The sequence below is a fragment of the Pseudoduganella sp. GW821-FHT05F09 genome (assembly GCF_059419605.1).
Map to the genome: position 1 here is coordinate 731,979 of NZ_JBWKSD010000002.1, position 112,556 is coordinate 844,534.

Sequence of the window (112,556 nt, forward strand, 5' to 3'; positions counted from 1 at the left end):
GCCACGCTGGACTATGTGTTCTGACCGGGAGGCCGCCATGAAAAACGCCCACACACTGCTGCCTGTTCTGCTGCTCTCGCTCGGCCTGCCCGCCATGGCCGAAACCGTGGTCATCGTCAACAAGGCCAACCCGGCCACGCGCATGTTCTCCGAACAGGCGTCCCAGTTCTTCCTCGGAAAATCGACCATGTTCACCCCGGTGGACCAGGCCGAAGGCTCGCACATCCGCAACGACTTCTACCAGAAGGTGGCGGAAAAGGACGCGGCCCAGGTCAAGGCCATCTGGTCCAAGCTGGTGTTCACCGGCAAGGCCACGCCGCCCAAGGAATACAAATCCAACGCCGACGTGAAAAAGGCGGTGGCCGACGATCCCAAGGCCATCGGCTATATCGACAAATCCGCGGTCGATGACACGGTCAAGGTGATCTTGACACTCCCTTAACATTGTTGCATGCGGTATATTGCTGTCTGGGGACGCGGGGCGTCCAGGACAGCAAGGAGTGGGTGTGAGTCTATCGCTGCGGGCGAAGTTTCTGTTGTTGAGCGCCATCGTGCAGGCCATGGTGGTCGCGCTGTTAATCGGCAACAGCCAGCGCGTGATGGACAACGCGGTCGGCAAGAACGCCGAGCGCGTGGCGCACGAATACGCGGTCACGCTCAACCTCACCCTCAGCCCCTACGCGCTGCGCGGCCGGCTTAGCGAGCTGAACGACTACTGGACCGAGATGCTGTCCGATCCCCAGGACAGCTTCGTGCGCTACATCATCGTGCTGGACCAGAACGACCTGCCGCTGGCCACGGCGGGCGCGCGTCCGCCCGAGCTGCCGGCCGCGCTGCGCAACGGCACCGCGCCGGCCATGAACGGCGTGCGCACCTGGCAGGTGGGCAGCACGCTGCACGCGCGCGCCCCCATGCTGCTCAAGGACAACCAGATCGGCTCGCTCAATTTCGGTCTCTCGACCAGCGAACTGGACAAGGCGCGCGAAGAAGTGTTCCTGCAATCCGGCCTGATCTCGCTGGTCGGCCTGGCGCTGGGCGTGCTGCTGTTCTACGCCTTCACGCAAGGCATAGGGCGGCGCCTGCGCGCCCTCACCGGCCAGGCCGGGCAGCTGATGAAAAGCGCCTTCGGCCGCAGCCTGCCGGAAGGCGACGGCGACGAGATCGAAGTCTACGCGCGCTCGCTCAACTCGATGAGCGTGGCGCTGCGCGAACGCGTGCTGCAGCTGGAAGCGTCGCAGCAGCGCCTGTCGGAATCGGAAGCGCGCTTCAAGACCCTGTTCGATATGGCGCCGCTGCCGCTCAGCGTGACCGACCGCAACGGCCGCATCATCGGCGCCAACCAGGCGCTGACCAGCACCTTCGGCTACACCGAGGAACAGCTGATCGGCCAGCGCTCGGACAGCTTCACCTTCTGGGGCGCGCCGGAAGAGCGCGAGCGCATCTGGCAGCTGTATATGCGCCACGGCGCGGTGCACGGCGAGGTGGCCAATATGGCGCTGCGCGGCGGCGGCACCGGCCGGCTGGCGATCTGGTCGTCCTCGCTGACGCTGGACGGCGTGGACGCCATCATCTGGGCGCTGCTGGACATGACGGCCGAACTGAACGCCAAGCAGGAACTGGAGGAACTGAACGCCTCGCTGGAGCGCCGGGTGCGCGAGCGCTCGGCCGAACTGGAGCGCGCCAACGGCGACCTGTCGCACGCGCTGCAGACCCTGCAGCGCACCCAGCACGACCTGATCGCGGCGGAAAAAATGGCCTCGCTGGGCTCGCTGGTGGCCGGCATCGCGCACGAGCTGAACACGCCGATCGGCAACAGCCTGCTGGCCTCGACCGCGCTGGGCGACCGGGTGGTGGAATTCGAAGCCATGCTCAGCGGCGGCAGCTTGCGCCGCTCCACGCTGAGCGCCTACAACGACGAGGTGAAGCTGGCCTCCGGGCTGATTTCCGGCTCGCTCAACAAGGCGGCCAACCTGATCGCCTCCTTCAAGCAGATCGCGGTGGACCAGACCAACGACCAGCGCCGCGTGTTCAACCTGCTGGCGGTGGTGCTCGACACGGCCGCCACCTACGTGCCGCGCCTGCGCCGCGCCAACTGCGGCACCGCCTTCCACGTGCCGCAAAGCCTGGCGCTGGACTCCTATCCGGGCAGCTGGTACCAGATCTTCAACAACCTGATCAACAACGCGCTGGCGCACGCCTTCGAGGACCGCAGCGACGGCACCATCAGCATCAGCGCGCGCGAGCTGGACGGCGGCATGGTGGAGATCGTCTTCAGCGACAACGGCGCCGGCATGCCGGAAGAAGTGCGGCGCCACGTGTTCGATCCCTTCTTCACCACCAAGATGGGACGCGGCGGCACCGGGTTGGGCATGAATATCGTGTACAACATCGTCACCGGCATGCTGGGCGGGCGCGTCACGGTGGCGTCGCAGCCGGGCCAGGGCACGGCGGTGCGCATCGTGGTGCCGCGCAGCTCGCCGGTGCGGGCATAAAAAAACCGGAGCAAGCTCCGGTTTTTTTTACTGCTTAGGCCAGCTTGCCGTGGCAAGCCTTGAACTTCTTGCCGCTGCCGCAAGGGCAAGGATCGTTGCGGCCCACGCGCAGGCCGCCGTCGTCCGCCGCAGCTGCCGGGGCCGCGCTCGGCGCCAGCAACTCCTCCGGCGCCGCATTCGGATTGAAGTCGGCGTGCTGGTAATGCACATTCTCCAGATGGGTAGCCTGCATGGCCGCTTCGGCCGCGTCGATTTCCTCGCGCGACTGGATGCGCACCGTCATCACATGGCGCACCACCTCGTTCTTGATCATGTCCAGCATCTGGCCGAACAGCTCGAAGGCCTCGCGCTTGTACTCCTGCTTGGGGTTCTTCTGCGCATAGCCGCGCAGATGGATACCCTGGCGCAGGTGGTCCAGCGCCGCCAGGTGCTCGCGCCAGTGGCTGTCCACGCTTTGCAGCATGACGTTGCGCTCGAATCCGCCGAAGGCGTCCTTGCCCACGATGTCGATCTTGGCCTGGTACACGGCGTCGGCCGCAGCCAGCACCTTCTCCAGCACTTCGTCGTCGGTCAGGCTGGCGTCGGCCGCCAGCGCGGCCTGCAGGTCCACCTGCACCTGCCACTCGGTGGCCAGGGCCGCTTCCAGGCCGCGGATATTCCACTGCTCTTCAACCGACTCCTCCGGCACGAACTCGCGCACGATGTCGGTGAACATGCCGTGGCGCAGCGACTGTATCATCTCCGAGATGTCGGTCGCTTCCAGCAGCTCGTTGCGCTGCTGGTAGATCACCTTGCGCTGGTCGTTGGCGACGTCGTCATACTCGAGCAGCTGCTTGCGGATATCGAAGTTGCGCGCCTCGACCTTGCGCTGCGCCGACTCGATGGAGCGCGATACGATGCCCGCCTCGATAGGTTCGCCTTCCGGCATCTTCAGGCGGTCCATCACGGCGCGCACGCGGTCGCCCGCGAAGATGCGCAGCAAAGGATCGTCCAGCGACAGGAAGAAGCGCGACATGCCGGGGTCGCCCTGGCGTGCAGCGCGGCCGCGCAGCTGGTTGTCGACGCGGCGCGACTCGTGGCGCTCGGTGCCGACGATGTGCAGGCCGCCGGCAGCGACCACCTGCTCGTGCAGCGCCTGCCAGCCAGCGCGCAGCGCCTCGGCCTGGGCGGCCTTGTCGGCGTCGCTCAGCTCAGGGTTGGCTTCGATGAACTTGATCTGGCTTTCCACATTGCCGCCCAGGACGATGTCGGTGCCGCGGCCGGCCATATTGGTGGCGATGGTGATGGCCTTCGGGCTGCCGGCCTGGGAGATGATCTCCGCTTCGCGGGCGTGCTGCTTGGCGTTCAGGACGTTGTGCGGCAGGCCGCCCTTGGTCAGGATGCCCGACAGCAGCTCCGAGTTCTCGATCGAGGTGGTACCCACCAGCACCGGCTGGCCGCGGTCGTAGCACTCGCGGATCTCCAGCAGCATGGCGTTGTACTTCTCCTGGTTGGTCTTGTAGACCTGATCCTGCTTGTCCTTGCGCGCCGATGGGCGGTTGGGCGGGATCACCACGGTTTCCAGGCCATAGATCTCCTGGAATTCATAGGCTTCGGTATCGGCCGTGCCGGTCATGCCGGCCAGCTTGGCGTACATGCGGAAGTAGTTCTGGAAGGTGATCGAGGCCAGGGTCTGGTTCTCGTTCTGGATCTTCACGCCCTCCTTCGCCTCCACCGCCTGGTGCAAGCCGTCGGACCAGCGGCGGCCCGTCATCAGGCGGCCGGTGAATTCATCGACGATCACCACTTCATTGTTCTGCACCACGTAGTGCTGGTCCTTGAAGTACAGCGCGTGCGCGCGCAGGGCCGCGTACAGATGGTGCACCAGCGTGATGTTGGCCGAATCGTAGAGCGAAGCGCCTTCCGGCAGCAGGCCCATTTGCACCAGGATGGCCTCGGCCTTCTCGTGGCCGGCCTCGGTCAGCAGCACCGAATGCGCCTTCTCGTCCTTGGTGTAATCGCCGGGCACTTCGACGCTGCCCTTGCCGTCCGGGGTTTCCTCGCCGACCTGGCGGGTCAGCATCTTCGGCACTTCATTGATCTTGTAATACAGATCGGTGTGGTTCTCGGCCTGGCCGGAGATGATCAGCGGGGTGCGGGCCTCGTCGATCAGGATGGAATCCACCTCATCGACGATGCCGAAGTTCAGCGCGCGCTGCACGCGGTCGCGCGCCTCGAAGACCATATTGTCGCGCAGGTAATCGAAGCCGAATTCGTTGTTGGTGCCGTAGGTGATGTCGGCCGCGTAGGCGGACTGCTTGGCGGCGTGCTCCATCTGCGACAGGTTGATGCCGGTGGACAGGCCGAGCCAGTTGTACAGCTTGCCCATGGTTTCGGCATCGCGCTGGGCCAGGTAGTCATTGACGGTGACGATGTGGACGCCCTTGCCCGACAATGCGTTCAGATAGGCCGGCAGGGTCGCGGTCAGGGTCTTGCCCTCGCCGGTGCCCATTTCGGCGATCTTACCGTAATGCAGCACCATGCCGCCGATCAGCTGCACATCGAAGTGGCGCATCTTGAAGACGCGCTTGGACGCCTCGCGGCAGACCGCGAAGGCCTCCGGCAGGATGGCGTCCAGCGCCTCGCCGCCGGCGATGCGCTCCTTGAAGGCCGGGGTTTTCGCCTGCAGCTCGGCATCCGACAGCTTCTCCATGGCCGGCTCGAGCGCATTGATTTCGCGTACCGTTTTTTGATATTGCTTGAGCAGACGCTGGTTGCGGCTGCCGAAAATCTGGGTCAGTAAGGACATTGGTTAACGCCGTTAAAAAAAGCTAGGGTGTAGGGTGCTCAGCTTGCCGGGGGCAAAAGACCGATGATTTTATCATGCCGTCCGGCCTAGGTTGGGTTATTGCCCTGTATAACAATAGCCAGTATGGTAACAAACTCGGATTTTCCCGCCACTTTCAGCCCATTCCTACAAGCGAGCTGAGCCGCATTCGGGGTCAGACCCCGAATGCGGCTCAGCTTGCTTGGGCTGGGTGGCGGGCTGTGGTATGTTGCGGCCATGCGTTTATTCAATTCCCTCAATCAAGGCCGCTCGCCCAAGGTGGCGACGGACTTTCTGAAAAGAAATGACAAGATGGCGGCCCTGCTGCCGGCCATCGAGCGCATGGCCGCGCTGCAGAAGGATTGCGCCGCCACCCTGCCAAGCATGTTCAGCCATTGCGAGATCCTGGCGTTCGAGGAAGGCCATCTGCTGCTGTCCACTCCCAGCTCGGCCGTGGCGGCCAAGCTCAAGCAGCAGTTGCCGAAATTGCAGGACACGCTACAGCAGCGAGGGTGGCAGATTAACAACATCCGCCTGCGGGTGCAGATGATGAAGGCGGCCGACATCAAGCCGCAGATGCGCACGCTGAGCCTGCCGCCCGCAGCCGTCACCGCCTTCGAGGAATTGAGCAAGTCGCTCGAGCAGAGCAAGCAGAACGGCCACCTGATCGAAGCGCTGCAGCTACTCGTGCAGCGCCGCCGCGACCGGCCCGATTACTGATTAAGGTCCCACTCGTGCGTCATCTGGCGCACATAGGAATCCGGCGCCGACTCCACCGTGTCGTAGCTCACCACTTCATACGACGAGGGATCGGCCAGCAGCGCGCGCAGCAGCTGGTTGTTCAGCGCGTGGCCCGATTTGTGCGCCTCGTAGCCGGCCACCAGCGGATGGCCGACCAGGTACAAATCGCCGATCGCGTCCAGGATCTTGTGGCGCACGAACTCGTCGTCATAGCGCAGGCCGTCCGCGTTCAGGATGCGGTACTCGTCCATCACGATGGCGTTCTCCAGCGAACCGCCGCGCGCCAGGCCTATGCCGCGCAGCATTTCCACGTCCTGCATGAAGCCGAAGGTGCGCGCGCGGGCAATCGCCTGCACATAGGTGACGTCGCCGAAATCGATGCTGGCGCGCTGCGCCGTGCCGTCCACCGCCGGGTGGTTGAATTCGATGAAGAAGTCCAGCTTGAAGCCGTCGTGCGGAACCAGGCGCGCCCACTTCTCGTTGCCCGGCTTGCCTTCCCGCACTTCCACGGGTTTGAGCACGCGGATGAATTTCTTGGCCGCGTCCTGCTCCTGCACGCCGGCCTGCTGCAGCAGGTAGACGAAGGACGAGGCCGAGCCGTCCATGATGGGGATTTCCTCGGCGCTCACGTCCACATACAGATTGTCGATGCCGAGGCCGGCGCAGGCCGACATCAGGTGCTCGACGGTGGAGATGCGCACGTCCCCCTTGCTCAGCACGGTGGCCATGCGGGTATCGGTCACGCCCATGGCCGAGGCCGGGAACTCCACCGGCGGCTCCTGGTCCACGCGGCGGAACACGACGCCCACGCCGGGCGCGGCCGGACGCAGCGTCAGCACCACCTTGGTGCCCGAGTGCAGGCCCACGCCGGTGGTGCAGACTTTTTCTTTGATGGTGCGTTGTTTTAACATCCGCAAATTATATCGGACTTGCCCGCCCGCCGCCGAAGCAGCCTGAGCCGCATTCGGCAGCCTGAGCCGCATTCGGGGTCAGACCCCGAATGCGGCTCAGGCTGCTAGGGGTGCTCGGCTTCGGCGTGCACCGCTTCGCGCCGCACCAGGTAGATGCCGCTGCCGATGATGATGGCCGCGCCCAGCAGGGTGTAGCCGTCCGGCAGCGTGTTCCACAGCAGCCAGTCGATCGCCACGCCCCAGGCCAGCGCCGAGTATTCGAACGGGGCCACGGTGGAGGCCTTGCCCATGCTGAAGGCGATGGTGATGGCCAGCTGGCCGAAAAATCCGCTCAGCGCCAGCCCGGCGATGATCAGCCAGTCCTGCGGCCGTATCGCCACCCAGCCCTGCCAGCACATGGCCACCGAGCCGGTCCCCATCATCACCAGCAGCCAGAACATGATGTGCTCGCTGGCGTCGCTGCGGCTCAGGATGCGGCTGGCGATGGCGGACACCGCGTAGCAGGCCGCCGAGCCCAGCACCGCCAGCCCGGCCAGCGACACAAAGCTGGCGCCGTCCGGCCGCAGCACCACCAGCACCCCGCCCAGGCCGACCACGATGGCGGCCCACTGCATGGCGTCCACTTTTTCCTTGAGGATGAACACCGACAGCGCCGTGATCAGCGCCGGAGCGATGAAGAAGATCGAATACGTGTCGGCCAGCGGCAGGCTTTTCAGCGCGTAGGCGAACATGGTGAGCATGCCGATGCCGAGCACGCCGCGCAGCAGCTGCAGCGGCCAGCGCACCCGCAAGATGCCGCCGAACTTTCCTCGGTAAGCCATATAGGCGCATACCAGCGGCAGCGAGGACAGCGAACGCAGCGCCGTCACCTGCATGGCGGGATAGTGGGCGGACAGCAGTTTCATCGCCGTGTCCATCAGGGCGAACATGGCGACGGCGATCAGCATGGCGTAGATGCTGCGCAGGTTTTCGGCTTGCGGGGTCAGGGGAGCTCCTTGCGCGTGGCGTCGTGAGGGGCGCCCGATTATAGCAAGTGTACGCGAGTGTTGCGTTTACGCACTGCGCCCGCCACGCAGCGACTTTATTCCACGCCGCGCCCGGGCAGTGTGACAAAGCACGTGTTTTTGCGGGCTGGCGGGGCGGTATCATGGCAGGCATCCTCCCCACCAAGGAAATAAATGCCGTTCTGCCAGCAATGCGGATCCCAAGCCTCGTCCACCGCAGACTTCTGTTTCAACTGCGGCGCCGATGTCGCGGCCACGGCGCTGGCCATGCCCGGCCTGCCCGATGGCTGGAAAGCCATCTTCGCGGCGCTGCAGAAAGGCGGCGGCGTGGACCTGCCGCAATCGATAGAACTGAGCCTGGCCGAACGGGCGCAGGTGCTGTTCAATCCCTGGGCTTTCCTGTTCGGGCCGTTCTACTACGTGGCCAAGGGCATGGCGCGCAAGGCGCTGGTGCTGACGGCGCTGGCCGCGCTGCTGGTGGGCGCGGCGCGCCTGCTGTTCGGCGCGCTTGGCCTGCACAGCGTGATGGCGTCGGCGCTGCTGTACTTCATCCCGTCCGCCCTGTTCGCCACGCGCGCCAATTTCGACTACTTCAAGAAGATGGTGCTGGACGACGACGGCTGGCTGTAGCCGGCGCCGTTGCGCCGCGCCGGTAAGCGCCCGGGCCGACGCCGTAGCTGCGCTTGAACACGCGGTTGAACGCGGCCTCGGACTGGTAGCCCACCTGCTCGGCAATCTGCCCGGCCGGCAGCCGCCCTTGCGCCAGCAGGGCCGCCGCCCTGGCCATGCGCGTCTGCGTCAGCACGGCGGCCGGCGTGCTGCCCGCCGCCTTCTGGAACAGGCGCGCGAACGTGGCGCGCGACATGTGGCACAGGGCGGCCAGTTGTTCCAGCGTCCACGGCTTTTCCGGCTCGGCCAGCATGGCCAGCAGCGCCGCCTGAAGCCGCTGTTCGGCCAGCAGCGCAAACAGGCCCGGCATGGCCGAGGCCTGCTCCAGCCACGCCCGCATCAGCAGCGCGAACAAGGCCGACGCCAGCTGCGACACCACGGCGCGCGCGCCGGGACGCGCGGTTTCGCTCTCCACCCGCAGCATCGCCATCAGCGACTGCAGCCCGGCGAAATCGTCGCGCCCCGCCGTGCGCACGTGGATCAGCTCGGGCAGCGCGGCGAGCAGCGGATGATGGCCGGCCGCGCCGAACTCCAGCCGGCCGCACAGGATGTCGGTGGCCTCCCCTTGGCCGCCGTTCTCGTACACGCGCACCACCTGCCCGCTGTCGAATGCGCGCGGCGCCGGCGGCGGCGCCGCAGGATCGCCGGTGTGCAGCTTGTGGGGCGAGCCGTGCGGGAACAGCAGGATGTCGCCGGCCTGCACCGCGATGCCGCGCTGCGCGCCCACGTCCAGCCAGCCGCCGCCGCTCACCACCAGGTGGTAGGGCGCCACCCCGGCCGGCTCGGCCGGATGGTCCAGCACCCAGGGCGCGCCGAAATGGCAGCGGATGTCCAGCGCGGTCTGCACCGGATACAGCGACAGCAAGCGGCTTAAAGCACCCATGGGATTCTCCGATTGAGACGATCAAGCAAATTCTAGCGCATTTCAGGCATTAAAAGATTCACTCAGCGGGTCTAAACTTCCTTCCATGCCGACACACAAACCCAGTCGGTCCCACACTGAAAGGAAATATCATGAGCCGTCTGCACACCATCGCCACCACCGAAGCCACCGGCCACGCCGCCCAGCTGTTCACCGCCATCAAGGGCGCCATCGGCATGGTGCCGAACGCCTACGTGGCCGTTGGCAGCAACAGCCCGGTCGCCCTGGAAGCCGCCCTGAACCTGGACGGCGCGCTGAAAAAATCCAGCCTGGGCGCCAAGGAAATCGAGATCATCAAGCTGGCCATCAGCGAGGACGCGGGCTGTGACTATTGCCTGGCCGCGCACACGCTGATGGGCGCCAAAGCCGGCCTGAGCCGCCCCGCCATCCTGGCCGCGCGCAAAGGCGGCGCCTCCGGCGACGGACGCGCGGACGCCCTGGCCGCGTTTGCCCACACCCTGGCGCGCAGCAGCGGCACTGTGCCGGCCGAAGCCGTGGCGGCCGTGAAGGCGGCAGGCTACAGCGACGCCCAGATCGTCGACACCCTGCTCGCCATCGCCAGCATCACCTTCACCAATCTGGTGAACCGCGTGAACGACACCACGCTGGATTTCCCGGCGGCGGATTGATGCTCACCCGCGCCGCAGTGCCAGCAGCGAGAATATTTATCAAAGGTTACAAAGTACGTATTTTAATGAGTTGCCAATACGCTATTGTGGCGGTCCAACTTTCTGCTCATTAAATTCATGCCCGTATTCTCAATTCTGCGGCACTGCGGCGCGGCGCTCCTGATTTCCACGCTGGCCGCCTGCGGCGGCGGCCAGTCTGCCAGCGAAGCAGTCCCTGAGCGCACAGCCAGGCTCTTAGGCAGTGCCGCTCCCAACATCGCCCAGCCGGTGCTGCCGGGCGACATGTCGAACTACGCCATTTCGAAAACGGCGGCTGGGTATGCGATTACGGGCAATGACGGCGCGGCAATACCCAGCCTTCCCTCCAAGCTGACACGCATCCAGTTCGCCGACACCTCGCTCGCACTGGATTTGGAAACGGCCGGACCGATATACCGTCTGTATCAGGCGGCCTTCAATCGCCGGCCGGATGTCGGAGGCTTGGGGTACTGGCTAGCCAACTTCGATAATGGCCTGTCTCTGGAGAAAATCGCGGAGGCATTCATCGGCAGCGCCGAATTCCGGACGCTGTATGGCGCGGCGCCAAGCGACCTGCAATTTGTAACCGCGCTGTACAACAACGTACTGCACCGGCAACCCGACCAGGCTGGACTAGCCTATTGGCTATCGGTGCTGCGGCAAGGCCTGAGCCGTCCCGCCGTGCTGATTCAATTTGCTGAAAGTCCGGAAAACGTGGCGCAAATCACCCCCGCCATTGCGGCCGGGATTGTGTACGCGCAACCGGGCATCAATTATCGGCCGGTTGGAAAACTTGCCGTCAGCCAGAGCGCTACTGTTGGTACGACGCTGACGCTGGATGCCAGCGGCAGTACAGACGCAAACGGCGAGGTCATTGCGCTTTCGTGGTCGCTGGAACGTCCCGCCGGCAGTCTGTCCGCCATTACCGCCGCTACCGGCGGAACGGCCAAACTGCAGCCGGATGCCGCAGGAATCTATACCGTCACTCTGCAGCTTAGCGATGGGAAGATGGCCGGCCTTCCGGTGAAGGCTCAGATCACGGTTAGCGCTGCGGCAGTCACGCCTATCGCCGACAGTGGAATCTACAAATGCAATGCCATCAGCCAGGACCTGGCGCGTGCCTTGTACGCTCTGGGACACACTTATCTCGACAGGGATCATGACGGCAAGCCCTGCGAGGCAAACGATAAACTGCTTGAGCCCGCAGTGCTGCCGCCAACGCCAACACCATCCACCGGCATGTGCTGGGTGAACGGCTACACGAGAAAAAACGGAACTTACGTCAAGGGTTACTGGCGAAGCTGCTAGACGCATGAACGCACCACCACAGGGCGCGCCACAATAGCATCAAGAATTTACCGAACCGCGAGAGTCAGGGTAATATTGACACCATGCTCGATATCCCTGACACCCCGCTCTACATCGTCAAAGAATCCCCCATCCACGGGCGCGGCGTGTTCGCGCGCGCGGACATTCCGCCGGGCACGCGCATTATCGAATACACCGGCGAGCGCATCAGCAGCGACGAGTCGGCGCGGCGGGCCGAAGCGGGGGGCGGCCCGATCAACCACACCTTCTTCTTCAGCCTGGAAGACGGCAGCCTGATCGACGGCGGCAGCGGCGGCAACGACGCGCGCTGGATCAACCACGCCTGCGAGCCCAACTGCGAAGCCTACGAGGAAGACGGCAAGGTCTTCATCTACTCGCTGCACCACATCGACGCCGGCGAGGAACTGAACTACAACTACGCGCTGATCTACGAAGCGCGCCACACGCCCGCCATCAAGCGCGCCTTCGCCTGCTACTGCGGCGCGCCCTCCTGCACCGGCGTCATGCTCGCCCCCAAGCGGCGCAGCCGCAAGCCTGCCAAAAGCGTCGCGCACAGCGCCGCCTGAAAACAAAAACGGCGCCATCGGCGCCGTTTTGCTGTGCTGCGGGGGAGCCGGGATTACAGCTGGCCCAGCAGGGTTTCCGCGTTCGATACTTCGAACTTGCCGCCCTGCTCGATGTTGAGCTGGGTGACCACGCCGTCTTCCACCAGCAGCGAGTAGCGCTGCGAGCGCGTGCCCATGCCGAACTTGCTGAAGTCGGCGTCCAGGCCCAGGGCCTTGGAGTAGGCGGCGTTGCCGTCGGCCATCATGCGCACGGTGCCGGTGGCTTTCTGGTCGCGGCCCCAGGCGCCCATCACGAAGGCGTCGTTCACGCTGATGCACCAGATCTCGTCCACGCCCTTGGCTTTCAGGTCGGCCGCGTGCTTCACATAGCCCGGCACGTGCTGCGCCGAGCAGGTTGGGGTGTAGGCGCCAGGCAGGCCGAAGATGGCGATCTTCTTGCCCTTGACCAGGTCTTCCACCTTGAAGGTGTTCGGACCCAGCGAGCAGCCTTCGGTTTCGGTTTCGATGAATTCGGACAGGGTGCCTTCCGGCAGTTTGTCGCCGATCTTGATGGTCATGGTGACTCCTTTTATATGGTTGTGAAAAAGCCGCGCCAGGCGCGGCTTGCCTCTGGCAAGAACTCGAAGTATGCCAGAGGTTGGAGGAATGCGTCGGCTGCGCGCTTAGTCGGCTTGCTTGCGCAGGAAGGCCGGGATGTCGTAGGTTTCCATGCCCGACTTCTGCAGCGCGTTGACCTGCTCGGAAGCCGATTCGCGGCGCCATACCGCCGGCGCCTTCATGCCGTCGAAGGCTTGCGCGCCGCCGCCCGAAATGCCGCCGCCCACGCCGCCCATCGTCACCGACGAGGTCACGGCGCCGCCGCCCAGCGCTGCCTGCGGCGCGTTGTGGGTGCCGGTGCGCAGCATAGGCTGCTGGACCAGCTGCACATGCTTCTTGGTCTTGCCCAGGCCGGTGGCCACCACGGTCACGCGGATCGCGTCGCCCATCTCGTCGTCGTAGGCGATGCCCTGCGCGATCGACGCGTCCGGCGCGGCGAAGGCGCGCACCGCGGCCATGACTTCCTTGATCTCTTTACCCTTCAGGCCGCGCGAGGCGGTCACGTTGACCAGCACGCCGCGCGCGCCGGACAGGTCCACGCCGTCCAGCAGCGGCGAGGCCACGGCCTGCTCGGCGGCGATGCGCGCACGGTCCACGCCGGAGGCGGTGGCGGTGCCCATCATGGCCTTGCCCTGCTCGCCCATGATGGTCTTGACGTCGTTGAAGTCGACGTTGATGTGGCCCGGCACGTTGATGATCTCGGCGATACCGGCAACGGCGTTGTTGAGCACATCGTCGGCGTGCTGCAGCCACTCGATCAGCGATTCGTCTTCGTAGATCTCTTCCAGCTTCTCGTTCAGGATCACGATCAGCGAGTCGACGTTGGCGGCCAGCTGCTCCAGGCCTTCGTCGGCGATGTCCATGCACTTCTGGCCTTCGTGCGAGAACGGTTTCGATACCACCGCCACCGTCAGCGCGCCCATGGCCTTGGCCACTTCGGCCACGATGGGAGCGGCGCCGGTGCCGGTGCCGCCGCCCATGCCGGCGGCGATGAACACCATGTGCGCGCCGCGCAGCGCGTCTTCAATGCGCGCGCGCGATTCCTCGGCCAGCTTGCGGCCCACTTCCGGCTTCATGCCCGCGCCCAGGCCGGTCTCGCCGATCTGGATGATGTTGCCGGCCTTCGAGGCCGACAGCGCTTGCGCGTCGGTATTGGCGGCGATGAATTCCACGCCGCTCATGCCCTTGTTGATCATGTGCTGAACTGCATTGCCACCTGCTCCGCCGACGCCGACGACCTTGATGACGGTGCCCAAAGCTGCGTTATCGACCATATCAAACTCCATGATGTGCTCCTATCAGAATGCCGTTTTCAATCGCCAGTCCTCATATCGTTAGGAGAGCTGGGGATTGAAAACTGCGGTTTCAATTAAAAATTATATTAAGTTCAAAAACCGTCAAAACCAATGCAACACTAAAACCACATACTTCAGAAATTACCGAGGAACCATTCCTTCATGCGCTGCCATACCGCTTTCACCGACCCATCCTGGCGCGTAACGATATGGCCGCGCAGGTACTGTTTTTTCGCTTCCAGCAGCAGGCCCAGCACGGTGGCGTAGCGCGGGCTGCGCACCACGTCCGCGAGCTGGCCGCGATAGTCCGGCGTGCCCATGCGCGCCGGTTTCAGGAAAATGTCTTCCGCCATTTCCACCATGCCCGGCATGATGGAGGTGCCGCCGGTGAGCACGATGCCCGACGACAGCACGCCTTCGTAGCCCGATTCGCGCACCACCTGGTGCACCATGGCGAACAGTTCTTCCACGCGAGGCTCGATCACCGCTGCCAGCGCCTGGCGCGACAGGTTGCGCGGGCCGCGGTCGCCCAGGCCCGGCACTTCCAGGTGCTCGCCCGGATCGGCCAGCACCTGCTTGGCCACGCCGTAGCGGATCTTGATTTCTTCGGCTTCCGAGGTCGGCGTGCGCAGCGCCATCGCGATGTCGTTGGTGATCTGGTCGCCGGCGATCGGTATCACCGCCGTGTGGCGGATGGCGCCGTCCGAGAACACCGCCACATCGGTGGTGCCGCCGCCGATGTCGATCAGCACCACGCCCAGTTCCTTCTCGTCCGGCGTGAGCACCGCGTCGGCCGACGCCATCGGCTGCAGTATCAGGTCCGACACTTCCAGCCCGCAGCGGCGCACGCACTTGACGATGTTCTGCACCGCGCTCACCGCGCCGGTGACGATGTGCACCTTCACCTCCAGGCGGATGCCGCTCATGCCGATCGGTTCGCGCACGTCTTCCTGGCTGTCGACGATGAATTCCTGCGGGACCGTGTGCAGCAATTGCTGGTCGGTCGGGATATTAACCGCCTTGGCCGTTTCGATGACGCGCGCCACGTCGGTGGCCGTCACTTCCTTGTCCTTGATGGCCACCATGCCGCTCGAATTGAAGGAGCGGATATGGCTGCCCGCGATGCCGGCGTAGACATTGCGGATCTTGCAGTCGGCCATCAGCTCGGCTTCCTCCAGCGCGCGCTGGATGGACTCGACGGTCGCTTCGATGTTGACCACCACGCCCTTCTTCAAGCCCTTGGACTCGTGCTGGCCCAGCCCGATCACTTCATGGCGTCCATCGCCCATCACCTCGGCCACCACGGCCACCACTTTGGAGGTGCCGATATCGAGGCCGACGATCAGGTTTTTCGCATCTTTTGTCATCTGTTTTGCCTGCTTTACTTGGTTTTCTTAACTTCTGGCGGAATCTTCAAACCCGTTGCGCTGAGCGCCAATCCGTTCTGGTACCGCATGTCTATCGTCTCGATGTTCTGCACCCGGTTCGCCAGCTGCGGCCAGATGCCCACCAGCCGGTCCACCCTTTCCTTCAGCGTGGACTTGGACTGTTCGCGGCCCAGCTCCACGCTCATGCCGTTGTCCAGCCTCACGGTCCACGCGTAGCGGCCCGACAGGTCCAGCGCCTGCGGCTCCAGCTGCGCCGGCGCGAACCACGCTTTCAGTTCGCCGAAGCGCGACAGCACTTCCTTCTCGCTGCCTTCCGGTCCCGAGAAGGCAGGCAGCTCGTGGTCTTCCTCCGCCTCGGCCAGGTTGGCGGTGAACACGTCGCCCTTGGTCGACAGCAGGCGGCCGTCCTCGCCCCAGGTGCCCAGCGCCTCGTGCTCCTCCAGCGCCACCACCAGCTGGTCCGGCCATTCGCGGCGCACCGTGGCGCGGCGCACCCAGGGCACGGATTCGAAGGCCTGCCGCACCGAGTCCAGATTGGTGGTGAAGAAGTTGCCCCGGATGCGGCCCGAGGTTCCCGCTTGCAGCGTCAGGTGGTTCACATGGCGCAGGTCCGCCTGGTCCATGGTCTCCACGCGGATCGCGCGCAGGTTGAACATTGGCCGCTGCGACACCCACCACACGCCGGAAGCCGCGCAAGCCAGCACCACCGCGGCAAAAATGCCGCTGGCGGTTGCATTCAAGGCTCTCGCGTCTTGCCACATGCCGCTTATCCCTTCATCTTCAGTCGAGCCGAGCGCAGTATCTCCACGCACAGCTGCTCATAGCTGATGCCTTCCGCGCGCGCCGCCATCGGCACCAGCGAGTGGCTGGTCATGCCCGGCGAGGTGTTCACTTCCAGCAGGAAGGGCTTGTTGTCGGCCACGCGCAGCAGCACGTCGACCCGGCCCCAGTCCTCGCAGCCCAGCGAGCGGTAAGCCTGCACGGCGATGCGCTGCATTTCGGCGGTCAGGGCCGCGTCCAGCACGGCGGGGCAGAAATACTGCGTGTCGTCGGTGAAGTACTTGTTCTGGTAGTCGTAATTGCCCTGCGGCGCGACGATCTCAACGATGGGCAGTGCGCGCGCGTTGACACCGGTGCCCAGGACGGCGACGGTAAATTCGCGGCCGGTGACGAATTCCTCGGCCAGCACCGAGTCGTCCAGCGCGGCGGCGATGTCGTAGGCGGCCTTGAAACCGGCCGCCTGCTCCACCTTGGTGATGCCGATGGTCGAGCCTTCGTGCGGCGGCTTGACGATCAGCGGCAGGCCCAGGCTGGCCGCCACTTTGTCCAGGTCCGAGTTCGCGTTGAGCACCGCGTACTTCGGCGTTGGCAGGTGTTCGGCCAGCCACAGGATCTTGGTGGTGATCTTGTCCATGCCCACCGAGCTGGCCATCACGCCGCTGCCGGTGTAGGGAATGCCCAGCAGTTCCAGCGCGCCTTGCAGGCTGCCGTCTTCGCCGAAGCGGCCGTGCAGCGCAATGAACACGCGGTCGAAGTTTTCAGCGGCCAGCTCGGCCAGGGAACGCTGGCCCGGGTCGAAGGCGTGGGCGTCTATGCCCTGGCTTTGCAGCGCGGCCAGCACGCCGGAGCCGGACATGATGGACACATCGCGCTCGGCCGAACGGCCGCCGAACAGCACGCCGACTTTGCCGAAAGCTTGCGCTTCTTGCGCGGAGAGGAATTGGGTCGCGTTCACTTCTTAGGCCTTCGTGTAAGTAGACAGTTTTGCAGGGACGCCGCTGATCGAGCCTGCGCCCATGGTGAGCACGACGTCGCCGTCGCGCACCACGTTCATGATGGTTTCCGCCATGTCGGCGATGTTCTCCACGAACACCGGCTCGACCTTGCCGCGCGCGCGGATGGCGTGCGCCAGCGAACGGCCGTCGGCCGCCACGATGGGCTGCTCGCCGGCCGCGTACACGTCGGCCAGCACCAGCACGTCCACGCTGGAGAGCACGCGGGCGAAGTCCTCGAACAGGTCGCGCGTGCGGCTGTAGCGGTGCGGCTGGAAAGCCAGCACCAGGCGGCGGCCCGGATACGCGGCGCGCGCGGCGGCCAGCGTGACTTCCGTTTCCACCGGGTGGTGGCCGAAATCGTCCACCAGCGCGAAGGTGCCCTTGGCCTGGTCGCCCTGGATGGCGGTCTCGCCGTAGCGCGTGAAGCGGCGGCCCACGCCCGCAAAGCCCGCCAGGCCGGCCTGCGTGGCGCTGTCCTCGATGCCGATCTCGCGCGCAATGGCGACCGCCGAGCAGGCGTTCAGTACGTTGTGCATGCCGGGCTGGTTGAGCACCACGTCCAGGTCCGGATAGCCTTCCTGCAGCACGGTGAAATGCATCTGCACGCCCACGGCGCGCGCGTTCACGGCGCGCACTTCGGCGTCCTCGCTGAAGCCGTAGGTGGTAATCGGCTTGGTCACATGCGGGATGATGCTGCGCACATGCACGTCGTCGATGCACAGCATGGCGCGGCCGTAGAACGGCAGGCGGTGCGTGAAGTGGACGAAGGCCTGCTTCAGTTTTTCGAAGTCGTGCTCATACGTTTCCATATGGTCGGCGTCGATGTTGGTGATGACTTCTATCATCGGCGTCAGGTTCAGGAAGGACGCGTCCGACTCGTCCGCTTCCGCCACCAGGTAGTCGCCGGTGCCCAGCTTGGCGTTGGCGCCGGCAGCGGTCAGGCGGCCGCCGATGACGAAGGTCGGGTCCAGGCCGCCCTGCGCCAGCACGGACGCCACCAGGCTGGTGGTGGTGGTCTTGCCGTGCGTGCCGGCGATGGCGATGCCGCGCTTCAGGCGCATCAGTTCGCCCAGCATCACCGCGCGCGGGACGATGGGGATCTTGCGCGCGCGCGCCGCCACCACTTCCGGATTGTCGGCCTTGACGGCGGTGGACGTGACCACCGCGTCGGCGTTGCCGATATGGCTTTCCGCGTGGCCCTGGTGCACGGTGGCGCCCATGTCGATCAGGCGCTGCGTGACGGCGTTGGCGCCCAGGTCCGAGCCCGAGACGTTGTAGCCCAGCGTGAGCAGCACTTCGGCGATGCCGCTCATGCCGCTGCCGCCGATGCCGACGAAGTGTATGTTTTTGACTTTGTGCTTCATGTTAGTTCTTCCAGTACTTGTGCGATCGCGTTGTTCGCGTCGCGCTTGCCCGCCTTGCGGGCCGCCACGGCCATGGTCTGGCAGGCGCCGCGCGTGAGCGTTTCGAGCAGGGTTGCCAGGCTGCGCGGATTCATTTCCGTCTGCGGCATGTGGATGGAGGCGTTCTGCTTGGCCATCCACTGCGCGTTGTCGCGCTGGTGGCTGGTGGTGGACGCCACCAGCGGCACCAGCACGCTCGCCACGCCGGCCGCCGTCAGTTCGGACACGGTGATGGCGCCGGCGCGGCAGATCACCAGGTCGGCCTCGGCGTAGGCTTGCGCCATGTTGTCGATGAAGTCGACCACGTTGGCCTGCACGCCCGCTTCGGCGTAGCCCGCGCGCAGGGCGTCGATATTCTTTTTGCCCGACTGGTGCGTCACCACCGGGCGCTGCGCCTCGGGGATCAGCGCCAGCGCTGCGGGCAGGTTGTCGTTCAGGGCCTTGGCGCCCAGGCTGCCGCCCACCACCAGCACGCGCAAGGCGCCGCTGCGGCCCTCGAAGCGCGCTTCGGGAGCGGCCATGTCCAGGATCTCCTGGCGCACCGGGTTGCCGGTGACGACGGCCTTGCTGGCCGCCGCGCCGAAATCGGCCGGGAAGCCGAAGCACACGCGCCCGGCGAACGGCGCCAGCGTTTTGTTCGACAGCAGCAGCGCCGCGTCCGCGTTCACCAGCACCATGGGCACGCCGCGCAGGCGCGCCATCAGGCCGCCCGGCACGGTGACGTAGCCGCCCATGCCCAGCACCGCGTCCGGCTTGCGCTGGCCGAGGAAGCGGAAGCAGTCGGCGAAGGCGGCCAGCATCTTCAGCGCGCCGCCCAGGCTGTGCTTGATGCCCTTGCCGCGCATGCCGGAGAAGTTGATGGTGTCGATCGCGATGCCGTGCTTGGGCACCAGCTCCTGCTCCATGCCGTGGCTGGTACCCAGCCAGCTTACTTCCCAGCCGCGCGCGCGCATGGTCTGCGCGATCGCCAGGCCGGGGAAAATGTGGCCGCCGGTGCCGGCCGCCATGATCATCAGTCGTTTCATATTCTGCCGCCGCGCATCAGGACCCGGTTCTCATAGTCGATCCGGAGCAGGATCGCGAGTCCGACGCAGTTAATCATAATGCCGGTGCCGCCGTAGCTCATCAGCGGCAGGGTCAGGCCCTTGGTCGGCAGCAGGCCAAGGTTCACGCCCATGTTGATGAAGGTCTGCACGCCGATCCAGATGCCGATGCCCTTGGCCGCGAGGCCGGCGAAGGTCTGGTCGATGGCGATGGCCTGGCGGCCGATGTCGAAGGCGCGCTTGACCACCCAGTAGAACATGGCCACCACGCACAGCACGCCGGCCAGGCCCAGCTCCTCGCCGATCACCGCCAGCAGGAAGTCGGTATGCGCTTCCGGCAGGTAGTGCAGCTTTTCCAGGCTGCCGCCCAGGCCAACGCCAAAAATCTCGCCGCGCCCGAAAGCGATCAGCGAGTGCGTCAGCTGGTAGGCCTTGTTCAGCGCATTGTCTTCCTCCCACGGATTGAGGTAGGCGAAGAAACGGTCGCGCCGGAATTTCGACAGCGCGATGATGGCCACGAAGATCGTCACCAGCATGGCGCCGATGCCGCCGAACCAGATCGCGTTGATACCGCCCAGGAACAGGATGCCCATGGCGATGCAGACGATCACGCCGAACGCGCCCAGGTCGGGCTCGAGCAGCAGCAGCAGGCCGACGAAGCTGACCGCCAGCGCCATCGGCATGAAGCCCTTGGTCAGCTTGTGCATGTATTCCTGCTTGCGCACGGTGTAGTCGGCCGCGTACAGCACGATCACCACTTTCATCAGCTCGGACGGCTGGAAGTTGAACACCTTCAGCGACAGCCAGCGGCGGCCGCCGTTCACCACCACGCCCAGGCCCGGTATCAGCACCGCCATCAGCAGCACCAGCGTGCCGATGAACAGATAGGGCGCGGTGCGCTGCCACACGGCGACGGGGATGCGGAAGGTCATCAGCCCAACAAGTATCGAGATGCCGATAAAGCTGGCCTGGCGCACCAGGAAGTAGTTGTTCTTGTAGGCCGCGTACTTGGGCGAGTCCGGCAGCGAGATCGATGCCGAATACACCATCACCATCCCCAGCAGCATGAGAATCAGCACCACCCACACCAGCAGCTGGTCGTACTCCATCATCTTCGACGGGCGCGCGCGGCTGTCTATGGCCGTGGAACCCGTGGAGGAAGAGGAGAAGCGGAATGGCAGCTGGAAGGCCATGGATCAGATCTCCTGCCCGGCGTCGAGCGCGATGTCGCGCACGGTGTCGACGAACACCTGTGCGCGGTGCGCGTAGTTCTTGAACATGTCCAGGCTGGCGCAGGCCGGCGACAGCAGCACGGCGTCGCCCGGTTTGGCCAGCTTGGCGGCCAGGCGCACGGCGGACGGCAGGTCGGTGCCGCAGTCGGCCAGGTCGACGCCGGCTTGCGCCACGCCGCCCTGCTCCAGCGCGGCGCGCAGCGCCGGCGCGTCGCGGCCGATCAGCATCACCGCGCGCACGTAGCGCGACACGGGTTCGGCCAACGGATCGAATGCCTGGCCCTTGCCGTCGCCGCCGGCGATCAGCAGCAAACGCTGGCCGGCGCCGGTGAAGCTCTTGCCCAGGCCGTTCAGCGCGGCCACGGTGGCGCCCACGTTGGTGCCCTTGCTGTCGTCGTAGTATTCCACGCCGTCGATGGCGGCCACCAGCTCGACGCGGTGCGGCTCGCCGCGGTATTCGCGCAGGCCGTGCAGCAGCGGCGCGAACGGCAGGCCGATGGCGCGGCACAGCGCCAGCGCGGCCAGCGCGTTGGAGGCGTTGTGCAGGCCACGGATCTGCAGCGCGTCCGACGGCATCAGGTTCTTGACGGTGGTGGCCACCGGTTCCGGGGCCGGATCGTTCTTCTTGCGCTTCTTCGGCGGCTCCGCGTCCTCGTCCGGCACGGCGGTGGCCAGCCAGTGGATGCCGCGCTCATTGTGCAGGCCGAAGCTGCCCGCTTCCGCCGGCTCGCCGGTGCCGAAGCTGACGTTCTCGCCGACCGGATTGGCCATGCGCATGACGGTGGCGTCGTCGCGGTTCAGCACGCGCACGGTGGCGGCGCCGAAGATGCGCGCCTTGTCGGCGGCGTAGGCGTCCATCGAGCCGTGCCAGTCCAGGTGGTCCTGGGTCACGTTCAATACGGTGGCGGCGTCCGCCTGCAGGCTGAAGGTGGTGTGCAACTGGAAGCTGGACAGCTCCAACACCCAAACCTGCGGCAGCGCATCCGCCTCCATCACTTCGCGCAGCACGTCCAGCGCGGCCGGGCTGATATTGCCGGCCACGCGCACGCTGAAGCCGGCGCGCTGGCACAGCTGGCCGGTCAGGCTGGTGACGGTGGTCTTGCCGTTGGTGCCGGTGATGGCGATGACCTTAGGCGCGTAGCCGCGTTCTTCCTTCAGCGAGGCCAGCGCCTGGGCGAACAGTTCTATCTCGCCCCACACTGGGATGTTCACGGCGGCGGCGGCGCGCATCAGGTCGGCCACGTCGCCTTGCGGGGCGAGGCCGGGGCTGATGGCGACGAAGTCTGTGTCGTACAGCAGCGCGATGTCCAGGCGGCCGCCGATGAATTCGGCGTCCGGCGCGGCGGCTTTCAGGGCGGCCAGGCGGTCCGCCACGGCGCTCTCGGCGCGCGTGTCGGCCACGCGCACGCGCGCGCCGCCACGGGCCAGCCATAGCGCCATCGCCAGGCCGGATTCGCCCAGCCCGAGTACCAGCACGCGTTTGCCGTCGTAGCTCATCAGCGCAGTTTCAAAGTGGACAGGCCAACCAGTACCAGCATCATCGTCACGATCCAGAAGCGGACGACAACCTGGGTCTCTTTCCAGCCCTTTTGTTCAAAGTGGTGGTGCAGCGGCGCCATGAGGAAGACGCGGCGGCCGGTGCCGTAGCGCTTCTTGGTGTATTTGAACCAGCCCACCTGGATAATCACGGACACGGTTTCCGCCACGAAGATGCCGCCCATGATGAACAGCACGATTTCCTGGCGCACGATGACGGCGATGGTGCCGAGCGCGCCGCCCAGCGCCAGCGCGCCCACGTCGCCCATGAACACCTGCGCGGGGTGGGTGTTATACCAGAGGAAGGCCAGGCCCGCCCCCGCCATGGCGCCGCAGAAGATAATCAGTTCGCCGGCGCCGGGAATGTGCGGAATGAACAGGTATTTGGCGTACACGGTGCTGCCGGTCAGGTAGGCGAACAGGCCGAGCGCCGAGCCCACCATCACGGTCGGCATGATGGCCAGGCCATCGAGGCCGTCGGTAAAGTTCACGGCGTTGCTGGTGCCGACGATGACGCAGTAGGTCAGCGCGATAAAGCCCCACACGCCCAGCGGGTAGCTGATGGTCTTGAAGAAGGGCACGATCAGGTCGGCCTTGGGCGGCAGGTCCATGGAGAAGCCGGACTGCACCCAGGCGAAGAACAGCTCGAACACCTTGGCCGGCGTCGGTGCGGACACCGAGAACGCCAGGTACAAGGCTGCGCCTATGCCGACCAGCGACTGCCAGAAGTATTTTTCGCCCGAGCGCATGCCTTCAGGGTCCTGGCGCACCACCTTGCGGTAGTCGTCCACCCAGCCCACCGCGCCGAAGCCGATGGTGACCACGATGACCGGCCAGATCAGGCGGTTCGACCAGTCGCACCACAGCAGCGTGGACACGCCGATGGCGATCAGCAGCAGCACGCCGCCCATGGTGGGCGTGCCGTGTTTTTTCAAATGGGTCTGCGGACCGTCGGTGCGCACGGCCTGGCCGTACTTCATGGCGCTCAGCTTGCGGATCACGGACGGGCCGGCCCACAGGCCGATGACCAGCGCCGTGATGGTGGCGAACACCGCGCGCGCGGTGATGAAGTTGAATACGCGCAGGGGACCGAAGTCGTCCTGGAACATTTGTGCGAGCCAGAGCAGCATGATTAGTGAGTTCCTTTGTTAGCTTGTTGCGATCCAATCAAATGCTGCACGACCCGTTCCATTTTCATGAAGCGGGAGCCCTTGATCAATACGGTTGCATCCGGCGTTGCTGCTGCGTCCACGGCAGCGAGCAGCGCGTCGAATTCTTCAAAATGACGGACCTTGTCCGCCCCGCCAGCGCCGCCCATGTGGCGCGCCAGCTCCCCTGTGACGAGGACGTGTTCCAGGTTCTTGCCGGCGGCGTAGGCGGCGATCTCCTCATGGAACTCGCGGCCCTGCGCGCCCACTTCGCCCATGTCGCCCAGCACCAGCACGCGCGGCGCGGGCGCTTTGGCCAGCACGTCGATGGCGGCGCGCACGGAGTCCGGGTTGGCGTTGTAGCTGTCGTCGATGACGACGGCGCCGTTCAGCGCGGCCTTTTTCTGCAGGCGGCCGCTGACGGGCGCAAAAATGTCCAGTCCCAGCTTGATATGCTCGGCGCCTATGCCGGCAGCGTAGGTGCAGGCCACGGCGGCCAGCGCGTTCAGCACGTTGTGTTCGCCCGCCGCCTGCAGCGCGACGAAGAACTGCAGCGGATCGCCTTCGCTCTCGCGCACGGTAATGAACATCTGGTTGCCGAAGTCGCCCGCGCGGTAGGTGCAGGAGACATTGGCTTCCTTGCTCAGGCCGAAGGTCAGCGTGGCGCGGCCGGCGGCCAGCTCGCGCCACACCGGCGTGAATTCGTCGTGCTGCGGGAATACGGCCACGCCGTCCGCAGGCAGCCCGGCCAGCACGGCGCCGTTTTCACGCGCCACCGCTTCCACGGTGTGCATGAATTCCTGGTGCTCGCGCTGGGCGTTGTTCACCAGGGCGATGGTGGGTTCGGCGATGGCGCTCAGGCGGCCGATCTCGCCGGGATGGTTCATGCCCAGCTCAATCACGGCCGACTGGTGCGCCGCGTCCAGGCGGAACAACGTGAGCGGCACGCCGATTTCGTTATTCAGGTTGCCGCGCGTGGCCAGGCGGCCGTCTTCGCCATGCGCCGCCGCCAGGATGGAGGCGATCATTTCCTTGACCGTGGTCTTGCCGTTGCTGCCGGTGACGCCGATGACGGGCAGCGCGTACTGCTTGCGCCAGTAATTGGCGATGCGGCCCAGCGCCGCCAGCGTATCCGGAACCAGCAGGGCCGGCAGGGTCCAGCCCTGCGGCAGGCGCTCGGCGACGACGGCCGCCACGCCCTTGCCCGCCACGGCGTTGGAGCCGTCCAGCAGGAAGTCGTGCGCGTCAAAGTTCTCGCCGCGCAGGGCGACGAACAGCGAACCGGCGGGCGTGCTGCGGCTGTCGGTGGAGACGCCGTCGAAGGCGACGGCGCCGGACGCGGCGCCAGGGAACAGCGTCGCGCCTGGAATCGCCGCCAGCAGCTGGGCCAGTGTTGCGTGCATCAATTCGTCCTCATCATGGTGAGGCGGGCCGACAGCGCCAGCTGGGCGTGGTCCGCGTCCGAGAACGGAATCTTGCGGCCCTTGATTTCCTGGTAGGGCTCATGGCCCTTCCCCGCCAGCAGGATCACGTCCGGCTTGGCGGCGTGCTTGATGGCCGACAGGATGGCGGCGGCGCGGTCATCGATAGCCTGGAATACGGACGTGGGATGGCTGGCGTCCATGCCCGCGATAATCTGTTCAATGATGGCGTGCGGGTCTTCGCTGCGGGGATTGTCGCTGGTGACCACTACGTGCTCGGCGATCTGCGCCACGCGGCCCATCTGCGGGCGCTTGCCCGGATCGCGGTCGCCGCCGCAGCCGAACACGCACCACAGCTGGCCGCCGCGCTCCTGCGCCACGACGCGCAGCGTTTCCAGGGTTTTCTCCAGCGCGTCCGGCGTGTGCGCGTAGTCCACCACCACCATGGGCGCCTCGTTGCCGCCGATCTGCTGCATGCGGCCCGGCGCCGAGGTCAGGCCTTCGATGGCCTCCACGGCGGCGCGCAGGGTGGCGCCCTTGACCAGCAGCGCGCCCAGCACGGCCAGCGCGTTGCTGATGTTGAACTGGCCCACCAGGTGGGTCTTCACCAGCGTGCTGCCTTGCGGCGTGTCGAGGTGGAATTCGGTGCCGGCGCTGCGGGTGCGCAGCTGGCTGGCGCGCAGCATGTCCACGCCCGGCAGGTCCGGCAGCTCGGCCGCGTCGCGCAGCGTGTAGCCGACCACGCGGTCCTTGCGCGCCGTGATGCGGTCCGCCAGGCGGCGCCCCATGGCGTCGTCCAGGTTCACCACCGACGCTTGCAGGCCGGGGCTGTCGAACAGCTTGGTCTTGGCCGCCTCGTAGGCTTCCATGGTGCCGTGGTGGTCCAGGTGGTCGCGCGTGAGGTTGGTAAACAGCGCCACGTCGAAATGCATGCCGTCGGTGCGGCCCAGGTCCAGGCCGATGGAAGTGACTTCGATGGCCAGTGCGGTGGCGCCCAGGTCGCGCGTTTCGGCCAGCTTCTGCGCCAGCAGCACGGCGTCCGGCGTGGTGTAGCCGGTGGGGTCGAACTCCACTTCGCCGCGCGCGCGCGACATGCCCACGCCCAGCGTGCCGATGACGGCGGTCAGGTCGCCCAGGCGGCTCAGCGCCTGGCCCAGCCACACGGCGCAGGAAGTCTTGCCGTTGGTGCCGGTGACGGCCACGGTGTACATGCTGGCGTCCGGGTAGTTGTAGAAGGCCTGCGCGACGGGGCCGGAGCGGCGCTTCAGGTCCCTGACGGCGAGGCGCGGCACGGGCCACGCCGCGTCCCACGGCCAGGCCTGCGCACCCTGCTCTTCGTAGACGATGCCGGCGGCGCCCTGCCCGATGGCGGCGGCGATGTAGGCGCGTCCGTCCTTGCCGTCGCCGGGATAGGCGAAGAACACGTCGCCCGCTTTCACGCGGCGCGAATCCGAGACCAGTTGCCCATTCGGGGCAGTCTGCTTGATCCAGTTGCTGATTTCGTTAGGTGTCATGGTCGCTCTTACATTACGTCCGCCCCGCCGTCGGCAGGGATGACAATTTCAGTGACGGACGAATCCGGCGGAACGTTCAGCGAACGCAGCGCATTGGCCGCAACGGCGGCGAAAGTGGGCGCCGCGACCTGGCCGCCGTAGTGGCCGCCCTGCGTAGGTTCGTCGATCATGACAGCGATGATGAAGCGCGGATTCGACATCGGCACCATGCCGACGAAGGAGCCGATGTATTTGCGCGGCATGGCGTAGCGGCCGTTTTCCACCTTGTAGGCGGTGCCGGTTTTGCCGCCTGCGCGGTAGCCTGGAATCTGTGCCTGCTTGGCCGTGCCGTCCTTGCCGGACACCACGGTCTCCAGCATGGCGCGCATCTGCTCGGCGGTCTTGGGCTTGATGATCTGCTGGCCCACCGGCGGCTCCGTCACCTTCTGGAAGGACAGCGGAATGGTGTCGCCGTTACGCGCAAACATCATGTAGGAGCGCGCCAGCTGGATCAGCGACACGGAAATGCCGTTACCGTAGCTCATGGTGGCCTGCTCGATGGGACGCCACGATTTGTAGGGACGCACGCGGCCGGCCACCGCGCCGGGGAAGCCCCACTTCGGCTGCTGGCCGAAGCCGACCTTGGTGAACATCTCCCACATCTCCTGCGAGGGCATGCTGAGCGCGATTTTCGAGGTGCCGATATTGGACGACATTTCGATAATCTGCTGCACATTGATCACGCCGTGGCCCTTGGTGTCGCTGATGGTGCGGTCCAGGATGGTGTACTTGCCGGCGCCGGTGTCGATATAGGAATTCGGGTTCACGCGGCCGCTGTCCAGCGCCAGCGCCACGGTGATGGGTTTCAGCGTGGAGCCGGGCTCGAAGGTGTCGGTCATGACGCGGTTGCGCAGCTGCGCGCCGGTCAGCGAGCGGCGGTCGTTCGGGTCGTAGCTCGGGTAGTTGGCCAGCGCCAGCACTTCGCCGGTGTGCACGTCCAGCACCACCGCGCCGCCGGCCTTGGCCTTGAACTTCTCCACCGCGCCCTTGAGCTGGGTGTAGGCGATGTACTGGATCTTGCTGTCCACCGACAGCGTCAGGTCCTTGCCGTCGTGCGGCTCGTGGATGGAGCCCACGTCCTCGACGATGTGGCCCAGGCGGTCCTTGATCACGCGGCGGCTGCCGGTGGCGCCCTGCAGGGTTTTCTGCTGCGCCAGCTCCATGCTCTCCTGGCCCACGTCCTCCACGTTGGTGAAGCCCACCACGTGGGTCATCACTTCGCCCTGCGGGTAGAAGCGCTTGTATTCCTTGCGCGCCTCGATGCCTTCGATTTTCAGCTCGGCGATCTTGGCCGCCACGTCCATCTCCACCTGGCGTTTCAGGTAGACCAGGTCGCGGTCGGAATCGAGCTTCTTGCGCAGGTCGGCCTCGTTCATTTCGAGCAGGGCCGCCAGTGCGCGGATTTTTTCGGGCGGCGCGGCCAGCACGTCGTCCGGTATCGCCCAGATGGCTTTCACCGGAACGGACGAGGCCAGCACCTGGCCGTTGCGGTCGGTGATCTTGCCGCGCGTGGCGGGCAGCTCCAGCGTAAAGGCGTAGCGCGCCTCGCCCTGCTTCTGCAGGAACTGGGTCGACACGCCTTGCAGCCACAGGGCGCGCACGGCCAGCGCGGCGAAAGCGGCGAACAGCACGAACAGCACCACGCGCGAACGCCACGGCGGCAGGCTGACCGCCAGCATCGGGCTTTTCGAGAATGGCATGCCCTTCGAGCGTGCCACGCGTGCGCTGTTTGCTCCGCCGCCTGCCCGCATCACTTATCCCCTTGCGTCAGGTACTGCGTGCGGTTCGGCGTGAGCTGAGTCATGTTCAGGTCGCGGCGGGCGATTTCCTCGATACGGGCGTGCTTGCCCAGCTTGGACTGGTCCAGCTGCAGCTGCGCCCAGTCGATATCGAGCTGGCGCGCCTTCGCTTGCGCGCGCTCCAGGTCGATAAACAGATGGCGCGCCTGGTACTGCGCGTTCACCAGCGAGAGCGCGCAGCCGACCAGGAAGGCCGCCAGGACGAGGTTGATCTTGAAACTCACGCAGCCGCCTTGTCGTCATACGGCAGGCGGCGCGCCACGCGCATCACCGCCGAGCGCGCGCGCGGGTTGGCGTCCACTTCGGCGTCGGACGGCTTGATCTTGGCCAGCAGCTTGAGCTCCGGCTGCGGCAGGTCCACCGCGCGGATCGGCAGGCGGCGGTCCGGCTGCGGCACATTGGCCTTGGACGCGAAGAAGCGCTTGACCATGCGGTCTTCCAGCGAGTGGAAGCTGATGATGGCCAGGATGCCGCCGGGCGCCACGCAATCGTAGGCGTGGGTCAGTCCGGCTTCGAGATCCTCAAGCTCCTTATTGATGTGAATCCGGATAGCCTGAAAAGTCCGGGTGGCCGGGTCCTTGCCCTTTTCACGGGTCTTGACCGCCCCTGCCACGATACCGGCAAGCTGTCGTGTGGTTGAAATTGGCTCGACTGCCCGGCGAGCAACAATCGCCTTTGCAATCTGAAAAGCAAACCGTTCTTCCCCATATTCTTTTATCACCTTTTCCAGTGTCTCTACTGTTTCGGTAGCCAGCCACTCCGCAGCCGACTGGCCCCGGGTGGTATCCATGCGCATGTCAAGCGGACCATCGTTGCGGAAACTGAAGCCACGGGCGGCGTCGTCCACCTGCGGCGAAGAGATGCCCAGGTCCAGCAGCACGCCGTCCACCTTGGGCATGGCGCGCTCCCGCAGCGCTTCGGCCATGGTGGCGAAACTGTCGTGCACGATCTGGAAACGGGGATCGGTGATTTGTTCGGCGGTGGCGATGGCCTGCAGGTCCTTGTCGAAGGCCAGCAGGCGGCCTTGCGCGCCCAGGCGCGACAGGATCAGGCGGCTATGGCCGCCACGGCCGAAAGTGCCGTCTATATAGAGGCCGTTGGCGCGCTCGCCATGCAACTGGAGCGCGTCCACCGCCTCATCTAGCAGCACCGTACGATGCTGGAATTCTGGCACCGCAACTGAAGTCATTTTGGGCGGGCCTTAGAAAGAAAAATCGGAAAGCGCGTCGGGCATGCCGACGTCGATGGTTTGCTGCTCGTTTTCGGCACGGCGGGCCGGATCCCAGATCTCGAAATGGGTCAGCATGCCCGACAGCACGACCTCGCGGCCCAGGCCGACGGCATCGCGCAGCTCGGGCGCCACCAGGATGCGGCCGGCCGAGTCCATTTCCACGTCGCTGGCGTTGCCCAGCAGAATGCGCTGCCAGCCGCGGGCCGACATCGGCCAGGCCGCGATCTGGTCGCGCTTGGCTTCCCACACGTGGCGCGGGTACATCAGCAGGCAGCCGTCCGGGTGTTTGGTAAGCGTGAGGCGTCCTTCGCACTGGATAGCCAGTGCGTCGCGATGCTTGGCCGGAATGGACATCCTGCCTTTCGCATCGAGAGTGATCGCGGAAGCGCCTTGAAACACGTATTACCTTTTAAGTAGTGGGGCTGAAAAAGAGGGCGGAAAATCCCACAAAACTACACTTTTTCACACAGTTGCCCACTTTAGAGGATGGAAAGATAGTGGTCAAGCGCTTTCCAATTGGAAAAACAGGGATTTTATTAATGAAATTAAGGACTTAGCGTCGTTCCTTGATGCAAGCTCAAGTAAAAATGTGTCGTGAAATTAGAGACTTACATCCGATACTGAAAGTGCTATCTCATCAATCTTCCGCTGCTTGGGGCTAGTCTCAGGGCGAAAAAGATGTCAAGAAAAAATTGAAAAATAACCATAAGGTTGCCATCAGACAACAGCGCCGTAGCAAATCGACAACAACGGCAGGCATCGCCAAGCAAGCTCGGCAGGGGCGGACGGGAGGGTGATTTTCTGTGGGATTTGGCACTCTGCCGCGCTTTGCGCGCGGTCAGGCAGGACGGAGAATCTTGGGATCAAACCAGTGCTGAACTTTTCCTTCTGACTGCAATCGCGACAACTTGTATAGACAATTTTAAGCCCGGCGGTGCGGGCTGAACCTGTCCATATTATACGCAAAGGCACGCCGGAGGCGCGCCTGTTTGCGCCCCGGGAAGGGGCGCATTGCAGCAGCGGAGGCCGCGAATCAGGCGGCGCGGCGCAGCGCCGGCGGCTGCGCCTGGGGCGCGGCACGGCGCGGTGCGGCGCGGGGCGGGACGGGGCGCGCGGAACCGGCGCCCTCGAGCGTGAAAATGCTGACCAGGGCGTCCAGGCCGCCGGCCTGGGTGCGCATGCTTTGCGAGGCGGCGGTGGCCTCCTCCACCAGCGCAGCGTTCTGCTGGGTCACCGCATCCATCTCGGCGATGGCGCGGTTCACCTGCTCGATGCCGGCGCTCTGCTCCTGACCGGCCACGGTGATCTCGCCCATGATGGCCGTCACCCGGCGCACGCTCTGCACCACTTCATGCATGGTTTCGCCGGCCTGGCTCACCAGCATGCTGCCCGCCTCCACCTGGTTCACCGAATCGCCGATCAGGGTCTTGATCTCCTTGGCGGCGGCGGCCGAGCGCTGCGCCAGGCTGCGCACTTCGGTCGCCACCACGGCAAAGCCGCGCCCCTGCTCGCCCGCGCGGGCCGCTTCCACGGCCGCGTTCAGGGCCAGGATATTGGTCTGGAAGGCAATCCCGTCGATGACGCCGATAATGTCGACGATCTTGCGGGCCGAGGCATTGATGCTGCCCATGGTCTCCACCACCTGCCCCACCACGGCGCCGCCTTTTTCAGCGATGCCGGACGCGTCCAGCGCCAGCTGGTTGGCCTGGCGCGCGCTGGCCGAATTGTGCTTCACGGCCGTGGTCAGCTCCTCCATCGCGGCGGCGGTCTCCTCCAGCGAGCTGGCTTGCTGCTCGGTGCGGGCCGACAGGTCCAGGTTGCCGGCCACGATCTGGTCCGAGGCGCTGGCGATGGTGTCGGTGGCCACGCGCACCTGGCCGACGATATTGGCCAGGCTTTCGCGCATGCTTCCCATGGCCAGCAGCAGGCTGCCGCTGTCGCCGGGCGCGGTGCGCACCTCGACCGACAGTTCGCCGGCGGCGATGCGGCCGGCGATCTCGGCCGCGTACTCCGGCTCGCCGCCCAGGCGGCGCGTCAGCCAGCGGGTGATCAGGGCGGCGCCCAGCGCGCCCAGGGCCACGCTGGCGGCCAGCAGCGAAATAATCCACACGCGCGCCGAGGCATAGACTTCGGCGCCGTGGCGGGCGGCGTCCACGCCGCCTTCGCCGTACAGGTCCACCAGCTTGTCGACCTGGGCGCGCAGCGCCACGATGAGCTTGTTCGACTCGCCCCGTATCAAGGCCTTGGCGGCGGCGTCGTCATTGGCGCGGGCGGCGGCGCGTATCTTCACGTCCTCCGCCATATAGCGTTCCCACATGGCGACGAAGCCGGCATACAGCGCCTTCTCCTCCGGCGTGGCCAGCAGCTCGACATACGCCGCCTGCATCTTGCCCAGCTCCACCAGGTCGGCCGCGATCACCTTGTCGTACTTGTCCATATCGGCCTGCTCGGTCGAAATAATGTATTGGAACTCGCGGGTGCGCACGCGGGCGATCTGCGACTTGATGTCCTGCACCGCGCGCATGCTGGGCATCCAGCGCGAAGACAGCTCCCCGGCAGTGGCGTTGACCTGGGCCAGCTTGAGGATGGAAAACACGCCTACGCCCACCGTCAGCGCCAGCACGGCGGCGAACGCCAGGCCCAGCTTGGTGGACAACTTGAGTCTTTGCAGCCAATTCATATCATACCTTTTACATAACATATTTTTCCAGAAGGCAACATACTACTGCATCGCAAAATTTCCTGCTTATGTTGCGATGCAGCATAGTAATATTTCACAATTGGCAATCTACGTATATTCCACAGTTGGCAAATTTCGTAAAATCCGACATGCCAAATTGCTGCGATGCAGCAATTGGCGGAACAAACCGGCACCGCCACGCCCTGACCGCCGCCGGTGTATGCTTCTGCATGCTTGCTTCCATCCTTCCCGTTTTCCTCATCATCCTGCTGGGCGTGGCCATCCGCCATTACGAATGGCTGCCGGAGGCATTTTTCCCCTCGGTGGAAAAGTTCTCGTACAACATCGCCTTCCCCGCCCTGCTGTTCGCCGGCACCGCCCGCCTCAGCTTCGGCGGCGGACAGGTGGGCCAGCTGGCCCTGGCGACCCTGCTGCCGACCTTCATCATCATCATCGTCGCGCTTGTGGCCATGCCCTTCGCGCGCGGCTTGCCGGACGCCAGCCGCTCCTCCGTGCTGCAGGGCGCCATGCGGCCCAATACCTATTTCGGACTGGCGGTGTCCTCGCTGTTCTTCGACGCCAAGACCGCCGCGCTGGTCATGCTGGCGCTCGCGCTGTGCCTGCCGGTGGTGAATATGCTGTCTATCATCGCGCTGTCGTGGTGGAGCGGCAGCCAGACCGATTACGCCAAGGTGGCGCAGACGCTGGCCCGCAACCCCATCATCCTGTCCACGCTGAGCGGCATGCTGGTGAGTTTGTCCGGCGTGGCGCTGCCGCTGGCCCTGATGAACACGCTGGACATCCTCGGCAAGGCGGCACTGTGCCTGGGCCTGGTCTGCGTGGGCAGCGGCCTGGTGTTTTCGCTGCAAGGCCTGCGGCCGGTGGCGCTGGGCTGGACCTCGGCATTGAAGCTGCTGCTGATGCCGCTGGTGGCGGCCAAAGTGTGCCTGCTGTTCGGCATAGGCGGCCCGGTGGCGCTGGCAGCGGTGTTCTTCTGCGCCCTGCCCACCGCGCCCAACGCCTACATCATGGCCAGGCAACTGGGCGGCGACGCCCGCCTGATGGCGGCGCTGATCACCCTGCAAACCCTGCTGGCGGCCGCCACCGTCCCGCTCAGCAAGAGCTTCCTACCGCTGCTGGGCGCATAGGGGCAGCAGCGGCAGGCATGGCGCTTCAGGCGCGCACGCGGTCCAGCAATTCCGCCGTTGTCAGGATTTCGCTGGCATAGGTCGGGCCGTTGAACTCGTGCGCGGCGCGCAGCATCTCGTGGGTGAAGGCGGCGGTCGCATCCTTCACCAGCGTCACGTGGTAGCCCAGCTCCATCGCGAAGCGCCCCGTGCCCTCCAGGCAGGTATTGGCCAGCAGGCCGATCAGGATCACCTTTTGCACCCCGTGCTGTTTCAGCTGCTGATCCAGGTCGGTGTTCGCAAAGCCGCTCTGCGCCCAGTGCTCCTTGATCATCACATCGCCCTCCTGCGGCTGGAAGTCCGGATGCCACTCGCCGCCCCAGGTATCCTTGGCAAACACCTGCGCCGCCGCGCTGCGCAGCTGGTAAGGCGTGGGGAATTTCCATTTCTTGTAGTCGCCGGGCTCCGAGCGGTGGTGCGGTACGTAGAACACCTGGATGCCGCTGCTGCGGGCCGTATCCAGTATCCGCTTCATGTGCGCCAGCAGGTCCTGCTCCTTGGCGATCTTTTCCACCAGCGGCCACAGCTTGCCGCCGTGGCTGAGGAAATCGTTGTACGGGTCCACCAGCAGCAAGCCGGTGTTCTCCCTGGCATACGCATCGCTCACGGCATCTCCTTCGCAAAGTGAAGATCGGGATTCCAGTCTAGTCCCGGCACCGCGCGAGCGTGTATTAATCCTTGTAAATGTTCGCTGGCCACTCTAGCCGCATCGCGCATTGATTCCGCTCAAGCTTTATTCCAAGCAGTTCGCTACGCTGCCATGTAAGACGAGAAAAGCCCTAGCGTCTTTAATCATTTTTGATTAATCTAAGGAGAGGCGATGAAGCAAAGCGAATTCGTCAAATGGCTGAGCCAGCATGGTGCGACGTTCAAACATGGAAAGAAGCACCTGAAGGTCTACTTGCATGGTGAAGTTAGTGTCCTCCCACGACATCCTTCAGCAGAGCTCAAAACTTGGCTGATTGAGGCGGTCAAGAAGCAATTGAAATTAAAGTAGAGCCGAAAGGATCCTCATGCGCTACCCGGCAATTTTTATCCCTGACCAGATTGGATTTGTGGTCACTTTCCGCGACATCCCGGAAGCTATCACCCAAGGCGACACTGAAGCAGAGGCATTGGACATGGCGCAAGACGCCCTCATTTCGTCCATGGACTTCTACTTTGAAGATAAACGCCGCGTCCCGATGCCGTCAGCGCCCGAACCGGGAGAGCGAATGATCTCTCTCCCACTGAGTGTCACATCCAAAATCCTGCTACTCAATGAAATGCTTGCACAGGAAGTAGGGCCGTCGGAGCTGGCACGCCGGATGAACTCCCTGCCCCAATATGTCAACCGGATCATGGACTTGCGGCACGCGACAAAGATCGACACCATTGAGCAGGCCATGCTTGCACTCGGAAAGAATCTGGAACTGAAAATCACCTGAAATCCATGTCTGCCGGCACGTTGGAATTCCACCAAATCGGACCGGCATCGGGACATTGTTCAATGAGGGCGGAATGAAAAGCAGAGAAGAAATTCGAGGCGGCTAAGACAAACTCACCCCAACGGCACTTCACTTCCTTGAACGACGAATCGCCTTCAGCTTCAGAAAGCAGCGACGAAACGACGGATACCAATAGTGTGTCCCCTTCCCTTCTAAATTCATAAGCCGGTTGCCCCTGCTCACCTTCGTCAAAGGTGTACGTCGCAGCCTCGTGGCAGCCGAGTGTTAACAGGATCCGCGACAGTTCCTCGGCCCAAGTATTGAAGCACACATCATCGGGGCCCCAAAAACCCATAGCGGGTAACACACGACCTGAAATTTCAATTTCGAGCAAGCCATGTACGTGCCGACTTCCATCGGCAAGAACTCCAATTGGCAGCCGAACGGATGAATCCACCATAGAGTAAGTAAATAGCTTCGAGAATGATATGCGAGCAGGCATCTATCAAAACGATCTGCTATTGCGTCGGCAAAATCTTGAACTCGCGGCCGGGGGATGGCGGAGCTTCCAAATCGGTCACGGCGACCTGGTGCACGCGGGCGGCGGGCGGGCCGCGTTTGGACCACTGGATGATGGCCTCGACTGCCTCCGCGTTGCCATCAACGGCGGCCTCGACGGAGCCGTCGCGGCGGTTGCGAACCCAGCCCGAGAGGCCCAGGGACTCGGCTTCGTCCGCGAACGAGGCGCGGTAGCCGACGCCCTGCACGCGGCCTTCGATCAGCAGGTGCTTGGCCATCAGAGCGGCGCCTCCCAACCCTTGGCGCGCTCGACGGCGCGAGACCAGCGCCCCAGCAGCGCGGCGCGCTGATCGGCCGCCATGGCCGGCTCGAAGCGGCGCTCGCACTGCCATTGCGCGGCGATTTCTTCCTTCGATTCCCAGAAGCCGACCGCCAGCCCGGCCAGATAGGCCGCGCCCAGCGCGGTGGTTTCGGTCACCTTGGGACGCAGCACCGGCACGCCCAGCAGGTCGGCCTGGAACTGCATCAGCAGGTCGTTGCGGGCGGCGCCGCCGTCGGCCCGCACTTCGGTGACGGGGATGGCGCGGTGCGAGGCGGCCACGTCCTTCTGCATGGCGGCCAGCAGCTCGGCGCTCTGGTAGGCAATCGATTCGACCGCCGCGCGGGCGATGTGCGCGGCGCTGGTGCCGCGCGTCATGCCGGCCAGCGTGCCGCGCGCGTAAGGGTCCCAGTGCGGCGCCCCCAGGCCGGTGAAGGCCGGCACCAGCAGCACGCCGCCGCTGTCGGGCACGCTGCCGGCCAGCGCCTCGACGTCGCTCGACTGCTTGATGATGCCCAGCCCGTCGCGCAGCCATTGCACGGTGGCGCCGCCCATGAAGACGCTGCCTTCGAGCAGATAGTCGGTGCGCCCGTCCACGCGCCAGCCCACCGTGGACAGCAGCCGGTTGTGGGAGACGGCGGCGTGGCCGCCCGCATGCATCAGCATGAAGCAGCCGGTGCCGTAGGTGTTCTTGACCATGCCCGGCGCGTGGCAGGCCTGGCCGAAAGTGGCGGCCTGCTGGTCGCCCGCGATGCCGGCCACGGGGATCTCGCCGCCGAACAGCGCCGCGCGCGTGACGCCGACTTCCTCGCTGGAGGACACAACCTGCGGCAGCATCTGCTCGGGAATGTCGAACAGCGCCAGCAGGTCCGCGTCCCAGCGCATCAGGTGGATATTGAACAGCATGGTGCGGGCGGCGTTGCTGACGTCGGTGACGTGCACGCCGCACAGCTTCCAGGCCAGCCAGGAATCGATGGTGCCGAAGGCCAGCGCGCCGTGGCGGGCCCGCTCGCGCGCGCCGGGCACGTGGTCCAGCAGCCATTTGATCTTGGTGGCGGAAAAATAGGCGTCCAGCTCCAGGCCGGTGCACTCGGCGATCAGCCTGGCCTTGCCGGCGGCGCGCAGCTGGTCGCAGATGTCGGCGGTGCGGCGGTCCTGCCAGACGATGGCGGGCGCGATCGGCTCGCCGGTCTTGCGGTCCCACACCACGGTGGTTTCGCGCTGGTTGGCGATGCCGATGGCCAGCACCTGCTGCGCATCGACATGGTGGTCGTGCAGCACCTTGCGGGCCACGGTGAGCTGGCTGTTCCAGATTTCGTTGGGATCGTGCTCGACCCAGCCGGGCTGGGGATAGTGCTGCGGGAATTCCAGCGCCGCGCTGCCGTGGATTTGCCCCTGCTGGTCGAACAGGATGGCGCGCGAACTGGTGGTGCCCTGGTCAAGGGCCAGGATGTATTTCTTCATCGGCTAGTCCCCTAGCACTGCAGATTGTTAGTTGAAGCAAGCCGGTAGGCCGGATTTTGTTACGGCGCTCGCCCTTGCGGGTCCGCGCTATGACAGCCATTCCTCTAGGCGCTGGATTACTCCAGCGCTCAAGCTTTCTACCCGCACGCTCCGCGAGCAGCATCATCGCGTGCCTATTTGAAATTGCACCAGGTGGAGGTTACCGCGTTTCACCGTAACTTAATACGCTCGTCTCTGTGGCCCTATTCCTCGCCTTATACCCCGAAAGGCTTTCAGCGGACGGCCGTTAACCGTCACCCCGCTCTATGGAGTCCGGACCTTCCTCCCGCCTTTGCATTGCTGCATCGGCCAGCGGCTGTCTGGCTTGCTTCGGGGCGTATTGTACCACGCCGCCCTTTTTGGAAATTTGATGTCGCCATTTCCAAAGCAGGCCGCTGTGCGGGGCTTTAGAATGCGGCATCACTTTCCCGCATAAAGGTCAGACCATGACGCATCCCTCCCGCACCGGTGGCCAGATTCTGGTGGACGCCCTGAAGATCCACGGCGTGGACACCGCCTTCGGCGTGCCCGGCGAAAGCTATCTCGACGTGCTCGACGCACTGCACGAGTCCGGCATCCGCTTCATCATCAACCGCCAGGAGGGCGGCGCGGCATTCATGGCCGAGGCCTACGGCAAGATGACCGGCCAGCCCGGCATCTGCTTCGTCACGCGCGGCCCCGGCGCCACCAACGCCTCCATCGGCGTGCACACGGCCTTCCAGGACTCCACGCCGATGATCCTCTTCATCGGCCAGGTGGGCAGCGATTTCATGGACCGCGAGGCCTTCCAGGAAATCGACTACCGCCGCATGTACGGCCAGATGGCGAAATGGGTGGCGCAGATCGACCGCGCCGACCGCATCCCCGAATACATGGCGCGCGCCTTCCAGGTGGCCACCAGCGGCCGCCCCGGCCCCGTCGTGCTGGCCTTGCCGGAAGACATGCTGACCAATCTGGCCGCCGTGGCCGACACCGGCCGCTACCAGCCGACCCAGGGCGCGCCGTCGCAGCCGCAGATGGCCCAGCTGCGCGCCATGCTGGCCGGCGCCAAGCGCCCGCTGGTGCTGCTGGGCGGCGGCGGCTGGAACGCGCAGGCCTGCGCCGACGTGCAGCGCTTCGCCGAGGCCAACGCGCTGCCGGTGGCCTGCGCCTTCCGCTTCCAGGATCTGCTGGACAACCACCACCCGCACTACGCGGGCGACGTGGGCATAGGCATCAACCCCAAGCTGGCCGCGCGCGTAAAAAACGCCGACGTGCTGATCGCCATCGGCCCGCGCCTGGGCGAGATGACCACCAGCGGCTACGAGCTGCTGTCCTCGCCGGTGCCGCAGCAGCGCCTGGTGCATATCCACGCCAGCCCGGAAGAACTGGGCAGCGTCTACCAGGCTGAACTGATGATCGCCAGCGGCATGCCGCAAGTGGCGGCCATGCTGGCGCAGATGGCGCCGGTGGATGCGGCCGCATGGCAGGGCAGCGTGGCCGAGGCGCGCGCCGAGTACGCGGCCTTCCAGCAGCAGCCGCCCATTTTCCAGGACGGCAAGGCGCCGCTGAACCTGTGGCAGCTGGTGCAGGACATGGACGCGCTGACCCCGGCCGACACCATCATCACCAACGGCGCCGGCAACTACGCCACCTGGGCGCACCGTTTCCACCGCTACGGCGCCATGCGTACCCAGCTGGCGCCGACCAGCGGCGCCATGGGCTACAGCGTGCCGGCCGGCGTGGCGGCCAAGATTATCGATCCCTCGCGCACCGTGATCACCTTTGCCGGCGACGGCGAATACATGATGAACGGCCAGGAGCTGGCCACGGCGGTGCAGTACCGGGCCGGCGTGATCATTATCGTGTTCAATAACAGCATGTTCGGCACCATCCGCATGCACCAGGAGAAGAACTATCCGGGCCGCGTGTCGGGCACGGAGCTGCACAATCCGGACTTCGCGGCGCTGGCGCAGGCCTATGGCGCGCATGGCGAGGTGGTGACGGAAACGGCGCAGTTCGCGCCCGCGCTGCAGCGCGCGCTGGACCATACGCGCGGCAACAGCCTGCCGGCGGTGATCGAGCTGCGCTATGACGGCAATCTGATCACGCCGGGCGCCACGCTGGAGACCATCCGCAAGAACGCTGAGGCGGCTAAAAAGGCCTGAGCGGCGTAAGCCGCCGCCCCCTGCAACGGCGGGTTACGCCGCTGCGCTGCCAACCCGCCCTACGCCTGCTGGGGCTGCGGCGCGGCCTGCTTGACGGGGGCCTCGTGCGGCATCTTGGGCGTGGCGGGCGTCTCTTCTTCCGGCTCCAGCGGGGCCGGCTTGGGTGCGGGGCATGGCTTGCAGGCCGGCGCCGCGCGCCCGAAATCCTTCACCTTCTTCAAACGCGACGGCACCTCCGGCTGGCCGCAATAGCCGCCATCGAGCACCAGCGTGTCGCCATTGTCGGCGAACTTGCCGCTGATGGTGCGCTCCTCCTCGTCCACCTGCACGCTGAAATACATCTGCTTGCCGCGCGGGTCGAGGTTGACGTCGTGCGCCACCAGCGGCCAGCTCAGGCCGCCGGCGGTAAATTCATAAATCACCGTGTCCACTTCGGCAAAGCGCTGCACGCTGATGCGCTGGCCGCCGAATTCGCCTGTTTCGGCATGCACGCACAAATCCGAATACACCGCCATGCCGTAGCGGGGGAAGCCTTGCTGGGCCTTGGGCGCGGCAATCGCGGCACTGGCCGCCAGCAGGGAGAAACACGCGAGTTGATGGGCAATTTTCATGGCTGCAATTCTAGCACCGGAATAAAAAACGGCGGCCCGCAGGCCGCCGTTCTCAGCATTTAACTCCGCTTACACGGAATTAGAAGGTGTGCTTGATGCCCACGTTGAATGCTTTGTCGCCCGAACCGGCTTCAGCGTTGTTACCAACGGTGTAGCTGGCGCCGCGCTTGTTCTTGATCTTGGCGTAAGCAACATAGGTGCTGGTACGCTTCGACAGGGCGTAGGAGTAACCTACTGCCAGCTGGTTGGCGTCGCGGTTGGCCAGTTCGTTGTCATCCTTGTGGATGTACGAAGCGATCAGGGTGCCTGCGCCGCCGATAGGAGCGGTTGCGCCGATCAGCATGGTGTCGCTGTCTTTCGAAGCGGCCACGGCGGTTGCGGTGAAGGCGGTTGGGTTAGGGATAGGCGACGAGGTTGGGCCTTTGTCGCTGCTGTACGCGAAGTAGCCTTTTACAACGTTGAAGTCGTAGTTGGCCGCGAACAGGGTGTTGTGCGCGTATTCGTTGTTCACAACTGGCGCGCCAGCTGCAGCAACGTCGTTGTTGCGGTTGTTGTAAGCCAGACGGGCGTTCAGCGGACCGTTGGTGTACGCCAGGGAGATACCCAGTTGACGGCCAGCGTCGGCTTTCGACTGTTCGCCTACGCCGTATTGCGCTTCAACGTTGAAGCCGTTGTAGGTTGGGGTCTTGTAGTTAACCGAGTTCGAGATACGCACGCTGGCGCCCGAAGCGGAGAACAGGTTCTTTGCGGAACCAGCCAGGCCAGCCTGGAATGGGTCGGCAACTTGCACCAGGGCGTTGTACATTGGGGTGTACTGGCGGCCCAGGGTCAGCGAACCGGCTTCTTTCGAAACCAGGCCTACGTAGGATTGACGCTGGAACAGGCCGGATGCGTCGCCCACGCCGGTGTCGGCTGCGAAGCCCGATTCCAGCAGGAACACTGCGGACAGGCCGCCACCCAGGTCTTCAGTACCGCGGAAACCGATACGGGAAGTGTTGGCAACACCACTGCTTACCTTCGTTACGTTACCTGCTTTGCCGCCACGCTCGGAGACCAGGCCGGCATCAACGATACCGTAGATGGTGACGTTCGATTGGGCGAAAGCAGCATTGCTCAGTGCACCCAGAACTGCGATGGAGATCAGAGTTTTTTTCATTACGAGTTTCCTTCAGTTTGTGTTGCAAAAATGGTAAAGCTGGAACTACGGCTCAATTCTTGTGCTTGTCTGCGACTGATGTTCAGGCGCCACACTTTATTATGTTGTGACGGCAATCCCCGATTGCCACGCTGCGATTTCGGATAGGAAACGCGTCACTTATATCTGCTGCCGCTTGCTGTTGCCGGCTTCGTCACAGAGCGGTTGGCTCTGGAGGCGGCACTATACTGGCCGTTTGCTAATCCAGCAAGTGTTATGAATCGTCCAGTGCGCGCGATGGCCTTACTTGCAAGCTGGACCAAACCGCATCATTTATACAGTAATCGGCGCAATCCTGCATGGACTTGTTAGTTATAAGTAATTTCCACAATAGAATAGTGGGCGCCCGCTTGGCGCTCGATTGGCGCTCCGCCTGCGCCCCTTCCTCCAGTCGTGCGCCCCTTGACTGCCCCGCCAAAAAGCCTATCGTTATATTAACGAGCCCGCCTCGAGCCTCCCCGCCATACGCCTGCATATACAACACTTGCCAATTTTTTTTACAAAAATAAAGACTTTCTTGTCCAAGACAAAACCCCATCTTAGGACGGAATTGCGCCCGTGGTTGCAGCTTGCCCACCTGTGTCGTGGACAAGCTCGGCCATAGCGGCTTTCCGGCGAAAAGCGCACGTCCGTACGTGTCACTTTCTCCAACGAAACGATTGTAGAATGCAGTTCGCAAGCGGGTAAGCAGCCCACCCGCACAGAAAGCGCGGCCACCCCGAACCAGTGGCCGCATAGGCACAATGAACACTGAGACCCCCTTTTTGACAGTTCCCAGCACCATCAGCGACGTTGAGCGCGATACCGGCGTGGCCAAGGAAACCTTGCGCGTCTGGGAACGGCGCTACGACTTTCCGCAGCCGCTGCGCGATCCGTTTGGCGAACGCGTCTACCCGACCGAGCAGGTGGTCAAGCTGCGCCTGGTGAAAAGGCTGATCGACCTCGGCTTCCGCCCGGGCAAGGTGATCCAGTACAGTCCCGAAGAATTGCAGGCGCTGGCCGAAAAGGCCGCCGAAGGCAACAAGGCGCGCAGCAGCCGCGCCCACCACCCCGAAATGCAGATCTATCTGGACTTGTGCAAATCGCACCAGATGGATGCGCTGCGCCGCAAGCTGTCGCAGGCGCTGCTGGTGATGGGCCTGAAAAGCTTCGTCATCGACCTGGTGACGCCGCTGACGGCCATGGTGGGCGACGCCTGGGCCTCCGGCCGTTTCGCCGTGTTTGAAGAACACCTGTTCGCCGAATCGCTGCAGATGGTGATGCGCAGCGCCATCTTCTCCGTACCGCAGGCAAACGCCGGCAACGGCTCGGCGCCGCGCCCGCGCATCCTGCTCACCACGCTGCCGCAGGAGCGCCACGGCCTGGGCCTGCTGATGGCCGAAGCGCTGTTCGCCGCCGAAGGCGCGCACGGCATTTCGCTGGGCCTGCAAACCCCGGTGCCGGACCTGGCCGACGCCGCCCGCAGCCTGGGCGTGGACATCGTGGCGCTGTCGCTGTCGGCGTCCATGAATCCGCGCCAGGCGCTGGACGGCCTGAAAGAGCTGCGCGCGCGCCTGCCGGAGACGGTGGAAATCTGGGCCGGCGGCAATTGCTCGGTGCTGCGCAAGCGTCCGCCCCCCTTCGTGCGCGTGTTCCAGCTGCACGAAATCGGCGGCGGCATCGCCGACTGGCGCGTGCGCGTGCGCACCCAGGCCATGCCGGGCGCGTGATCCGCGCCCTGCGCGATTGACGTTCAGGCAATGATCGCCCGGTCCCGCTGCGGCCGGCGGCCGGCGCTCTGGTAGAATACTGGCAGTATTTCCCCGTCCGGCGCCGCCGGACCTTCGCTTGAAGCCCTCTACCGCACACCAATGTTCAGCTTCTTCAAGAAAAAACCTGTCCAGCCCGAGACTGTCCCCACCCTGCCCCCGGCAGCCGCCCCCGCCATTGCGCCCGCCGCCGCAGCCACGCCGGACACGCCGCTGGCGGCGCCCAGCGCCGCCGGCGCGGAGCAAGACAAGCCCAACTGGATGGCCCGCCTCAAGGCCGGCCTGTCGAAAACCTCCGCCAACCTGTCCGTGCTGTTTGTCGGCGCCAAGATCGACGACGCGCTGTACGAGGAGCTGGAAGCGGCGCTGCTGATGGCCGACGCCGGCATCGACGCCACCCAGTTCCTGCTCGACGCCCTCAAGCGCAAGGTCAAGGAAGACAAGCTGCTGGACGCAGCCGCCGTCAAGGCCGCCCTGAAAACCCTGATGATAGAGCTGCTGGCGCCGCTGCAAAAGCCGTTCGAGCTGGGCCGCCACCAGCCGCTGGTGATGATGATTTCCGGCGTCAACGGCGCCGGCAAGACCACCACCATCGGCAAGCTGGCCAAGCACATGCAAGGCCACGGCCAGTCCGTGCTGCTGGCCGCCGGCGACACCTTCCGCGCCGCCGCGCGCGAACAGCTGATGGTCTGGGGCCAGCGCAACAACGTCACCGTTATTTCCCAGGAGTCCGGCGATCCGGCCGCCGTGTCCTACGACGCGGTGCAGTCGGCCAAGGCCAAGGGCATCGACGTGGTGATGATAGACACGGCCGGCCGCCTGCCGACCCAGCTGCACCTGATGGAAGAGCTGAAAAAGGTCAAGCGCGTACTGGGCAAGGGCCTGGAAGGCGCGCCGCACGAGACCTTGCTGGTTATCGACGGCAACACCGGCCAGAACGCGCTGGCGCAGGTGAAGGCCTTCGACGACGCGCTGCAACTGAGCGGCCTCATCATTACCAAGCTGGACGGCACGGCCAAGGGCGGCGTCATCGCCGCCATCGCCCGGGTGCGCCCTGTGCCGGTGTACTTCATCGGCATCGGCGAGCGCATCGAGGACTTGCAGCCCTTCAACGCCACCGAATTTGTCGAAGCCCTGCTGGGCTAAACGAACAGGACAGCCCACGCCCATGATCGAATTCCAGCACGTTAGCAAACAATACTCGGCCGACGCCACCGCGCTGCGCGACGTGTCGTTCACGGTCAACAAGGGCGAGCTGGTGTTCCTGGCCGGCCCGTCCGGCGCCGGCAAGTCCACCCTGCTGAAGATGATCGCCGCCATGGAGCGCCCCAGCTCGGGCAAGGTCATCGTCAACGGCCAGGACATCGGCAAGCTCAAGGCCGCCGGCGTGCCCTTTTTGCGCCGCAACCTGGGCCTGATCTTCCAGGAGCAGCGCCTGCTGGCCGACCGCTCCATCCTGGCCAATGTGATGATGCCGCTGATGGTCACCGGCCAGCCGCGCGCGCAGGCCGAGCAGCGCGCCCGCGCCGCGCTCGACAAAGTGGGCCTGGGCGAGCGCGCCAACGCCGCGCCGCTGGCCCTGTCCGGCGGCGAGCAGCAGCGCGTGTCGATCGCGCGCGCCATCGTCAACCGCCCGCAAATCATCCTGGCCGACGAGCCCACCGCCAACCTGGACCGCGCCAGCGCCGACCGCGTGCTCGACGCCCTGCGCGCCTTCCACTCGGTGGGCGTGACCTGTCTGATCTCCACCCATGACGACCACGTGCTGGCCGGCGCGGCGCGCGTGATCCACCTCAAGCAAGGCCAGCTGCAGGATGCGGCGCAAGCGGAGGTGGCCGCATGACCAGCTGGTTCCGTCAACACGGCTTCGCGCTGGGCGCCGCCCTGGTGCACCTGCGCAAGGCGCCTGGCAGTTTCCTGTTCAACATCCTGGTGGTGGCCATCGCCCTGGCCCTGCCCTTCATGGGCCTGACCCTGCTGGACAATGTGCGCCCGCTGTCCGAGCAGATGTCGGTCGATCCCGAAATCAGCCTGTTCATGAAGCAGGACGTGGCGCGCGAGCAGTCCGCCGCGCTGGCCACGCCGCTGCGCGAGCTGATGAAGGACGCCAAAATCATCTTCGTGCCGCGCGAAAAGGCGCTGGACCAGCTGAAAGGCAAGAGCGGCCTGTCCGACGTGCTGGCCACGCTGGGCGAAAACCCGCTGCCCGACAGCTACATCATCAAGCTGGACGCTTTCCGCAGCGCCGCCGCCGGCCTGGATGTGGACACGCTGGCCGAGCAGATGCGCACCCTGCCCGGCGTGGACACGGTGCAGATCGATTCGGCCTGGGTGAAGCGCCTGGCCGCGCTGATCGGCGTGCTCAAGCTGGCCCTGCTGCTGCTGGCCGCCACGCTGGGCACGGTGGTGGTGGCGGTGGTCTTTAACACCATCCGCCTGCAGGTGCTGACCCAGCGCGAGGAAATCCTGGTCTCCAAGCTGATCGGCGCCACCGACACCTTCATCCACCGCCCCTTCTACTACACCGGCGCGCTGCTGGGCCTGTGCGCGGGCGGCGCCGCGCTGGGCGCGGTGGCGCTGGCGCTGCAGCCGCTGAACAAGGCCATTGCCGAGTTCGCCCGCCTGTACGCCTCCGAATTCCAGCTCGCGCCGCTCGAGCCGCTGCCCATGGCCGGCCTGCTGGCCGTGTCGGCCGCGCTGGGCCTGGTCGGCGCCGTGCTGTCGGTGCAGCGCCATCTGGCCCGCCTGAACTGAGCTGGCGGGTTACGGGCTGCGCCCTAACCCGCCCAAACGTGCGTTCCCGCACAGTCCCTTCCAGCCCCCTCCGCTATATTGACGATACGCAAACATACTGCACTTCGCCACGCCTTTGCCAAAAGCCATCGAATAGAATCAGCCCATAGCATTACCGCTATCAGGGGCATTGCAACTGGCGATTGGCACTCTCCAAGCGAGAGTGCTAATATATGTCCAACTGATGCCTAAACTCATGCACACAAGCAACATTAAGCTGAGTTTAAGATGTGTCACGCAAGATGCAAGAATCCGAAACATTCCATGTTCGACGAGCGAGGAAACAAAAATGACTATGATGACCGCACCTGCCGCATTGGTACCCACCAATAAAAATGCACTGGCGTTGGGACTGGGATTCACTGGCAACCTGGGCAACCTGGACGCCTACATTTCGGCGGTCAACCGCCTGCCTATGCTCACGCCTGAAGACGAAAAGCGTCTCGGCCGCAATCTCAAAGAGAACAACGACCTGGGCGCCGCGCAGGAGCTGGTGCTGTCGCACCTGCGCCTGGTGGTGTCGATCGCGCGCGGCTACCTGGGCTATGGCCTGCCGCACGCCGACTTGATCCAGGAAGGCAATATCGGCCTGATGAAAGCGGTCAAGCGCTTCGACGCCGACCAGGGCGTGCGCCTGGTGTCGTACGCCATGCACTGGATCAAGGCCGAAATCCACGAATACATCCTGAAGAACTGGCGCCTGGTCAAAGTGGCCACCACCAAGGCCCAGCGCAAGCTGTTCTTCAACCTGCGCAGCCACAAAACCGGCCTGGACGCCATGTCGCCGACCCAGATCGACAACCTGGCCAAGCTGCTGGACGTGAAGCGCGAAGAAGTGATCGAAATGGAAACGCGTTTGAGCGGCCGCGACATCGCCCTAGAATCGCCGACCGACGACGAAGACGACAAATTCGCGCCCATCGCCTACCTGTCCTCCGAGCAAAGCGAGCCGACCCGCGTGCTGGAAGCCGAGCAAATCACGCGCCTGCATTCCGAAGGCCTGGAAACGGCGCTGGGCAAGCTGGACGCCCGTTCGCGCCGCATCGTCGAAGCCCGCTGGCTGGCCAATGACGACGGCTCCGGCGCCACGCTGCACACGCTGGCCGCCGAGTTCGGCGTCTCGGCCGAGCGCATCCGCCAGATCGAAGCGGCCGCGCTGAAAAAAATGAAAGGCGCGCTCGCCGCCTACATGTAAGGCTGCCGCAGCGGCTTGCTCCACCACAAAAAGGGGTCAGGGTTAATTAAATTGGCAACAATTTAATTAACCCTGACCCCTTTTTGCTTTACAGCAAGCGTGCGCCACGCAGGATGTGTTTTAGCTAATATTTCGGTCTCTACCGGAGAATGAATATGCAGCTCAGAATCATCAGTCTACTGGCTTGCTTTGCCGGTTTTGGCATCGTCGGCGCTTGCAGCGTGGTGGCGCAGAACGGCGGCGGCACGCCAACGCCCGCGCCCACGCCGCCGCGCAAGAGCGCCACTTATACGCTGGGCGCCGGCCAGACCGTGGCGCTGACGCCGGCCGCCACACTGAAGCTGGAACGCATCAACGACAGCCGCTGCAAGACCGGCGCGGTGTGCGTGTGGGAGGGCTATATCAGCTACAGCTTTGTGCTAACCAGCAACGGCGCCAGCAGCAACTTTGTGCTGTCGGAAAAAATGCCGAACGCCAGCAACAGCGCCATGCAGCAGGGCCTGCGCTTCACGCTGGAGGGGGTGGACCCGCCGGACCCGCCTGCGTTAAATGCTCCTGCGCCAACTTATCGGGTAAGCTTAAGGGTGGAAATTCCTTAGCCACCGCGCCACGCCGGCGCGCATTGCCCCGATAAGAGAGCCCATGACTTCGCCACATCGCCGCGCCCTTCCCTCCCTGCTTGTTTCCTCCATCATCATCACCATCGCCGCCGCGCCGGCCGCCTGGGCCAAGAGCCCGGTGGCCACCGGCACCGGCGGCGCGGCCGCCACCATCAGCGCGCAGGCCACGCAGTCGGCCATGACCATCCTGAACCAGGGCGGCAACGCGGTGGACGCGGCCGTGGCGGCGGCGGCCACGCTGGGCGTGACCGATCCCTTCAGCTGCGGCATAGGCGGGGGCGGTTTCATGATGATCTACCTGGCCAAGGACAAGCGCGTGATCACCATCGACCACCGCGAAATGGCGCCGGCCAATTTCAAGCCCACCATCTTCCAGCAGGACGGCAAGGAGCTGGACTTCGAGCAGACCGTGGCCAGCGGCATGTCGGTGGGCGTGCCGGGCACGGTGCGCGGCTGGCACGAGGCGCTGGAGCGCTACGGCTCCATGCCGCTGAAGAAGGTGCTGCAGCCCGCCATCAAGGTGGCGGCGGACGGCTTCAAGGTGAACGCCAATTTCTCGCACCTGGTGGCGTCCAACGAGGCCAAGTTCCAGCTGTTCCCTGCCACGGCCAAACTGTATCTGAAGGACGGCAAGGCGCTGCCGGAAGGCAGCCTGTTGCGCAATCCGGACCTGGCCAAGGCTTACCGCGAACTGGCGGCCGGCGGCATCAAGGTGTTCTATGAAGGCAAGATGGCGCGCGCCATCGTCGATACGGTCAACAATCCCGGCGGCAAGGTGCGCGCGGGCGCCATGACCATGGCCGACCTGGCCAACTACGAGGCGCGCATCCGCCAGCCGCTGCGCTCCACCTACCGCGGCTACGACATCTACGGCATGCCCCTGCCCAGCAGCGGCGGCGTGGCGGTGGCCGAGGCGCTCAACATCCTGGAAGGCTACGACCTCAAGTCCATGCCGCGCGACAAGGTCGAGCACCTGTACCTGGAGGCCAGCCGCCTGGCCTTCGCCGACCGCAACGCCTACCTGGCCGATCCCGAATACCTGGAAGCGCCGGTGCAGGGCCTGATGAGCAAGGATTACGCCGCGCGCCGCCGCGAGCTGATCAACCCGCAGCGCGCCGCCGCGCACGCGGACGCGGGCGATCCCTACCCCTTCCAGAACGACCAGAGCGTGCCGCTGCGCCCGGCCCAGTCCAAGTTGCTGGCCGAAGGCGCGCACACCACCCACCTGACCGTGTCGGACAAGGACGGCAACATCGTCTCCTACACCTTCACCATTGAATCCTGGGGCGGCAGCGGCATCACCGTGCCCGGCTACGGCTTCCTGCTCAACAACGAGATGACGGACTTCGATTTCAGCGGCCCGCATCCCAACGTGCCGGAAGCGGGCAAGCGTCCGCGCAGCAGCATGTCGCCCACGCTGGCCTTCAAGAACGGCAAGCCGGCGTTTTCGGTCGGCAGCCCGGGCGGCTCCACCATCATCACCACGGTGCTGCAAACCATCGTCAACCATATCGACCTGGGCATGACCATGAGCCAGGCGGTGGACGCGCCGCGCCTGTCCGAACGCAACAACAGCGCCACCAATATCGAGCCGGGCTACGCCGCCAGCGGCGCCGCCAAGGCACTGGAAAAATACGGCCAGCGCTGGAGCCCCGCGCAGGAGGAAATCGGCGCGGCCAACGCGCTGCTGTTCAATGCCGACGGCACAGTGACGGCGGTCAGCGAAGGCTGGCGCCACGGAGTGGGCAGCGCGCAAGTGCAGAAGCTGGGGCACTAGCGCATTCGCCCGGCGCATGCCCGGGCGTTAGCGCATGGCGCGCGCGGCCTGAATGAATTCGGGGATACGCGCGTTGACGGATGGCCGGTAGCGCCACGCCATGGGTGGAGGCGCACCGTCCCGCAGCAACACGTCAACCGCGGCCGCGGCAATGGTTTGCGACAGCGCCTGGCCGGGACAGCCATGCGCGCCGGCTCCGTAGCCTTTGCCTGCGGCGGCCAGCAGCACCAGTATCGCTTGCCCGGCTTCGATGCGCGCGCCACCTATGCTGACGTCCTGCGCGGCGAAGCGGCGCGTGTTCTGGATGGGCGGGTCGCTGCGCATCACGTCCGCCACCAGCCTGGCGCCCGGCAGCGCCGCCTTGGCGGGATCGCGCATCAGCGCCACGATGCTGTTGCCGACCAGCCCAGCCGTGGCCTCATAGGTTTGCGAAAGAACGCCAACGAGGTTGGACAGGATGGCGTTGGCGTTGTGCCAGCCCGCCGCGTCGGCTTCGGCCAGCACCTGCGCCAGCAGGCTGCCCGGCTGCGCGCGCCCCGATGCCGACGCCGATGCCGACGCCGATGCCAGCGCCGGCTCCCGCAGCATGGCCTTGAAGCTGTCCAGCAGCGGCAAAGCCGCGCGATGCGAACCCGCGATCTGCTCCGGACTGCTGAGCGGCGACAGGCAGGCCACGAATTCCGCCATCCATGCGGCCACCTGCGGCAGCTGCGCGTCCGGGAAGCCAAGCAGGCTGGCCACGGTCCGCACCGGCACCGCGAACATCCATGCCGACAGCGCCTCCGGGCCTGCCGCGCGCTGCGCGTCCGCGCTTGCCAGCGCCGCAGCCCGCGCCTGCACGGCCGGCAGATCCAGCCGCGCCAGTGCGCGCTGCAGCACCAGCCTGGGCGCCGCGTGCCGCTGGCCGTCATTCATCCGCACCAGCGCGCTAAACACCTGCCCTGCGCTGCCGCCGGCGAGGGCGGCGGGCACCGGCTCCGCCAGCGGCCGCACGCGCAAGTCCGCATGCCGCAGCACCGCATCCACCTCGGCCGCGCCGGCGGCTATCCAGAGCTTCAGATGCTCGTCAAAAAACAGCGCCGGCCGCGCGGCCATTTCGGCGTAATACGGGTACGGGTCGGCGTGCGTCACCGCTGTGATGGCGTCCATCTTCTCTCCCTTTGCATATGTCGATGGAGTGCAGTATCCTGAAAAAGCCGCCACCACACTTCGCTCCAGCCCGAACCATGAATGCAGAAAACCAGCTGGCCCGCATCGCCGGCGCCATCGCCGAACCGGCCCGCGCACGCATGCTGTGCTGCCTGCTGGACGGGCGCGCCCGCACCAGCACCGAACTGTCCGTGGTGGCCGAAGTGGGACCATCCACCGCCAGTACCCATCTGGCGCGCCTGAAGGACGAACAGCTGGTGCAGCTGCTTGCGCAAGGCAAGCACCGCTACTATCAGCTGGCGGACGCCAACGTGGCCGCCGCGCTCGAAGCGTTGCTGGTGGTGGCCGGCCTGCCGCGTCCCGCCTTCAAGCCCAATACACCGGACCGCCTGCGCCACGCCCGCACCTGCTACGACCATATGGCCGGCACAGTGGCGGTGCGCCTGCACGACCACATGACAGCGCAAGGCTGGCTGGCCGGCGCGTCCAGCGGCGAAGGCAGCGCATACCAGCTCACGCCGGCCGGCGAACTGGGCGTGCGCGCCCTCGGCATCGACACCGCCGCGCTGCGCAAGCTGCGCCGCCGCTTCGCCTGCCCCTGCCTGGACTGGAGCGAACGCAAGCCCCACGTGGGCGGCGCGCTGGGCGCGGCCATGCTGACGCTGGCGCTCGACAAGGGCTGGGTGGAGCAGGACCTGGACAGCCGGGCGCTGGCCGTTCCGCCCAAGGGGCAGCGCCGGATGCTGGCCGCCTTCGGTCTAAGCGACGTTTAAGAATCGCATCGGATGATGTGATGTCAACTTAACCACTTGCGGAGTATCAAATGAAAACCTGGCTGCGCGCGAACAAGGGCTTCATCGCCTTCCTGATGCTGTTTGGCCTGTTCCGTACCGCCGTGGCGGACTGGAATCCCATCCCTTCCGCGTCCATGCATCCCAACCTGCTCGAGGGCGACGTGGTGTTCGTGAACCGCCTCGCCTTCGACCTGAAAGTGCCGCTGACCGACGTGGTGGTGGCGCACCTGGGCGAGCCGCAGCGCGGCGACATCGTCACCTTCTCCTCGCCGCTGGACAAGACCCGCCTGATCAAGCGCGTGATCGCCCTGCCCGGCGACACCGTCGCCATGCAGAAGGACCAGCTCATCATCAACGGCCAGCCGGCCGGCTACAGCATGCCGGCCGACGCCGTGGAGGCGATCGAGCACGTGGGCAAGCTGCAGGCGCTGCAGCTGACCGAAACGTCCGGCGGCAGCGAACGCCGCATCCAGCTGCTGCCGCAAGTGGCGAGCAGCCGGCGCGATTTCGCCCCGCTCACCGTCCCCGCCGGCAGCTATCTGATGCTGGGCGATAACCGCAACAACAGCATGGACTCGCGCTACATCGGCCTGGTGCCGCGCGAGATGCTGATCGGCCGCGCCGTGCGCGTGCTGGTGTCGGCCGACATCGTCGGCAACTGGATGCCGCGCACCGAACGCTTTGGCATGGCGCTGGGCGGGCAATGATCGCTTTCCAGGGACTGTCGAAATCCTACGGCGGCTTTGACGCCGTCAAGCCGCTGTCGCTGACGGTGCCGCGCGGCGAGGTATTCGGCTTCCTGGGGCCGAACGGCGCCGGCAAGACCACCACCATCCGCATGCTGATGGGCATACTGGTGCCCAGCGCCGGACGGGTGCTGGTGAACGGCCTCGATTGCCACGCCGACGCGGCGCAGGTCAAGCGCCACGTGGGCTACTTGCCCGACACGCCGATTTTCTACGACTATCTGCGCGGCCGCGAGATACTGCAGTTCGTGGCCGAAATGCACGGCTACTCGCGCTCGGAGGCGGCGGCGCGCGCGCACCGCCTGCTGCGCGAACTGGCGCTGGAGGACGTGACCGAGGAGTTCGCGGTGAACTACTCGCTGGGCATGAAGAAGAAGCTCGGCCTGGCCTGCGCGCTGGTGCACGACCCGAAAGTGCTGGTGCTCGACGAACCTATCAACGGCCTGGACCCGCGCGCCGCGCGCGACGTGCAGGAGCGCCTGGTGGCCGCCGCCGCGCAGGGCACCACCATCTTTGTATCCACTCACTTGCTCGATATGGCCGAGCGCATGTGCAGCCGGGTGGGCATTATCCATCGCGGCGCGCTGGTGGCCAGCGGCACGGTCGACGAGCTGCGCAGCGCAGCCTGCGCCGACGGCTCGCTGGAAGAAGTCTTCCTGAAGATCACCGACGAAGCCGGCGAGCGCGCATGAACGGGCGCTCGTCCGCCGGCGCCATCTGGCTGTTGGCGCGCTTGCGCTTGCTGCGCCTGTTGAACATGACGGCCGCCGTCCAGTTCGGCGGCGCCAAGGGCAAGAGCCGCGCCGCCTCGCGCGGCAAGAAGAGCAGCCGCTGGCTGCTGGGCCTCATCGTCGGCGCGGCCATGCTGTTCGCCTTCACCACCATGATGCGCACTTCGGTGCTCAATCTGCACTGCAAGCTCGATAGCACGCAGCGCTGCGTCAAGCTGGCCGCCACCCACTCGGCAGAGCGCATGCAGGAATTGGCCGGCGCCCATCTGCACACCCATCACTTCAGTCCCGCGCTGGCCGCCGCCGCCACGCTGATGCTGCTGCTCATGTGGCTGGTGAGCTTCCTGCTGCCGCTGGCCAGCAAGGAGATGGCGCAGGCGGACTGGGACCTGGAATGGCTGGTGACGCTGCCGGTCGAACGCGGCGCGCTGCTATGGGCGCGGGTGCTGGAGCGCAGCATCGCCAATCCCACCGGCATCCTGGCGCTGTGGCCGCTGTGCATGGTGCTGGCCTGGTATGGCAATCATGGCTGGTGGGCGCCGCTGCTGGGCGCCGCCGCCGCCTTCGCGCTGCTGATGCTGGCGGCGCTGATGCGCACCCTGGCCGATACCGGCTTGCGGCTGTCGCTGCCGGCGTCGCAATTGCGCAACCTGCAGGCGCTGGCCTCGGTGCTCAGCATGCCGCTGATGTATGTGGGGATATCCTATTCAACGTGGTCCAACAATTCCTTCACGCTGGATTGGGCGCGCAGCTTTCCGGCATGGACCTTGTGGACACCGCCCGGCCTGGCCGTGCAGGCGCTGACCGCCGCCACCGCCACGGCGGCGCTGCTGGCCGCCGCGCTGCTCTGCGTGCAAGTGGCCGCGCTGCTGTTGGCCGGCATGGCGCTGCTGCGCCACCAGCTGCGCGGCGGCGTGGTGGCCAGCGGCGCGCGCGAGGCGGCCAGGCGCGGCAACAGCGCGGCGGCGGCGGTGGCCCCGCAGCGCTGGCGCATCGGCACCGTGCTGCAGCGGCGCGAGCTGATGCTGCTCGGGCGCGACCGCAACTTCCTGGTCCAGAGCCTGCTGATCCCGGTGGTGCTGATCGCCAGCCAGCTGCTGGTCAGCGGCCGCTTCTCCAGCATCACGCTGCTGGGCCAGAACCAGCAGATGATGGCCGCCATCGCCTTCGGCATCGGCAGCTACGTGCTGCTGCTGTCGGCCTTCCAGTCGCTCAACACCGAAGGCAACGCGCTGTGGATGCTCTACACCTTCCCGCGCCCCATCGGCGCGCTGCTGAAAGAAAAGGCCCAGCTGTGGGGCGTGCTGGCCACGCTGTATCCGCTGCTGGTGTTCGCCATCGGCCTGGCCTACACGCCCGACTTCAACTGGCCCCTGCTGGGCTACGTCGCCATCGTGCTGGCCGGGATCCCGATCTACGCGCTGATCGCCGTCTCGCTGGGCGTGTTCGCCAGCGACCCGCAGGCGCAGGAAACCCAGGCCCGTGTGCGGCCCACCTATGCCTATCTCTACATGCTGCTGTGCGGCCTCTACACCTACGCGCTGTACGCCGGCGACTGGCTGCAGGCGCTGGCCATCATCATCATGACCGCCGCGCTTGCGCTCGCGCTGTGGCAAAAAGCGCAGGACGCGCTGCCCTTCCTGCTGGACCCCGGCGCCGCGCCCCCGGCCCGCGTCGCCTTGTCGGACGGCCTGATCGCGGCCATGCTGTTCTTCGTGCTGCAGCACCTCGTGGCCATGCTGGCGGGCGGCACGCCCGGCAGGCTGTCCACCGCCACACTCGCCTTCGCCGTCGCGGGCGGCACGGTGTATGCGCTGGTGCGCTACCTGTACTGGCGCCACAAGACGGCCGGCATCCCTGTCATCTTCAGCCGCCGGTCGGGCGCATGGGCAGGCACGGTGCATGCGCTGCCCGCCACGCTGGCCGCATGCGCCTTCGGCGCCTTCTATATGTGGCTGCTGCGCGACACGCCGTGGTGGCCCAGGCATGCGCCGCGCGGCCTGCAGCTGGTGCTGCCGCTGACGGTACTGGCCGCGCCGCTGTTCGAGGAGTTCATTTTCAGGGGGCTGATCTTCGGCGGCCTGCGGCGCCTCGGCAGTGCTCTGCCTGCCGCGGCGGCCAGCGCGGCGCTGTTCGCCATAGTGCATCCGGCCGTGTCGATGGCGCCGGTGTTCGTGCTGGGGGTGTGTACTGCCTGGGCCTATGAACGCAGCAGGTCGCTGCTGGCCCCGATGCTGGTGCACGCCGCCTACAACGCCATGGTGATCGGCGTGCAGGCGGCGCTGTAGTGCGGTTTAAATGTACTGCGGACCGTCGTTGACGAAGCCGCCGCCCTGGTAGGTGGTGGCTGCGTCGTCCTTGTCCGGATACACGCCGGTGTCCGGGAACAGGTGCTTGAACTGCTCCGAGCTGTCCTTGGGCTTGAAGCCGATGAAGGCAGCCTTGCTGTTGTCCCACCACACGGCTTCGTTGTTCGACTGGCCGTACAGGATGGCGTGGCCGACGCGCGGCGCCATCAGCGAGCAGCGCAGCGCTTCCACCAGGTCGTCGTAGCTCAGCCAGGTGCGCATCATGCGCGGGTTCTTCGGTTCCGGGAAGGACGAGCCGATGCGCAGACATACGGTTTCAATGCCGGTGCGGTCGAAGTAGTAGCGCGCCAGCTGTTCGCCGAACACCTTGCTGATGCCGTACATGCTGTCCGGGCGGGTCGGGCTGTCCGCGTCCAGCACCTCGGTCACCTTGTGGAAGCCGATGGCGTGGTTGGAACTGGCGAAAATGATGCGGCGGGTGCCGGCCTTGTGCGCGCCTTCGTACAGGTTGTACGTGCCCTGGATATTGGCCGCCATGATGGCTTCGAAATTGCTCTCGGTGGAGATGCCGCCGAAATGCAGCACCGCGTCCACGCCTTCCAGCAGTTTCAGCACGGCGGGCTTGTCGGACAGGTCGCAGCGCACGATTTCCTCGCCCTCGCGCGCCTCGCCCATGTCGCCGATGTCGCTCAGGCGCACCACGTCCGCCCACGGCTTGATGCGGTCGCGCAGAATCTTGCCCAGTCCGCCTGCTGCGCCGGTCAGCAGGATGCGTTTAAATGGTTTGCTCATGTAAAGTCCACTCAGTCCAGTTGTACGATGTCGTATGATACTAGGAAATCAAGTCACCGGGGCCGGATTGAACAGCACGAGCGCGTTATGCAGCTTCCATTGTTCGGCCCAGGTCTTGCGGCCGCTGGCCACTTCCAGCATCAGGCGGAACATTTCCCAGCCCACGTCGGCGATGCTCGCCTCGCCGCTGGCGATGCGGCCGGCGTTCACGTCCATCAGGTCGTGCCAGCGCGCGGCCAGTTCGTTGCGGGTGGCTACCTTGATCACCGGCACCTCGGCCAGGCCGTAAGGCGTGCCCCGGCCGGTGGTGAAGATGTGCAGGTTCATGCCGGCCGCCACCTGCAGCGTGCCGCAGATGAAGTCGCTGGCCGGCGTGGCCGCGTAGATCAGGCCCTTCTGGGTCAGCTTCTCGCCCGGCGACAGCACGCCCGAGATCGGCGAGCTGCCGCTCTTGACGATGGAGCCCATCGCTTTCTCGACAATATTCGACAGGCCGCCCTTCTTGTTGCCCGGCGTGGTATTTGCGCTACGGTCCACGCCGCCCCGCTTCAGGTACTGGTCGTACCAGTCCATCTCGCGGATCATGGCGGCCGCCACTTCCTCGTTGACGGCGCGCGAAGTCAGCTGGTCGATGCCGTCGCGCACTTCGGTCACTTCGGAGAACATCACGGTGCCGCCGGCGCGCACCAGCAGGTCGGTGGCAAAACCGACGGCCGGGTTGGCGGTCACGCCCGAGAAGGCGTCGCTGCCGCCGCACTGCACGCCCACCACCAGCTCGGACGCGGGCACGGTTTCGCGGCGGCGCTTGTCCAGCGCCTGCAGGTTCACTTCGGCGGTCTTCATGATGGAGGCGATCATCGACTGGAAGCCGACGTGGCCCTGGTCCTGCAGGCAAACGTGGGCCGGATCGGCGCCGCCGCCGTTCTGGATGGGGATGGAGCCGCGCGGGAACAGGCGCGCCGGCTGCAGCTTTTCGCAGCCCAGGCTGACGACCATGGCCTGGCCGCCGAAGTTCGGGTTCAGGCTGATGTTGCGCACGGTGCGGATGGGAATATTGGCGCCCGGCGCGTCGATCGCCACGCCGCAGCCGTAGGTGTGCTCCAGGCCCACCACGTCGTCCACATTCGGGTATTTCGGCAGCAGCTCGGCCTTGATGCGCTGCACCGCGTGCTCCACCACGCCCGCCACGCATTGCACGGTGGTGGTGATGGCCAGGATGTTGCGGGTGCCCACGCTGCCGTCCGGATTGCGGTAGCCCTCGAAGGTGTAGCCCTCCAGCGGCTCCTGCGGCGGCGGCTTCACGGTGGCGATCGGCAAGCCGGTCAGCTCGCGCGCGGCCGGCATTTCCACCTGCGCCTCGGCGATCCAGCTGCCCGCTTCGATGTCCAGCGCGGCAAAACCGATAGTTACGTTATAGCGGATAACGGGGTCGCCCTTGGCGAAAGCGCGCAAAGCCACTTTGTGCCCTTGCGGCACCGCTTCGCGCAGCGTGAGGCCGTTCGGGAACACCGCACCGGCGGGCAGGCCGCCGTCATTGACAACGATGGCAACATTGTCGTTCTCATGCATGAGGATGTAGCGCGGGCTGTTCGCGCTCGGCTCGGTCGTCATTTTTACGTCCTTGTTGGTTACTTGCTGTATTACGTGCTATGCGATTCAGTATGGCAGAGAAAAAAAATTTTGGCTAGTCCAGATTGATTATTTGGTCAGACCACCTTAGAATGGCCTGACCAAACGAACACAGCGGAACCTGCCTTGATCCCTAAAAAATCCAGCTCAACCCCGGAAGCCGCCAGCCACGAGCCGCGCCTGTACCGTGTGGTGGCGGACCGCATCCAGCAATTGATCGCCGCCGAAGGCATCGCCGCCGGCGAGCGCCTGCCGTCGGAGCGCGACCTGGCCACCAAACTCAGCGTGAGCCGCGCCTCGCTGCGCGAAGCGCTGATCGCGCTCGAACTGGGCGGCGTGATCGAAGTGCGCGGCGGCTCCGGCGTGTATGTCAGCGCGCTGCCCGAGGCCGACGTGGCGCTGCCCGAAGCCGGCCCCGGCCCCTTTGAAGTGCTGCACGCGCGCCGCCTGATCGAAGCGGAAATCGCCGCCATCGCCGCGCGCGTGGCCACGCCCGGCGACGTGGACGCCATCCTGAAAGCGGTGGAACAGATGGAAGCGAGCCATGCCAACAAGGCCAGCAACGAACAGGCCGACCGCGCCTTCCACCTGGCCATTGCGCGCGCCACCGGCAACAGCGCGCTGGTGGGCGGCCTGGACTACCTGTGGAACCAGCGCGGCCGCCTGTGGCACAAGCTGAAAGAGCATTTCCAGACCGAGGAACTGCGCCAGGAAACGCTGAAGGACCACCGCCGCATCCTGGAAGCGATCGCCGCCGGCGATCCGGCCGGCGCCAGGAAAGCCATGCGCTCCCACCTCGAACGCGTAACCCGCACCTTCTCGAGGGGGTAAGCGCAGCAAGGCCGCCGCAGTCCGGCCCGCGCCTGCCCCGCAGAGGGCAGCGCCCGGCAACAACCCATTATCAACCGCCTGCGAGCTAGGCCGCGCTTCACCGCGCAGCCCTCCTCTCAGCGGCACGGAGCACGCGAGGTGCTCCACCCACGGCAAGCAGCCATGCGCGCCGAACACTCAATTGAATCATCAGGAGACAAGCTTCATGAACACATACGACAAAGTGCAGCCGCGCTTGCTGCTCTCGTCCATCACGCTGGCGGTGCTGACGCTGATGAACAGCGCCACCGCTCAGGAAATGCAACGCGTGGAAGTCACCGGTTCCAGCATCAAACGCCTGGCCACCGAAGCGGCGCTGCCGGTATCGACCATCAAGGCGGAAGAATTCGCGGAGCGCGGCATGACCACGCTGGCCGACGTGATGATGGCGCTGCCGCAATCGGCATCGCTGGCGCCGTCCAACGCCGGCTCGGGCACCAACATCAACCTGCGCGGCCTGGGCGTGAACCGCACCCTGGTGCTGCTGAACGGCCGCCGCCTGGCCAACGAGGCGATCGCCGACGGCTACGCCAACCTGGACGTGATCCCCATGAGCGCCCTGTCGCGCGTGGAGATCCTGCGCGACGGCGCCTCCTCCATCTACGGCTCGGACGCCATCGGCGGCGTGGTCAACTTCATCACCAAGCGCGACTTCGAAGGCGCCTCCGCCACCGCGCAATACATCCAGCCTGAAAAAAGCGGCGGCGGCGACGAACAGCGCCTGACCCTGACCGTGGGCAAAGGCAGCCTGGCCAAGGACGGCTGGAACGTGTACGCCACCGTGGACATGCACCGCCGCAGCCGCCTGGCGCAGAAGGACCGCGCCGAGCTGAGCTCGACCGAACTGCTGACCAGCATAGGCCGCGCGCCCACGCTGGGCAGCGGCGGCAACGCCATGCCGGCCAACTTCACCACCGCCACCAACAAGAACGCGCAGAATCCCTACTTCGCATCCGGCTGCGTGGCGCCCTACTCCATCATCGGCGGCAAGAACACCTGCATCCTGAACAACCAGGAATACGGCACCGCGCTGCACGAGAACGAACAGCTCACCTTCTACGCGCGCGGCACCAAGCGCTTCGACGACGACCACACGCTGAGCATCGACTACATGCGCGGCCAGGAATTCATCCTCGCGGCGCGCAACCCGACCAACGCGGTGGCCGTGAACGGCGTCAACGCCATCCTGCCGTCCACCAGCAAATGGTATCCGGGCGCCAGCGGCGGCGTGCCGGCGGTGGCCGGCCTGAAAGGCGAACCGCTGACCGTGACCTGGGCCGTGGCCGACTACGGCGTGGCCGTGCAGAAGGACAAGCAGGTCAACCAGCGCATCTCGGTGGCCGACGAAAACCGCTTCGGCGAGTGGGACGTGCGCACCGGCCTGGTGATCGGCGTGAGCGACCGCGAGAACTACTACGACAATGGCTTCTTCACCGGCCAGGGCCTGCTGGACGGCCTGAAATCGGGCGCGCTCAATCCCTTCGGCCTGCAGGACCAGGCCGGCCGCGACTACCTGAAATCGATCTCGGTGGACGGCCAGAAAAACCGCGACTCGCGCTCCACCTTCACCGGCGTGGACGTCAACGCCAGCCGCACCCTGATGGAACTGGCGGGCGGCTCGATGGCGCTGGCGCTCGGCGCCGACATCCACCGCGACACGACGCGCGACGACAAGCTGGCGGTGCAGAATTCGGTCACCTACCTGAACTCGACTTCGTCGCATGGCGAAGGCGCGCGCAATGTGTACGCGGCGTTCGCCGAACTGGACGTGCCGCTGACCAAGCAGCTGAACCTGAACCTGGCCGTGCGCGACGACTATTTCAGCGACTTCGGCAACACCATCAACCCCAAGGCCAGCTTCCGCTATGAGCCGTCGAAACAGATCATGTTCCGAGGCTCGGCCAACACCGGCTTCCGCGCGCCGACGCTGTTCGACGCCTACGGCTACCGCCTGCCCGGCGCCACCGGCAAGACCGCCGCCAAATGGGACGACCCGCTGCTGTGCCCTGGCGGCAAACCAGGCGTGGCCGGCACCGGCACCGCGCTGGCCGGCTTCGTCGCCTCGGAAGTGTGCAACGTGGCGCTGCCCAAGCAGACCGGCTCGAACGCCGACCTGCGTCCGGAAAAATCGCGCGGCTACACGCTGGGCGTGGTGGTGGAACCCATCAAGTCGCTCACGCTGTCGTTCGACTACTGGAACATCCGCATGAAGGACATGCTGGCCAGCCTGCCGGAACAGGTCTACTTCACCGATCCGGCCAAGTACCAGTCCCTGATCGTGCGCAATCCCGACCGCACCATCAACTACATCAAGAACGTGACGATGAACCTGGGCGGGCAGAAGGCCGGCGGCATCGACGTGTCGGCCAGCTACGACTTCCCGCGCAGCGACTACGGCAACTTCAAGGTGCAGCTGGATGGCACCTACCTGACCCAGTTCGACAACCAGCTGGAGAAGGACAGCGAGTTCGTGTCCAACGTCGGCCGCTTCGGCCTGGCCAGCAACGGCACCACCAGCAGCCTGCCCATCATCACCTACCGCTGGAAGCACACGCTGAAACTGGGCTGGAGCAAAGGCGACTGGTCGGCGCAGATGACACAGAACTACAACTCCAGCTACGAAGACCAGAACCTGGTGGCGCAACAGTACTGGCGCGACATCGAGTCGTATAAAGTGTGGAACCTGACCACCTCGTACAAAGGCTTCAAGAACATCCAGATCACCGCCGGCATCACCAACCTGTTCGACACCAACCCACCGGTGACGAATCACAGCGGTTATTCCAACGGTTACCTGAGCAGCGCGGGCAGCCCTATCGGCCGTTCGTTCAATCTTCGCGGTACTTACAACTTCTGATAGACATATCGGAAAACAGGAGCAGACGATGACCAGTAACCTCAACACTGGTTCCCGTCGCCACTTTGCCAGGGCCGCTGCGGCCCTGGCGCTGAGCACCGCCGCCCTCGTGGCGGCGGCGCCAGCTGCGATGGCGGCCGAGAACAAGCCTGTACGCTTCATCCTGGTGGGCGACTCCACCATGGCCAGCAACAGCGGCTACGGCGACGCGCTGTGCGCCCGCATCAGCCGCAGCGACACCTGCATCAACCTGGCCAAGGGCGGCCGCAGCTCCGGCAGCTTCCGCGCCGAAGGCCGCTGGGACGAAGTGCAAGGCCTGCTGCGCGGCTCTGCCGCCTATCGCGCCACCTATGTACTGATACAGTTCGGCCACAACGACCAGCCGGGCAAGCCCGGACGCTCGACCGATCTGGCCACCGAATTCCCCGTCAACATGGCGCGCTACGCGCAGGAAGTCAAAGCGCTGGGCGGCGTGCCCGTGCTGGTGACGCCGCTCACCCGCCGCACGTTCAAGAACGGCGTCCTGGAAAACAACCTGCTGCCGTGGGCCGACGTGGTCCGCAAGGTAGCGGCGCAGGAAGGCGCGCCGCTGCTGGAGCTGAACGCGAAAAGCCACGCCGCCGTGCAAGCCATGGGCCAGGACGAAGCCGACACGCTGGCCGTGGTGCCGCGTCCGGCCGACTATCTGGCGCCGGCCACGCTGCCGGGCGCCGTACCCGCCACCGCTACCGGTGCAAGCGCGGCGGCAACCGAACCGCAAGGCGCCGCCAAAACCGCTTTCGACCGCACCCACCTCGGCGCCAAGGGCGCGGCCTATTTCGCCCGCATGGTCGAAGCCGAAATGAAAGCCGTGATTCCCGCCGTAACCGGCCAATTCCGCGCCGAGGGCCAGCAATGACGGCCCGCGCAGCGCGCCTGGCCGCGCTCCTCGCCGCTCCGCTGGCCGTGCTGTTCGCCGTGCCGGGGGCGGCCCGGCAAGCCACGCCGGCCGCCGCCGACAGCACCACCGCCGCGCGCGCCACGGCCAGCACCGGCACCGCGCGCCCGCAGCTGACCGCCGCGCAGGCCGCGCAATACAGCTACCGCGAAGTACTGAAGTACGCCGGCCCGTCCGGCAATGAGCGCATCGACCCGTGGGACCCGCTGGCCGACCCGCTGGCCAAAGGCGCCGCCTTCACGCCCACCTACATCGTGGACGCCGGGGCCAAGGCCGACGGCGTAACAACCTTCAGCACCGTGCAAGCGGCCGTCAGCCGCGCAGCCACCGCCGGCGCAGGCAAGGCCGAACGCGTCTACATCCTGCTCAAGCCCGGCGTGTACAAGGAACTGGTCTACGTGCCCGCCGGCGCCGCCCCGATCACGCTGTACGGCGAAGGCGCGGACGCCGCCGCCACCAGGATCACCGCCAAACTGGACGCCGCCACCACGGGCGCCAGCTACACCGCCCAATACGGCGCGCAATTCGCCAGCGCGGCCCCCGCCGTGCAGGCCATGCACGCCATCGTGAAAGAGCGCGCCGCAGCTGGCAACGGCAGCGTCGGCACCTTCGGCTCCATGACCGTGTGGGTGCAGAACAACGGCTTCCAGGCCCGCAACCTCACCATAGAAAACGGCTACAACAAGGACACCGGCAACGCCCGCGAAGAATGCGGCGAACGCCCCTGCGGCAAGACCGACATCAACCCGCAAAAGAACGTGGTGCACCACCAGGCCGTGGCGCTGCAGGTGGAAGGCGCGGACAAGGTGCAGTTCGAGAACATCCGCCTGATCGGCTTCCAGGACACGCTGTTCCTGCGCGCTGCCGACACGCGCGTGACCGTGCGCAGCTTCTTCAACAAATCCTATATCGAAGGCGACGTCGATTTCATTTTCGGCGACAGCACCGCCTATTTCCACCAGACCGAAATCAAGTCCCTGGGCGACCGCAGCACCTCCTACGTGGGTGCGCCCAACACCAACCACAAAACCCGCTACGGCCTGGTGTTCGACCACTGCCGCTTCACGCACGACGGCTCGCCGTTCGCGCTGGCCGGCAAGTTCTTCCTGGCACGCCAATGGTTCCACAATTCGCGCTGCACGCCCTACGGCAAGATCCCCCTGGCCGGCTACTCCTGCGTGATGGGACCAGCCAGCCAGTTCCAGTCCCCGGCCGGCACCATCACGCCCACGGTGCTCGAAACGGTGGGCAAAATGGCCGTGCTCAACTCCCGCATCGGCGCCCACATCAACCGCAACACGCCGTGGTCCGACTGGAACCGCAGCGGCACGCTGTCCTACCGTCCCGCGCAGTTCAACTCGGACGACTACTGGACCAATCTGAAAGCGGCCGGCTTCGACCCGGTAAAAGACCTCGGCTACACCACGCAGCCCGCGCCGGCGGACAGCTACCTGGCCGAATACAACAACACCTATGAGCAATAAGCACAACAACGGAGACCGCATGAGCAAGCAAATCAACCAACAGCGCCGCAGCCTGATGAAAGCCGCCTCCGCCACCAGCGCCGCGCTGGCCGGCGGCCTGCCAGCACTGGCCGGCGCCGCCACGGCGGTGGACCCGTGGGAGCGCGCGGCGGAAATCGTCAAGCGCCTGTCCAAGCCGCCGGTGTTCCGCAAGCAGGACTTCGACGTCACCAAATACGGCGCCGCCACCTGCAAGCTGGTCAAGGTCAAAGCCTGGAAATCGTTCGAAGAACAGGACGAGCTGAACACCCCCGCGCCCGGTTCGAAAGACTGCTACGCCGCCTTCGCCGCCGCCATCGCCGCCTGCAGCAAGGCCGGCGGCGGGCGCGTGGTGATCCCGGCCGGGAACTGGTACTGCGCCGGCCCCATCGTGCTGCTGTCGAACGTGAACGTGCATTTGAAAGCCGGCGCCCACATCTACTTCAGCAACCAGCCGTCCGACTACGCCAAATACGGCGACTTCGACTGCGGCAAGAACGGCAAGCTGTCGATCACGCGCTGGCAGAGCAACGACTGCCTGAACTTCTCGTCCCCGATCTACGCCTACGGCCAGGACAACATCGCCCTCACCGGCGAAGACTGGACCAGCATCATCGACGGCCAGGGCGGCGTGCCCTTCAACAGCAACGGCGACTGCTGGTGGACCTGGAAAGGCAAGACCCGCACCATGAACTCGGTGGCGGAAAACTCGGTGCCCAACTTCGGCCCCGGCAAACTTGCCGGCAATATCGAAAACCCCGCCAACCCGGCCTCGCTGGCCGAAGTGGCGCCCAATCTGACGGAAGAAGAACGGCTGCAGATCCAGGGCGCGGGCGGCAAATGGCGCGCCGACGAGCAATACCTGCCGGCGCTGTCCGAGGCGGGCGTGCCGCTGGCGCGGCGCGTGTTCGGCCTGGGGCACTACCTGCGCCCGTCCATGGTACACATCGTCAGCTGCACCAATGTACTGCTGCAGGGCTACCAGGTGCAGCACACGCCGTTCTGGCAGCACCACCCGGTCCACTGCCGCAACATCGTGATCCGCAAAGTGCACGCCGTCAGCCACGGCCCGAACAGCGACGGCTTCGACCCGGAAGCGTGCGACCACGTGCTGATCGAAGGCTGCACCTTCGACGCCGGCGACGACTGCATCGCCATCAAGGCCGGCAAGAACCAGGACACGCAATTCGGCCCCTCGCAAAACATCGTGATCCAGGACTGCATCATGCACAGCGGGCACGGCGCGGTCACGCTGGGCAGCGAAATGGCGGGCGGCATCCAGAACGTCTACGCGCAGAACCTGGTGTTCGAGAACGTGCACTGGAAGACCAACCCGCTCAACACGGCGATCCGGCTGAAGACCAATCTGAACCGGGGCGGCTACCTGCGCAATTTCTACGTGCGCAACATCAGCATCCCGAACGGCGTGCAGACCAGCCCCTCGTTCTACGCCTCGCTGCCGGGATCGCCGATCCAGTCGCGCACGGTGGCCACGGCGGCGGGCGCGGTGGTGACCTTCGACTGCGACTACGCGCCGATCGCCGACACGGTGCGCACCCGTCCGCCGGTGGTGGACAACATCCACATCTCGAACGTCAAAGTGGGCAACGTCGCGGCCAAGGGCGGCAAGCAGGCCTCGTGCTACCAGGCCGTGGTGATACTGGGGCCGGTCGCCTCCGACTACAACGGCAGCGCGCCGATGCCGACGGTGGTGCCGGTCACCAACGTCACCATCAGCGACAGCGACTTCGGCACCCCCGCCAGCACCGAATCGCCCTGGTTCCTCTACAACGTCAAAGGCCTGAAGCTGAAAAACGTCACCATAGCCGGCACGGTCCACAACACCGAACTCTCCGCCTAAAGCGAGCTGAGCCGCATTCGGGGTCTGACGGGGACGCCTAGTCCCCGAATGCGGCTCAGGCTGCTGCTTCGTTGGAGCAAAAAAAAGCGCCGGTGACGGCGCTTTTGCTTAGGCTTGGAACGGGGTCTCGACGACGCCTTTGACGCCGGGCCGCAGCAGTATCACTGCGCCGCCCCACTCCGCGTCTTCCGGCTTGCCCGATGGGATGGACGTGACCAGCAGCGTCTCCATATCGGCGCCGCCAAAGGCGCACATGGAGGGCTTGGCGAACGGCACGTCGACGCGGCGGTCGATCTTGCCGTCCGGCGTGAAGCGCAGCAGGCAGCCGGCGTCGTTGGCGCAGGTCCAGTAGCCGCCTTCGGCGTCCACCGCCGCGCCGTCGGGACGGCCTACGTGCTGGTTCAGGTCGGCAAACACGCGCCGGTTCGATGGCACGCCCGTGGCGGTGTCGTAGTCGAAGGCCCAGACCAGGCGGCTGCTCGGGTGGGAGTCGGACAGATACATCGTGCGTCCGTCCGGCGACCAGGCCAGGCCGTTCTGCGTGACCAGGCCCGACACCACCGGCGCGGACAAGCCCTGCTCCGCGCTGTAGCTGTACAGCTCGCCGATGGCGCGCGCGGCCGACATGTCCATGAACATGGTGCCGCTCCAGAAGCGCCCCTGGCGGTCGGTGCGGCCGTCGTTGAAGCGCATGCCCTCACCCAGCGAGGCGGGACGCGCGAGCCGGGTTTCCCCGGCCAGCTCGCCTTCGCCCAGCTCGAGGCTGAACAGGCCTGTTTCCATGCCTGCGATCAGCCCGCCGCTCGCCTTGGGCGCGACGCACGCCACCATTTCGGACGTGCTCCAGTAGCGCGCCGCGCCACTGCGCCCGTCCAGGCGCCAGACCCGCTTGGCGACGATGTCCACCCAGTACCAGGCCGCGCTGTGCGCGTCCCAGACCGGGCTTTCACCGACCTTGCATGAAATATCGCTTACGCGTTCCATACCAGGTCGCCGTCTTCCACGCGCGGGATGGCCAGCGGGTTGCCGTCGGCCAGCGCGGCGGCCAGCAGTTCTGCCGGCACGTCCTGGTAGCTCACCGGACGCAGGAAGCGGTCGATGGCGGAGGCGCCCACCGAGGTGCTGCGGCTGTCCGAGGTGGACGGGAACGGGCCGCCGTGCACCATGGCGTGCGACACTTCCACGCCGGTGCCGAAGCCGTTGAACAGTACGCGGCCGGCCTTGCGCTCCAGCGTAGGCAGCAGGCGCTTGGCGAACGCCAGGTCGGCTGCGGTGGCGTGCACGGCGGCGGTCAGCTGGCCTTCCAGGTGTTCGGCCACGCGCACCACTTCGTCTTCATTGCGGCAGCGGATCAGCAGCGATGCTGGTCCGAAGATTTCGCCTTCCAGGTCCGGATTGGACAGGAAGGTTTCGGCGGCCACTTCGTACAGCGCGGCTTGCGCGCCGCATGGCAGGGCGCCGGTCTGGCCCTGGCCGACCAGCTTCACGCCTGGAATCGCGGCCAGCTTGGCCACGCCCGACGAGTAAGCCTGGTGGATGCCCGGAGTCAGCATGGTCTGCTGCGCCTTGGCGGCCAGCGCGGCGGCGACGCCTTCGGTGAAGGTTTGCAGCAGCGGGCCGTCCACGCCGATCAGCAGGCCTGGGTTGGTGCAGAACTGGCCCGCGCCCAGCGTCAGCGAATCGACGAAGGCTTGCGGCAGTTTGCTGTTTTCCAGTGCGCCTTGCAGCAGGAACACCGGGTTGATGCTGCTCATTTCAGCGTACACGGGAATCGGCTCGTGGCGCGCTGCGGCGGTGCGCATCAGCGCGGTGCCGCCGGCGCGGGAACCGGTGAAGCCCACGGCCTTGATGGCCGGGTGCGCAACCAGGTTCTGGCCGACCGTGACGCCGGAGCCGATCAGCATCGAGAACACGCCTTCAGGCATGTCGCATTCGATGGCGGCTTTCTGCACGGCGCGGGCCACCAGTTCGGAGGTGCCCAGGTGCGCGGAGTGCGCCTTGACCACGACCGGGCAGCCGGCCGCCAGTGCGGAGGCGGTGTCGCCGCCGGCGACCGAGAAGGCCAGCGGGAAGTTGCTGGCGCCGAAGACGGCGACCGGGCCCAGGCCGATCTTGCGCAGACGGATGTCCGAGCGCGGCGGGGTGCGGTCCGGCAGCTTCGAGTCCAGCGTGGCCGACAGGAAGCGGCCGTCGCGGACGACTTTGGCGAACAGGCGCAGCTGGTTGCAGGTGCGGCCGCGCTCGCCTTCCAGGCGGGCTTGCGGCAGACCCGTTTCCTGCATCGCGCGCTCGATCAGCGCTGGACCGAGGTCCATGATGCGGTCGGCGATGGTTTCCAGGAAGCGGGCGCGTTGCTCCAATCCGGTTTCACGATAACGGTCGAACGCTTGTTCGGCCAGCGTGCAGGCTTGCTGCAGCTGCGCTTCGCCGCCCAGCCCGAAGGCTGGTTCGATTTGTTCGTTGCGCGAAGGATCGATCGCCTTGATCGTACCTTCTTGGCCGCGTACTACGTTACGGCCGATAATCATTTCACCGGATATTTGCATAACTACTCCTTGGGATTATTGCGCGCCCTGTGCGCGCATCAGTTTTTCCAGCATGGCGACTTCTTCTTCGGTCAGGTCGGTCAGCGGTGCGCGTACCGGGCCTGCGTCGTAGCCGGCCAGTTTGGCGCCCGCTTTGACGATACTGACGGAGTAGCCGGCCTTGCGGTTGCGGATCTCCAGGTATGGCAGGAAGAATTCGTCCAGCATCTTGTTCTGTGCAGCGTGGTCGTCGTTGGCGACAGCGTGGTAGAAGTCCATGGCCAGTTTCGGCATGAAGTTGAACACGGCCGACGAGTACACCGGGGTACCCAGCGCCTTGTAGGCGGCGGCGTACACTTCCGCGGTCGGCAGGCCGCCCAGGTAGCTGAAGCGGTCGCCCATGCGGCGCCAGATTTGCACCATCAATTCGATATCGCCCAGGCCGTCCTTGAAGCCGATCAGGTTAGGGCAGCGGTCGGCCAGGATCTCCAGCGAGTCGGCGGTCAGGCGGCACACATTGCGATTGTAGACCACAACGCCGAAGTCCACCGAGGCGCACACTTCTTCCACGTGGCGGATCAGGCCGTCCTGGCTCGCTTCGGTCAGATAGTGCGGCAGCAGCAGCACGCCTTGCGCGCCCAGGCGCTCGGCTTCCTGCGCGAAACCGATGGCGGCGCGGGTGGAACCGCCGGCGCCGGCCAGGATAGGCACTTTGCCTTTGCAGGTGTCGACCGCGGTCTTGATGACGTCGGTATATTCGCCGTTGGTCAGCGAGAAGAACTCGCCGGTGCCGCCGGCGGCGAACAGCGCGCTGGCGCCGTACGGGGCCAGCCATTCCAGGCGCTTGGCGTAGGTGTCGGCGCGGAAGTTGCCCTGCGCGTCAAAGTCGGTGACCGGGAAGGACAGCAGGCCGGACGAGAGGATGGTTTTAAGGTCATTAGGATGCATGTCTTCTTCTCCAGTTGGGGGACTAAAAAGCGGCGAGCTGCCGTCTTGTTGTATGACATCGTACAACTATAATCAAAACGGGGCAAGCATTTTGCGTGGCTTTTTGGTCTCTTATTTTTTAGGAAACATTGGCAGGCGCAACTTCCTGCTGGGCGCGGCGCAAACGCTCGCGGCTGTTGCTCAAATGGGTGCGCATGGCGGCGCCCGCCGCATCCGCATCCTGGCGCTCGATGGCGCGGAAAATATTCTCGTGCTCGCGGTTCACGCCTTCCAGGTAGTGGGCCGGGTCGTCATGCGCCAGCTGCGCCGAATTGACGCGCGCGCGCGGGATGATGTGGGTGCCCAGGTCGGTCAGGATGTCGACGAAGTAGCGGTTGCCGGTGGCCTGCGCGATCAGCAGGTGGAACTGCACGTCGGCCTCGACCGAGCCGGCGTCGAGGATGCGCTGCAGCGCCTCGCCCATGGCGGCCAGCTGCGCCGGGCTGCGGCGGCTGGCGGCCAGGCAGGCCGCTTCGGTTTCCAGGCTGATGCGCAGCTCCAGGATGGCCAGCACGTCGCCGATGGTGCGCACCGTGTCGGCCGAGATGCGCAGCGGCGCCGACGGCGGCTCCAGCACGAAGGTGCCGATGCCGTGCTTGGTCTGCACCAGGCCGGCCGCCTGCAGATGGGAAATCGCCTCGCGCACCACGGTGCGGCTCACGCCGTGCATCTCCATGATGACGGACTCGGTGGGCAGCTTGTCGCCCGGCTTGAGCTGGCCGCCGGTGATGCTGGCCGTAATGCTCTCCACCACGCCCTGCGCAAGATTGCGGTGGCGCTTTTTCGGCGGCTGTAAGGCGTTGGCGGCGGCGATGTCGTTCATGGCTGGAAGCGTGGATAGGATGCGTCGATTATAGCAGTTGTATGACAACCCTACCCGCCGCCTCGGCTGCGCCGCCCTCCCATGCACTAATTCCAGAAGTTAACAAAAAAACGGCAGCCTGTAACAGGCTGCCGCGAAAAGGCGCGTGACATGGGTAACACGCACCGGGAAGCAAAGGTCGGGTGGGCGCCCTTCGGACCGGCCCGAGGGGCGCCCGGTACTGCACTTGCTCTTTACAGCTGCATCACAGGTGCTGCGCGATCTGCGGCATCAGGTCGTCGAAGGTGCGGCCGGTCCCGTTTTCGCCGATGGCGTGCATCTTCCATTCGCCGTTGTGGCGGTACAGCTTGGCCATGATCTGCGCCGAGTGGCTGCCCTGCACCGACAGGTTGAAGCGCGCCACTTCCTTGCCGTCGGCCGCGTTGAGCAGGCGGCAGTAGGCGTTCTGCACTTGCGAGAAGTTCTGGCCGGTGAAGCTGTTGACCGTGAAGACGATGCTTTTCACGTTGGCCGGCACACTGCCCAGCGAGACGTTGACCTGCTCGTCGTCGCCGTCGCCGGCACCGGTGCGGTTGTCGCCGCTGTGCGAGATGCTGCCGTCCTTGCTCTTGAGCTGGCGGAACCAGACCACGTCCAGCGGCCGGTTGTCGGTGTCGAACAGGATGCACGAGGCGTCCAGGTCCACTTCCGCGCTGCCGCCGCCGAAGCCGAAGAAGCCCTTGCTCTTGACCGCGTCCCAGCCCAGGCCCATCACCACGCGCGACAATGCGCTGCCGGCTTCCTTGTCCAGAGAGATCTTCTGGCCTTTTTCCAAATTGACTGACATAGCTAACTCCTTGCTTGGTTTCCGATTACTGTCCGCTTACTGTCCGCTTACTGCCCAGTTCCGCGCACCCAGCCCAGGAAGCCCTGGCGGCTGCGCGAGCACACCAAAATCTTGCCCTGGCCCGAGAAGCGCAGGACCATGCCCTCGCCGCTGGTCTGGCTGTTCACCAGATTGCTCAGGAAGCCGCCGCTTTGCGAGGTCGCCACCGACATCTCGTAGCGCAGCGAACTGTCCCAGCACACCACGTGCGAGTTATCGATCGTCACGTCCTTGCCCGGCTCCACTTCCAGCTGCGAGATCGAACCGAAGCCCGACACCGCCAGCTGGCCGCTGCCCTGCGTCTCCGTGATGAAGAAGCCGCCGCTCTGCGCAAACAGCGCATTGCCCAGGCTTTGCGTGCGCACCTTCAGCTCCACGCCGGAGGTGGCCGCCACGAAGGCGCCGTCGCTGATCATGTACTGGCGGGGACCGACGTCCACCACCTGCATCGCGCCGGGCAGCGTTGGCGACAGCAGGCAATCGCCGTTGCCGCGCACCGCCTCGATGTGCTGCTGGAAGAACGATTCACCGTTGGCAAAGGTGCGCATGATGGCGCTGCCGATGCCGCCTGTGATCTTGCCCTTCAGCTCCAGCGCCGATTCCATCATCACCATGGCGCCGGACTCGCAGTAGATCTTTTCGCCCTGCCGCAGCGAGACGTGCAGGAAGGGATCGACATCCCCTGTAACGGTGAACACAGGCATGCTTACACCGCGACGCCGAAGGACGAGGCCAGCGCGCCCAGGCCGCCCTTGTAGCCCTGGCCCACGGCGCGGAACTTCCAGTCGCCGCCGTTGCGGTAGATCTCGCCGAACACCAGCGAGGTCTCGGTGGAGCCGTCTTCGGACAGGTCGAAGCGGGCGATCTCGGTGTTGCCGGCCGCGTTCACGCAGCGCACGAAGGCCTTCTGCACCTGGCCGAAGTTCTGGCGGCGGGCGTCGGCTTCGTGGATGGTGACGCAGACGGCGATGCGATCCACTTCGGCCGGCACTTTCGACAGGTCGACGGTGACGGTTTCGTCGTCGCCGTCGCCGGCGCCGGTGCGGTTGTCGCCCGAGTGCTGCACCGAGCCGTCGCTCGATTTCAGGTTGTTGTAAAAGATGAAGTCATTGTCGGCGCGCACCTTGCCGTCGACCTTGAGCAGGAAGGCGGAGCTGTCGATGTCGAACGCCGCGCCGTCCGTGTTGCGGATATCCCAGCCCAAGCCTACGATCATCTTGGACAGGCCCGGAGCTTCCTTGCTCAGATTAACGTTACCGCCTTTTTGCAGACTGATTGCCATGATTTGTGACTCCTAAAAGTAGTTGAACACCTTGCTGCATGCGCGGCGGGCCGGTGTTCTATGGGCGCGCCGCGTTTTCTTTACATCGCTCAGGCGGTGACGCCGAGCGCTTCCTGCTGTTTGCGGTGGCGTACCGACGACCAGATGGAGGCGCCGATGAAAGCCACACCGATCAGACCCGTGAAGATCTCGGGAATGTGGAACTTGATACTCGCCAGCATGATCACCGCCAGGATGCCGATGGCGTAGTGCGCGCCGTGCTCCAGGTAGACGAATTCGTCCAGCGTGCCCTTCTCGACCAGGTAGATGGTCATGGAGCGCACGAACATCGCGCCGATGGCCAGGCCCAGCATGATGATGACCACGTCGTTGGTGATGGCGAAGGCGCCGATCACGCCGTCGAAGCTGAACGATGCATCCAGCACTTCCAGGTACAGGAAGCCGCCGATACCGCCGCGCTTGACCATGTCGCCCACGTTGGTGCCCTCTTCTTCCGATTCGAGCAGGCTGCTCAAGCCGTCAACCGCCACGTAGATCAGCACGCCCCACAGGCCGGCGATCAGCACGATCAGTTTCTGGCCTTCTTCCACCATGCCCAGGCAGGCCAGCAGCGCGCCTATGGTCACCATGACGGACACCGAGGACATCTTGCCCAGCGAGCCCAGTTTCTTCTCGACGTTGCCCAGCCAGTGGGTTTCCTTGTCCTTGTCCAGCAGGAAGTTCAGGAACACCAGCAGCAGGAAGGCGCCGCCGAATGCCGCCACTTCAGCGTGGTGGTTGGTCAGGTGGGTGGAATACGCTTTCGGGTCGTTCAGCGCCAGCGTCCACACCTCGGCCATGCTGATGTCCGCCGCCACCGCCACGATCACCAGCGGGAACAGCAAGCGCATGCCGAACACGGCGATGATGATGCCCACGCCCAGGAACAGCTTCTTCCAGAATGCGTCCCAGGTCTTCAGCACGGAGGCGTTCACCACCGCGTTGTCGAAGGACAGCGAAACTTCCATGACCGCCAGAATGGTGGCGATGCCCAACGCCGTGAGCGCGCCGCCCCAGCCCGTATGTGTGTAGCCCCACCAGCCGGCAACCGCCAGGCAGATGAAGGAGACTATGAATGACACTCTGAAGTGTTTCATCTGTAATTCCTTTCTTGTTGATGAATGTCATGGAGTGTAGAGAATTCCCCCGTATTAAAAAATAGAAGATAATCGAAGGATTACTTCGGAAAAGCAGGATGGATCAAGGCGCATGAAAACAGCAGGCATTAACTTCCGGCATCTCTTTTTCTTCTGGAACGTGGCCAAGGAGGGCAGCGTCACGCGCGCCGCCGAGCGCCTCGGCCTGGCGGTGCAGACCGTCAGCACGCAGCTGGCGCAGCTCGACCAGCAGCTCGGCACGGCCCTGCTCATGCAGCAGGGCCGCCGCCTGGTGCCCACCGAGGCCGGCCGCGTGGCGCTCGACTATGCGGACCAGATCTTCCAGCTGGAAGACCAGCTGCAGCAGGCGCTGACGGACGTGGACGCGGGCCGCGTGCGGCTGGCGGTGGGCATTTCGGACTCGCTGCCCAAGCTGGTGGCCTACCGCCTGCTGGAGACCACCCAGCACCTGAGCCGCAAGGTCAAGCTGATCTGCATGGAAAACGAATTCGACTCCCTGCTGGCCGACCTGGCGCTGAACAAGCTGGACGTGGTGCTGACCGACCGCGCCGTGCGCGCCACGCCCAGCCTGCGCGTGTTCAGCCACCTGCTGCTGGAAAGCGGCATGCAGCTGTTCGGCGCGCGCAAGCTGGCGGTCAAGTACCGGCGCGGCTTTCCGCACAGCCTGAACGGCGCGCCGCTGCTGCTGCCCACGCGCAACAACGCGCTGCGCGGGCGCATCGACGCCTGGTTCGTGCAGCACGGCGCGCGGCCGGACGTGGTGGGGGAATTCGAGGACAACGCCATGCTCAACACCTTCGGCCGCAACGGCATGGGCCTGTTCTTCGCGCCCTCGGTGCTGGCGCACGATATCCAGGAGCAGTTCGGCGCCGTGCACGTGGGCGACGCGCCCGAACTGAAGGAGCAGTTCTACGCCATCTCGAACGAGCGCAAGATCAAGCACCCGGCGGTGGAGGCCATCCTGGAGGCGCTGCACACGGGTGCGTTCACCAGCGAATCCTAGGCGCTACAGTCCGCGTTCCGCCATGAAGTCGATGAAGGCGCGCAGCCGGGGCGTGAGGTGGCGGCCCGAGGGCCACAGCAGGCGGAAGGTGATGGTGCGGTCCACGTATTCGTCCAGCACCGTGCGCAGCGCGCCGGCCGCCAGCTCGGCGCGCACCGCGAAGGCCGGCAGGCAGGCGATGCCCAGCCCCTGCAGGGCGAACCAGACCCGCGTTTCCGCGTTGTCGCAGATCATGGAAGTGGGCAGGCGCGGTTCCGGTTCGCCCGCCTCGCGCAACAGGGGCCACACTTCCAGTTTGCCGGAATTCGGAAAGCGGTAGTGCAGGCACGGATGGCCGGCCAGGTCGGCCGGCCGCTGCGGCACGCCGTGCTGCGCGAAGTAGGCCGGGGAAGCAACGATGACGGTGCCGAAGCTGCCCAGCTGGCGCGATGACAGCCGCGAGTCCAGCAGCTCGCCGGTGCGCACCACCGCGTCGTAGCCCTCCTCCACCACGTCCACCATGCGGTCGGTGAACGACAGGTCCAGCTCGACGGCGGGATAGGCGCGCATGAAGTCGGCCAGCACGGGCAGCACCAGCCCGCTCACCAGCGGCAGGCTGACGCGCAGGCGGCCCTTGGGCACGCTGGCCGACTGCGACAGCTCCTGCTCGGCGGCCTCGATCTCGGCCAGCACGCGGCGGCTGCGCTCGAGCAGCATCATGCCCTCCGCAGTGAGTGTCATGCTGCGCGTGCTGCGATGGAACAGGCGGACGCCCAGGCGCTCCTCCAGCCGCGCGACGCTCTTGCCGATGGCCGAGGCGGAAACGCCCAGCGCCCGGCCCGCCGCCACGAAGCTGCGCGTCTCGGCCACCTGCACAAATACATTGAATCCGCTCAGACTTTCCATGACCGCTCCCGATTCAGGACAAGACTGTCCGCAAAGTCGGGAAGTCTAGCCCACTTTTTCCGCAGCCGCAGGAACGGTACTGTGGCCGGACTTTCCATTACCGGGCTACGCCATGACCAAACCTGCTCCCACCTTCCCGCTTTCCGGCCTGCTTGCGCTGGCCACGGCGGGCTTCATCACCATCCTCACCGAAGCGCTGCCCGCCGGCCTGCTGCCGCAGATGGGCGCCAGCCTCGACGCCAGCGGCGCCATGGTCGGCCAGCTGGTCACCAGCTACGCGCTGGGCTCCCTGCTGTGCGCCATACCGCTCACCACCGCCACGCAGGGCGTGCGCCGCAAGCCGCTGCTGCTGGCCACCATCGCCGGCTTCGCGCTGGTGAACGGCGTTACCGCGCTCTCCACCAGCTACCTGCTCACCATGGCGGCGCGCTTTGCCGCCGGCGTGTTCGCCGGCATGCTATGGGCGCTGCTGGCCGGCTATGCGGTGCGCATGGTGGCGCCGCAGCACAAAGGCCGCGCCATGGCCGTGGCCATGGCCGGCATCCCGGTCGGCCTGTCGTTTGGCGTGCCGGCCGGCACGCTGCTGGGCGCCACGCTGGGCTGGCAGTACGCGTTCGGCATCATCAGCGCGATGGCGCTTGCGCTGATCGCATGGGTGGCGGCGGCCGTGCCGGACTTTCCCGGACAAAGCGGCGCGCGCCGCGCACCGCTGGCCCAGGTGCTGCGCATCAGCGGCGTGAAGGCGGTACTGGCCACCACCTTCGTCTACGTCCTCGCGCACAACATTCTGTACACCTATATTTCGCCCTTCCTGGCGCCCGCAGGCCTGGAACGCAAGGCCGATGCCGTGCTGTTCATCTTCGGCGCCGCGTCCATCGCGGGCCTGTGGCTGGCCGGCTTGCTGATCGACCGCCGGCTGCGCACCGTGGTGCTGGCCAGCACTGCCGCGTTTGGCCTGGCGGCCATGGCGCTCGGCTTGTGGGGTACGCATCCGCCTGCGGTCTATATTGCGGTGGGCGTGTGGGGTCTGGCCTTCGGCGGCGCGCCAACCTTCTTCCAGACGGCGCTGGCCAACGTGGCGGCAAACGTAGGGGACAGCGCGGGCGATGTGGCACAGTCGCTGCTGGTGACCAGCTGGAACCTGGCCATTGCGGGCGGCGGGCTGTTCGGCGGCTTGCTGCTGAGCGCAGCGGGCGCGGGGTGCCTGCCGTGGACGCTATGCCTGCTGCTGGCCGGCGCGCTGGCGATTGCGGCGCACTCCAGGCAGCACGCCTTCCCGGCGCGCTGAAGCTCAGGCGCGGTACTGGGCGGCCAGCGCGTCCATGCCGGCCAGCGCGTAGCGCAGCAGATCGTCCGCCAGCTGCGCGGGCTCGCCGCCCAGTCCCGGCAGCACCTTGGTGCGCAGCTCGGCCGGCGCCAGCAGCATGGCCAGGCACGGCGCCATGGTGAAGAACAGGCTGCGCTGCATGGCCGGATGCGTGGGCGGCAGGCCAACGATGCGGCTGACTATGCCGATCAGCACCATCGCCTTGGGCGCGATGGCCTGCTGCACCAGCGCCGGCGCATGCTCGCTCGGCGACAGCAGTTCGCGCACCACCACCCGGCTGCCCCAGTGCGCGCGCGGCCCCGTCACATGCTCGACGATGCGGCCGATGATGGCGCGCAGCTGCTGGCGCGGATCGTCCAGGCCAGCGGCCAGCGCATGCATCTCCTCCAGGCGCAGCAAGTGGTTGTGCGCCTCCACCAGCACCGCTTCGTACAAGCCGCCACGGCTGCCGAAATGGTAGTTCACCGACGCCATGTTCACGCCCGCGCGGGTGCAGATGTCCTTGCTGGTGGCGTCGGCAAAGCCGCGTTCCGCGAACACCTGGCCGGCAACATCGAGGATGGCGTTGCGCGTGGCGTCGCCGTCGGAACGGGCGGCGCGCGCCGGCGCGGCGGAAGGTTTAGGCTTGGTGGTGGTCATGGGTCGACATTGTAGGGGATTTCACTAATTTAAATTCAAATTTAAATTTGATGTACAATTCTCGCATACCTGTGGACCGGAGGACGGCAATATGAACAAGAAGATCATCATCGGCACAGTACTGCTGCTGTCCGGCGTGGCGGCGGCGTGGTATGCCATGCGCCCGGCTCCCGGCGAGGATGGGCTGGTCCTGTACGGGAATGTGGACGTGCGCCAGGTATCGCTGGCGTTCAATGGCAGCGAGCGCATCGCCACCCTGGCGGTGCAGGAAGGCGACCGCGTGGACGCGGGCCAAGTGCTGGGCAAGCTTGATACCACCACGCTGGAACTACGTATCGCCGAGTCGCGCGCGCAGGCCGCCGCGCTGGAGCAGACGCTGGCCCGGCTGCGGGCCGGCAGCCGGCCGCAGGAAGTGGGCCAGGCGCGCGCGCAAACGGCGGAGGCGCAGGCCGAGGCCGACCTGGCGGCCAAGAGCCTGGTGCGGCTGCAAGGGCTGGCGCAAGGTCCGGCAGGACGCGCGGTGAGCCTGCAGGACGTGGACAATGCGGCGGCGCGCAGCAAGGCGGCGCAGGCGCGGCTGGAGGGCGCGCACAAGGCGCTGGAGCTGGTGCAGGCCGGCGCGCGCAAGGAGGACGTCGCGCAGGCCGAGGCGCAGCTGGAGGCGGCGCGCGCGCAAACGGCCGTGCTGGCGCAGCAGTTGAAGGACGCGGAACTGCGCGCGCCCATCGCGGCCGTGGTGCGCGCGCGGCTGATGGAGGCGGGCGACATGGCGTCGCCGCAGCGGCCGGTGTACACGTTGGCGATTACCGATCCCAAGTGGGTGCGCGCCTACGTGCGGGAGGCGGAGCTGGGACTGGTGAAGCCGGGCATGGCGGCCAGCATCGCCATCGACAGCCTGCCCGGCAAGACGCTGGCGGGCAAGGTGGGCTATATCTCGTCGGTGGCTGAGTTCACGCCGAAGACGGTGCAGACGGAGGACCTGCGCACCAGCCTCGTTTATGAAGTGCGCGTGCTGGCGGAAGACAAGGAAGACCGCCTGCGCCTGGGCATGCCCGCCACGGTGCGCATCGCGCGCCCTGCCGTGCAGGCGCAGAGATGACTGCCCTGGCGGCGGCGCCCAGCCTGGCCCTGTCCGGCACCGGCTTGTGCAAGCGCTTCGTGGTGAAGGAGACCGGGCGCACGGTGGATGCGCTGGGCGGCGTATCGATCCAGGCGCCGGCCGGCGCGCTGACGGCGCTGGTGGGACCGGACGGCGCGGGCAAGACCACGCTGCTGCGGCTGGCGGCCGGCCTGATGGCGCCCAGTGCCGGCCAACTTCAGGTGCTGGGCATCGACGTGGCACGCCATCCGCAGCGGGTGCAGGACCGCATCAGCTACATGCCGCAGCGCTTCGGCCTGTATGAAGACCTGAGCGTGCAGGAGAACCTGGACCTGTACGCGGACCTGCACGGCGTGCCGGCCGACGTGCGGCGCGAGCGTTTCGCGCGTCTGCTGCACATGACGGACCTGCAGCGCTTCACGGACCGGCCGGCGGGCAAGCTGTCGGGCGGCATGAAACAGAAGCTGGGACTGGCCTGCACGCTGGTGCGCTCGCCCGAGCTGCTGCTGCTCGACGAGCCCACCGTGGGCGTGGACCCGCTGTCGCGGCGCGAACTGTGGGACATCGTGCAGCAGCTGGTGGACGAGCAAGGGCTGACGGTGGTGGTCAGCACGTCCTACCTGGACGAGGCGGAACGCTGCGCGCACGTGTGCGTGCTGCATGAAGGGCTGGTGCTGGCGTGCGGCACGCCGGAATCCATCCGCAGCCGCGCGCAAGGCTTGTGCTACGTGGCCACGCCGCCGGCAGGCGTGACGGCCCGCACGCTGCAGGCGCGGCTGCTGGACGCCGGCGCCAGCATCGTCGACGCGGTGCCGGAGGGCGGCAAGGTGCGCTACATGGCGCGCAGCGGCGCCGCGCCGCAGGCGGTGGCCGGGCTGCTGCAAGGCGCCACCACCACCACCGCCGAAGCACGCCTGGAAGACGGCTTCATGCTGATCCTGCGCGAACACAAACGCAGCACGGGGCGCGGCGGCAGCGGCGGCGAAGGCGGCGGGAGCATGGCGCCGGCGCCGGCTGCTGGGCAGGTGCCAGAAACGGCGGGCGAGCCGGTCATCGAAGTGCGCGACCTGGTGCGCAAGTTCGGCGACTTCACGGCCGTCTCGAGCACCAGCTTCAGCGTGGCGCGCGGCGAGATATTTGGCCTGCTGGGGCCGAACGGCGCCGGCAAGACCACCACTTTCCGCATGCTGTGCGGCCTGCTGCCCGCCAGCAGCGGCTTCCTGCAAGTAGCGGGCGTGAACCTGCGCCACGCACGCGCCGAGGCGCGCCGCAAAGTGGGCTACGTGTCGCAGAAATTCTCCCTGTACGGCAACCTGACCGTGGCCGAAAACCTGAAATTCTTCGGCACCGCCTACGGCCTGCACGGCGAGCGCCTTCGCCAGCGCACGGCGGACGTAACGGCGCAATTCCAGCTCGCAGGCCAGGAGGACATGGCCAGCGGCCAGCTTCCCGGCGGTTTCAAGCAGCGCCTGCAGATGGCCATCGGCCTGCTGCACTCGCCCGAGATCCTGTTCCTGGACGAACCCACCAGCGGCGCCGACCCGCTCGCGCGGCGCGAGTTCTGGCGGCGCATCACTGCGCTGGCGGCGGCCGGCGTGACGGTCGTCATCACCACCCACTTCATGGAGGAAGCGGAGTACTGCGACCGCATCGTCATCCAGGACGCGGGCAAGCTGCTCGCCATCGGCACGCCGCAGCAGGTGCGCGAACAGGCCGGCGGCGCGGCGGGCATGGAGCAGGCATTCATCGGCATCGTCGAGCAGAACCGGCAGCGAGGCACGCAATGAGGCGGAAAACAGGGTCCGGCGGCGGCGCCAGGCTGCGCGCGCTGGTGCGCAAGGAATTCAGGCAATTGCTGCGCGACGCGAGCAATCTCGCCATCGGCGTCGGCCTGCCCATCGTGCTGATCCTGATCTTCGGCTATGGGCTGTCGCTGGACGTGAAGAACGCGCCGGTGGCCGTGGTGCTGGAGGACGCCTCCCCGACCGCCGCCAATGCCGTCGCCGGCCTGATGAACACCACCGCCATCGCGCCCGTGCTGCTGGGCTCCATGCTCGAAGCGGAGCAGCTGATGACCGAGCGCCGCGTGGACGGCATCGTCCGCATCCCGGCCGACTTCTCGCGCCGCCTGGCGCAGGGCGGCGCGCACGTGCAGGTGCTGGTCCACGGCGCCGACGCCAGCCGCGCCGGCATCATCCTGCAGTACACCAGCGGCGCGCTGGCGCAATGGGGGGCCATCCAGGCCGACCGCCAGGGCCGCGTAGCGCACGCGCCGCCCGCCGCGGCAGCCACCGGCATGGTCACCATCGAACAGCGCATGTGGTACAACGCCGCCAACACCAGCACCTGGTACCTGGTGCCCGGCCTGATCGTCCTCATCATGACGCTGGTGGGCGCCTTCCTCACCGCGCTGGTGATGGCGCGCGAATGGGAGCGCGGCACGCTGGAAGCGCTGTTCGTCACCCCCGTGCGCCCGGGCGAGATCCTGCTGGCCAAGATCATCCCCTACTTCACGGTCGGCATGGGCGGACTGGCCCTGTGCCTGCTGGCCGCCCGCTTCCTGTTCCACGTGCCGATGCAAGGCTCGCTGATCGTCCTGCTGCTGGCCTCCATGCTCTACCTGTTCGTGGCGGTCGGCATGGGCCTGGTGATCTCCTCGGTCACGCGCAACCAGTTCCTGGCCAGCCAGGTCGCGCTGCTGAGCAGCTTCATGCCCTCGCTGATGCTGTCCGGCTTCCTGTTTGACCTGCGCAACGTGCCGCGCGCGATCCAGTACGTCGGCAACGCCCTGCCCGCCACCTACTTCATGGAACTGATCAAGACCCTGTTCCTGGCCGGGAACGTGTGGCCGCTGATCTTCAAGAACTGCGCCATCCTGGCCGCCTACGCCGTGCTGCTGCTCGGCGTGGCGCGCGCCGTCACCCGCAAGAAACTCGACTGAGGCCATCATGTTCGCAACCGTCATCGCTTCGCTGCGCCGTATCGCCAACATGTGCCACAAGGAGTTCCTGGCCGTGGTGAAGGACCCCAAGACGCGCGCCATCCTGTTCGTGCCCGCGCTGGTGCAAAGCATGCTGTTCGGCTACGCCGCCACCTTCGACCTGGCCGACGCGCCCTACGTGCTGCTGGACCAGAGCCGCAGCGCCGCCTCCACCGAACTGGTGGCCAGGCTGGAAGGCAGCGGCGTGTTCCGCCGCGTGGCCACGCTGCACAGCCAGGAAGGCATGGCGCGCGCCATCGAAACGCACCAGGCCATGCTGGCGGTGCGGATCGGCCCGCGCTTCGAGCAGCAGCTGCAAGCCGGCGAAGCCGCGCCGGTACAGCTGATACTGGACGGCCGCAACTCCAACACCGCCGGATCGGCCGCTGGCTTCGTCAGCCAGGTGGTGGCGGCCTACAACGCCGACTGGGCGCGGCGCAACGGCGGCAACGGCGCCGCGCTCAGCATCGACGCGCGCGCCTGGTACAACCCCAACCTGGAAACGCGCTGGAACATGCTGCCCGGGATGGTGGCGGCGCTGAGCATGCTGCAAACGCTGCTGCTGTCCGCGCTGTCGGTGGCGCGCGAGCGCGAACAAGGCAGCTTCGACCAGTTGCTGGTCACGCCCATGTCGCCGCTGGAGATCATGGCCGGAAAGGCGCTGGCGCCGGTGCTGATCGGCCTGGCGCAATCGACCATCATCCTGCTGGTGACGGCGCTGTGGTTCAAGGTGCCGCTGGCCGGCTCGCTGCTCACGCTGTACGCGGGCCTGGGCCTGTTCACGCTCGCCAGCGTCGGCATCGGCCTGTCGATATCGGCCGTGTCGCTCAACATGCAGCAGGCCATGCTGTACACCTTCGTGCTCATCATGCCGATGATGCTGCTGTCCGGCCTCACCACGCCGGTGCGCAACATGCCCCCGCTGCTGCAGACGCTCACGCTGGCCAATCCGCTGCGCTTCGCCATCGACCTGGTGCAGCGCGTCTACCTGGAGGGCGTGGGCCTGCGCGTGGTGGCGCTGGACCTGCTGCCCATGCTCGTCATCGCCGCGCTGACGCTGCCCCTGGCGGCCTGGCTGTTCCGCAACCGCCTCGCCTAGGACCATGGCCAAAAGGCAATTTTGCGCCCGGATCGCCCGGGTCGGATAAGATGTAGGTTTCAACTACGGTCGCGCAAGCGATTTATATGGCTAATCTATTGCTGGTTCTGTTGGCGCTTTTCCTGGTCGCGCTGAACGGATTCTTTGTTGCCGCCGAATTCGGCATCGTCACTTTGCGCCGCACCCGCGTGCGCGCCATCGCCAAGACGCAGGGCCTCCGGGGCCGCATCCTGGCCAAGGTCCACGGTGAACTCGATGCGTATTTGTCGGCCTGCCAGCTGGGTATCACCCTCGCATCGCTGGGCCTGGGCTGGGTCGGCGAACCGGCTTTCGCCTCGCTGCTGGAACCGGTGTTCGGCGCCTTCGGCGTCACCTCCCCGCAGCTGATCCATGGCGTCTCCTTCGTGTTCGCCTTCGTCACCATCTCCTTCCTGCACATCGTGGTGGGCGAGCTGGCGCCGAAATCGCTGGCCATCCGCCTGCCCGAAGCGGTGGGCCTGTGGAGCGCCCTGCCGCTGTACGCCTTCTACTGGGCCATGTACCCGGCCATCTGGGTGCTCAACGCCAGCGCCAATATGGTGCTGCGCCTGGCTGGCCTGGCCGGCTCCGGCGGCCACGGCGATTCGCACTACTCCACCGATGAGCTCAAGCTGATCCTGCGCACCAGCCAGCCCGGCGAAAAATTCAACAAGGACGAGCGCAACATCCTGGCCCACTCGCTGGACTTCAGCCAGCTGTCGGTGTCGGACCTGATGCGCCCCATCCACGAAGTGATCGCGCTGCACGCGGCGAAGTCCATGGACGAGAACCTGCAAACCGTGGTACGCAACCGCTTCAGCCGCTATCCCTATTACGACGAGGACGGCGAGACCGTGCTCGGCATGGTGCACCTGAAGGACCTGTTCTTCGCCGAGCAGTCCGGCAAGCAGATCACCTCGATGGCGCCCTTCCTGCGCCCGGTGGAGACGTATTCGGCGCGCACCCCGGCGCTGGAGCTGTTCCGCCGCTTCAAGGACGGCGCGCCGCACTTCGCGCTGATCGGCGAAAAAGGCAAGCGCCCGGTGGGCTTCCTCACGCTGGACAATCTGCTGGGCGCCATGGTGGGCGAGATCCACGACGAGTTCCGCCTCAACGAGAACGACTGGCTCAAGCAGCCGGACGGCGCCCTGGTCGGCAAGGCCAGCCTGCCCATCGTGTCGCTGGAGCGCGCGCTGGGCCTGGACATCGAGAACGAGGAGATGGGCCTGGAGGACATCGAGTCGGTGGGCGGCATGGTGATGCTGAAACTGGGCGACATCCCGAAACAGGGCCAGCGCGTGGAGTTCAACGGCTTCGACATCGTGGTCAAAAAGATGAACGGCCCGCGCATCCTGCTGGTGAAGGTGATCCCGCGCCAGGCCCGCCACAGCGAGTCCGACGACCAGGACTGACCACAGGGGCGCTAGGCGGCCGCCGCGCCGGCCTGGCGCTGGTACTGCTCGAAAGCGCTGGCCAGGGTTTCGAGCACATGGGCGTCGTCGTCCGGCGCGGAGATGAATTTGTAGACCGCGCCCAGGTTGATGGCGTCCGCCAGACCGGCGGCGCTGTCGCCGCCCTCGGCCTCGCGCGTGAGCAGCACCCGCACCGCCGCCGGATACAGGCGCTTGATGCGCTCGAAGAAGTCCACCCCACTGCGCCCTTCCGGCCCCCGTCCCGACAGCACCACCCCCACCTCGCGGCTGGCCAGCACCTCGTAGGCATCCTCCATCTTCAGCGCCGACAGCAGCTCGTAGGGCGTGCTGTCGAGCAGGCGGCGGAAATGCGCCTGCGTGCGCGGCTCGTGGTCCACCAGCAGCACCGTGCGGCGCGGCTCCGGCTTGCGCTGCCCGGTCAGCGGCACTTCCAGCGCCGCGCCGCTGCGCAGCATGGCCACGATGCCCGGCTCGGCCAGCGGACGGCTGAAATAATAGCCCTGGATCTCGTCGCAGCCGTGGCGCGCCAGCAGCTGCATCTGGCCCTCGGTCTCCACGCCCTCGGCGATGGCGCGCAAGCCCAGGCTGTGCGCCAGCCGTATCACCGCCGTCACGATGGAGCGGTCCTCCGGATCGCTGGCCATGCCGCGCGTGAAGGACTGGTCTATCTTCAGCTTGTCGACCGGGAAGCGCTTCAGATAACTCAGATTGGAATAGCCGGTGCCGAAGTCGTCGATGGACATGGTGATGCCGATCGCCTTCAGGCGGTGCATCAGCGCGATCGACGCTTCCGGGTCCACCATGGACAGGCTCTCGGTCAGCTCGAATTCGATCAGGCCCGGCTCCAGGCTGTAGCGCGCCAGCACGTCGCGCAGCACGGTTTCCATGTTCTGGTGCGCGAACTGGCTGGCGGCCACGTTCACCGCCACCGGCACCACCGGCACGCCGGCGTCGATCCAGGCGCGCAGCGTGGCGCAGGCCTTGTCCAGCACCCAGCCGCCGATGGCGGTGATCAGGTTGCTCTCCTCGGCCACCGGGATGAACTGCATGGGCGGCACCAGCCCCAGCTCGGGCGACTGCCAGCGCAGCAGCGCCTCCAGGCCGATCACCTTGCCGCTGGCCAGGTCCACCTGCGGCTGGTAGTGCAGCACGAATTCGTCGCGCTGCAGGGCGCGCATCAGGCCCTGCTCCAGCGTCATGCGCGCGTCCAAGCGCTGCTGCATTTCCTGGGTGAAGAACTGGAAGCCGTTGCGGCCGGCCTGCTTGGCGCGGTACATGGCGATGTCGGCCTGGCGCAGCAGGTTCTCGGCCTGGTCGCCGTCGCCCGGGTACAGGCTCAGGCCCATGCTGCCGGTAATGACGTGCTCCTGCCCGGCCAGCAGCACCGGCCGCGCCAGGTGCTCGCCGATGCGCTCGGCGATCATGCCCGGCGTGGTCTCGCCCAGCGGGCTGTCGAGCAGCAGCACGAACTCGTCGCCGCCCAGGCGGGCCACGGTGTCGAAGTCGCGCACGCTGTGCCGCAGGGTGGCGGCCACCACGCGCAGCAGCTCGTCGCCCACGGCGTGGCCCAGCGTGTCGTTGACCTGCTTGAATTTGTCCAGGTCCAGGAACACCACGGCCAGGCGCTCCTTGCGGCGCTCGGCGCGGCGGATGGCGTGCGCCAGGCGGTCCAGGAACAGCGCGCGGTTGGGCAGGCCGGTCAGCTGGTCGTGCGTGGCCTGGTGCTCGATGGCCTTCTCCTGCTGGCGGCGTTCGGTCACGTCGTGCGCCACGCTCATCACCGAGTCGGCGTTGTTGAAGCGCAGGCGGCAGCCGAAGTACTCCACGTCCACCAGCGAGCCGTCCAGCCGCAGCAGCTGCAAGGCGCTGCGCGGCTGCAGCTGGGCCAGCGAGATGTCGCTATACGTGCCTGCGGCCAGCTGCGCGTGGAACTCGGCGGGCACGCACGCGTCCGCGTCGGTGCCGAGCAGGCTGCCGGCCGAGGCGGCGCCGAACAGGCGCTGCGCGGCCGGATTCAAGAACACGATCTTGCCGCCGGTATGGATCCAGATGGCGTCCGGGATCAGTTCCACCAGCGAGCGGTAGCGCGCTTCGCTTTCTTCGATATGGCTGTTGAGCTGGCGCAGGTTCTGGTTGATGTCGTACAGCTCGCGGCTCTTCTGCTCCAGCAGCGACTCCGCCTCCTTGCGCGCCGCGCGTTCGCGCAGCAGGCTGCGCGAGGCGACCGTGCTGACGGGTGCGTCCGGCGCCTGCATCACGCCCCTGCGGCCGGCGCGGACACCAGGTGGAATCGGGTGCGGTGCAGATTGCCCTCCATCGGCAGGTCGGTGCGGGTGACGCTGATGGTTTCCTGGAAGTGGGCGATGCAGCCGTCGATCAGGCCCGCCGCCAGGTCGGCAAAGCCGCGCGGGGAACTGTACATGAGCACCAGCTCGCCCGGCGCCGGACGCTCGCAGGGCAGCTTGGGCAGCTCGGCGTCCGGATACAGCTTGCGCACTTCGACGTGGATCACATCGTCGATGCGGCTCAGGAAGTCGTAGGCGTTGTGGGTGTCGGCGAACAGCGCCGGGTAGCCCACCGAGAAGCGCTGGAACAGGTGCTGGCCGAACAGGTGGATCAGCGCCGGAATGGGCAGGCCGCTGGCATTGGACAGCGCCACTACCAGCCGCACCAGCTCAGCATGGTCGTAGGTGCCGACCGAGGTGTAGGCGCCGTCGTTGGGCAAGTCGGCTTCGGTGATGATGCGGTCCAGCATATCGAGCCCCATGCGGGCCTCGACCAGCTCCATAAACTCCGTGAATACCACGCCTTTCATAGCGCCTCCCTGTTTCCAAAACAGCGCCAGTATAAACCGTGATTTAACAATTTGTCGGGCTGCGCAGCCAGCCGTGCCTCAGGGCGCCTTGCCGGTCCAGTTGCGCAGCAGGCCCAGTGCCACCGCCAGCAGCGTCGGCCCGATGAACAGGCCCACGAAACCGAAGGCCAGCACGCCGCCCATCACGCCCAGCAGCACCAGCAGGAATGGCAGGCTGGAGCCACGGCTGATGATCATGGGCTTGACCACGTTGTCCACGCCGCTGATCACGAACACGCCCCACACCAGCATGAACACGGCCCAGCCGGTGCTGCCCTGGTTGAACAGCCAGATGGCGGCGCCGCCCCAGATCAGCGGCGGGCCGACCGGCACCAGCGAGAACAGGAAGGTGGCCACCGACAGCAGCGCCACCGCGGGCACGCCGGCGATCAGGAAGCCGATGCAGGCCACCGCCGCCTGCGCCAGCGCGGTGCCGAGCAGGCCGTACATCACGCCGCGCACGGTGCGGCTGACGGTGTCGGCCACCTCGGGGGCGTGCTCGCCCATGATCTTGTCCATGCCCACCCGCAGCGCGCCCAGGATGGCGGCGCCGTCGCGGTACAGGAAGAAGCAGACGAAGGCGGCCAGGCTGACCTGCGCCACGCCGCTGCCCAGCACCACGCCGCTGCCCAGCAGGAAGTGGCGCGCCGGCTCCATATAGCGCTTGGCCAGCGCCACCAGCTCCTCGCGGCTGCCGATAATCTTGCGCACATAGGCGTCCGCCGCCTCGCCCACCATGGGAATGTCGCGCAGCCAGGCCGGCGGCGCCACGGTGCCCTCGTCGATGGCCGCGCGCATGTGCTCATACACTTCGCGCGCGCTGTCGGCGATGTTCCAGGTGACCAGGGCCAGCGGCAGGATGATGATGAGGATCAGCGTCAGCGTCATGACGGCGGCCGACAAGGTATGGCGCTGGCGGCAGCGCGCCAGCAGCATCAGGTACAAGGGCCAGCTGGAGATGGCGATGGCGGCGGCGAACAGGATCGCGGCCAGGAAGGGGCGCAACACCGCCAGGCAGCCGATCACCAGAAAGACGATCGCCGCAAGGCGGGTGTAAGGTTGAAAACGTTTTTCCATCGTGCCCCCAAATATTGTATCGGGGGCTAGCTTATCAGGAAAGCAGCAGTTTCAGGTCGTGCGCGATCGGGGCCGGGCCCTGGCCGTGGGGCAGGTACAGGCGGATCTTGCCGTTTTTATCAAACACATAGCTGCCGGCGGTATGGTCGATGGTGTAGCTGTCCGGCGTTTTGCCTTCCACCTTGTTGTAGATGACCTTGAATTCCTTGGCCACCTGCGCGGTCTGCTCCGGCGTGCCATACAGGCCGACGAAGCGCGGATCAAAAGTGGGCGCGTACTGGGCCAGCAGCTCCTTGGTGTCGCGCGCCGGGTCCAGGGTGATGAACAGCACCTGCACCTGGTCGGCCAGCGGCCCCAGTTCCTTCATGGCGCCTGCCATGTCGGCCATGGTGGTCGGGCACACGTCCGGGCATTGGGTGTAGCCGAAGAAGATCACCACCGCCTTGCCCTTGTAGCTCTCCAGCGTGACCGGCTTGCCGGTGTGGTCGTTCAGCGAGAAGCCCTGGGCGTAGCTCAGGCCCGTCAGGTCGGTGTTCTTGAACGGCAGGCCGGAACCGGGGGCCTGCTTCTGGCAGGCGCTCAACGCGAGCGCCATGCACAGTACTGCCAGTAGTTTCTTCATGATTAAATCTTCACGTAATGGTCCACCAGCAGCGCGGCGAACAGCAGGGACAGATAGATGATGGACCAGGTGAACGCCTTGCGCGCCACCAGGTCGGTGTAATGGCGGTGCACGCGCCAGCTATGCCACAGGAACACCACGTTCAGCGCCACGGCGCTGACCAGGTAGATCAGGCCGCTCATCTTGACGGCGAAGGGCAGCAAGGTGGTGGCGGCCAGGGCGATGGAGTACAGCCAGACGTGGAAGCCGGTGAAGGTCATGCCGTGGGTGACGGGCAGCATGGGCAGGCCGGACTTGGCGTAGTCGTCGCGGCGGTACATGGCCAGCGCCCAGAAGTGCGGCGGGGTCCAGATGAAGATGATCATGACCAGCAGCCAGGCCTGCATCGGCACGTCGTTGGCCACGGCGGCCCAGCCCAGCGCGGGCGGCATGGCGCCGGACAGGCCGCCGATGACGATGTTCTGCGGCGTGGCCGGCTTCAAGATCATGGTGTAGATGACGGCGTAGCCGACAAAGGTGACAAAGGTCAGCCACATGGTCAGCGGGTTGACCAGCGCGTACAGTATCCACATGCCCAGGCCGCCGATCACGGTGGAGAACACGGCGGTCTGCATCACCGAGATTTCGCCCTGCGCCATGGGGCGGCGCGCGGTGCGCGCCATGCGCGCGTCGATCTCGCGCTCGGCCAGGCAGTTGACGGCGAAGGCGGCGCCGGCCAGCAGCCAGATGCCGAAGGTGGCCGCTACCACCACGCGCCAGCTGGGCAGCTCGTCGGTGGCGAGGAACATGCCGATGACGGCGCAGAACACCGCCAACTGCGTTACGCGCGGCTTGGTCAGCGCCCAGTATTGGGCCATGCGGTTGGTCTGTTTATGTAGGGCGGTCTGGGTCGTCATTGGTGGTGTCTGGCCGAGGCGGCGGCGGGCGGGCGGGACGCGCCCGCGGCGCCTTGCCGGGCCGTGTCGTGTTGGTGCTTAGCCCGATAGTTTAACATGGTCAGCAAAAGCACCAGCAGCGCCGCTCCGGCGTTATGCAGCACGGCGATCGCCAGGGGGAAGCTGAAGTAAATGGTGGCCAGGCCGCTGGCCGTCTGCAGCGCCAGCACGGCGGCAATGCCGCGCGCCAGCCTTGCCATTCCGGCCATATTCCAGGCGCGCCAGGCCGTGTAGCCGGCCAGCAGCACGACCACGACGGCGAAGTTGCGGTGCACCCAGTGGATGGCGGTCAGCGCGGAGAAAGGCAGGTAGTGGCCGGCGGCCGTCTTGCCCAGTTCGCGCCACAGGTGGAAGCCGTGCTCGAAGTCCATCTCGGGCACCACCTTGCCGGCGCACAGCGGGAACTCGGTGCAAGCCAGCGTGGCGTAGTTAGTGCTCACCCACCCGCCCAGCGCCAGCTGGACCAGCAGCGCCAGGCCGCTGGCCAGCGCCAGCCAGCGCAGGGTGCGCAGCACCGGCAGCGGGGCCGACGCCAGGTAGCGGCGCCCGCTCCGCTGCCGCTGCTGCTGTTCAGCGGCGGGCAGCAGCGACTGGTGCACCGTGTCCTGGCGGCAGCCGAACCACGCCAGCATGGACAGCAGCCCCATGCCCAGCAGCAGGTGGATGGTGACGATCACCGGCTGCAGCTTGAGCGTGACGGTCCACGCGCCGAACGCGCCCTGCAGGCAGACGAAAAAGAACAGCACCACCGGCAAGGCCGGCGCGTAGGCCAGTCGCATGCCGGCCGCGCTGACGGCGGCGGCAAGGTTGGGGGTGGCAACCTTGGGGGTGGCAAGCTCGCCCGCCTGCGCGGCCAGCTGGCGCGCCTTGCGCGACTGGATCAGCGCCACCGCCATCATGGCCACGATCAGCACGCCGATGCCCATGGCCAGGTAGCGGTGGATCATCTCCACCCAGGCCTTGAACAGCGTGACCGGGCCGCTGGGCTGCAAGGCCTCGGCGGCGGCGATGTCGGCGTGCGCCAGGAAGGGATTGGCCAGGCCGTAGCAGCCCGGCCAGTCCGGGCAGCCCAGGCCCGAGTCGGTCAGGCGCGTGAAGGCGCCGAACACGATCAGGTCGAAGGTCAGGAACACGCTGATCCAGACCAGCTTGCGGTACTTGTTCTCGTCCGACGATACCCAGACCATGGACAGCGGCAGCAGCGCCACCAGCAGTCCGGTGACGGCCATCTGGGCCAGCGTGGTGTGATGCATGGCGTCCCCTCAGCCTATGGCCGAAGCCTTGAGCAGCTTGGCGATGTCCTTCTTCACCTTGCTCGGGTCGGGCTGTTTCGGGAAGCGCATCATCAGGTTGCCCAGCGGGTCGATCAGGTAGATGTGCTCGGCGGCCTGGCCGCCCTGCTCCACCGGCAGCCACTTGGCCACCGCCTCGGCCGGCGCGCGCAGCATGCGGGTGCCGTCGTTCACGCGCAGCAGTATGGTCTCCAGCGGCTGGTCGTCGGTGATCAGCCACACGCGCTCGATGCGCTCCATCTCCTTGCCCTGCATAGTGCGCAGCTGGCGCATGGCGAACAGCTGGTCCTGGCAGGCCTGCTGGCAGTCCGAGCCGCCCACCTTCAGCATGATCCACTTGCCCTTGTAGGCGTCCAGCCCGGCCGGCTTGCCGTCCAGCGTGGCGCTGGCCATGGCCGGTATCGGATGCTGGCGCGGGTCGATCAGCGCGCCGTAGTTGGTGCGCCCTTCCGGCTTGATGAAGTAGTAAGTGATGTAGGACGCAATCAGCGGCGCCGCGCACACGGCCAGCACCGCCAGCAGCTTCCAGCGTCCGCGGCTGCGCTGCGGCTGGCCCGGTTCAGTTTTGTTTTCCACGTCTATATCCTGTTACGACGAAAAAGAGAGCGGCCATGGCTGCCAGCGCATACCACTGGAAGGCATAGCCGCGATGCTTGTCCACGCGCGAAGCGGGCGCCGGCCAGTCGTGCGACAGTCCGCTGTCCTGCGCACCGGCGGGCGCGGTCTGTTCGATGATGAAAGGCTGCATGCGCAAGCCGCTGGCGGCGGCCACCTCGGCCGCCGTGGCGTTCTGCACGATGGCGCCGGGCTTGAGCGCGGGCGCCGTCCCCAGCTGCATCACATGGCCCGGATGCAGGCGCGCCACGCCCTCCAGCGTGACCTCGCCGGCCGGCGTGCCGTAGGGCGGCAGCTGTTCGCGCACCGCCATATTGCGCGGCAGCCAGCCGCGCGCCACCAGCACGTGCTGGTCCGAGCCGGCGATGCGGAAAGGCATCAGCAGATAAAAGCCCACGCCCTTGGCGGACGGGCGGTTGTCCAGGTACAGCGGCCAGGCGGCCACGAACTGGCCGGTCACGCGCACGCGCCGGTATTCCAGCTCCGCCGCCCCGGCGGCCGGCACGGCGGCCGCGCCCAGCAGCAGCGGCGCACCCGCCTGGCCCGCCTGCAGGCGCGCGTCGGCGGCGCTGGCCTCGGCCGCGCGGCGGTCCTGCCACCGGCCCAGCGATATGCCCAGCGCCACCACCAGCACGGTGGCGGCGAAGGGAACCCATTTGAAGCGGAAGGCCATTACAATGGAGCTTCCATTCCGACCTGCGGCGCTGCCAATTCCATGAAAATCCTTGTTGCGATTGCCTTCATTCTGATCCTAGCCAGCCTCGGTTCGGCCTTGTACTACATGATGCGCCAAAAGGGCAAGAACGACCAGCGCATGGTGCGTTCCCTCGCCATGCGCGTGGGCTTCTCGATCGCGCTGTTCATCATTATCCTGGTGGCCAACAAACTGGGCTACATCCAGCCGACCGGCATCCGCTAGCACTGGCGGGGCCAAGAAAAAAGCCGTGCGCGGATCAACCTGCGCACGGCTCTTTTCATTGCGGCGAACACGGTCGCCGCAGATTATAGCGCTTACAACCAGTAGACGACGATGTACAGGCCCAGCCACACCACGTCCACAAAGTGCCAGTACCAGGCCGCGCCTTCGAAGCCGAAGTGGTGCTCAGGCGTGAAGTGGCCCTTCATGACGCGGAACATCACCACCGCCAGCATGATGGCGCCCATGGTCACGTGGAAGCCGTGGAAGCCGGTCAGCAGGAAGAAGGTGGAACCGTAGATGCCCGAGGTCAGCTTCAGATTCAGTTCGCTGTAGGCGTGCATGTACTCGTACACCTGGAAGCACATGAACACGGCGCCCAGCGCCACGGTGGCGGCCATCCAGCCCACGGTCTTGCCGCGCTTGCCCGCGATCAGCGCGTGGTGGGCGATGGTCAAGGTCAGGCCGGACAGCAGCAGCAGCGCGGTGTTGATGGTTGGGATGGGGAACGGACCCATGGCGGTGAACGACTCCACCACGCCGGCCGGGGTATTGCCCCACTGCGCGGCGAAGTCCGGCCAGATGAATTTATGGTCCAGGTCACCCAGCCAAGGAAGGGTAATGGTGCGGGCGTAGAACAGCGCGCCGAAGAAGGCGCCGAAGAACATCACCTCCGAGAAGATGAACCAGCCCATGGACCAGCGGTAGGAGTGGTCGATGCGCTTGCTGTACAAGCCGCCCTCGGACTCCTTGATGGCGTCGCCGAACCAGAAGTACAGCACCGTCAGCGTGCACAGGATGCCGGCGATGTTGACGGTGGAACCCCAGGAGGCGTCGTTGACCCAGGCCGACGCGCCTATCATGGTGATGAGCAGGGAAATGCCGGCCAGCATAGGCCAGCGGGAAGGACCAGGCACGAAGTAGTACGGTGCCGCGTTATGTGAACTCATCTTCATCTCCTAAAATTACTGTGAAACTACGAACTTCACTATTGTTATCAGCAAGCCGATGAACAGCGCGACGCCTATCAAGGCCGCGAGGATGACGTGGAAGGGATTCAGCTTGGCCCCGTCCTGGTCAAAATCTTTCTTCCTGCGCAGGCCGAAAAACGACCAGATCACCGCTTTCATCGAATACATGAAAGAAGCTGTTTGCTTCTTCTCTTCCATCTTTGCCACCCCTCAGTTGGGAACCTAGTTGGAGGCCAGCCCTGCAATCTCGAAGAAGGTGTACGACAGCGTGATGGTCTTCACGTCCTTCGGCAGCGCCGGGTCGATGAAGAACACCACCGGCATCTGCCGTGCCTCGTTCGCCTTCATGGTCTGCTGCTTGAAGCAGAAGCATTCCACCTTCTTGAAGTACGGCGTGACGCTGTTGGGCGCGTAGCTCGGTATCGCTTGCGCGTTCACCGTGCGCGGCTGCGTGTTGACCACTTCGTACACCACCGTGGCCAGCTCGCCCGGGTGGACCTGGATGCTGCGCTGGGTGGCGCGGAAACGCCACGGGCCATGCGCATTGCTGTCCAGTTCCACCGTCACCAGGCGGCTATTGTCGACCTGGGTGTTCTTCGGGTCCAGCGCCACCGTGCCGTCCTTCTGCGTGAGCATATTAATCCCGAGTACTTCGCAAATATGCTTGTACACCGGGATCAGCAGGTAGCCGAAGCCGAACATCATCACCGCGATGACGATCAGCTTGCGCAGCATGCGCAGGTTCTCGGCCTTGACGCTGCCCATGCTCATCTCAGCCCAGCCAGCTGCGTTTGACGAACACGGACACGAAGAACACCAGGGCGATCGAGCCCAGTATCAGCGCCAGCCTCAGATTGCTCTGTTTTTTAGGATCGGCCATGATTATTTCACGTGCGGCGGCGTTTCAAAGGTGTGGAACGGCGCCGGCGACGGCACGGTCCACTCCAGGCCTTCGGCGCCGTCCCATGGCTTGTCGCCCGCAGGCTTGCCGCCGCGGATGGTCGGCAGCACCACGAAGAACAGGAAGAACACCTGGCTCAGGCCGAAACCGAAAGCGCCGATGGTGGCGATCGCGTTGAAGTCGGTGAACTGCGCGGCGTAGTCCGCATAGCGGCGCGGCATGCCGGCCAGGCCCAGGAAGTGCATCGGGAAGAAGGTGATGTTGAACGTGACCAGCGACAGCCAGAAGTGGGTCTTGCCCATGGTCTCGTTGTACATATGGCCGGTCCACTTCGGACCCCAGTAGTAGAAGCCGGCGAACAGCGCGAACAGCGAGCCCGCCACCAGCACGTAGTGGAAGTGCGCCACCACGTAGTAGGTGTCCTGCAGCTGGATGTCGATCGGGGTCACAGCCAGGATCAGGCCGGTGAAGCCGCCGATGGTGAACACGAAGATGAAGCCCACGGCGAACAGCATCGGGGTTTCAAAGGTCATCGAACCCTTCCACATGGTGGCGATCCAGTTGAACACCTTCACGCCGGTCGGCACCGCGATCAGCATGGTGGCGTACATGAAGAACAGCTGCGAGGTCACCGGCATGCCGGTGGTGAACATGTGGTGCGCCCAGACGATGAAGGACAGGATGGCGATGGACGCGGTGGCGTACACCATCGAGTGGTAGCCGAACAGGGTCTTGCGGGCGAAGGCCGGGATGATCTGCGAGACGATGCCGAAAGCCGGCAGAATCATGATGTACACCTCGGGGTGGCCGAAGAACCAGAAGATGTGCTGGTACATGACCGGGTCGCCGCCGCCGGCGGCGTTGAAGAAGGAGGTGCCGAAGTGGCGGTCGGTCAGCGTCATGGTGATGGCGCCGGCCAGAACCGGCATCACGGCGATCAGCAGGTAGGCGGTGATCAGCCAGGTCCAGCAGAACATCGGCATCTTCATCAGGGTCATGCCGGGAGCGCGCATGTTCAGGATGGTGACGATGATGTTGATCGAGCCCATGATCGAGGACGCGCCCATGATGTGCATGGCGAAAATGCCCATGTCCATGCCGGGTCCCATCTGGGTCGACAGCGGCGCGTACAGCGTCCAGCCGGCGGCGGTGGCGCCGCCCGGCACGAAGAAGGAGCCGGCCAGCAGCAGCGCCGCAGGCGGCAGCAGCCAGAACGAGAAGTTGTTCATGCGCGCGAAGGCCATGTCGGACGCGCCGATCTGCAGCGGGATCATCCAGTTGGCGTAGCCCACGAAGGCCGGCATGATGGCGCCGAACACCATCACCAGGCCGTGCATGGTGGTGAGCTGGTTGAAGAACTCAGGCTGGAAGAACTGCAGGCCGGGCTGGAACAGCTCGGTGCGTATCATCAGCGCCAGCACGCCGCCGGACAGCAGCATGGTGAAGGAGAACCACAGGTACAGCGTGCCGATATCCTTGTGGTTGGTGGCGAACAGCCAGCGGCGGAAGCCGGTGGGGTGGTCGTGGGCGTGGTCATGGCCGTGGTCGTGGCCATGGTCATGCGCGTGATCGTGTGCGTGATCGACAGTCGTGCTCATAATGTGCAGCTCCTAATTACTTGCGTGCAGCCAGGACTTCGGCCGGTTGAACGATGTTTTCAGCAGGCTTGTTCGACCAGCTGTTGCGGGTGTAGGTGATGACAGCCGCAATGTCGGTGTCCGACAGCTGCTTCCATGCCGGCATTTCGGCAGGGAACTTGCCCGACTTCTGACCGTTCAGCAGCACATGGATCTGCGCCGCCTTCTCGCCGTTCACGACGGCCGAGCCGTCCAGCGCGGCGAACGCGCCCGGTACGCCCTTGCCGGTGGCCTGGTGGCACACCGCGCAGTTGGCCGAGTACACTTTCTCGCCCTTGGTTTTCAGTTCATCGATGGTCCAGGTCTTGGTAGGATCGTCGGCCAGCGCGGCCAGTTCCTTTTTCTTCTTGTCGGCCCAGGCGGTGTACTCCTCGGCGGTGACCACGCGCACCACGATAGGCATGAACGCATGGTCCTTGCCGCACAGTTCCACGCAGGTGCCGCGGTAGACGCCGGTGTGCTGCGCCTTGAACCAGGTGTCGCGCACGAAGCCGGGGATGGCGTCCTGCTTCACGCCGAAGGCCGGAATGGTCCAGGCGTGGATCACGTCGTTGGCGGTGGTGACGATGCGGATCTTCTTATTGACCGGCACCACCACTTCGTTGTCGACTTCCATCAGATAGGTGTCGCCGCGCTTTTCGGTCGGCGCCACGCCCGGCGAGCCCACTTGCGAGCGCGGGGTGGACAGGTTGGAGACGAAGGTGATGCCCTCGCCCTCGCCCTTCAGGTAGTCATAGCCCCATTTCCACTGCATGCCGGTGGCCTTGATGGTGATGTCGGCGTTGGAGGTGTCCTTCATGGCCACCACGGTCTTGGTGGCGGGCAGCGCCATGCCGATCACGATCAGGAAAGGCACGATGGTCCAGGCGATTTCCACCGCGGTGGACTCGTGGAAGGAGGCCGATTTGTGGCCCAGCGATTTGCGGTGCTTGAGGATGGAGTAGAACATCACGCCGAACACGGCGACGAAGATCACCAGGCAGATGATCATCATCAGGTTGTGCAGGCTGTAGATGTCCGCCGCGATGGCGGTAGCGGGCGCCTGCAGGTTCAGCTGGTTGACCAGGGGACCGCCGGTACCGCCGGTGGCCTTCGAGTATTCAGTAGCCGCTGCAGCCGTCTCCGCCGCCCAGGACGGGACTGCGGCGGCTGTCATCGACAGCGCGAGCATCAACGATTGAAATCGCTTTGCATGTTTCATGTTTTCCCCAACCACCCAAGAAATAATTAATATTTTTAAAGGCAGCCGTCCGATGTTCTGAATAGCCGCCGTACGCTACAACACCTAAAACCCCCCGACCCGTATTACTTATACAAGACGAAATGATGGCAAAATTAGTCAAGGATTATAGTCAACACCCCTAGGGGCATCAAGGAAATTATCTGTTACGCAAGCCCAAAGCGGCGTGCTTGGGCCTTATTTGCCACATATGCCCAGCCGTATTATGGCCGGGGCGGCCTATTTGGCGGCCTTGCGCGGCAGGTCGAAGCGGATAATCGACTCGCCCTGGCTGGTGGTGCGCGGCGCCGGGCGGAACGCGTGGCCGTACAGCACCTCGAAGGTCAGCCCCAGCTTGCCGTCCGGGCGGCGCTGGCGCTCCAGGGCCGCCAGCAGGGCCGCATGGCCGGCGCGGCCCAGCAGGCCCCGGCGGCGCGTGGCCAGCGGATTGCCGCCCCAGGCGCGGGCATCGGCCAGCAGGGCCTCGGGGGTGTCATAGGTGACGGTGATCTTCTCCATGTCCAGCACCGGGGTGGAAAAGCCCGCCTCCACCAGCTGGTCGCCGAAATCGTGCATATCCACGAAAGGCAGCGCGTGCGGGAACAGGTCCACCTCGGCGAAGGCGGTGCGCAGCTCGGAGAAGGTGTCCGGGCCGAAGCAGGAAAACATCAGCAAGCCCTCCACCCGCAGCACGCGGCGCCACTCGGCGAACACGCGGTCCGGCTGCGGATGCCAGTGCAGCGCCAGATTGGACCAGACCAGATCCATGCTGTGCAGCGCCAGCGGCAGCTCGGCGAAATCGGCGCAGGCCAGGTCCACCCCGGTTTTCGACGGCAGCAGCCTGCTGATCAGCTGATTCAGGCCGCCGCGCGGCGCCGGGCCGGTGGCGGCGCTGGCCGCGCGCGCCATGGCCTCGGAAGCATCCACGCCCAGGATCTGGGCGGCAGCATACATTTTTTGCAACATAGGCAAATCCGCCCCCTCGCCGCAGCCCGCGTCCAGCACCCGCTGCGGCACGATCTTCACCAGCTGCAGGCGGTCCTGCATGCGCGAGGAAACCTCGCGGCGCAGGAAATCGGACGGCGCAACGCGCTCCGGGCGGGAAAACAGCGCGCGCACGCGCTCGATATCGATGGGCGCGCTCAATTTGGGCGGCTTGGCGGGAACTTGCATGGTAATGACCGGATGGGTGAGATAATGGGCGCAGTTTACATGGTTAAGGCAAAGTGCGATGCCGAATGCCCAATCCAGGCCCGCCGCCACGCGGCCGGGCGCCCTGTCATGGCTGCCCGCCCTGCTGGCGCGCGCCGGGCACGCCCTGCTGCCGGGCGCCTGCGTGCTGTGCGGCGGCACGGCGGCCATCGGCACGCAAACCTGCCAGCCCTGCCATGCGCAGATATTCGGCGCCGTGCGGGCGCGCTGCCGCGTGTGCGCCAACCCGCTGCCGGGGGCCGGACAGGAAGACGGACAGGACGGCGGCGGCGCGGTGTGCGGGCGCTGCCTGTCGCATCCGCCCGCGTTCGACGCCACGGTGGCGGGCGCCGACTACGCCATGCCGCAGGACCAGCTGGTGCTGCAACTGAAATTCGGCGGCCGCCTGGCGCTGGCCGCGCTGTTCGGACGGGTGCTGGCCGAAGCCGCGCTGAGCCAGCCCGGCTTCATCCGCCCCGCCGTGCTATGCCCGGTGCCGCTGGGTCCGCAAAGGCTGGCCGCGCGCGGCTACAACCAGGCGCTGGAAATCGCCCGCGCGCTGGGGCGCCGGCTGGACATCGACGTGCTGCCGCGGCTGGCCGAGCGGGCGCGCGACACGGTGGCGCAAAGCCTGGTGCAGCCGTCCGAACGGCGCGCCAACATCGCGCACGCCTTCGCGGTGCCGGACCGCGCGCTGGTTGAAGGGCGCCACATCGGCCTGGTCGACGACGTCATGACCAGCGGCCAGACGCTGGACGAACTGGCCGCCGCCCTCAAGCGGCATGGCGCGGCGCGCATCACCTGCCTGGTGTTTGCGCGCACGCCGCCGCATTAAAGTTAGAAATACCTACGCAACAGGAGAAAAAGCAGTGTTCCACGTCGTATTAGTCAGCCCCGAAATCCCGCCCAACACGGGCAACGTGATACGGCTGTGCGCCAACACCGGCGTGCAGCTGCACCTGATCGAACCGCTCGGCTTCCCGCTGGACGACAGCAAGATGAAGCGGGCCGGGCTCGACTACCACGAATACGCCAATATGCAGGTGCACAAAAGCTGGGACGACTTCCTGGCCAGCGAGCAGCCCGAGCCGGCGCGCATGTACGCCATGACCACGCACGGCTCATCGCCGTTCGCGCAATGCCGCTTCCAGCCGGGCGACTACTTCGTGTTCGGCTCCGAAACGCGCGGCCTCGACCCCGCGCTGCGCAACCGCTTCCCCGAAAGCCAGCGCATCCGCCTCCCCATGCGTCCCGACAACCGCAGCCTCAACCTCTCCAACACGGTCGCCGTGGTCGTGTTCGAAGCCTGGCGCCAGCACGGCTACGCCGGCGGCGCCTAAGCCCAGCGGCCTGAGCCGCATTCGGGGTCAGACCCCGAATGCGGCTCAGGCCGCTTCGATGTTTATTCCGGATCAATGCAGGCGCGCGTGGAACGCGTACATTGCCCGGATGAGCAGACCACCTCGCGTCCAGGCATGCGGCGCCTTCTACCATGTCACCTCGCGCGGCAATCGCCGCGCCCGCATCTATGCCGATGATTTCGACTATGCGGCATGGCTCGGCATGCTGGGCGAAGCGGTAGCGCGCTTCCAGTTCATCATTCATTGCTATTGCCTGATGCCGAATCACTACCATGTGGTGATTGAGACGCCGCTGGGCAATATCGCTGAGGGCATGCACTACCTGAATGGCAAATACTTTCAATATTTCAACCGCAAGCACAAGCTGACCGGGCATGTCTCCCAGGGTCGCTACCACGCCGAGCTGATACAGCGCGACGTGCATTTGATGGAACTGGCGCGATATGTCGTGCGCAATCCCGTGCGGGCCGGCTTGGTCGATGCGGCGGAGCACTGGGCGTGGAGCAGTTACCGCAGCGCGCTGGGCCTGGCGCCGGTACCGTTATGGCTGACGCTCAACTTCTTGCTTGGGCAATTCGGCAAGGCAGATGCCGCGCAACGTGCAGCCGCCTATCGCCTGTTCGTGCAGCAAGCCCATGACGAGTCCCATCCGCTGCGGCGCAAAGCCAGGCCAGGCCGCCGGTGCCGCATCAACGATCCGGGCTTGCTTGATTCAATTGCCGACTTTTTCAGCCAATTCCATGACCCCATCGAAGCCGCCATCCAGGCCTACGCCTCCTCCGCCTACTCCATTCGCGCCATCGCCCGGCATCTCAAGATTTCGCCCCGCAGCCTGATGCGCCTGCTGCGCGCCCGCACCCGCCAAACAAGCTGAGCCGCATTCGGGGTCTGACCCCGAATGCGGCTCAGGCCGGCTGTCTGCGGTGTTGGCATGGCTGAGCGCTTCGTCGTATAAGGATTTATCACGCGCGGAGCGGAGGCTTTATGTTCGAGATGGAGTTGCCTTGGTGGGAGTTGGTCGCGCGCGGGGCGATCATCTACACGGTGCTGCTGTTCATGGTGCGGGTGGCGGGCAAGCGCACCGTGGGGCAGTTCACGCCCTTCGATCTGCTGGTCGTCATGCTGCTCAGCGAGTCGGTCTCGAACTCGCTGTCAGGCGGCGACAACTCCATTCCCGCCGGCCTGCTGATCGCCGCCACCCTGATCGGCCTGAACATGGCCATCGCCTTCCTCACCTCCCGCAGCCGCAAGGCGGCCGACCTGATCGATGGCACGCCGGTGCTGCTGGGCCGCGACGGCGAGGTCTTCAACGCGGTGGTCAGGAAAAACCGCGTCGCCGAAGGCGACGTGGAACAGGCGCTGCGCGAGCAGGACTGCGAGCTGTGCGACATGCAATGCGCCTTCCTCGAGGCCGACGGCAAAATCACCATCCTCAAGAAAAAGTAACTCAGCCGCCGAAGGTGCGCACCTTGGCCAGCAGCTTGGTGGTGGAGCGGTCGTGCTCGAAGTCGATCGCCACCGCCTGCCCGCCGTAGGCGAGCACCGCCCGGCCTTCGGGGATGGCCGCCATGTCGTAGTCGCCGCCCTTGGCGTAGATCCCGGGCCGCGCTTCCTGCACCACTTCCAGCGCCGTGTCTTCGTCGAACGGCACCACCAGGCTGACCGACTCCAGCGCGGCCAGCACCGCCATGCGGTCGCCGCAGGCGTTCAGCGGCCGGTCGTCGCCCTTGCCCAGCCGTTTCACCGACGCGTCGGTATTGGCCGCCACCACCAGCGAGCCGCCCAGCGCGCGCGCCTGCGCCAGATAGGTGACGTGGCCGCGGTGCAGGATGTCGAACACGCCGTTGGTCAGCACCACCGGCTTGGGCAGCGCAGCCACGCGCGCGCTCAGCTCGGCGCGGCTGCAAATCTTGTCTTCAAATTGGGGCATAGGATCTCAGGTTAATGGCCGGGCTCGGCGTCTTCTTCTTCCGCGTCGATCTGCATGCTCAGCTCGCCAACCGGCCGGCTGGCGCCGCCCTCGCCCGGCTCCTTGCGGTCGCCGCGCAGCTTGATCTGCAGCCGCAGCCCGTTGGCCGAGTCGGCGTTGCGCAGCGCTTCTTCGTAGGCGATATAGCCCTTATTATAAAGCTCGTACAGCGCCTGGTCGAAGGTGCACATGCCCAGCTCGCGCGACTTGGCCATGATTTCCTTGATGGCGTGGAAATTGCCCTTGAAGATCATCTCGGCTATGGTCGGCGTGTTGAGCAAAATTTCAATCGCCGCCTTGCGCCCCTTGCCGTCCTCGGTGCGCACCAGCCGCTGCGATACGATCGCCTTCAGGTTCGACGACAAGTCCATCAGCAGCTGGTTGCGCCGCTCTTCCGGGAAGAAGTTGATGATGCGGTCCATGGTCTGGTTGGCGTTGTTCGCGTGCAGCGTGCCCAGGCACAAATGGCCGGTCTCGGCGAAGGCGATGGCGTGCTCCATGGTCTCGGTGTCGCGGATCTCGCCGATCAGTATCACGTCCGGCGCCTGGCGCAGCGTGTTCTTCAGCGCGTTGTGCCAGGAGTGCGTGTCCACGCCCACCTCGCGGTGCGTCACCAGGCAGCCCTTGTTCTTGTGTACATACTCCACCGGGTCTTCCACCGTAATGATGTGGCCGGCCGAGTTGCTGTTGCGGTAGTCGATCATGGCCGCCAGCGTGGTCGATTTGCCCGAGCCAGTGCCGCCCACCACCAGCACCAGCCCGCGCTTGGTCATGATGACGTCCTTCAGCACCTCGGGCAGGTCCAGCTTCTCAAAGTTGGGGATCTCGGAGGCGATGGTGCGTATCACCATGGCCACGTTTTGCTGCTGCATCAGCACGTTGACGCGGAAACGGCACACGTCCGGCAGCGAAATGGCGAAATTGCATTCCATCTCGGCGGCGAATTCGGCGCGCTGCTTGTCGTTCATGATGGCCATGGCCAGCGCGCGCGTGACTTCGCCGGTCAGCCGCTGCTGGCTCAGCGGCTTCATCGCGCCCTGCGACTTGATGCTGGGCGGGAAGTCGGCGGAGATGAACAGGTCCGAGCCGCCGGTCTGGTGCATCACCTTGAGCAGCTTGTGGATGTAGGCCTGCGCTTCTTCATGGCCAAATGTGGATGACATGCTTGCCTCGCAATGGGGTGGTCGGGCAATTATAGCCATCCGCTTACGCTACAATGTATTTTCTTGCGCTGGACAAACGGTCCCGATTCCGGCATTGCGCCCAGCCATTGCCTGTGTTCAAATACATTTATGACACTGACCGAACTGAAATACATCGTTGCTGTTGCGCGAGCGAAACACTTCGGCCACGCCGCCGAAGCCTGTTACGTCGCCCAGCCCACGCTCTCGGTCGCCATCAAGAAGCTCGAAGACGAGCTCGGTGTCGTGCTGTTTGAACGCGGCGGCGCGGAAATCTCCGTCACCCCGCTGGGCGCGCAAATCGTGGCCCAGGCCGAGCGCGTGCTGGAGCAGACCGCCGCCATCAAGGAACTCGCCAAGCAGAACAAGGACCCGCTGGCCGGGCCGCTGCGCCTGGGCGTGATCTACACCATCGGCCCCTATCTGCTGCCGCCGCTGGTCAAGGCCATGATAGACAATGTGCCGCAGATGCCCCTCATCCTGCAGGAAAACTTCACCGTCAAGCTGCTCGAGATGCTGCGCCAGGGCGAACTGGACGCGGCCATCATGGCGCTGCCGCTGCCCGAGCACGGCATGGCGCTGCAGGCGCTGTACGACGAGCCCTTCGTGGTGGCCATGCCGCGCCAGCACGCGTGGGCGGCGCGCAACAGCATTCCGGCCGAGGATCTGAAAACCGAAACCATGCTCCTGCTGGGCAATGGCCATTGCTTCCGCGACCAGGTGCTGGAAGTGTGCCCGGAGATGGCGCGCTACGCTTCGCCCGGCAACGGCATGCAGCGCACCTTCGAGGGCTCTTCGCTGGAGACCATCCGCCACATGGTGGCCAGCGGCATCGGCCTGACCGTGCTGCCGCGCGCCTCGGTGCCGGACATGGCGGCCAAGGACGGCATGCTGCAGTTCCGCCCCTTCGACCAGCCCGAACCTTCGCGCCGCGTGGTCATGGTGTGGCGCAAAAGTTTCACGCGCAAGGCCGCCATCGACGCCATCTGCGCCGCCGTGGCCCAGTGCGCGCTGCCCGGCATCACCCCGCTGTGCCAGGACGAGCCGGCGGCCTGAGGGGCGGGCCAAGGCCACGGTAAGGGCCGGGCTAAAGCTATATAATCGCGTTTTTCCGTCTTCCGGTCCTGACACGCGATGAACAAGCTGCAGCTCTATTTCCGCCTGGTGCGCCTCGACAAACCCATCGGCACGGTGCTGCTGCTGTGGCCCACGCTGAGCGCGCTGTGGCTGGCCAGCGGCGGCGTGCCGGACTGGCGCCTGCTGGTGATCTTCTCGCTGGGCACCCTGCTGATGCGCTCGGCCGGCTGCGCCGTCAACGACTACGCCGACCAGGATTTCGACCGCCACGTCAAGCGCACCGCCGAACGCCCCATCACCAGCGGCCGCATCAGCGGCAAGGAAGCGCTGGCCGTGGCCGGCGTGCTGGCCGTGCTGTCTTTCCTGCTGATACTGCCGCTCAACGCGCTGACCAAGCAGCTCAGCGTGGCCGCCGTCGTCATCGCCGCGACCTATCCCTATTTCAAGCGTTTCTTCGCCATTCCGCAGGCCTACCTGGGCATCGCCTTCGGCTTCGGCATCCCGATGTCCTTCGCGGCGGTGCAGGGCGCGGTGCCGGCGGTGGCGTGGTGGCTGCTGGCGGCCAATGTGTTCTGGGCCGTGGCCTACGACACCGAATACGCCATGGTGGACCGCGACGACGACCTGAAAATCGGCATCAAGACCTCGGCCATCACCTTCGGCAGCTACGACGTGGCCATCATCATGCTGTGCTACGCCGTGAACCTGGGCATGCTGTTGGCGGCGGGCCGCCAATTCGGCCTGGGCTGGCCCTTCCACCTGGGGCTGGCGGTGGCGGCCGGCATCGCCTGCTACCACTACACCTTGATACGCGGACGCGAACGTGCGCCCTGCTTTGCCGCGTTCCGGCACAATAATTGGCTGGGAGCGGCCGTGTTTGCGGGCGTGGCGCTGGATTACGCGCTGCGCTGAGCCGGCCGCCCAGCTTACCCAGCTTATCCACCCAAGCAGAGAGGCTTTCCATGGACCAGACCACCACCCCAGGCAGCACCTTGCGCAGCGACGCCAGCGCCGACCGCGAACGCCTGCTGAACCATCTGCGCGACGCGGTCACCGACGCCGAGCAATGGCTGAGCACCGCCGTCAAGGACGCGCCCGCCGACGTTGAACACGCCAAGGCGGCCTTCAAGGAAACCCTGCAGACCGCCAAGACCGATCTGCTCAAGCTGGAAGACAGCATGCTGGCGCGCGGCAAGCTGGCCGCCAAGGCCACCGACACCTATGTGCACGAGCACCCCTGGGGCGCCGTGGCCGCTGGCGCCTTGGTGGGCCTGCTGGCCGGCATGCTGATCGGCGCCACGCAGCGCTAGGCAGCGTAGGGCGGGTTAGCGCAAAGCGCGTAACCCGCCGGCACCGCCTGCGGCCTAATCCGCCGCGCCGAACTCCACGCCCATTTCGCGGCCGCGCGCCGCCGCCGCCGCCATGGCGCGTCCGATCGCTTCGCCCACGCCATCGGCGGCCATGCTGGTCAGCGCGGCATACGTGGTGCCGCCCTTCGACGTCACGCGCTCGCGCAGCAGCGACACCGGCTCGTCCGACTGCGCCGCCAGCTGCGCCGCGCCGGTGAAGGTGGCCAGGGCCAGCGCCTTGCCCTGCTCGGCGCTCAAGCCCAGCTCCTCGGCCGCCTTCTGCATGGCTTCGATAAAGTAGAACACATAGGCCGGACCGCTGCCGGACACCGCCGTCACCGCGTCGATCTTGGCTTCGTCATCCAGCCACACGGTGGCGCCGACGGCTTTCATGATGGCGTCCGCCGCCGCCTTCTGCTCCTCGCTCACGCCGGCCGACGCGGCCAGGCCGGTCACGCCCATGCCGATCAGCGCGGGCGTGTTCGGCATGCAGCGCACGATGGCGCGCCCGCCGCCCAGCCAGCGCGACAGGTCTGCCGCGCGTATGCCCGCCGCGATCGACAGCAGCAGCGGACCGCCGCCCTCGCCGCCGGCCGCCGGCAGCAGCGGGCGCAGCTGCTCCGCCACCTCGCGCATGCTTTGCGGCTTGACCGCCAGCACGATCACGTCCGCGCTGGCCACGGTCTGGTAGGCCGCCGCGTCCGGCGCCTGCTGCGCGCCGGGCAGCGCGCCCGAGGTAGTGACGCCGAACTGCGCGCCCAGCTTCTCCAGCGCCGCCGGGTTAGGATCGACCACGTGGATATTCACGCCCGCCGTCAGCTTGCCGGCCAGGCCGGAAATCAGTGCCGCAGCCATATTGCCGCCGCCGATAAATGCAATTTTCATAAAATCCCTTGTTGTGTCGCCGCGTGTCATTGCGCGGCGTAGCTGCGCGCGCCGAAAATGGCGCTGCCCACGCGCACGATGGTGGCGCCTTCCAGCACCGCCGCCCGCATGTCGCCGGACATGCCCATGGACAGCGTATCGAGCGCAAAGCCCTGCGCGCGCAGCGCCTCGTACAGTTCGCGCACGCGGCGGAATGCCGCGCGCTGCTTGTCTACGTCGTCTTCCGGCTCGGGGATGGCCATCAGGCCGCGCAGGCGCAGCTTCGGCAGCCCGGCCACGGCCTGCGCCAGCGCCGCCACCTCGCCAGGCGCCGCGCCGCTCTTGCTGGCCTCGCCGCTGATATTCACTTGCAGGCAGATATTCAGCGGCGCCAGCCCGGCCGGCCGCTGCTCGCTCAGGCGCAGCGCGATCTTCTCGCGCTCCACCGTGTGTACCCAGTCGAAATGCTCGGCGATGGGCCGCGTCTTGTTGCTTTGGATGGGACCGATGAAATGCCACTCCAGCGCCGGGTCCGGCACGGGGGCGGCCGCAGCCAGCGCGCGGATCTTGTCCACGCCCTCCTGCACATAGTTTTCGCCGAACGCGCGCTGCCCCGCCGCCACCGCCTCCTGCACCGCATCGGCGCCGAACGTCTTCGAAACGGCCAGCAACCGCACCGATTGCGGCGGACGGCCGGCTTCGTGCTCGGAGGCAACAATTGTACTGATCACTGCTTGCAAGTTCTGGGCTATTCTGGACATAATCATTGAGCGGGCTGGTTGGGCCGGTTCCGCAGGCCTCTCCCCCGAAACGCAGCACTGGGATTATAAATGGACATCTCCGAATTACTCGCATTCTCCGTCAAGAACAAAGCCTCCGATTTGCACCTGTCCGCCGGCCTGCCGCCCATGATCCGCGTGCACGGCGACGTGCGCCGCATCAATCTGCCGCCGCTGGAGCACAAGGACGTGCACGGCATGATCTATGACATCATGAATGACGGCCAGCGCAAGGCCTACGAGGAAATGCTGGAGTGCGACTTCTCCTTCGCCATTCCGGGCCTGGCGCGCTTCCGCGTCAACGCCTACAACCAGGAGCGCGGCGCGGCCGCCGTGCTGCGCACCATTCCGTCCAAGATCCTCACGCTGGAGGAACTGAACGCGCCCAGGATCTTCGCCGAATTCGCGCTCAAGCCGCGCGGCCTGGTGCTGGTGACGGGGCCGACCGGCTCGGGCAAGTCCACCACGCTGGCGGCCATGGTCAACCACCTCAACGAAAACGAATACGGCCACATCCTCACCATCGAGGACCCGATCGAGTTCGTGCACGACTCCAAGAAATGCCTGATCAACCAGCGCGAAGTGGGGCCGCACACGCTGTCGTTCAACAACGCGCTGCGCTCGGCGCTGCGGGAAGACCCGGACGCCATCCTGGTCGGCGAGCTGCGCGACCTGGAAACCATACGCCTGGCGCTGTCGGCGGCCGAGACCGGCCACCTGGTGTTCGGCACGCTGCACACCTCCTCCGCCGCCAAGACCATAGACCGTATCGTGGACGTGTTCCCGGCCGAGGAAAAAGAGATGGTGCGGGCCATGCTGTCCGAATCGCTGCAGGCGGTCATCTCGCAGACCCTGCTCAAGACCAAGGACGGCTCCGGCCGCGTGGCCGCGCACGAGATCATGGTCGGCACGCCGGCCATCCGCAACCTGATACGCGAAGCCAAGATCGCCCAGATGTACTCGGCCATCCAGACCGGCAGCAACGTCGGCATGCAGACGCTGGACCAGAACCTGACGGAGCTGGTGCGCCGCAACGTGATCTCCTCGGCCGCCGCCCGCAACGCCGCCAAGATCCCGGACAACTTCCCCGGCTAAGCACAAGGAAACCGCATGGAACGCGACCAGGCATCCAAATTCATGTTCGACCTCTTGCGCCTGATGGTCAGCAAGAACGGCTCGGACCTGTTCATCACGGCCGGCTTCCCGCCGGCCATGAAGATAGACGGCAAGATGACGCCGGTGTCGGCCCAGCCGCTGACGGCGGCCCACACCTCCGATCTGGCCCGCTCCATCATGAACGACAAGCAGACCGCCGGCTTCGAGCTGACCAAGGAGGCCAACTTCGCCATCAGCCCCGGCGACCTGGGCCGCTTCCGCGTGTCCGCCTTCGTGCAGATGAGCTCAGTCGGCATGGTGCTGCGCACGATTAATTCGGCCATTCCCAAGCTGGAGGACCTGGGCCTGCCCGAGGTGCTCAAGGACGTGGTGATGTCCAAGCGCGGCCTGGTCATCATGGTGGGCGCCACCGGCTCGGGCAAGTCGACCACGCTGGCGGCCATGGTGGGCTACCGCAACGAGAACAGCTACGGCCACATCATCACCATCGAGGATCCGGTGGAGTTCGTGCACCCGCACCGCAACTGCGTGATCACGCAGCGCGAGGTGGGCGTCGATACCGAGGACTGGGAAATCGCGCTGAAGAACACGCTGCGCCAGGCGCCGGACGTGATCCAGATCGGCGAGATCCGCGACCGCCAGACCATGGACCACGCCATCGCCTTCGCCGAAACCGGCCACCTGTGCCTGGCCACCCTGCACGCCAACAGCGCCAACCAGGCGCTGGACCGCATCATCAACTTCTTCCCCGAGGAGCGCCGCCAGCAGCTGCTGATGGACTTGTCGCTCAACCTGAAGGGCATGATTTCGCAGCGCCTGGTACCGCGCAAGGAAACCAAGGGGCGCGCCGTGGCCATCGAGATCCTGCTCAATTCGCCGCTCATCTCGGATCTGATCTTCAAGGGCCAGGTGCATGAGATCAAGGAGCTGATGAAGAAATCGCGCGAACTGGGCATGCAGACCTTCGACCAGTCGCTGTTCGACCTGTACGAGGCCGACGCCATCAGCTACGAGGACGCGCTGCGCAACGCCGATTCCGTGAACGACCTGCGGCTGGCCATCAAGCTGGAAGGCAAGGCCGCCAAGACGCGCGACCTGTCGGCCGGCACCGAACACCTGAACATTATTTAAGGAAGCCCATGAGCACAGTCTTCGACTTCAGCGCCGACACGCTGTCCGGCGCGCCGGCCGACCTGGCGCAGTACCGCGGCAAGGTGCTGCTGATCGTGAATACCGCCAGCAAGTGCGGCTTCACGCCGCAGTACCAGGGCCTGGAGGCGGTGTACCAGCAGTTCAAGGACCAGGGCGCCGTGGTGCTGGGCTTCCCCTGCAACCAGTTCGGCGCGCAGGAGCCGGGTTCGGCCGACGAGATCGGCGCCTTCTGCGAAAAGAACTACGGCGTGAGCTTCCCCATGTTCGCCAAGGTGGACGTGAACGGCAGCGGCGCGCATCCGCTGTACCAGCACCTGAAGAAGGAATCGCCCGGCCTGCTGGGCACCGAGGGCATCAAGTGGAACTTCACCAAATTCCTGATCCGCAAAGACGGCACGGTATACAAACGTTACGCCCCCACCACCAAGCCGGAAGAACTGGCCGACGATATCGCGCGCCTGCTGGCCGAATAAGTCACCACCGGCATTACCCCGGCGGGGCCCTCCCCCCGCCCGCACATTATGGTTATTGACTACCTGGCGCAGCTGTTCTCGCCGCCCGCCGACCCTTCGATGCTCAGCTACGGGAAGTACGATCCGTGGCTGGTGGCCCTGTCGGTGCTGGTGGCGTCCTTCTCTTCCTGGATGGGCTTGCAGATGGCCGGCCAGGCCGCCAACGCCACCAGCGCGCGCCTGCGCCGCGCCGCGCTGCTGACCGGCAGCCTGGCGCTGGGCAGCGGCGTGTGGGCCATGCACTTCATCGGCATGCTGGCCTTCGACCTGTGCACCAGCGTCGATTACGACCGTTCCATCACCATCTGGTCCATGCTGCCCAGCGTGGCCGCGTCGCTGGTGGCGCTGTCGCTGATCAGCCGCCAGCGCATCGGCCGCTGGCAGTTGCTGGCGGGCGGCGTACTGGTGGGCGCCGGCATCGGCGCCATGCACTACGCCGGCATGGCGGCCATGCGCAGCGCCCTCGAGCTGCGCTACGACCCGGCCATGTTCGGCCTCTCCATCGTGGTGGCGGTGGCGCTGGCCACGCTGGCGCTGTGGGTGCGCTTCGGCCTGAGCGCGCTGCGCGACCGCCTGAACGGCGCCACGCGCCTGGCCATCGCCGGCCTCATCATGGGTTGCGCCATCGCCGGCATGCACTACACCGGCATGGCGGCGGCGCGCTTTGTCGGCAAGGTGCCGCCCGGCACGGCCGGCGGCTTGAACGACACCACCTTCCTGGCGCTGGCCATCACGCTCATCACCGTGTCCTTCACACTGCTGGTGATGTCGGCCAACGGCCTGCTGCGCTACCGCGCCCTGTTCTTCCAGCTGAGCCAGAGCGAATCGTGGATGCGCGCGCTGCTGGCCACCGCCGTGGACGGCGTGATCACCATGGAGTCGGACGGCACCATCCGCGAGTTCAACGCGGCGGCCGAACGCATCTTCGGCTGGCGCCGCGACGATATCGTGGGCCGCAACATCCGCCTGCTGATGGCCGACCTGGACCGCTCGCAGCGCGACGGCCTGCTCAGCCACCTGAACGACGGCAGGGAGGGCGTGATCGGCGAGAGCCAGGACGTGCTGGGCCTGCACAAGAACGGCAGCCATGTCCCGCTGCGCAACGCCTACGGCCATGCGCGCCTGGCCGACAAGGATCTGTACGTCTGCTTCGTCACCGACATCAGCGAACGCAAGGCCATGGAGCAGCAGTTGCGCGCCAGCGAGCAGCAGTTCCGCTCGCTGATCGGCAACATCCCCGGCATCTCCTACCGCAGCCTGATGGCGCCCGGCTGGCCCATGGTCTTCGTCAGCGCGGCGGTGGAGAACCTGACCGGCTACCCGGCCGCCGACTTCCTCGGTTCGCCGCCCAAGCGCAGCTTCGGCGACCTGATCCACCCGGACGACCATGAACAGGTGGCGCGCGGCCTGGACGCGGCGGTGGAAAAGGGCGAACCCTTCGTGCTCGAATACCGCCTGCTGCACAAGGACGGCAGCACGCGCTGGATGTGGGAGAACGGCAGCGCCATCTTCACCGAGCAGGGCAAGGTGCAGTGGCTGGACGGGGTGATCCTGGACATCAGCGGCCGCCGCACCATGGAGGAGGAACTGCGCGCGGCCAAGGAGCGCGCCGAGCAGGCCGCCGCCGCGCGCGCCGCCTTCCTGGCCAATATGAGCCATGAAATCCGCACGCCGATGAATTCCATCCTCGGCTTTACCGACGTGCTGCTGCAGGGCGAGCTGGCCAACGACCAGCGCCGCCACCTGAACACGGTGCGCAATTCGGCGCGCTCGCTGCTGCGCCTGCTCAATGAAATCCTCGACACGGCCAAGCTGGACAAGGGCGCGGTGGAGCTGGAGCTGGCCGACTACAACCTGCTGGCCCTGATCGACGAGCTGTCCTCCACCATGGGCAGCAACGCCAGCGCCAAGTCGCTCAAGCTGTCCATCGCCTACGACCCGGCCATGCCGCACTGCCTGCACGGCGACGAGCTGCGCGTGCGCCAGGTGCTGAGCAATTTGCTGGGCAACGCCATCAAGTTCACCGACCGCGGCAACGTCACGCTGGCGGTGGCGCGCGAGAACGGCCCGGACGGCGACTGCGTGCACTTCATCGTCAGCGATACCGGCATCGGCATTCCCGCCAGCCGCCTGGCCGCCATCTTCGAACCCTTCACCCAGGCCGACGCCTCGATGAACCGGCGCTACGGCGGCACCGGCCTGGGCACCACCATCTGCAAGCAGCTCGCCGAACTGATGGGCGGCCAGATCTGGGCCACCAGCACCGAGGGCCACGGCAGCGCCTTCCACGTGGTGCTGCCGCTCATGCCGGCCGTGAACCTGCCGGCCCTGCAGCGCCAGGCGCCCTGCATCAAGCTGCCGCCGCTGAACATCCTGGCGGCCGACGACGTGCCGCAGAACCTGGAGCTGCTCACCCTGTTGCTGGGCAAGCAGGGCCACAGCGTCACCGGCGCCAGCGACGGCGCCATCGCCGTGCAGCTGGCCGCCGAAGGCCGCTTCGACGTCATCCTGATGGACGTGCAGATGCCGGACGTGGACGGCCTGGAAGCCACGCGCCGCATCCGCGTGCAGGAAGCGCAGCAGGGCCGTGGCCGCGTGCCCATTATCGCCATGACGGCCAGCGTCCTGGAGAAGGACCGCGAGGCCACCAGCGCGGCCGGCATGGACGGCTTCGCGCCCAAGCCGGTGGACATGCACGTGCTGGGCCGCGAACTGGCCATGGTGCTGGGCATCGCCATCGACGAGGAGGCCGCGCCGGGCGCCGAGCAGTCGCTGCAGGTGCTCAACCACGCGCACGCGCTGCACCGCTGGGCCGGCGAGGAGCGCGCCTACCACCGCTCGCTGCGCAACTTCGCCGCCGAACGCGCGCAAGCGAGCGGCGATTTGCGCAGCCTGAGCGGCGTGGGCTCCGGCCATGCCGACGACACGGCTGCAGCGGCTGCGGCAGCCGCCGATGCCGCCGGCCTGGCCCACCAGCTGAAAGGCGCGGCCGGCAACCTTGGCCTGGAACAGCTGGCCGCCGCGCTGGACCAGCTGGAACGCGCCCTGCGCGATACCGATACCCCCGATTCTCCGGCCAACACCGTGCCCGCCCTGCTGGCGGCGGTGGAGCAGCGCCTGGCCGACGCCATCGCCGCCATCGGCGCGCTGCTGGCCGACGCGCCCGAATCCGCCCTCGTGCCCACCCCCGCCCCCGGCGTGGCCGATGCCGGCGCGGCCGGCAAGGCGCCCGCCGCCCTGGACGAGCAGCTGGTGCGCACCCTGGGCGCCACCTTGCAGCGCTCCATAGACAGCGGCGCCTTCGATGAAGCCACGCTCGCGCAACTGGCGCAGGCGCTGGCCTCGCACGTTGCGCCGCAGCGCCTGCAAGAGCTGCAGCAAGCCATCGACGATTTTGATTTCAGCGCGGCCCACGCGCGGCTGGAGGCGCTGCTGGCG

At 65.9% G+C, this 112,556-nt stretch carries 106 protein-coding genes and 1 other RNA gene (2 of these 107 cut by a window edge); 47 read left to right on the forward strand and 60 right to left on the reverse strand.

The window, feature by feature from the left end; genetic code table 11:
• The 3 genes from AC07S4_RS08530 to AC07S4_RS08540 form a co-directional block, all read left to right on the forward strand.
• On the forward strand, positions 1-24 hold the 3' portion of the coding sequence (locus tag AC07S4_RS08530) for a porin (protein ID WP_494986230.1). The gene continues 1,197 nt to the left of window position 1, outside the view; the window shows 24 of its 1,221 coding nt (coding positions 1,198-1,221); its start codon lies beyond the left edge, outside the window; the stop codon is at positions 22-24.
• A 13-nt stretch (positions 25-37) separates the two neighbouring features.
• On the forward strand, positions 38-442 hold the full coding sequence (locus tag AC07S4_RS08535) for a type 2 periplasmic-binding domain-containing protein (RefSeq protein ID WP_494986231.1): 405 nt from the start codon (positions 38-40) through the stop codon (positions 440-442).
• 64 nt (positions 443-506) lie between these two features.
• A complete protein-coding gene (locus AC07S4_RS08540) occupies positions 507-2,492 on the forward strand; it encodes a PAS domain-containing sensor histidine kinase (protein WP_494986232.1) in 1,986 nt (661 codons plus the stop codon).
• 34 nt (positions 2,493-2,526) lie between these two features.
• On the opposite strand, the gene secA is transcribed toward AC07S4_RS08540, so the two are convergent.
• Positions 2,527-5,280 (reverse strand): preprotein translocase subunit SecA, encoded by a 2,754-nt coding sequence (gene secA, locus AC07S4_RS08545; RefSeq protein WP_494986233.1) that lies wholly within the window; start codon positions 5,278-5,280, stop codon positions 2,527-2,529.
• Positions 5,281-5,535: 255 nt separating this feature from the next.
• On the opposite strand from secA, the gene AC07S4_RS08550 reads away from it, so the two are divergent.
• The gene (locus AC07S4_RS08550; RefSeq protein WP_494986234.1) at positions 5,536-6,018 is read left to right on the forward strand and encodes a DciA family protein; all 483 of its coding nucleotides are present in this window, start codon (positions 5,536-5,538) and stop codon (positions 6,016-6,018) included.
• Here AC07S4_RS08550 and lpxC read toward each other — a convergent pair.
• Positions 6,012-6,950, reverse strand: coding sequence for a UDP-3-O-acyl-N-acetylglucosamine deacetylase (gene lpxC, locus AC07S4_RS08555; RefSeq protein WP_494986235.1), 939 nt, complete (start codon positions 6,948-6,950; stop codon positions 6,012-6,014). The two genes, AC07S4_RS08550 and lpxC, sit on opposite strands and share 7 nt — an antisense overlap.
• A gap of 104 nt (positions 6,951-7,054) precedes the next feature.
• Positions 7,055-7,897 (reverse strand): DMT family transporter, encoded by an 843-nt coding sequence (locus tag AC07S4_RS08560; RefSeq protein ID WP_494986236.1) that lies wholly within the window; start codon positions 7,895-7,897, stop codon positions 7,055-7,057.
• 231 nt (positions 7,898-8,128) lie between these two features.
• On the opposite strand from AC07S4_RS08560, the gene AC07S4_RS08565 reads away from it, so the two are divergent.
• Positions 8,129-8,584, forward strand: coding sequence for a DUF2628 domain-containing protein (locus tag AC07S4_RS08565; protein ID WP_494986237.1), 456 nt, complete (start codon positions 8,129-8,131; stop codon positions 8,582-8,584).
• Here AC07S4_RS08565 and AC07S4_RS08570 read toward each other — a convergent pair.
• Complete coding sequence (locus AC07S4_RS08570; RefSeq protein ID WP_494986238.1) at positions 8,547-9,506, reverse strand: AraC family transcriptional regulator; 960 nt, start codon at positions 9,504-9,506, stop codon at positions 8,547-8,549. The two genes, AC07S4_RS08565 and AC07S4_RS08570, sit on opposite strands and share 38 nt — an antisense overlap.
• 131 nt (positions 9,507-9,637) lie before the next feature.
• On the opposite strand from AC07S4_RS08570, the gene AC07S4_RS08575 reads away from it, so the two are divergent.
• The 3 genes from AC07S4_RS08575 (at position 9,638) to AC07S4_RS08585 (ending at position 12,087) form a co-directional block, all read left to right on the forward strand.
• The gene (locus AC07S4_RS08575) at positions 9,638-10,174 is read left to right on the forward strand and encodes a carboxymuconolactone decarboxylase family protein (RefSeq protein ID WP_494986239.1); all 537 of its coding nucleotides are present in this window, start codon (positions 9,638-9,640) and stop codon (positions 10,172-10,174) included.
• 84 nt (positions 10,175-10,258) lie between these two features.
• Positions 10,259-11,500, forward strand: coding sequence for a DUF4214 domain-containing protein (locus AC07S4_RS08580; protein ID WP_494986240.1), 1,242 nt, complete (start codon positions 10,259-10,261; stop codon positions 11,498-11,500).
• Between the two features lie 83 nt (positions 11,501-11,583).
• Positions 11,584-12,087, forward strand: coding sequence for an SET domain-containing protein (locus AC07S4_RS08585; RefSeq protein WP_494986241.1), 504 nt, complete (start codon positions 11,584-11,586; stop codon positions 12,085-12,087).
• Between the two features lie 53 nt (positions 12,088-12,140).
• Here AC07S4_RS08585 and AC07S4_RS08590 read toward each other — a convergent pair whose 3' ends face one another.
• From AC07S4_RS08590 to AC07S4_RS08670, 17 genes are all read right to left on the reverse strand, one after another.
• Complete coding sequence (locus AC07S4_RS08590; RefSeq protein WP_494986242.1) at positions 12,141-12,644, reverse strand: peroxiredoxin; 504 nt, start codon at positions 12,642-12,644, stop codon at positions 12,141-12,143.
• A 105-nt stretch (positions 12,645-12,749) separates the two neighbouring features.
• A complete protein-coding gene (ftsZ, locus tag AC07S4_RS08595; protein ID WP_494986243.1) occupies positions 12,750-13,970 on the reverse strand; it encodes a cell division protein FtsZ in 1,221 nt (406 codons plus the stop codon).
• A gap of 143 nt (positions 13,971-14,113) precedes the next feature.
• Positions 14,114-15,346, reverse strand: a complete 1,233-nt coding sequence (ftsA, locus tag AC07S4_RS08600; RefSeq protein ID WP_056398831.1) for a cell division protein FtsA — start codon at positions 15,344-15,346, stop codon at positions 14,114-14,116.
• A gap of 14 nt (positions 15,347-15,360) precedes the next feature.
• Positions 15,361-16,128, reverse strand: a complete 768-nt coding sequence (locus AC07S4_RS08605; protein WP_494986244.1) for a cell division protein FtsQ/DivIB — start codon at positions 16,126-16,128, stop codon at positions 15,361-15,363.
• Between the two features lie 5 nt (positions 16,129-16,133).
• The gene (locus AC07S4_RS08610) at positions 16,134-17,102 is read right to left on the reverse strand and encodes a D-alanine--D-alanine ligase (protein ID WP_494986245.1); all 969 of its coding nucleotides are present in this window, start codon (positions 17,100-17,102) and stop codon (positions 16,134-16,136) included.
• A gap of 3 nt (positions 17,103-17,105) precedes the next feature.
• Positions 17,106-18,506, reverse strand: a complete 1,401-nt coding sequence (gene murC / locus AC07S4_RS08615) for a UDP-N-acetylmuramate--L-alanine ligase (RefSeq protein ID WP_494986246.1) — start codon at positions 18,504-18,506, stop codon at positions 17,106-17,108.
• Positions 18,503-19,570, reverse strand: coding sequence for an undecaprenyldiphospho-muramoylpentapeptide beta-N-acetylglucosaminyltransferase (gene murG, locus AC07S4_RS08620; RefSeq protein ID WP_494986247.1), 1,068 nt, complete (start codon positions 19,568-19,570; stop codon positions 18,503-18,505). Before murG ends, murC begins: the two co-directional genes overlap by 4 nt.
• Complete coding sequence (ftsW, locus tag AC07S4_RS08625) at positions 19,567-20,781, reverse strand: putative lipid II flippase FtsW (RefSeq protein WP_494986248.1); 1,215 nt, start codon at positions 20,779-20,781, stop codon at positions 19,567-19,569. Before ftsW ends, murG begins: the two co-directional genes overlap by 4 nt.
• Positions 20,782-20,784: 3 nt before the next feature.
• Positions 20,785-22,317, reverse strand: a complete 1,533-nt coding sequence (murD, locus tag AC07S4_RS08630) for a UDP-N-acetylmuramoyl-L-alanine--D-glutamate ligase (protein WP_494986249.1) — start codon at positions 22,315-22,317, stop codon at positions 20,785-20,787.
• Entirely contained in the window at positions 22,317-23,486 is a 1,170-nt protein-coding gene (gene mraY, locus AC07S4_RS08635; protein ID WP_494986250.1) for a phospho-N-acetylmuramoyl-pentapeptide-transferase, read from the reverse strand. The genes murD and mraY overlap by 1 nt, the downstream gene beginning before the upstream one ends.
• A 2-nt stretch (positions 23,487-23,488) precedes the next feature.
• Positions 23,489-24,907, reverse strand: a complete 1,419-nt coding sequence (locus tag AC07S4_RS08640) for a UDP-N-acetylmuramoyl-tripeptide--D-alanyl-D-alanine ligase (RefSeq protein WP_494986251.1) — start codon at positions 24,905-24,907, stop codon at positions 23,489-23,491.
• On the reverse strand, positions 24,907-26,439 hold the full coding sequence (locus AC07S4_RS08645) for a UDP-N-acetylmuramoyl-L-alanyl-D-glutamate--2,6-diaminopimelate ligase (RefSeq protein WP_494986252.1): 1,533 nt from the start codon (positions 26,437-26,439) through the stop codon (positions 24,907-24,909). The genes AC07S4_RS08640 and AC07S4_RS08645 overlap by 1 nt, the downstream gene beginning before the upstream one ends.
• A gap of 8 nt (positions 26,440-26,447) precedes the next feature.
• Positions 26,448-28,229 carry a peptidoglycan D,D-transpeptidase FtsI family protein gene (locus AC07S4_RS08650; protein WP_494986253.1) on the reverse strand — a complete coding sequence of 594 codons (1,782 nt, stop codon included), beginning with the start codon at positions 28,227-28,229 and terminating at the stop codon, positions 26,448-26,450.
• Positions 28,229-28,501, reverse strand: a complete 273-nt coding sequence (gene ftsL / locus AC07S4_RS08655) for a cell division protein FtsL (protein WP_161071577.1) — start codon at positions 28,499-28,501, stop codon at positions 28,229-28,231. Before ftsL ends, AC07S4_RS08650 begins: the two co-directional genes overlap by 1 nt.
• A complete protein-coding gene (gene rsmH / locus AC07S4_RS08660; protein ID WP_494986254.1) occupies positions 28,498-29,466 on the reverse strand; it encodes a 16S rRNA (cytosine(1402)-N(4))-methyltransferase RsmH in 969 nt (322 codons plus the stop codon). Before rsmH ends, ftsL begins: the two co-directional genes overlap by 4 nt.
• A 12-nt stretch (positions 29,467-29,478) precedes the next feature.
• Entirely contained in the window at positions 29,479-29,907 is a 429-nt protein-coding gene (gene mraZ, locus AC07S4_RS08665; RefSeq protein WP_161071579.1) for a division/cell wall cluster transcriptional repressor MraZ, read from the reverse strand.
• A gap of 634 nt (positions 29,908-30,541) precedes the next feature.
• Positions 30,542-32,164, reverse strand: a complete 1,623-nt coding sequence (locus AC07S4_RS08670; RefSeq protein WP_494986255.1) for a methyl-accepting chemotaxis protein — start codon at positions 32,162-32,164, stop codon at positions 30,542-30,544.
• A 254-nt stretch (positions 32,165-32,418) separates the two neighbouring features.
• Between AC07S4_RS08670 and AC07S4_RS08675 the strand changes: the two genes are divergently transcribed.
• Positions 32,419-33,336 (forward strand): AEC family transporter, encoded by a 918-nt coding sequence (locus AC07S4_RS08675; protein ID WP_494986256.1) that lies wholly within the window; start codon positions 32,419-32,421, stop codon positions 33,334-33,336.
• 25 nt (positions 33,337-33,361) lie between these two features.
• On the opposite strand, the gene AC07S4_RS08680 is transcribed toward AC07S4_RS08675, so the two are convergent.
• Positions 33,362-33,982, reverse strand: a complete 621-nt coding sequence (locus AC07S4_RS08680) for a cysteine hydrolase family protein (protein WP_494986257.1) — start codon at positions 33,980-33,982, stop codon at positions 33,362-33,364.
• Positions 33,983-34,195: 213 nt separating this feature from the next.
• Here AC07S4_RS08680 and AC07S4_RS08685 point away from each other — a divergent pair, with 213 nt between their 5' ends.
• Together AC07S4_RS08685 and AC07S4_RS08690 are read left to right on the forward strand one after the other, a co-directional pair.
• Positions 34,196-34,372 (forward strand): type II toxin-antitoxin system HicA family toxin, encoded by a 177-nt coding sequence (locus tag AC07S4_RS08685; protein ID WP_494986258.1) that lies wholly within the window; start codon positions 34,196-34,198, stop codon positions 34,370-34,372.
• A 16-nt stretch (positions 34,373-34,388) separates the two neighbouring features.
• The gene (locus AC07S4_RS08690) at positions 34,389-34,802 is read left to right on the forward strand and encodes a type II toxin-antitoxin system HicB family antitoxin (RefSeq protein WP_494986259.1); all 414 of its coding nucleotides are present in this window, start codon (positions 34,389-34,391) and stop codon (positions 34,800-34,802) included.
• Here AC07S4_RS08690 and AC07S4_RS08695 read toward each other — a convergent pair.
• The 4 genes from AC07S4_RS08695 to rnpB form a co-directional block, all read right to left on the reverse strand.
• Positions 34,795-35,196: a hypothetical protein gene (locus AC07S4_RS08695; protein ID WP_494986260.1), complete on the reverse strand. Its 402-nt coding sequence runs from the start codon at positions 35,194-35,196 to the stop codon at positions 34,795-34,797. The genes AC07S4_RS08690 and AC07S4_RS08695 overlap by 8 nt on opposite strands.
• 124 nt (positions 35,197-35,320) lie before the next feature.
• Positions 35,321-35,599, reverse strand: a complete 279-nt coding sequence (locus AC07S4_RS08700; RefSeq protein WP_494986261.1) for an acylphosphatase — start codon at positions 35,597-35,599, stop codon at positions 35,321-35,323.
• A complete protein-coding gene (glpK, locus tag AC07S4_RS08705) occupies positions 35,599-37,104 on the reverse strand; it encodes a glycerol kinase GlpK (protein WP_494986262.1) in 1,506 nt (501 codons plus the stop codon). The genes AC07S4_RS08700 and glpK overlap by 1 nt, the downstream gene beginning before the upstream one ends.
• Positions 37,105-37,133: 29 nt before the next feature.
• An RNA gene (rnpB, locus tag AC07S4_RS08710) (RNase P RNA component class A) lies at positions 37,134-37,475 on the reverse strand.
• A 114-nt stretch (positions 37,476-37,589) separates the two neighbouring features.
• Here rnpB and AC07S4_RS08715 point away from each other — a divergent pair.
• Entirely contained in the window at positions 37,590-39,290 is a 1,701-nt protein-coding gene (locus AC07S4_RS08715) for a thiamine pyrophosphate-binding protein (RefSeq protein ID WP_494986263.1), read from the forward strand.
• 59 nt (positions 39,291-39,349) lie between these two features.
• On the opposite strand, the gene AC07S4_RS08720 is transcribed toward AC07S4_RS08715, so the two are convergent.
• Both AC07S4_RS08720 and AC07S4_RS08725 read right to left on the reverse strand, forming a co-directional pair.
• The gene (locus AC07S4_RS08720; protein ID WP_494986264.1) at positions 39,350-39,901 is read right to left on the reverse strand and encodes a hypothetical protein; all 552 of its coding nucleotides are present in this window, start codon (positions 39,899-39,901) and stop codon (positions 39,350-39,352) included.
• Between the two features lie 79 nt (positions 39,902-39,980).
• Positions 39,981-41,057 carry a porin gene (locus AC07S4_RS08725; protein ID WP_494986265.1) on the reverse strand — a complete coding sequence of 359 codons (1,077 nt, stop codon included), beginning with the start codon at positions 41,055-41,057 and terminating at the stop codon, positions 39,981-39,983.
• Between the two features lie 782 nt (positions 41,058-41,839).
• Between AC07S4_RS08725 and AC07S4_RS08730 the strand changes: the two genes are divergently transcribed.
• From AC07S4_RS08730 to ggt, 7 genes are all read left to right on the forward strand, one after another.
• Positions 41,840-42,805, forward strand: coding sequence for a MerR family transcriptional regulator (locus AC07S4_RS08730; protein WP_494986266.1), 966 nt, complete (start codon positions 41,840-41,842; stop codon positions 42,803-42,805).
• A gap of 141 nt (positions 42,806-42,946) precedes the next feature.
• Positions 42,947-43,990, forward strand: coding sequence for a signal recognition particle-docking protein FtsY (ftsY, locus tag AC07S4_RS08735; RefSeq protein WP_494986267.1), 1,044 nt, complete (start codon positions 42,947-42,949; stop codon positions 43,988-43,990).
• A 22-nt stretch (positions 43,991-44,012) separates the two neighbouring features.
• A complete protein-coding gene (locus AC07S4_RS08740; protein ID WP_494986268.1) occupies positions 44,013-44,687 on the forward strand; it encodes a cell division ATP-binding protein FtsE in 675 nt (224 codons plus the stop codon).
• Positions 44,684-45,598 carry a permease-like cell division protein FtsX gene (gene ftsX / locus AC07S4_RS08745; RefSeq protein ID WP_494986269.1) on the forward strand — a complete coding sequence of 305 codons (915 nt, stop codon included), beginning with the start codon at positions 44,684-44,686 and terminating at the stop codon, positions 45,596-45,598. Before AC07S4_RS08740 ends, ftsX begins: the two co-directional genes overlap by 4 nt.
• Before the next feature lie 334 nt (positions 45,599-45,932).
• Entirely contained in the window at positions 45,933-46,832 is a 900-nt protein-coding gene (gene rpoH, locus AC07S4_RS08750) for an RNA polymerase sigma factor RpoH (protein ID WP_494986454.1), read from the forward strand.
• A 155-nt stretch (positions 46,833-46,987) separates the two neighbouring features.
• Positions 46,988-47,431, forward strand: a complete 444-nt coding sequence (locus AC07S4_RS08755) for a hypothetical protein (protein ID WP_494986270.1) — start codon at positions 46,988-46,990, stop codon at positions 47,429-47,431.
• Between the two features lie 43 nt (positions 47,432-47,474).
• Positions 47,475-49,229, forward strand: coding sequence for a gamma-glutamyltransferase (gene ggt, locus AC07S4_RS08760; RefSeq protein ID WP_494986271.1), 1,755 nt, complete (start codon positions 47,475-47,477; stop codon positions 49,227-49,229).
• A 27-nt stretch (positions 49,230-49,256) separates the two neighbouring features.
• On the opposite strand, the gene AC07S4_RS08765 is transcribed toward ggt, so the two are convergent.
• Complete coding sequence (locus AC07S4_RS08765; protein WP_494986272.1) at positions 49,257-50,378, reverse strand: cytochrome P450; 1,122 nt, start codon at positions 50,376-50,378, stop codon at positions 49,257-49,259.
• A gap of 77 nt (positions 50,379-50,455) precedes the next feature.
• Here AC07S4_RS08765 and AC07S4_RS08770 point away from each other — a divergent pair, with 77 nt between their 5' ends.
• From AC07S4_RS08770 to AC07S4_RS08785, 4 genes are read left to right on the forward strand one after another with little or no spacing between them, the layout of a single operon-like run.
• Positions 50,456-51,151 carry an ArsR/SmtB family transcription factor gene (locus tag AC07S4_RS08770; RefSeq protein WP_494986273.1) on the forward strand — a complete coding sequence of 232 codons (696 nt, stop codon included), beginning with the start codon at positions 50,456-50,458 and terminating at the stop codon, positions 51,149-51,151.
• Between the two features lie 50 nt (positions 51,152-51,201).
• Positions 51,202-51,879 carry a signal peptidase I gene (gene lepB / locus AC07S4_RS08775; RefSeq protein ID WP_494986274.1) on the forward strand — a complete coding sequence of 226 codons (678 nt, stop codon included), beginning with the start codon at positions 51,202-51,204 and terminating at the stop codon, positions 51,877-51,879.
• Positions 51,876-52,610, forward strand: coding sequence for an ABC transporter ATP-binding protein (locus tag AC07S4_RS08780; RefSeq protein ID WP_494986275.1), 735 nt, complete (start codon positions 51,876-51,878; stop codon positions 52,608-52,610). The genes lepB and AC07S4_RS08780 overlap by 4 nt, the downstream gene beginning before the upstream one ends.
• The gene (locus tag AC07S4_RS08785) at positions 52,607-54,937 is read left to right on the forward strand and encodes a CPBP family intramembrane glutamic endopeptidase (RefSeq protein ID WP_494986276.1); all 2,331 of its coding nucleotides are present in this window, start codon (positions 52,607-52,609) and stop codon (positions 54,935-54,937) included. Before AC07S4_RS08780 ends, AC07S4_RS08785 begins: the two co-directional genes overlap by 4 nt.
• Before the next feature lie 6 nt (positions 54,938-54,943).
• Here AC07S4_RS08785 and AC07S4_RS08790 read toward each other — a convergent pair whose 3' ends face one another.
• Both AC07S4_RS08790 and garD read right to left on the reverse strand, forming a co-directional pair.
• Positions 54,944-55,750 (reverse strand): NAD-dependent epimerase/dehydratase family protein, encoded by an 807-nt coding sequence (locus AC07S4_RS08790; protein WP_161071596.1) that lies wholly within the window; start codon positions 55,748-55,750, stop codon positions 54,944-54,946.
• Positions 55,751-55,798: 48 nt separating this feature from the next.
• Positions 55,799-57,361 carry a galactarate dehydratase gene (gene garD / locus AC07S4_RS08795; protein WP_494986277.1) on the reverse strand — a complete coding sequence of 521 codons (1,563 nt, stop codon included), beginning with the start codon at positions 57,359-57,361 and terminating at the stop codon, positions 55,799-55,801.
• Between the two features lie 144 nt (positions 57,362-57,505).
• Between garD and AC07S4_RS08800 the strand changes: the two genes are divergently transcribed.
• The 5 genes from AC07S4_RS08800 (at position 57,506) to AC07S4_RS08820 (ending at position 65,406) form a co-directional block, all read left to right on the forward strand.
• Positions 57,506-58,210 carry a FadR/GntR family transcriptional regulator gene (locus AC07S4_RS08800; RefSeq protein ID WP_187358642.1) on the forward strand — a complete coding sequence of 235 codons (705 nt, stop codon included), beginning with the start codon at positions 57,506-57,508 and terminating at the stop codon, positions 58,208-58,210.
• A 205-nt stretch (positions 58,211-58,415) separates the two neighbouring features.
• Positions 58,416-61,106 carry a TonB-dependent receptor gene (locus tag AC07S4_RS08805; RefSeq protein WP_494986278.1) on the forward strand — a complete coding sequence of 897 codons (2,691 nt, stop codon included), beginning with the start codon at positions 58,416-58,418 and terminating at the stop codon, positions 61,104-61,106.
• 28 nt (positions 61,107-61,134) lie between these two features.
• On the forward strand, positions 61,135-62,004 hold the full coding sequence (locus AC07S4_RS08810; protein ID WP_494986279.1) for a rhamnogalacturonan acetylesterase: 870 nt from the start codon (positions 61,135-61,137) through the stop codon (positions 62,002-62,004).
• Positions 62,001-63,527 (forward strand): pectinesterase family protein, encoded by a 1,527-nt coding sequence (locus AC07S4_RS08815; protein WP_494986280.1) that lies wholly within the window; start codon positions 62,001-62,003, stop codon positions 63,525-63,527. The genes AC07S4_RS08810 and AC07S4_RS08815 overlap by 4 nt, the downstream gene beginning before the upstream one ends.
• 19 nt (positions 63,528-63,546) lie before the next feature.
• Positions 63,547-65,406, forward strand: coding sequence for a glycoside hydrolase family 28 protein (locus AC07S4_RS08820; RefSeq protein WP_494986281.1), 1,860 nt, complete (start codon positions 63,547-63,549; stop codon positions 65,404-65,406).
• A 108-nt stretch (positions 65,407-65,514) separates the two neighbouring features.
• On the opposite strand, the gene AC07S4_RS08825 is transcribed toward AC07S4_RS08820, so the two are convergent.
• From AC07S4_RS08825 to AC07S4_RS08860, 8 genes are all read right to left on the reverse strand, one after another.
• A complete protein-coding gene (locus AC07S4_RS08825) occupies positions 65,515-66,390 on the reverse strand; it encodes an SMP-30/gluconolactonase/LRE family protein (RefSeq protein WP_494986282.1) in 876 nt (291 codons plus the stop codon).
• On the reverse strand, positions 66,378-67,952 hold the full coding sequence (locus tag AC07S4_RS08830; RefSeq protein ID WP_494986283.1) for an aldehyde dehydrogenase (NADP(+)): 1,575 nt from the start codon (positions 67,950-67,952) through the stop codon (positions 66,378-66,380). The genes AC07S4_RS08825 and AC07S4_RS08830 overlap by 13 nt, the downstream gene beginning before the upstream one ends.
• A gap of 15 nt (positions 67,953-67,967) precedes the next feature.
• On the reverse strand, positions 67,968-68,879 hold the full coding sequence (gene kdgD, locus AC07S4_RS08835; protein ID WP_161071604.1) for a 5-dehydro-4-deoxyglucarate dehydratase: 912 nt from the start codon (positions 68,877-68,879) through the stop codon (positions 67,968-67,970).
• Between the two features lie 118 nt (positions 68,880-68,997).
• A complete protein-coding gene (locus tag AC07S4_RS08840; protein WP_494986284.1) occupies positions 68,998-69,741 on the reverse strand; it encodes a FadR/GntR family transcriptional regulator in 744 nt (247 codons plus the stop codon).
• A 244-nt stretch (positions 69,742-69,985) separates the two neighbouring features.
• Complete coding sequence (locus AC07S4_RS08845; protein ID WP_161071606.1) at positions 69,986-70,567, reverse strand: TerD family protein; 582 nt, start codon at positions 70,565-70,567, stop codon at positions 69,986-69,988.
• A 47-nt stretch (positions 70,568-70,614) separates the two neighbouring features.
• The gene (locus tag AC07S4_RS08850; protein WP_056398695.1) at positions 70,615-71,310 is read right to left on the reverse strand and encodes a TIGR00266 family protein; all 696 of its coding nucleotides are present in this window, start codon (positions 71,308-71,310) and stop codon (positions 70,615-70,617) included.
• A gap of 2 nt (positions 71,311-71,312) precedes the next feature.
• Positions 71,313-71,888, reverse strand: coding sequence for a TerD family protein (locus AC07S4_RS08855; protein WP_494986285.1), 576 nt, complete (start codon positions 71,886-71,888; stop codon positions 71,313-71,315).
• Positions 71,889-71,977: 89 nt separating this feature from the next.
• Positions 71,978-73,024, reverse strand: a complete 1,047-nt coding sequence (locus AC07S4_RS08860) for a DUF475 domain-containing protein (RefSeq protein WP_494986286.1) — start codon at positions 73,022-73,024, stop codon at positions 71,978-71,980.
• 112 nt (positions 73,025-73,136) lie between these two features.
• Here AC07S4_RS08860 and nhaR point away from each other — a divergent pair, with 112 nt between their 5' ends.
• On the forward strand, positions 73,137-74,048 hold the full coding sequence (gene nhaR, locus AC07S4_RS08865) for a transcriptional activator NhaR (protein WP_494986287.1): 912 nt from the start codon (positions 73,137-73,139) through the stop codon (positions 74,046-74,048).
• 3 nt (positions 74,049-74,051) lie between these two features.
• Here nhaR and AC07S4_RS08870 read toward each other — a convergent pair whose 3' ends face one another.
• Positions 74,052-74,933, reverse strand: a complete 882-nt coding sequence (locus AC07S4_RS08870; RefSeq protein WP_494986288.1) for a LysR family transcriptional regulator — start codon at positions 74,931-74,933, stop codon at positions 74,052-74,054.
• 112 nt (positions 74,934-75,045) lie between these two features.
• Between AC07S4_RS08870 and AC07S4_RS08875 the strand changes: the two genes are divergently transcribed.
• Complete coding sequence (locus AC07S4_RS08875; protein ID WP_494986289.1) at positions 75,046-76,221, forward strand: MFS transporter; 1,176 nt, start codon at positions 75,046-75,048, stop codon at positions 76,219-76,221.
• 3 nt (positions 76,222-76,224) lie between these two features.
• Here the strand turns inward: AC07S4_RS08875 and AC07S4_RS08880 are convergent, their stop codons facing one another.
• Positions 76,225-76,899: a TetR/AcrR family transcriptional regulator gene (locus AC07S4_RS08880; RefSeq protein WP_494986290.1), complete on the reverse strand. Its 675-nt coding sequence runs from the start codon at positions 76,897-76,899 to the stop codon at positions 76,225-76,227.
• Between the two features lie 91 nt (positions 76,900-76,990).
• Between AC07S4_RS08880 and AC07S4_RS08885 the strand changes: the two genes are divergently transcribed.
• From AC07S4_RS08885 to AC07S4_RS08905, 5 genes are all read left to right on the forward strand, one after another.
• Entirely contained in the window at positions 76,991-77,998 is a 1,008-nt protein-coding gene (locus AC07S4_RS08885; RefSeq protein ID WP_494986291.1) for an HlyD family secretion protein, read from the forward strand.
• Positions 77,995-79,785: an ATP-binding cassette domain-containing protein gene (locus tag AC07S4_RS08890; RefSeq protein WP_494986292.1), complete on the forward strand. Its 1,791-nt coding sequence runs from the start codon at positions 77,995-77,997 to the stop codon at positions 79,783-79,785. Before AC07S4_RS08885 ends, AC07S4_RS08890 begins: the two co-directional genes overlap by 4 nt.
• Entirely contained in the window at positions 79,782-80,939 is a 1,158-nt protein-coding gene (locus AC07S4_RS08895; protein WP_494986293.1) for an ABC transporter permease, read from the forward strand. The genes AC07S4_RS08890 and AC07S4_RS08895 overlap by 4 nt, the downstream gene beginning before the upstream one ends.
• 7 nt (positions 80,940-80,946) lie before the next feature.
• A complete protein-coding gene (locus AC07S4_RS08900; protein WP_494986294.1) occupies positions 80,947-82,077 on the forward strand; it encodes an ABC transporter permease in 1,131 nt (376 codons plus the stop codon).
• Between the two features lie 86 nt (positions 82,078-82,163).
• The gene (locus AC07S4_RS08905) at positions 82,164-83,507 is read left to right on the forward strand and encodes a hemolysin family protein (protein WP_494986295.1); all 1,344 of its coding nucleotides are present in this window, start codon (positions 82,164-82,166) and stop codon (positions 83,505-83,507) included.
• A gap of 11 nt (positions 83,508-83,518) precedes the next feature.
• Here AC07S4_RS08905 and AC07S4_RS08910 read toward each other — a convergent pair whose 3' ends face one another.
• The 8 genes from AC07S4_RS08910 to AC07S4_RS08945 all read right to left on the reverse strand — a co-directional run bounded on the left by AC07S4_RS08910 (position 83,519) and on the right by AC07S4_RS08945 (position 91,602).
• On the reverse strand, positions 83,519-85,783 hold the full coding sequence (locus AC07S4_RS08910; protein WP_494986296.1) for an EAL domain-containing protein: 2,265 nt from the start codon (positions 85,781-85,783) through the stop codon (positions 83,519-83,521).
• Positions 85,783-86,343, reverse strand: a complete 561-nt coding sequence (locus AC07S4_RS08915; RefSeq protein WP_494986297.1) for a heme NO-binding domain-containing protein — start codon at positions 86,341-86,343, stop codon at positions 85,783-85,785. Before AC07S4_RS08915 ends, AC07S4_RS08910 begins: the two co-directional genes overlap by 1 nt.
• A gap of 78 nt (positions 86,344-86,421) precedes the next feature.
• Positions 86,422-87,459: an AI-2E family transporter gene (locus AC07S4_RS08920; protein ID WP_494986298.1), complete on the reverse strand. Its 1,038-nt coding sequence runs from the start codon at positions 87,457-87,459 to the stop codon at positions 86,422-86,424.
• 34 nt (positions 87,460-87,493) lie between these two features.
• A complete protein-coding gene (locus AC07S4_RS08925) occupies positions 87,494-88,081 on the reverse strand; it encodes an SCO family protein (protein ID WP_494986299.1) in 588 nt (195 codons plus the stop codon).
• Positions 88,082-88,083: 2 nt separating this feature from the next.
• Complete coding sequence (gene cyoE / locus AC07S4_RS08930; protein ID WP_494986300.1) at positions 88,084-88,977, reverse strand: heme o synthase; 894 nt, start codon at positions 88,975-88,977, stop codon at positions 88,084-88,086.
• Positions 88,974-90,269 carry a COX15/CtaA family protein gene (locus AC07S4_RS08935; RefSeq protein ID WP_494986301.1) on the reverse strand — a complete coding sequence of 432 codons (1,296 nt, stop codon included), beginning with the start codon at positions 90,267-90,269 and terminating at the stop codon, positions 88,974-88,976. The genes cyoE and AC07S4_RS08935 overlap by 4 nt, the downstream gene beginning before the upstream one ends.
• Before the next feature lie 9 nt (positions 90,270-90,278).
• A complete protein-coding gene (locus AC07S4_RS08940) occupies positions 90,279-90,884 on the reverse strand; it encodes an SCO family protein (protein WP_494986302.1) in 606 nt (201 codons plus the stop codon).
• Complete coding sequence (locus AC07S4_RS08945) at positions 90,868-91,602, reverse strand: SURF1 family protein (protein ID WP_494986455.1); 735 nt, start codon at positions 91,600-91,602, stop codon at positions 90,868-90,870. Before AC07S4_RS08945 ends, AC07S4_RS08940 begins: the two co-directional genes overlap by 17 nt.
• A 36-nt stretch (positions 91,603-91,638) precedes the next feature.
• Here AC07S4_RS08945 and AC07S4_RS08950 point away from each other — a divergent pair, with 36 nt between their 5' ends.
• The gene (locus AC07S4_RS08950) at positions 91,639-91,842 is read left to right on the forward strand and encodes a twin transmembrane helix small protein (RefSeq protein ID WP_161071616.1); all 204 of its coding nucleotides are present in this window, start codon (positions 91,639-91,641) and stop codon (positions 91,840-91,842) included.
• Positions 91,843-91,934: 92 nt separating this feature from the next.
• On the opposite strand, the gene AC07S4_RS08955 is transcribed toward AC07S4_RS08950, so the two are convergent.
• The 7 genes from AC07S4_RS08955 to AC07S4_RS08985 all read right to left on the reverse strand — a co-directional run bounded on the left by AC07S4_RS08955 (position 91,935) and on the right by AC07S4_RS08985 (position 97,740).
• Positions 91,935-92,795: a cytochrome c oxidase subunit 3 gene (locus AC07S4_RS08955; RefSeq protein WP_494986303.1), complete on the reverse strand. Its 861-nt coding sequence runs from the start codon at positions 92,793-92,795 to the stop codon at positions 91,935-91,937.
• Positions 92,796-92,804: 9 nt separating this feature from the next.
• Positions 92,805-93,008, reverse strand: a complete 204-nt coding sequence (locus AC07S4_RS08960) for a DUF2970 domain-containing protein (RefSeq protein ID WP_494986304.1) — start codon at positions 93,006-93,008, stop codon at positions 92,805-92,807.
• 24 nt (positions 93,009-93,032) lie between these two features.
• On the reverse strand, positions 93,033-93,575 hold the full coding sequence (locus tag AC07S4_RS08965) for a cytochrome c oxidase assembly protein (RefSeq protein WP_161071618.1): 543 nt from the start codon (positions 93,573-93,575) through the stop codon (positions 93,033-93,035).
• 7 nt (positions 93,576-93,582) lie between these two features.
• Positions 93,583-93,690, reverse strand: a complete 108-nt coding sequence (locus AC07S4_RS08970) for a cytochrome oxidase small assembly protein (protein WP_494986305.1) — start codon at positions 93,688-93,690, stop codon at positions 93,583-93,585.
• A gap of 2 nt (positions 93,691-93,692) precedes the next feature.
• The gene (gene ctaD / locus AC07S4_RS08975; protein ID WP_494986306.1) at positions 93,693-95,309 is read right to left on the reverse strand and encodes a cytochrome c oxidase subunit I; all 1,617 of its coding nucleotides are present in this window, start codon (positions 95,307-95,309) and stop codon (positions 93,693-93,695) included.
• Positions 95,310-95,325: 16 nt separating this feature from the next.
• The gene (coxB, locus tag AC07S4_RS08980; RefSeq protein ID WP_494986307.1) at positions 95,326-96,549 is read right to left on the reverse strand and encodes a cytochrome c oxidase subunit II; all 1,224 of its coding nucleotides are present in this window, start codon (positions 96,547-96,549) and stop codon (positions 95,326-95,328) included.
• Between the two features lie 258 nt (positions 96,550-96,807).
• The gene (locus AC07S4_RS08985) at positions 96,808-97,740 is read right to left on the reverse strand and encodes a methyltransferase domain-containing protein (protein ID WP_494986308.1); all 933 of its coding nucleotides are present in this window, start codon (positions 97,738-97,740) and stop codon (positions 96,808-96,810) included.
• Positions 97,741-97,798: 58 nt separating this feature from the next.
• On the opposite strand from AC07S4_RS08985, the gene AC07S4_RS08990 reads away from it, so the two are divergent.
• The 4 genes from AC07S4_RS08990 to AC07S4_RS09005 all read left to right on the forward strand — a co-directional run bounded on the left by AC07S4_RS08990 (position 97,799) and on the right by AC07S4_RS09005 (position 100,565).
• Positions 97,799-98,593 carry a ComFC family protein gene (locus tag AC07S4_RS08990; protein ID WP_494986309.1) on the forward strand — a complete coding sequence of 265 codons (795 nt, stop codon included), beginning with the start codon at positions 97,799-97,801 and terminating at the stop codon, positions 98,591-98,593.
• A 34-nt stretch (positions 98,594-98,627) separates the two neighbouring features.
• Positions 98,628-99,098 (forward strand): tRNA (uridine(34)/cytosine(34)/5-carboxymethylaminomethyluridine(34)-2'-O)-methyltransferase TrmL, encoded by a 471-nt coding sequence (gene trmL, locus AC07S4_RS08995; RefSeq protein ID WP_161071623.1) that lies wholly within the window; start codon positions 98,628-98,630, stop codon positions 99,096-99,098.
• Positions 99,099-99,156: 58 nt separating this feature from the next.
• Positions 99,157-99,993, forward strand: coding sequence for a transposase (locus tag AC07S4_RS09000; RefSeq protein WP_494986310.1), 837 nt, complete (start codon positions 99,157-99,159; stop codon positions 99,991-99,993).
• Between the two features lie 110 nt (positions 99,994-100,103).
• On the forward strand, positions 100,104-100,565 hold the full coding sequence (locus AC07S4_RS09005) for a DUF421 domain-containing protein (RefSeq protein WP_494986311.1): 462 nt from the start codon (positions 100,104-100,106) through the stop codon (positions 100,563-100,565).
• Between the two features lies 1 nt (position 100,566).
• Here AC07S4_RS09005 and AC07S4_RS09010 read toward each other — a convergent pair whose 3' ends face one another.
• Together AC07S4_RS09010 and AC07S4_RS09015 are read right to left on the reverse strand one after the other, a co-directional pair.
• Positions 100,567-101,049 carry an adenylyltransferase/cytidyltransferase family protein gene (locus AC07S4_RS09010; protein WP_494986312.1) on the reverse strand — a complete coding sequence of 161 codons (483 nt, stop codon included), beginning with the start codon at positions 101,047-101,049 and terminating at the stop codon, positions 100,567-100,569.
• A gap of 11 nt (positions 101,050-101,060) precedes the next feature.
• Positions 101,061-102,251: a PilT/PilU family type 4a pilus ATPase gene (locus tag AC07S4_RS09015; protein ID WP_494986313.1), complete on the reverse strand. Its 1,191-nt coding sequence runs from the start codon at positions 102,249-102,251 to the stop codon at positions 101,061-101,063.
• Between the two features lie 129 nt (positions 102,252-102,380).
• Between AC07S4_RS09015 and AC07S4_RS09020 the strand changes: the two genes are divergently transcribed.
• The 3 genes from AC07S4_RS09020 to AC07S4_RS09030 all read left to right on the forward strand — a co-directional run bounded on the left by AC07S4_RS09020 (position 102,381) and on the right by AC07S4_RS09030 (position 104,656).
• Positions 102,381-103,325, forward strand: coding sequence for a hydrogen peroxide-inducible genes activator (locus tag AC07S4_RS09020; protein WP_494986314.1), 945 nt, complete (start codon positions 102,381-102,383; stop codon positions 103,323-103,325).
• Positions 103,326-103,403: 78 nt separating this feature from the next.
• Entirely contained in the window at positions 103,404-104,258 is an 855-nt protein-coding gene (gene ubiA / locus AC07S4_RS09025; RefSeq protein WP_494986315.1) for a 4-hydroxybenzoate octaprenyltransferase, read from the forward strand.
• Between the two features lie 50 nt (positions 104,259-104,308).
• A complete protein-coding gene (locus AC07S4_RS09030) occupies positions 104,309-104,656 on the forward strand; it encodes an ElaB/YgaM/YqjD family protein (protein ID WP_494986316.1) in 348 nt (115 codons plus the stop codon).
• Between the two features lie 54 nt (positions 104,657-104,710).
• Here AC07S4_RS09030 and proC read toward each other — a convergent pair whose 3' ends face one another.
• Both proC and AC07S4_RS09040 read right to left on the reverse strand, forming a co-directional pair.
• Positions 104,711-105,580 (reverse strand): pyrroline-5-carboxylate reductase, encoded by an 870-nt coding sequence (proC, locus tag AC07S4_RS09035; protein ID WP_494986317.1) that lies wholly within the window; start codon positions 105,578-105,580, stop codon positions 104,711-104,713.
• A gap of 26 nt (positions 105,581-105,606) precedes the next feature.
• Positions 105,607-106,320: a YggS family pyridoxal phosphate-dependent enzyme gene (locus AC07S4_RS09040; protein ID WP_494986318.1), complete on the reverse strand. Its 714-nt coding sequence runs from the start codon at positions 106,318-106,320 to the stop codon at positions 105,607-105,609.
• A 69-nt stretch (positions 106,321-106,389) separates the two neighbouring features.
• Between AC07S4_RS09040 and AC07S4_RS09045 the strand changes: the two genes are divergently transcribed.
• The 4 genes in view from AC07S4_RS09045 to AC07S4_RS09060 are tightly spaced (at most 48 nt apart) and all read left to right on the forward strand, a layout consistent with a single transcriptional unit that may run on beyond the window.
• Positions 106,390-107,433: a type IV pilus twitching motility protein PilT gene (locus AC07S4_RS09045; RefSeq protein WP_494986319.1), complete on the forward strand. Its 1,044-nt coding sequence runs from the start codon at positions 106,390-106,392 to the stop codon at positions 107,431-107,433.
• Positions 107,434-107,448: 15 nt separating this feature from the next.
• Positions 107,449-108,585, forward strand: a complete 1,137-nt coding sequence (locus tag AC07S4_RS09050; protein ID WP_494986320.1) for a PilT/PilU family type 4a pilus ATPase — start codon at positions 107,449-107,451, stop codon at positions 108,583-108,585.
• A gap of 8 nt (positions 108,586-108,593) precedes the next feature.
• Positions 108,594-109,079: a glutathione peroxidase gene (locus AC07S4_RS09055; protein ID WP_161071634.1), complete on the forward strand. Its 486-nt coding sequence runs from the start codon at positions 108,594-108,596 to the stop codon at positions 109,077-109,079.
• A 48-nt stretch (positions 109,080-109,127) separates the two neighbouring features.
• Positions 109,128-112,556, forward strand: the 5' portion of a protein-coding gene (locus tag AC07S4_RS09060; protein WP_494986321.1) for an MHYT domain-containing protein. Its footprint extends 36 nt past the window's final position; only the first 3,429 of its 3,465 coding nucleotides appear in the window; the start codon lies at positions 109,128-109,130; the stop codon falls past the right edge of the window.

Coding starts and splice junctions, on each gene's coding strand:
- AC07S4_RS08535 (WP_494986231.1), top strand. CDS start 38: ATGAAAAACGCCCACACACTGCTGCCTGTTCTGCTGCTCTCGCTCGGC.
- secA (WP_494986233.1), bottom strand. CDS start 5,280: ATGTCCTTACTGACCCAGATTTTCGGCAGCCGCAACCAGCGTCTGCTC.
- AC07S4_RS08550 (WP_494986234.1), top strand. CDS start 5,536: ATGCGTTTATTCAATTCCCTCAATCAAGGCCGCTCGCCCAAGGTGGCG.
- lpxC (WP_494986235.1), bottom strand. CDS start 6,950: ATGTTAAAACAACGCACCATCAAAGAAAAAGTCTGCACCACCGGCGTG.
- AC07S4_RS08560 (WP_494986236.1), bottom strand. CDS start 7,897: ATGCTGATCGCCGTCGCCATGTTCGCCCTGATGGACACGGCGATGAAA.
- AC07S4_RS08565 (WP_494986237.1), top strand. CDS start 8,129: ATGCCGTTCTGCCAGCAATGCGGATCCCAAGCCTCGTCCACCGCAGAC.
- AC07S4_RS08570 (WP_494986238.1), bottom strand. CDS start 9,506: ATGGGTGCTTTAAGCCGCTTGCTGTCGCTGTATCCGGTGCAGACCGCG.
- AC07S4_RS08575 (WP_494986239.1), top strand. CDS start 9,638: ATGAGCCGTCTGCACACCATCGCCACCACCGAAGCCACCGGCCACGCC.
- AC07S4_RS08585 (WP_494986241.1), top strand. CDS start 11,584: ATGCTCGATATCCCTGACACCCCGCTCTACATCGTCAAAGAATCCCCC.
- AC07S4_RS08590 (WP_494986242.1), bottom strand. CDS start 12,644: ATGACCATCAAGATCGGCGACAAACTGCCGGAAGGCACCCTGTCCGAA.
- ftsZ (WP_494986243.1), bottom strand. CDS start 13,970: ATGGAGTTTGATATGGTCGATAACGCAGCTTTGGGCACCGTCATCAAG.
- ftsA (WP_056398831.1), bottom strand. CDS start 15,346: ATGACAAAAGATGCGAAAAACCTGATCGTCGGCCTCGATATCGGCACC.
- AC07S4_RS08605 (WP_494986244.1), bottom strand. CDS start 16,128: ATGTGGCAAGACGCGAGAGCCTTGAATGCAACCGCCAGCGGCATTTTT.
- murC (WP_494986246.1), bottom strand. CDS start 18,506: ATGAAGCACAAAGTCAAAAACATACACTTCGTCGGCATCGGCGGCAGC.
- murG (WP_494986247.1), bottom strand. CDS start 19,570: ATGAAACGACTGATGATCATGGCGGCCGGCACCGGCGGCCACATTTTC.
- ftsW (WP_494986248.1), bottom strand. CDS start 20,781: ATGGCCTTCCAGCTGCCATTCCGCTTCTCCTCTTCCTCCACGGGTTCC.
- murD (WP_494986249.1), bottom strand. CDS start 22,317: ATGAGCTACGACGGCAAACGCGTGCTGGTACTCGGGCTGGGCGAATCC.
- mraY (WP_494986250.1), bottom strand. CDS start 23,486: ATGCTGCTCTGGCTCGCACAAATGTTCCAGGACGACTTCGGTCCCCTG.
- AC07S4_RS08640 (WP_494986251.1), bottom strand. CDS start 24,907: ATGCACGCAACACTGGCCCAGCTGCTGGCGGCGATTCCAGGCGCGACG.
- AC07S4_RS08645 (WP_494986252.1), bottom strand. CDS start 26,439: ATGACACCTAACGAAATCAGCAACTGGATCAAGCAGACTGCCCCGAAT.
- AC07S4_RS08650 (WP_494986253.1), bottom strand. CDS start 28,229: ATGCGGGCAGGCGGCGGAGCAAACAGCGCACGCGTGGCACGCTCGAAG.
- rsmH (WP_494986254.1), bottom strand. CDS start 29,466: ATGACTTCAGTTGCGGTGCCAGAATTCCAGCATCGTACGGTGCTGCTA.
- AC07S4_RS08675 (WP_494986256.1), top strand. CDS start 32,419: ATGCTTGCTTCCATCCTTCCCGTTTTCCTCATCATCCTGCTGGGCGTG.
- AC07S4_RS08685 (WP_494986258.1), top strand. CDS start 34,196: ATGAAGCAAAGCGAATTCGTCAAATGGCTGAGCCAGCATGGTGCGACG.
- AC07S4_RS08690 (WP_494986259.1), top strand. CDS start 34,389: ATGCGCTACCCGGCAATTTTTATCCCTGACCAGATTGGATTTGTGGTC.
- AC07S4_RS08700 (WP_494986261.1), bottom strand. CDS start 35,599: ATGGCCAAGCACCTGCTGATCGAAGGCCGCGTGCAGGGCGTCGGCTAC.
- glpK (WP_494986262.1), bottom strand. CDS start 37,104: ATGAAGAAATACATCCTGGCCCTTGACCAGGGCACCACCAGTTCGCGC.
- AC07S4_RS08715 (WP_494986263.1), top strand. CDS start 37,590: ATGACGCATCCCTCCCGCACCGGTGGCCAGATTCTGGTGGACGCCCTG.
- AC07S4_RS08720 (WP_494986264.1), bottom strand. CDS start 39,901: ATGAAAATTGCCCATCAACTCGCGTGTTTCTCCCTGCTGGCGGCCAGT.
- AC07S4_RS08725 (WP_494986265.1), bottom strand. CDS start 41,057: ATGAAAAAAACTCTGATCTCCATCGCAGTTCTGGGTGCACTGAGCAAT.
- AC07S4_RS08730 (WP_494986266.1), top strand. CDS start 41,840: ATGAACACTGAGACCCCCTTTTTGACAGTTCCCAGCACCATCAGCGAC.
- ftsY (WP_494986267.1), top strand. CDS start 42,947: ATGTTCAGCTTCTTCAAGAAAAAACCTGTCCAGCCCGAGACTGTCCCC.
- AC07S4_RS08740 (WP_494986268.1), top strand. CDS start 44,013: ATGATCGAATTCCAGCACGTTAGCAAACAATACTCGGCCGACGCCACC.
- ftsX (WP_494986269.1), top strand. CDS start 44,684: ATGACCAGCTGGTTCCGTCAACACGGCTTCGCGCTGGGCGCCGCCCTG.
- rpoH (WP_494986454.1), top strand. CDS start 45,933: ATGATGACCGCACCTGCCGCATTGGTACCCACCAATAAAAATGCACTG.
- AC07S4_RS08755 (WP_494986270.1), top strand. CDS start 46,988: ATGCAGCTCAGAATCATCAGTCTACTGGCTTGCTTTGCCGGTTTTGGC.
- ggt (WP_494986271.1), top strand. CDS start 47,475: ATGACTTCGCCACATCGCCGCGCCCTTCCCTCCCTGCTTGTTTCCTCC.
- AC07S4_RS08765 (WP_494986272.1), bottom strand. CDS start 50,378: ATGGACGCCATCACAGCGGTGACGCACGCCGACCCGTACCCGTATTAC.
- AC07S4_RS08770 (WP_494986273.1), top strand. CDS start 50,456: ATGAATGCAGAAAACCAGCTGGCCCGCATCGCCGGCGCCATCGCCGAA.
- lepB (WP_494986274.1), top strand. CDS start 51,202: ATGAAAACCTGGCTGCGCGCGAACAAGGGCTTCATCGCCTTCCTGATG.
- AC07S4_RS08780 (WP_494986275.1), top strand. CDS start 51,876: ATGATCGCTTTCCAGGGACTGTCGAAATCCTACGGCGGCTTTGACGCC.
- AC07S4_RS08785 (WP_494986276.1), top strand. CDS start 52,607: ATGAACGGGCGCTCGTCCGCCGGCGCCATCTGGCTGTTGGCGCGCTTG.
- AC07S4_RS08790 (WP_161071596.1), bottom strand. CDS start 55,750: ATGAGCAAACCATTTAAACGCATCCTGCTGACCGGCGCAGCAGGCGGA.
- garD (WP_494986277.1), bottom strand. CDS start 57,361: ATGACGACCGAGCCGAGCGCGAACAGCCCGCGCTACATCCTCATGCAT.
- AC07S4_RS08805 (WP_494986278.1), top strand. CDS start 58,416: ATGAACACATACGACAAAGTGCAGCCGCGCTTGCTGCTCTCGTCCATC.
- AC07S4_RS08810 (WP_494986279.1), top strand. CDS start 61,135: ATGACCAGTAACCTCAACACTGGTTCCCGTCGCCACTTTGCCAGGGCC.
- AC07S4_RS08815 (WP_494986280.1), top strand. CDS start 62,001: ATGACGGCCCGCGCAGCGCGCCTGGCCGCGCTCCTCGCCGCTCCGCTG.
- AC07S4_RS08820 (WP_494986281.1), top strand. CDS start 63,547: ATGAGCAAGCAAATCAACCAACAGCGCCGCAGCCTGATGAAAGCCGCC.
- AC07S4_RS08825 (WP_494986282.1), bottom strand. CDS start 66,390: ATGGAACGCGTAAGCGATATTTCATGCAAGGTCGGTGAAAGCCCGGTC.
- AC07S4_RS08830 (WP_494986283.1), bottom strand. CDS start 67,952: ATGCAAATATCCGGTGAAATGATTATCGGCCGTAACGTAGTACGCGGC.
- kdgD (WP_161071604.1), bottom strand. CDS start 68,879: ATGCATCCTAATGACCTTAAAACCATCCTCTCGTCCGGCCTGCTGTCC.
- AC07S4_RS08840 (WP_494986284.1), bottom strand. CDS start 69,741: ATGAACGACATCGCCGCCGCCAACGCCTTACAGCCGCCGAAAAAGCGC.
- AC07S4_RS08845 (WP_161071606.1), bottom strand. CDS start 70,567: ATGTCAGTCAATTTGGAAAAAGGCCAGAAGATCTCTCTGGACAAGGAA.
- AC07S4_RS08850 (WP_056398695.1), bottom strand. CDS start 71,310: ATGCCTGTGTTCACCGTTACAGGGGATGTCGATCCCTTCCTGCACGTC.
- AC07S4_RS08855 (WP_494986285.1), bottom strand. CDS start 71,888: ATGGCAATCAGTCTGCAAAAAGGCGGTAACGTTAATCTGAGCAAGGAA.
- AC07S4_RS08860 (WP_494986286.1), bottom strand. CDS start 73,024: ATGAAACACTTCAGAGTGTCATTCATAGTCTCCTTCATCTGCCTGGCG.
- nhaR (WP_494986287.1), top strand. CDS start 73,137: ATGAAAACAGCAGGCATTAACTTCCGGCATCTCTTTTTCTTCTGGAAC.
- AC07S4_RS08870 (WP_494986288.1), bottom strand. CDS start 74,933: ATGGAAAGTCTGAGCGGATTCAATGTATTTGTGCAGGTGGCCGAGACG.
- AC07S4_RS08875 (WP_494986289.1), top strand. CDS start 75,046: ATGACCAAACCTGCTCCCACCTTCCCGCTTTCCGGCCTGCTTGCGCTG.
- AC07S4_RS08880 (WP_494986290.1), bottom strand. CDS start 76,899: ATGACCACCACCAAGCCTAAACCTTCCGCCGCGCCGGCGCGCGCCGCC.
- AC07S4_RS08885 (WP_494986291.1), top strand. CDS start 76,991: ATGAACAAGAAGATCATCATCGGCACAGTACTGCTGCTGTCCGGCGTG.
- AC07S4_RS08890 (WP_494986292.1), top strand. CDS start 77,995: ATGACTGCCCTGGCGGCGGCGCCCAGCCTGGCCCTGTCCGGCACCGGC.
- AC07S4_RS08895 (WP_494986293.1), top strand. CDS start 79,782: ATGAGGCGGAAAACAGGGTCCGGCGGCGGCGCCAGGCTGCGCGCGCTG.
- AC07S4_RS08900 (WP_494986294.1), top strand. CDS start 80,947: ATGTTCGCAACCGTCATCGCTTCGCTGCGCCGTATCGCCAACATGTGC.
- AC07S4_RS08905 (WP_494986295.1), top strand. CDS start 82,164: ATGGCTAATCTATTGCTGGTTCTGTTGGCGCTTTTCCTGGTCGCGCTG.
- AC07S4_RS08910 (WP_494986296.1), bottom strand. CDS start 85,783: ATGCAGGCGCCGGACGCACCCGTCAGCACGGTCGCCTCGCGCAGCCTG.
- AC07S4_RS08915 (WP_494986297.1), bottom strand. CDS start 86,343: ATGAAAGGCGTGGTATTCACGGAGTTTATGGAGCTGGTCGAGGCCCGC.
- AC07S4_RS08920 (WP_494986298.1), bottom strand. CDS start 87,459: ATGGAAAAACGTTTTCAACCTTACACCCGCCTTGCGGCGATCGTCTTT.
- AC07S4_RS08925 (WP_494986299.1), bottom strand. CDS start 88,081: ATGAAGAAACTACTGGCAGTACTGTGCATGGCGCTCGCGTTGAGCGCC.
- cyoE (WP_494986300.1), bottom strand. CDS start 88,977: ATGACGACCCAGACCGCCCTACATAAACAGACCAACCGCATGGCCCAA.
- AC07S4_RS08935 (WP_494986301.1), bottom strand. CDS start 90,269: ATGCATCACACCACGCTGGCCCAGATGGCCGTCACCGGACTGCTGGTG.
- AC07S4_RS08950 (WP_161071616.1), top strand. CDS start 91,639: ATGAAAATCCTTGTTGCGATTGCCTTCATTCTGATCCTAGCCAGCCTC.
- AC07S4_RS08955 (WP_494986303.1), bottom strand. CDS start 92,795: ATGAAGATGAGTTCACATAACGCGGCACCGTACTACTTCGTGCCTGGT.
- AC07S4_RS08960 (WP_494986304.1), bottom strand. CDS start 93,008: ATGGAAGAGAAGAAGCAAACAGCTTCTTTCATGTATTCGATGAAAGCG.
- AC07S4_RS08965 (WP_161071618.1), bottom strand. CDS start 93,575: ATGGGCAGCGTCAAGGCCGAGAACCTGCGCATGCTGCGCAAGCTGATC.
- AC07S4_RS08970 (WP_494986305.1), bottom strand. CDS start 93,690: ATGGCCGATCCTAAAAAACAGAGCAATCTGAGGCTGGCGCTGATACTG.
- ctaD (WP_494986306.1), bottom strand. CDS start 95,309: ATGAGCACGACTGTCGATCACGCACACGATCACGCGCATGACCATGGC.
- coxB (WP_494986307.1), bottom strand. CDS start 96,549: ATGAAACATGCAAAGCGATTTCAATCGTTGATGCTCGCGCTGTCGATG.
- AC07S4_RS08985 (WP_494986308.1), bottom strand. CDS start 97,740: ATGCAAGTTCCCGCCAAGCCGCCCAAATTGAGCGCGCCCATCGATATC.
- AC07S4_RS08990 (WP_494986309.1), top strand. CDS start 97,799: ATGCCGAATGCCCAATCCAGGCCCGCCGCCACGCGGCCGGGCGCCCTG.
- AC07S4_RS09000 (WP_494986310.1), top strand. CDS start 99,157: ATGTTTATTCCGGATCAATGCAGGCGCGCGTGGAACGCGTACATTGCC.
- AC07S4_RS09005 (WP_494986311.1), top strand. CDS start 100,104: ATGTTCGAGATGGAGTTGCCTTGGTGGGAGTTGGTCGCGCGCGGGGCG.
- AC07S4_RS09010 (WP_494986312.1), bottom strand. CDS start 101,049: ATGCCCCAATTTGAAGACAAGATTTGCAGCCGCGCCGAGCTGAGCGCG.
- AC07S4_RS09015 (WP_494986313.1), bottom strand. CDS start 102,251: ATGTCATCCACATTTGGCCATGAAGAAGCGCAGGCCTACATCCACAAG.
- AC07S4_RS09020 (WP_494986314.1), top strand. CDS start 102,381: ATGACACTGACCGAACTGAAATACATCGTTGCTGTTGCGCGAGCGAAA.
- ubiA (WP_494986315.1), top strand. CDS start 103,404: ATGAACAAGCTGCAGCTCTATTTCCGCCTGGTGCGCCTCGACAAACCC.
- AC07S4_RS09030 (WP_494986316.1), top strand. CDS start 104,309: ATGGACCAGACCACCACCCCAGGCAGCACCTTGCGCAGCGACGCCAGC.
- proC (WP_494986317.1), bottom strand. CDS start 105,580: ATGAAAATTGCATTTATCGGCGGCGGCAATATGGCTGCGGCACTGATT.
- AC07S4_RS09040 (WP_494986318.1), bottom strand. CDS start 106,320: ATGTCCAGAATAGCCCAGAACTTGCAAGCAGTGATCAGTACAATTGTT.
- AC07S4_RS09045 (WP_494986319.1), top strand. CDS start 106,390: ATGGACATCTCCGAATTACTCGCATTCTCCGTCAAGAACAAAGCCTCC.
- AC07S4_RS09050 (WP_494986320.1), top strand. CDS start 107,449: ATGGAACGCGACCAGGCATCCAAATTCATGTTCGACCTCTTGCGCCTG.
- AC07S4_RS09055 (WP_161071634.1), top strand. CDS start 108,594: ATGAGCACAGTCTTCGACTTCAGCGCCGACACGCTGTCCGGCGCGCCG.